88 protein-coding genes and 6 pseudogenes are annotated in these 106,063 nt (G+C 72.4%); 37 read left to right on the forward strand and 57 right to left on the reverse strand.

Annotated elements, in window-relative coordinates; genetic code table 11:
- From ACYVPE_RS10740 to ACYVPE_RS10755, 4 genes and pseudogenes are all read left to right on the forward strand, one after another.
- Positions 1-268, forward strand: a pseudogene (locus ACYVPE_RS10740) (carbohydrate ABC transporter permease); the annotation flags it as partial.
- 328 nt (positions 269-596) lie between these two features.
- Positions 597-1,808, forward strand: a complete 1,212-nt coding sequence (gene manD, locus ACYVPE_RS10745; RefSeq protein WP_461033254.1) for a D-mannonate dehydratase ManD — start codon at positions 597-599, stop codon at positions 1,806-1,808.
- 56 nt (positions 1,809-1,864) lie between these two features.
- The gene (locus tag ACYVPE_RS10750) at positions 1,865-2,458 is read left to right on the forward strand and encodes a bifunctional 4-hydroxy-2-oxoglutarate aldolase/2-dehydro-3-deoxy-phosphogluconate aldolase (RefSeq protein ID WP_461033255.1); all 594 of its coding nucleotides are present in this window, start codon (positions 1,865-1,867) and stop codon (positions 2,456-2,458) included.
- On the forward strand, positions 2,455-3,420 hold the full coding sequence (locus tag ACYVPE_RS10755) for a PfkB family carbohydrate kinase (protein ID WP_461033256.1): 966 nt from the start codon (positions 2,455-2,457) through the stop codon (positions 3,418-3,420). The genes ACYVPE_RS10750 and ACYVPE_RS10755 overlap by 4 nt, the downstream gene beginning before the upstream one ends.
- Here ACYVPE_RS10755 and ACYVPE_RS10760 read toward each other — a convergent pair.
- The 12 genes from ACYVPE_RS10760 to ACYVPE_RS10815 form a co-directional block, all read right to left on the reverse strand.
- Complete coding sequence (locus ACYVPE_RS10760; RefSeq protein ID WP_461033257.1) at positions 3,390-4,046, reverse strand: lytic polysaccharide monooxygenase; 657 nt, start codon at positions 4,044-4,046, stop codon at positions 3,390-3,392. The two genes, ACYVPE_RS10755 and ACYVPE_RS10760, sit on opposite strands and share 31 nt — an antisense overlap.
- Before the next feature lie 35 nt (positions 4,047-4,081).
- Positions 4,082-5,530 (reverse strand): LPXTG cell wall anchor domain-containing protein, encoded by a 1,449-nt coding sequence (locus ACYVPE_RS10765; protein ID WP_461033258.1) that lies wholly within the window; start codon positions 5,528-5,530, stop codon positions 4,082-4,084.
- A gap of 217 nt (positions 5,531-5,747) precedes the next feature.
- Positions 5,748-6,791, reverse strand: coding sequence for a zinc-dependent alcohol dehydrogenase family protein (locus ACYVPE_RS10770; protein ID WP_461033259.1), 1,044 nt, complete (start codon positions 6,789-6,791; stop codon positions 5,748-5,750).
- Positions 6,792-6,913: 122 nt separating this feature from the next.
- Positions 6,914-9,220 (reverse strand): exo-beta-d-1,3/1,6-glucosidase, encoded by a 2,307-nt coding sequence (locus ACYVPE_RS10775; protein WP_461033260.1) that lies wholly within the window; start codon positions 9,218-9,220, stop codon positions 6,914-6,916.
- Positions 9,217-11,283 carry a beta-galactosidase gene (locus ACYVPE_RS10780; RefSeq protein ID WP_461033261.1) on the reverse strand — a complete coding sequence of 689 codons (2,067 nt, stop codon included), beginning with the start codon at positions 11,281-11,283 and terminating at the stop codon, positions 9,217-9,219. Before ACYVPE_RS10780 ends, ACYVPE_RS10775 begins: the two co-directional genes overlap by 4 nt.
- Before the next feature lie 48 nt (positions 11,284-11,331).
- Complete coding sequence (locus ACYVPE_RS10785; RefSeq protein ID WP_461033262.1) at positions 11,332-12,927, reverse strand: FAD-dependent oxidoreductase; 1,596 nt, start codon at positions 12,925-12,927, stop codon at positions 11,332-11,334.
- A gap of 152 nt (positions 12,928-13,079) precedes the next feature.
- Entirely contained in the window at positions 13,080-14,123 is a 1,044-nt protein-coding gene (locus ACYVPE_RS10790) for a LacI family DNA-binding transcriptional regulator (protein WP_461033263.1), read from the reverse strand.
- Positions 14,120-15,199, reverse strand: a complete 1,080-nt coding sequence (locus ACYVPE_RS10795) for an ABC transporter ATP-binding protein (RefSeq protein ID WP_461033264.1) — start codon at positions 15,197-15,199, stop codon at positions 14,120-14,122. The genes ACYVPE_RS10790 and ACYVPE_RS10795 overlap by 4 nt, the downstream gene beginning before the upstream one ends.
- On the reverse strand, positions 15,196-16,278 hold the full coding sequence (locus tag ACYVPE_RS10800; RefSeq protein WP_461033265.1) for an ABC transporter ATP-binding protein: 1,083 nt from the start codon (positions 16,276-16,278) through the stop codon (positions 15,196-15,198). Before ACYVPE_RS10800 ends, ACYVPE_RS10795 begins: the two co-directional genes overlap by 4 nt.
- The gene (locus tag ACYVPE_RS10805) at positions 16,278-17,189 is read right to left on the reverse strand and encodes an ABC transporter permease (RefSeq protein ID WP_461033266.1); all 912 of its coding nucleotides are present in this window, start codon (positions 17,187-17,189) and stop codon (positions 16,278-16,280) included. Before ACYVPE_RS10805 ends, ACYVPE_RS10800 begins: the two co-directional genes overlap by 1 nt.
- A gap of 6 nt (positions 17,190-17,195) precedes the next feature.
- Positions 17,196-18,179, reverse strand: coding sequence for an ABC transporter permease (locus ACYVPE_RS10810; protein ID WP_461033337.1), 984 nt, complete (start codon positions 18,177-18,179; stop codon positions 17,196-17,198).
- A gap of 92 nt (positions 18,180-18,271) precedes the next feature.
- On the reverse strand, positions 18,272-19,921 hold the full coding sequence (locus tag ACYVPE_RS10815; RefSeq protein WP_461033267.1) for an ABC transporter substrate-binding protein: 1,650 nt from the start codon (positions 19,919-19,921) through the stop codon (positions 18,272-18,274).
- Positions 19,922-20,414: 493 nt separating this feature from the next.
- Here ACYVPE_RS10815 and ACYVPE_RS10820 point away from each other — a divergent pair, with 493 nt between their 5' ends.
- Complete coding sequence (locus ACYVPE_RS10820; protein WP_461033268.1) at positions 20,415-21,449, forward strand: ferric reductase-like transmembrane domain-containing protein; 1,035 nt, start codon at positions 20,415-20,417, stop codon at positions 21,447-21,449.
- Between the two features lie 418 nt (positions 21,450-21,867).
- Here ACYVPE_RS10820 and ACYVPE_RS10825 read toward each other — a convergent pair whose 3' ends face one another.
- A complete protein-coding gene (locus tag ACYVPE_RS10825; protein ID WP_461033269.1) occupies positions 21,868-22,926 on the reverse strand; it encodes a ParB/RepB/Spo0J family partition protein in 1,059 nt (352 codons plus the stop codon).
- A gap of 185 nt (positions 22,927-23,111) precedes the next feature.
- On the opposite strand from ACYVPE_RS10825, the gene ACYVPE_RS10830 reads away from it, so the two are divergent.
- Positions 23,112-23,777: a TetR/AcrR family transcriptional regulator gene (locus ACYVPE_RS10830; protein WP_461033270.1), complete on the forward strand. Its 666-nt coding sequence runs from the start codon at positions 23,112-23,114 to the stop codon at positions 23,775-23,777.
- A gap of 38 nt (positions 23,778-23,815) precedes the next feature.
- On the opposite strand, the gene ACYVPE_RS10835 is transcribed toward ACYVPE_RS10830, so the two are convergent.
- The 13 genes from ACYVPE_RS10835 to ACYVPE_RS10895 form a co-directional block, all read right to left on the reverse strand.
- Positions 23,816-24,280: a MarR family transcriptional regulator gene (locus tag ACYVPE_RS10835; protein WP_461033271.1), complete on the reverse strand. Its 465-nt coding sequence runs from the start codon at positions 24,278-24,280 to the stop codon at positions 23,816-23,818.
- A gap of 85 nt (positions 24,281-24,365) precedes the next feature.
- Positions 24,366-25,067, reverse strand: coding sequence for a hypothetical protein (locus ACYVPE_RS10840; RefSeq protein ID WP_461033272.1), 702 nt, complete (start codon positions 25,065-25,067; stop codon positions 24,366-24,368).
- A gap of 9 nt (positions 25,068-25,076) precedes the next feature.
- On the reverse strand, positions 25,077-26,228 hold the full coding sequence (locus ACYVPE_RS10845) for a type VII secretion protein EccE (RefSeq protein ID WP_461033273.1): 1,152 nt from the start codon (positions 26,226-26,228) through the stop codon (positions 25,077-25,079).
- Positions 26,225-27,697, reverse strand: a complete 1,473-nt coding sequence (eccB, locus tag ACYVPE_RS10850) for a type VII secretion protein EccB (RefSeq protein WP_461033274.1) — start codon at positions 27,695-27,697, stop codon at positions 26,225-26,227. The genes ACYVPE_RS10845 and eccB overlap by 4 nt, the downstream gene beginning before the upstream one ends.
- Complete coding sequence (locus ACYVPE_RS10855; RefSeq protein ID WP_461033275.1) at positions 27,698-29,119, reverse strand: S8 family serine peptidase; 1,422 nt, start codon at positions 29,117-29,119, stop codon at positions 27,698-27,700.
- Positions 29,116-30,534, reverse strand: coding sequence for a type VII secretion integral membrane protein EccD (eccD, locus tag ACYVPE_RS10860; protein ID WP_461033276.1), 1,419 nt, complete (start codon positions 30,532-30,534; stop codon positions 29,116-29,118). Before eccD ends, ACYVPE_RS10855 begins: the two co-directional genes overlap by 4 nt.
- Entirely contained in the window at positions 30,531-34,529 is a 3,999-nt protein-coding gene (eccCa, locus tag ACYVPE_RS10865; RefSeq protein WP_461033277.1) for a type VII secretion protein EccCa, read from the reverse strand. The genes eccD and eccCa overlap by 4 nt, the downstream gene beginning before the upstream one ends.
- A 104-nt stretch (positions 34,530-34,633) precedes the next feature.
- Positions 34,634-37,177 (reverse strand): hypothetical protein, encoded by a 2,544-nt coding sequence (locus tag ACYVPE_RS10870; RefSeq protein WP_461033278.1) that lies wholly within the window; start codon positions 37,175-37,177, stop codon positions 34,634-34,636.
- A gap of 43 nt (positions 37,178-37,220) precedes the next feature.
- Positions 37,221-37,565 (reverse strand): hypothetical protein, encoded by a 345-nt coding sequence (locus ACYVPE_RS10875; protein ID WP_461033279.1) that lies wholly within the window; start codon positions 37,563-37,565, stop codon positions 37,221-37,223.
- Between the two features lie 17 nt (positions 37,566-37,582).
- Positions 37,583-38,923 (reverse strand): hypothetical protein, encoded by a 1,341-nt coding sequence (locus tag ACYVPE_RS10880; RefSeq protein WP_461033280.1) that lies wholly within the window; start codon positions 38,921-38,923, stop codon positions 37,583-37,585.
- A complete protein-coding gene (locus ACYVPE_RS10885) occupies positions 38,920-39,309 on the reverse strand; it encodes a hypothetical protein (RefSeq protein WP_461033281.1) in 390 nt (129 codons plus the stop codon). The genes ACYVPE_RS10880 and ACYVPE_RS10885 overlap by 4 nt, the downstream gene beginning before the upstream one ends.
- Positions 39,310-39,345: 36 nt before the next feature.
- The gene (locus tag ACYVPE_RS10890) at positions 39,346-39,663 is read right to left on the reverse strand and encodes a hypothetical protein (RefSeq protein WP_461033282.1); all 318 of its coding nucleotides are present in this window, start codon (positions 39,661-39,663) and stop codon (positions 39,346-39,348) included.
- Between the two features lie 55 nt (positions 39,664-39,718).
- Positions 39,719-40,054, reverse strand: a complete 336-nt coding sequence (locus tag ACYVPE_RS10895; protein WP_461033283.1) for a WXG100 family type VII secretion target — start codon at positions 40,052-40,054, stop codon at positions 39,719-39,721.
- Positions 40,055-40,479: 425 nt separating this feature from the next.
- On the opposite strand from ACYVPE_RS10895, the gene ACYVPE_RS10900 reads away from it, so the two are divergent.
- The gene (locus ACYVPE_RS10900) at positions 40,480-42,012 is read left to right on the forward strand and encodes a serine/threonine-protein kinase (protein ID WP_461033284.1); all 1,533 of its coding nucleotides are present in this window, start codon (positions 40,480-40,482) and stop codon (positions 42,010-42,012) included.
- On the opposite strand, the gene ACYVPE_RS10905 is transcribed toward ACYVPE_RS10900, so the two are convergent.
- Together ACYVPE_RS10905 and ACYVPE_RS10910 are read right to left on the reverse strand one after the other, a co-directional pair.
- The gene (locus ACYVPE_RS10905) at positions 41,993-43,459 is read right to left on the reverse strand and encodes an MFS transporter (RefSeq protein ID WP_461033285.1); all 1,467 of its coding nucleotides are present in this window, start codon (positions 43,457-43,459) and stop codon (positions 41,993-41,995) included. The two genes, ACYVPE_RS10900 and ACYVPE_RS10905, sit on opposite strands and share 20 nt — an antisense overlap.
- A 92-nt stretch (positions 43,460-43,551) precedes the next feature.
- Entirely contained in the window at positions 43,552-44,676 is a 1,125-nt protein-coding gene (locus ACYVPE_RS10910) for an FAD-dependent monooxygenase (RefSeq protein WP_461033286.1), read from the reverse strand.
- 244 nt (positions 44,677-44,920) lie between these two features.
- Between ACYVPE_RS10910 and ACYVPE_RS10915 the strand changes: the two genes are divergently transcribed.
- Positions 44,921-45,469, forward strand: coding sequence for a TetR/AcrR family transcriptional regulator (locus ACYVPE_RS10915; protein WP_461033287.1), 549 nt, complete (start codon positions 44,921-44,923; stop codon positions 45,467-45,469).
- 71 nt (positions 45,470-45,540) lie between these two features.
- On the opposite strand, the gene ACYVPE_RS10920 is transcribed toward ACYVPE_RS10915, so the two are convergent.
- Both ACYVPE_RS10920 and ACYVPE_RS10925 read right to left on the reverse strand, forming a co-directional pair.
- Positions 45,541-46,359: an ABC transporter permease gene (locus ACYVPE_RS10920; protein WP_461033288.1), complete on the reverse strand. Its 819-nt coding sequence runs from the start codon at positions 46,357-46,359 to the stop codon at positions 45,541-45,543.
- Positions 46,356-47,375, reverse strand: coding sequence for an ATP-binding cassette domain-containing protein (locus tag ACYVPE_RS10925; RefSeq protein WP_461033289.1), 1,020 nt, complete (start codon positions 47,373-47,375; stop codon positions 46,356-46,358). Before ACYVPE_RS10925 ends, ACYVPE_RS10920 begins: the two co-directional genes overlap by 4 nt.
- Before the next feature lie 87 nt (positions 47,376-47,462).
- Here ACYVPE_RS10925 and ACYVPE_RS10930 point away from each other — a divergent pair, with 87 nt between their 5' ends.
- From ACYVPE_RS10930 to ACYVPE_RS10940, 3 genes are all read left to right on the forward strand, one after another.
- Complete coding sequence (locus ACYVPE_RS10930) at positions 47,463-48,071, forward strand: TetR/AcrR family transcriptional regulator (protein ID WP_461033290.1); 609 nt, start codon at positions 47,463-47,465, stop codon at positions 48,069-48,071.
- A gap of 204 nt (positions 48,072-48,275) precedes the next feature.
- Positions 48,276-50,303, forward strand: a complete 2,028-nt coding sequence (locus tag ACYVPE_RS10935; RefSeq protein ID WP_461033291.1) for a hypothetical protein — start codon at positions 48,276-48,278, stop codon at positions 50,301-50,303.
- Positions 50,304-50,451: 148 nt separating this feature from the next.
- On the forward strand, positions 50,452-51,384 hold the full coding sequence (locus tag ACYVPE_RS10940; RefSeq protein WP_461033292.1) for an aldo/keto reductase: 933 nt from the start codon (positions 50,452-50,454) through the stop codon (positions 51,382-51,384).
- A gap of 32 nt (positions 51,385-51,416) precedes the next feature.
- Here the strand turns inward: ACYVPE_RS10940 and ACYVPE_RS10945 are convergent, their stop codons facing one another.
- Complete coding sequence (locus tag ACYVPE_RS10945; protein ID WP_461033341.1) at positions 51,417-51,629, reverse strand: hypothetical protein; 213 nt, start codon at positions 51,627-51,629, stop codon at positions 51,417-51,419.
- A 181-nt stretch (positions 51,630-51,810) separates the two neighbouring features.
- On the opposite strand from ACYVPE_RS10945, the gene ACYVPE_RS10950 reads away from it, so the two are divergent.
- From ACYVPE_RS10950 to ACYVPE_RS10975, 6 genes are all read left to right on the forward strand, one after another.
- Positions 51,811-52,947 carry a LacI family DNA-binding transcriptional regulator gene (locus ACYVPE_RS10950; protein ID WP_461033293.1) on the forward strand — a complete coding sequence of 379 codons (1,137 nt, stop codon included), beginning with the start codon at positions 51,811-51,813 and terminating at the stop codon, positions 52,945-52,947.
- 444 nt (positions 52,948-53,391) lie between these two features.
- Positions 53,392-56,124: an exo-rhamnogalacturonan lyase family protein gene (locus ACYVPE_RS10955; protein ID WP_461033294.1), complete on the forward strand. Its 2,733-nt coding sequence runs from the start codon at positions 53,392-53,394 to the stop codon at positions 56,122-56,124.
- Positions 56,125-56,179: 55 nt separating this feature from the next.
- A complete protein-coding gene (locus ACYVPE_RS10960; protein ID WP_461033295.1) occupies positions 56,180-57,190 on the forward strand; it encodes an ABC transporter permease in 1,011 nt (336 codons plus the stop codon).
- Positions 57,187-58,194, forward strand: coding sequence for a carbohydrate ABC transporter permease (locus ACYVPE_RS10965; RefSeq protein WP_461033296.1), 1,008 nt, complete (start codon positions 57,187-57,189; stop codon positions 58,192-58,194). Before ACYVPE_RS10960 ends, ACYVPE_RS10965 begins: the two co-directional genes overlap by 4 nt.
- A 72-nt stretch (positions 58,195-58,266) precedes the next feature.
- A complete protein-coding gene (locus ACYVPE_RS10970) occupies positions 58,267-59,928 on the forward strand; it encodes an extracellular solute-binding protein (RefSeq protein ID WP_461033297.1) in 1,662 nt (553 codons plus the stop codon).
- A gap of 59 nt (positions 59,929-59,987) precedes the next feature.
- Positions 59,988-61,097 carry a LacI family DNA-binding transcriptional regulator gene (locus ACYVPE_RS10975; RefSeq protein WP_461033298.1) on the forward strand — a complete coding sequence of 370 codons (1,110 nt, stop codon included), beginning with the start codon at positions 59,988-59,990 and terminating at the stop codon, positions 61,095-61,097.
- Between the two features lie 327 nt (positions 61,098-61,424).
- Here the strand turns inward: ACYVPE_RS10975 and ACYVPE_RS10980 are convergent, their stop codons facing one another.
- The gene (locus ACYVPE_RS10980) at positions 61,425-62,363 is read right to left on the reverse strand and encodes an SDR family oxidoreductase (protein WP_461033299.1); all 939 of its coding nucleotides are present in this window, start codon (positions 62,361-62,363) and stop codon (positions 61,425-61,427) included.
- A 210-nt stretch (positions 62,364-62,573) separates the two neighbouring features.
- Between ACYVPE_RS10980 and ACYVPE_RS10985 the strand changes: the two genes are divergently transcribed.
- Complete coding sequence (locus ACYVPE_RS10985) at positions 62,574-63,416, forward strand: helix-turn-helix transcriptional regulator (RefSeq protein ID WP_461033300.1); 843 nt, start codon at positions 62,574-62,576, stop codon at positions 63,414-63,416.
- Between the two features lie 36 nt (positions 63,417-63,452).
- On the opposite strand, the gene ACYVPE_RS10990 is transcribed toward ACYVPE_RS10985, so the two are convergent.
- The 3 genes from ACYVPE_RS10990 to ACYVPE_RS11000 all read right to left on the reverse strand — a co-directional run bounded on the left by ACYVPE_RS10990 (position 63,453) and on the right by ACYVPE_RS11000 (position 66,333).
- On the reverse strand, positions 63,453-64,550 hold the full coding sequence (locus ACYVPE_RS10990) for a cobalamin-independent methionine synthase II family protein (RefSeq protein ID WP_461033301.1): 1,098 nt from the start codon (positions 64,548-64,550) through the stop codon (positions 63,453-63,455).
- 137 nt (positions 64,551-64,687) lie between these two features.
- Positions 64,688-65,518 carry an SDR family NAD(P)-dependent oxidoreductase gene (locus tag ACYVPE_RS10995; protein ID WP_461033302.1) on the reverse strand — a complete coding sequence of 277 codons (831 nt, stop codon included), beginning with the start codon at positions 65,516-65,518 and terminating at the stop codon, positions 64,688-64,690.
- Positions 65,515-66,333, reverse strand: coding sequence for a dioxygenase family protein (locus ACYVPE_RS11000; protein WP_461033303.1), 819 nt, complete (start codon positions 66,331-66,333; stop codon positions 65,515-65,517). Before ACYVPE_RS11000 ends, ACYVPE_RS10995 begins: the two co-directional genes overlap by 4 nt.
- Positions 66,334-66,452: 119 nt before the next feature.
- On the opposite strand from ACYVPE_RS11000, the gene ACYVPE_RS11005 reads away from it, so the two are divergent.
- Both ACYVPE_RS11005 and ACYVPE_RS11010 read left to right on the forward strand, forming a co-directional pair.
- Complete coding sequence (locus ACYVPE_RS11005) at positions 66,453-66,974, forward strand: MarR family winged helix-turn-helix transcriptional regulator (RefSeq protein ID WP_461033304.1); 522 nt, start codon at positions 66,453-66,455, stop codon at positions 66,972-66,974.
- A gap of 239 nt (positions 66,975-67,213) precedes the next feature.
- On the forward strand, positions 67,214-67,777 hold the full coding sequence (locus ACYVPE_RS11010) for an SDR family NAD(P)-dependent oxidoreductase (RefSeq protein ID WP_461033338.1): 564 nt from the start codon (positions 67,214-67,216) through the stop codon (positions 67,775-67,777).
- A gap of 21 nt (positions 67,778-67,798) precedes the next feature.
- Here the strand turns inward: ACYVPE_RS11010 and ACYVPE_RS11015 are convergent, their stop codons facing one another.
- Positions 67,799-68,611, reverse strand: a complete 813-nt coding sequence (locus ACYVPE_RS11015) for an SDR family NAD(P)-dependent oxidoreductase (RefSeq protein ID WP_461033305.1) — start codon at positions 68,609-68,611, stop codon at positions 67,799-67,801.
- Positions 68,612-68,988: 377 nt separating this feature from the next.
- On the opposite strand from ACYVPE_RS11015, the gene ACYVPE_RS11020 reads away from it, so the two are divergent.
- A complete protein-coding gene (locus ACYVPE_RS11020) occupies positions 68,989-70,155 on the forward strand; it encodes a PLP-dependent cysteine synthase family protein (protein WP_461033306.1) in 1,167 nt (388 codons plus the stop codon).
- A gap of 34 nt (positions 70,156-70,189) precedes the next feature.
- Here the strand turns inward: ACYVPE_RS11020 and ACYVPE_RS11025 are convergent, their stop codons facing one another.
- A complete protein-coding gene (locus tag ACYVPE_RS11025; RefSeq protein ID WP_461033307.1) occupies positions 70,190-71,095 on the reverse strand; it encodes an NADP-dependent oxidoreductase in 906 nt (301 codons plus the stop codon).
- A gap of 228 nt (positions 71,096-71,323) precedes the next feature.
- Between ACYVPE_RS11025 and ACYVPE_RS11030 the strand changes: the two genes are divergently transcribed.
- Complete coding sequence (locus ACYVPE_RS11030; RefSeq protein ID WP_461033308.1) at positions 71,324-72,319, forward strand: alpha/beta fold hydrolase; 996 nt, start codon at positions 71,324-71,326, stop codon at positions 72,317-72,319.
- Positions 72,320-72,399: 80 nt separating this feature from the next.
- On the opposite strand, the gene ACYVPE_RS11035 is transcribed toward ACYVPE_RS11030, so the two are convergent.
- A complete protein-coding gene (locus ACYVPE_RS11035; protein WP_461033309.1) occupies positions 72,400-73,341 on the reverse strand; it encodes a phosphotransferase enzyme family protein in 942 nt (313 codons plus the stop codon).
- 108 nt (positions 73,342-73,449) lie between these two features.
- Entirely contained in the window at positions 73,450-73,872 is a 423-nt protein-coding gene (locus tag ACYVPE_RS11040) for a phosphatidylserine decarboxylase (RefSeq protein ID WP_461033310.1), read from the reverse strand.
- Between the two features lie 241 nt (positions 73,873-74,113).
- Between ACYVPE_RS11040 and ACYVPE_RS11045 the strand changes: the two genes are divergently transcribed.
- Positions 74,114-74,896 (forward strand): pyridoxamine 5'-phosphate oxidase family protein, encoded by a 783-nt coding sequence (locus tag ACYVPE_RS11045; RefSeq protein WP_461033311.1) that lies wholly within the window; start codon positions 74,114-74,116, stop codon positions 74,894-74,896.
- 87 nt (positions 74,897-74,983) lie between these two features.
- Here the strand turns inward: ACYVPE_RS11045 and ACYVPE_RS11050 are convergent, their stop codons facing one another.
- The 8 genes and pseudogenes from ACYVPE_RS11050 to ACYVPE_RS11085 all read right to left on the reverse strand — a co-directional run.
- Entirely contained in the window at positions 74,984-75,535 is a 552-nt protein-coding gene (locus ACYVPE_RS11050) for a YceI family protein (protein ID WP_461033312.1), read from the reverse strand.
- A gap of 195 nt (positions 75,536-75,730) precedes the next feature.
- Positions 75,731-79,480 carry a CHAT domain-containing protein gene (locus tag ACYVPE_RS11055; RefSeq protein WP_461033313.1) on the reverse strand — a complete coding sequence of 1,250 codons (3,750 nt, stop codon included), beginning with the start codon at positions 79,478-79,480 and terminating at the stop codon, positions 75,731-75,733.
- An 83-nt stretch (positions 79,481-79,563) separates the two neighbouring features.
- Positions 79,564-80,577, reverse strand: coding sequence for a serine hydrolase domain-containing protein (locus tag ACYVPE_RS11060; protein ID WP_461033314.1), 1,014 nt, complete (start codon positions 80,575-80,577; stop codon positions 79,564-79,566).
- A 24-nt stretch (positions 80,578-80,601) separates the two neighbouring features.
- Entirely contained in the window at positions 80,602-80,952 is a 351-nt protein-coding gene (locus tag ACYVPE_RS11065) for an amidohydrolase family protein (RefSeq protein ID WP_461033315.1), read from the reverse strand.
- 340 nt (positions 80,953-81,292) lie between these two features.
- On the reverse strand, positions 81,293-81,991 hold the full coding sequence (locus ACYVPE_RS11070; RefSeq protein ID WP_461033316.1) for a response regulator: 699 nt from the start codon (positions 81,989-81,991) through the stop codon (positions 81,293-81,295).
- On the reverse strand, positions 81,988-83,190 hold the full coding sequence (locus ACYVPE_RS11075) for a sensor histidine kinase (RefSeq protein WP_461033317.1): 1,203 nt from the start codon (positions 83,188-83,190) through the stop codon (positions 81,988-81,990). Before ACYVPE_RS11075 ends, ACYVPE_RS11070 begins: the two co-directional genes overlap by 4 nt.
- A complete protein-coding gene (locus ACYVPE_RS11080) occupies positions 83,190-85,406 on the reverse strand; it encodes an MMPL family transporter (RefSeq protein ID WP_461033318.1) in 2,217 nt (738 codons plus the stop codon). Before ACYVPE_RS11080 ends, ACYVPE_RS11075 begins: the two co-directional genes overlap by 1 nt.
- A 178-nt stretch (positions 85,407-85,584) precedes the next feature.
- Positions 85,585-85,800: pseudogene (locus ACYVPE_RS11085) on the reverse strand (alcohol dehydrogenase); the annotation flags it as partial.
- 10 nt (positions 85,801-85,810) lie between these two features.
- Here ACYVPE_RS11085 and ACYVPE_RS11090 point away from each other — a divergent pair.
- A pseudogene (locus ACYVPE_RS11090) lies at positions 85,811-86,091 on the forward strand (IMP dehydrogenase); the annotation flags it as partial.
- Positions 86,092-86,140: 49 nt separating this feature from the next.
- Here the strand turns inward: ACYVPE_RS11090 and ACYVPE_RS11095 are convergent.
- The 3 genes from ACYVPE_RS11095 to ACYVPE_RS11105 all read right to left on the reverse strand — a co-directional run bounded on the left by ACYVPE_RS11095 (position 86,141) and on the right by ACYVPE_RS11105 (position 88,546).
- On the reverse strand, positions 86,141-87,139 hold the full coding sequence (locus tag ACYVPE_RS11095) for a DMT family transporter (RefSeq protein ID WP_461033319.1): 999 nt from the start codon (positions 87,137-87,139) through the stop codon (positions 86,141-86,143).
- A 226-nt stretch (positions 87,140-87,365) separates the two neighbouring features.
- A complete protein-coding gene (locus ACYVPE_RS11100; RefSeq protein WP_461033320.1) occupies positions 87,366-88,127 on the reverse strand; it encodes an SDR family NAD(P)-dependent oxidoreductase in 762 nt (253 codons plus the stop codon).
- Complete coding sequence (locus tag ACYVPE_RS11105; RefSeq protein WP_461033321.1) at positions 88,124-88,546, reverse strand: VOC family protein; 423 nt, start codon at positions 88,544-88,546, stop codon at positions 88,124-88,126. Before ACYVPE_RS11105 ends, ACYVPE_RS11100 begins: the two co-directional genes overlap by 4 nt.
- Positions 88,547-88,614: 68 nt before the next feature.
- On the opposite strand from ACYVPE_RS11105, the gene ACYVPE_RS11110 reads away from it, so the two are divergent.
- Positions 88,615-89,295, forward strand: a complete 681-nt coding sequence (locus tag ACYVPE_RS11110; protein ID WP_461033322.1) for a GntR family transcriptional regulator — start codon at positions 88,615-88,617, stop codon at positions 89,293-89,295.
- A gap of 90 nt (positions 89,296-89,385) precedes the next feature.
- Positions 89,386-89,834 (forward strand): annotated as a pseudogene (locus ACYVPE_RS11115) (S1 family peptidase).
- A gap of 230 nt (positions 89,835-90,064) precedes the next feature.
- Here the strand turns inward: ACYVPE_RS11115 and ACYVPE_RS11120 are convergent.
- On the reverse strand, positions 90,065-90,931 hold the full coding sequence (locus tag ACYVPE_RS11120) for a phosphotransferase (protein WP_461033323.1): 867 nt from the start codon (positions 90,929-90,931) through the stop codon (positions 90,065-90,067).
- 296 nt (positions 90,932-91,227) lie between these two features.
- On the opposite strand from ACYVPE_RS11120, the gene ACYVPE_RS11125 reads away from it, so the two are divergent.
- The 4 genes from ACYVPE_RS11125 to ACYVPE_RS11140 are packed head-to-tail and all read left to right on the forward strand — an operon-like array spanning position 91,228 to position 95,085.
- Positions 91,228-92,157, forward strand: coding sequence for an ABC transporter ATP-binding protein (locus ACYVPE_RS11125; RefSeq protein ID WP_461033324.1), 930 nt, complete (start codon positions 91,228-91,230; stop codon positions 92,155-92,157).
- Positions 92,157-93,026: an ABC transporter permease gene (locus ACYVPE_RS11130; RefSeq protein WP_461033325.1), complete on the forward strand. Its 870-nt coding sequence runs from the start codon at positions 92,157-92,159 to the stop codon at positions 93,024-93,026. The genes ACYVPE_RS11125 and ACYVPE_RS11130 overlap by 1 nt, the downstream gene beginning before the upstream one ends.
- Before the next feature lie 26 nt (positions 93,027-93,052).
- Positions 93,053-94,420, forward strand: a complete 1,368-nt coding sequence (locus ACYVPE_RS11135) for a sensor histidine kinase (protein WP_461033326.1) — start codon at positions 93,053-93,055, stop codon at positions 94,418-94,420.
- Positions 94,417-95,085, forward strand: coding sequence for a response regulator (locus ACYVPE_RS11140; RefSeq protein ID WP_461033327.1), 669 nt, complete (start codon positions 94,417-94,419; stop codon positions 95,083-95,085). Before ACYVPE_RS11135 ends, ACYVPE_RS11140 begins: the two co-directional genes overlap by 4 nt.
- A gap of 18 nt (positions 95,086-95,103) precedes the next feature.
- Here ACYVPE_RS11140 and ACYVPE_RS11145 read toward each other — a convergent pair whose 3' ends face one another.
- Both ACYVPE_RS11145 and ACYVPE_RS11150 read right to left on the reverse strand, forming a co-directional pair.
- A complete protein-coding gene (locus ACYVPE_RS11145; RefSeq protein WP_461033339.1) occupies positions 95,104-95,550 on the reverse strand; it encodes a zinc-binding dehydrogenase in 447 nt (148 codons plus the stop codon).
- A gap of 45 nt (positions 95,551-95,595) precedes the next feature.
- Positions 95,596-96,441: a helix-turn-helix domain-containing protein gene (locus tag ACYVPE_RS11150; RefSeq protein WP_461033328.1), complete on the reverse strand. Its 846-nt coding sequence runs from the start codon at positions 96,439-96,441 to the stop codon at positions 95,596-95,598.
- Positions 96,442-96,584: 143 nt separating this feature from the next.
- On the opposite strand from ACYVPE_RS11150, the gene ACYVPE_RS11155 reads away from it, so the two are divergent.
- Both ACYVPE_RS11155 and ACYVPE_RS11160 read left to right on the forward strand, forming a co-directional pair.
- Entirely contained in the window at positions 96,585-98,054 is a 1,470-nt protein-coding gene (locus ACYVPE_RS11155) for an alpha-L-fucosidase (RefSeq protein WP_461033329.1), read from the forward strand.
- A 264-nt stretch (positions 98,055-98,318) separates the two neighbouring features.
- A complete protein-coding gene (locus tag ACYVPE_RS11160) occupies positions 98,319-98,546 on the forward strand; it encodes an ABC transporter permease subunit (RefSeq protein ID WP_461033330.1) in 228 nt (75 codons plus the stop codon).
- 45 nt (positions 98,547-98,591) lie between these two features.
- Here ACYVPE_RS11160 and ACYVPE_RS11165 read toward each other — a convergent pair whose 3' ends face one another.
- Positions 98,592-100,190, reverse strand: a complete 1,599-nt coding sequence (locus ACYVPE_RS11165; protein ID WP_461033331.1) for a non-reducing end alpha-L-arabinofuranosidase family hydrolase — start codon at positions 100,188-100,190, stop codon at positions 98,592-98,594.
- A 313-nt stretch (positions 100,191-100,503) separates the two neighbouring features.
- Complete coding sequence (locus tag ACYVPE_RS11170; protein WP_461033332.1) at positions 100,504-101,526, reverse strand: LacI family DNA-binding transcriptional regulator; 1,023 nt, start codon at positions 101,524-101,526, stop codon at positions 100,504-100,506.
- A 282-nt stretch (positions 101,527-101,808) separates the two neighbouring features.
- Between ACYVPE_RS11170 and ACYVPE_RS11175 the strand changes: the two genes are divergently transcribed.
- Positions 101,809-103,461, forward strand: a complete 1,653-nt coding sequence (locus ACYVPE_RS11175; RefSeq protein ID WP_461033333.1) for a glycoside hydrolase family 43 protein — start codon at positions 101,809-101,811, stop codon at positions 103,459-103,461.
- A gap of 14 nt (positions 103,462-103,475) precedes the next feature.
- On the opposite strand, the gene ACYVPE_RS11180 is transcribed toward ACYVPE_RS11175, so the two are convergent.
- Positions 103,476-104,060 carry a TetR/AcrR family transcriptional regulator gene (locus tag ACYVPE_RS11180; protein WP_461033334.1) on the reverse strand — a complete coding sequence of 195 codons (585 nt, stop codon included), beginning with the start codon at positions 104,058-104,060 and terminating at the stop codon, positions 103,476-103,478.
- 84 nt (positions 104,061-104,144) lie between these two features.
- On the opposite strand from ACYVPE_RS11180, the gene ACYVPE_RS11185 reads away from it, so the two are divergent.
- The 3 genes and pseudogenes from ACYVPE_RS11185 (at position 104,145) to ACYVPE_RS11195 (ending at position 105,348) form a co-directional block, all read left to right on the forward strand.
- Positions 104,145-104,984 carry an oxidoreductase gene (locus tag ACYVPE_RS11185; protein WP_461033335.1) on the forward strand — a complete coding sequence of 280 codons (840 nt, stop codon included), beginning with the start codon at positions 104,145-104,147 and terminating at the stop codon, positions 104,982-104,984.
- 22 nt (positions 104,985-105,006) lie between these two features.
- Positions 105,007-105,120, forward strand: a pseudogene (locus ACYVPE_RS11190) (TetR/AcrR family transcriptional regulator); the annotation flags it as partial.
- Positions 105,121-105,216: 96 nt separating this feature from the next.
- Positions 105,217-105,348, forward strand: coding sequence for a hypothetical protein (locus ACYVPE_RS11195; RefSeq protein WP_461033336.1), 132 nt, complete (start codon positions 105,217-105,219; stop codon positions 105,346-105,348).
- 20 nt (positions 105,349-105,368) lie between these two features.
- Here ACYVPE_RS11195 and ACYVPE_RS11200 read toward each other — a convergent pair whose 3' ends face one another.
- A complete protein-coding gene (locus ACYVPE_RS11200) occupies positions 105,369-105,809 on the reverse strand; it encodes a glycoside hydrolase family 68 protein (RefSeq protein WP_461033340.1) in 441 nt (146 codons plus the stop codon).
- Between the two features lie 30 nt (positions 105,810-105,839).
- On the opposite strand from ACYVPE_RS11200, the pseudogene ACYVPE_RS11205 reads away from it, so the two are divergent.
- Positions 105,840-106,063 (forward strand): annotated as a pseudogene (locus tag ACYVPE_RS11205) (hypothetical protein); the annotation flags it as partial.

Raw genomic sequence — 106,063 nt, forward strand, 5'->3', positions numbered from 1 at the left:
CCTCCCCCTCGCCGCCCCCGGCACCGCCACCGCCTCCCTCCTCGCCTTCGTCTTCAGCTGGAACAACTTCATGTTCGCGCTGATCTTCGCCGACGAGGACACCATGACGGTGCCGGTGACCCTGTTCAACTTCATCTCCTACGCCAGCACCGACTGGGGCGGCCTGATGGCCGCCGCCACCCTGATGACGATCCCGGTCGTCGTCGCCGCCGTCATCGGACAGAAGCACCTCGTGGCCGGCCTGACCGCCGGCGCCACCAAGGGCTGACCACCACCCCACACCCTCTGGAAGACCACCACCTCTTGACCTCCTCCCCTCCGTGAACGGAGGAGATTCCGACCCTCACGGGAGGACCTTTCTGTTTCGCAGCGAACCGCCCGCCACGGGACGAACCCGAGCCAGGTCTTACACCCGCTCCACAGACCTCACATCCCGCCAGCCCGGCGGTAGACCACCAGGGCTTGGTTATCGCCCCAGCGGCACCCTCACCCTACCAGAGCATTCCGCAACGATACCGCTACGCTCCGCTATGCGGAGGCCAGGGATGTGTTCCCTCCCCCGGCTGAAGCCGAGGGTCTCCACACAAGGAATTCCGATGAAGATCGTCGACGCGCAGGTCGTCGTCACCAGCCCGGGCCGCAACTTCGTCACGCTGCGGATCACCACCGACGAGGGCCTCACCGGCCTTGGCGACGCCACCCTCAACGGCCGCGAACTCGCCGTCACCAGCTACCTGGTGGACCACGTGGCGCCGCTGCTGATCGGCCGCGACCCGCACCGGATCGAGGACACCTGGCAGTACCTCTACCGCGGCGCGTACTGGCGGCGCGGCCCGGTGACCATGGCCGCGATCGCCGCCGTGGACGTCGCCCTGTGGGACATCAAGGCCAAGGCCGCCGGGCTGCCGCTCTACCAACTGCTCGGCGGCGCCAGCCGCGACCGGGTCCGCGCCTACGGGCACGCCAGCGGCCGCGACATCCCCGAGCTGTTCGACTCCATCCGGGCCAGGCAGGCCGAGGGCTACCAGGCGATCCGCGTACAGACCGGCGTGCCGGGGCTCACCAACGTCTACGGCGTCCGGCACGACGCCGCGCTCGGCGCGGACGCCGACCGGCACCCGCGCCCGGTGGTGGAGGACTGGGACACCGCCGCCTACCTGCGCCACATACCCGGCGTCCTGGAGGCGGTCCGCAACGAGTTCGGGCCCGAACTGCCGCTGCTGCACGACGCGCACCACCGGCTCACGCCCATCCAGGCGGCCCGCCTCGGCGCGGCGCTCGAACCCTACGACCTGTTCTGGCTGGAGGACTGCACCCCGGCCGAGAACCAGGAAGGGCTGCGGCTGGTGCGCCGGCACACCAGGACCCCGCTGGCGATCGGCGAGGTCTTCAACACCGTCTTCGACTACCAGACGCTGGTGAACGAGCAGCTCATCGACTACGTGCGCTCCGCGGTGACCCACTTCGGCGGCGTCACCCCGCTCCGCAAGCTCTTCGACTACGCGGCCCAGTACCAGATCAGGAGCGCCGTCCACGGCCCCGAGGACATCTCGCCGGTCGGCATGGCGGCCGCGATCCACCTGGACCTGGCGATCCACAACTTCGGGATCCAGGAGTACTCGGGCCACACCGCGGCGACCGACGAGGTGTTCCGGCACGCCTACACCTTCACCGACGGGCATCTGCACCCGGGTGAGGAGCCGGGGATCGGCGTCGAGTTGGACGACGTGCTGGCCGCCGCCCACCCGTACGAGGCCGCCTACCTGCCGGTCAACCGGCTGGCCGACGGCACGGTTCACGACTGGTGAGCGGCGCGGCGGGGAAACAGCCCGAACCACGGGACGGAGCAGAAGGAGCAGCGGTCATGGCCGAACCCACCCCTCTCATCGCGGCGTTGCGCGCCCAGCGCCTGCTGCCGGTGCTGCGCTCACCCGACGTGGCCGCGGCGGTGGCCGCCGTCCGCGCCCTGGTGGACGCGGGCTGCCGGGTCGTCGAGCTGACCACCTCCACGCCCGACTGGCCGCGGGCCCTCGCCGACTGCCGGGAGGGGCACGGCGACGCGCTGCTCGGCGTCGGCACCGTGACCACCGCCGAGCAGGCGGCGACCGCGATCGGGGCCGGCGCCGACTTCCTCGTCTCCCCCTATCCGGCGCCCGCGGTGCGGGCGGTGGCGGCCGGCCACGGGGTCACGTTCGTCGAGGGCGGCTTCACCCCGGCCGAGATCGCCGACGCCGCCGGCCGCGGCCCGGCGAAGGTCTTCCCCGCCCACGTCGGCGGCCCACGGTTCCTCGCCTCGCTGCGGGCCGTGCTGCCGGACGCCGCCCTGATCCCCACCGGCGGCGTCTCGGTCGAGCAGGCGCCCGCCTACCTCGACGCCGGCGCGCTGGCCGTCGGGGTGGGCTCCGGCCTCCCCGAGGAACCGGCCGCGCTCGCCCGGCTGTTCGGAGCCGGGCGATGAGCGACGTCGACGTGGTGCTGATCGGCGAGATCCTCGTCGAGTTCTCCTGCGAGGACCCGCTGGCCGACGGGGCGCGGATCCGGCTCGGCTTCTCGGGCGACGTGCTGAACGCCGCTGCGGCGGCCGCGGCCGCGGGCGCCCGCGCCGCCGTCCTGACCGCGGTGGCCGACGACCGGCTCGGCGACGCCCTCGTCGCCCGGGTCTCCGCGCTCGGCGTCGACACCTCGCTGATCCGGCGGGTGCCTGGCGGCAACGGCGCCTATCTGCTGCACGGCGACCTCACGGGCGAGCGGGAGTTCACCTACTGGCGCACCGGCAGCGTGGCGTCCCGCCTCGACGTCGCGGACGTCGAGCGCGAGCGCGCCACCCTGGCCGCCGCCCGGGCGCTGGTCGTCACCGGCATCGGCGGCGCGCTGTCGGACGGCAGCCGGCGGGCGGTGCCGGCCGCCGCCCGGATCGCCGCCGAGGGCGGCGCGGCCGTGGTCTACGACCCCAACTACCGTGCGCGGCTGACCAGTCGGGAGCGGGCCAGGGCGCTGCTCGCCGAGGTGGCGCCGCACTGCGCGCTGGTCACCCCGTCCTGCCCCGCGGACGCGCTCGAGCTGCTCGGCACGGCGGACCCGACCGCCGCCGCCGAGGCCGTCCTCGCACTCGGCGCCCGCGCCGCCGCGGTGACCTCGGGCGCCGACCACGTCGTGGTGACCGACCCGGGCGGGCCGCTCACCCTGCCGGTGCCGGTGGTCGCCGACGCCGTCGACGCCACCGGCGCGGGCGACGTCCTGACCGGCACGACCGCCGCCCGGCTGGCGCTCGGCGACCCGCTGCCGACGGCCGTCGGCCTCGGCATCGCCGCCGCTTCGCTCTCGGTCGCCGGTCGCGGCGGCACGGGCCGGATCCCCACCCTGGCGGAGACCAGGGCCGCGGCGCGCGGTCAGAACGTCACGTCGCTGCACATGAAGTAGATCTGGTCTCCGTGGGAGGCCTTCCAGATGGTGTAGACGACGTGGTGGCCGGAGCGGCCGGTCGCGGTGGCCTGGGTGACGTAGTGCGAGGCGGACGCGTACCGGCCGGTCTCGGTGACCAGTTCGAGGTCGGCCCAGTCCAGCGCGTCGGTCTCGGCGTCGTAGCCCTGCCTGGTCACGTAGACCTGGAGGTAGTCGGCGCCGTGCCTGGCCTCGTCGAAGACGTCGACCGTGAAGGTGCTGCCGACCCGGGTCGTCCGCCACGGTCCCGGGGTGTCCATCGGGGCGTAGCGGCCGTTGTCGGTGAGGCCGGCGCCGCACAGCTGGTTGTCGGGGATGAACGCCTGGAAGTCGCCGCCGGTGCCCTCCCGGTAGAGGGCGTTCCAGAGCCACATGGCTCCGGTGTCGGCCCGCCACGCCTGCCAGCACATGGGGTCCTCGCGCTCCATGTCCGGGTTCTGCCAGTCGCTGCCCCAGCGCAGGTAGCAGCCGTAGATCCGGGAGAGCGGGTCGGCGACCGAGCCGTGGGCGGTGGCGGACGGCGTGGACCACGGCGTCAGCAGCAGCGTGCCGGCGGCCAGGGCCGTCACGAGGGCGCGGGTTCGTTCACGTCGGAGGAATGACACTGCGGCTCCTCTTCGCTTCGGGTGGGGGGTCTCGTTCAGCTGCCGGCGGTGGGCCGCAGTTGCACGACCACGACCGAGTAGGGCGGCACGGTCTGGCGGGTCGCGCTGCCCGCCCTGGCCGAGGTGATCGAGGTGGCGTTCTTGAGGTACGAGTACACGGTCGGGGTGGCCGAGGAGGGGGTGAAGCCGCGGTAGGAGAGGGTGACGGTGGCGGCCTCGTCCGGGTCCTTGTTGATGAGCATGACGTTCACGTCGCCGTTGGCCTCCCGGACGGCGTGCGCGGCCACCAGCGGCGTCGAGCTTTCGGCCCCGACCAGGGTGTCGCCAGGGGAGCCGAGGTGGGTGATCATCCGGGTGCCGTGGTACGGCGGGAACGGGGTGTTGAGCGGCGGCTCGCAGGAGGCCCCGCTGGAGAGGATGCCGCCGTCGTCGTAGTCGGTGGCGCCCTCGACCTCGGTGATGTTGGAGCAGTCGGTGCCGTTGTGCAGGTTCCACCAGTCCAGCGTGAACGCGCCGTGCGCCAGCCACGTCAGGTACTCGTCGGGCGCGAACACCCCGCTCGGCGAGGTGTTCTTGTAGGCGGTGGCGGCGGCCTCGGTCACCGCGATGCCGACGTTCGGCGCGTTGGCCCCGGCGTAGCGGTCGATCAGCGACCGGAGCGCGGCGGCCATCCCCGGTATCTCGGTCCCCGGCGCGTCCAGCAGGTCCTCCTGGCTGGTGGCGCTCGGGTAGTGGTGGACGATCACGAAGTCGATCACCGAGCCGGCGATGGACATGACGGTGTTGTTCCAGTCCATCGTGTCCCCAGGACCGACGATGCCGTCCGGCCAGTGGCCCGGCGTCGTCAGGACCGCGCCGATCTGGATGGTCGGGTCGACGGCCCGCATCGCCTCGGCGTGGGCGAGCAGGTTGCGCGCGTACTCGCGGGGGCTCTTGTCGGGGTGGTGGTCGATCTCCCAGGTGGCGCCGTAGTGGCCGTTGCCGTAGACCTCGTTGCCGATCTCCCAGTACTCGACGTCGTAGTCGTTGGTGACGTTCGCGTACCGCACCCACTCCGCCGCCTCCTCGGGCGTGCCCGAGCCGTAGTTCGCGGTGATGATCGGCTGCGCCCCGGCGGCGCGCACCGTCTCCATGAAGGTGTCGAACTCGGTGTCGGGCGCGACGTAGCCGCCCTCGACGGTGTGCGTCTCCCAGTGGTAGCCGTCCGCGTACGAGCCGCCCGGGTAGCGCACCATGCCGACGCCGGCGTCGCTGAGCAGCCCGGGGATGGCCGGGTGGTTCATGTTGCCGTCGTAGACCGCGACGTTCATCCCGACGCCGGTGTCCGGGATCGTCGCCAGGGCGTCGCCGGCGTCGACCGACACGGAGGCGGTGATCGCGGCGGGGGCGGGCGGCGCGGCCGCGGTGATCGAGCCCGCGGCGGCCAGCGTCAGGGCCAGGGACAGGCCGACCAGGCGGGGGGAAGAACTGCGCGGTAACCGCATGAGCACCTCCAGGGAAGAGATCCGAGCTCGCTTCGCGGCAACCATCGGAGCGTCTTCGGCTGGCAACTTTCGCGGCTGGTACTCCGATAGTTTCCTGGGGAACGTAGCGACGACCCGGGGTACGGTCAATGACCCTTCCCGGGTGGAATCTCGTATGCGGCAAGGGAGTTGACGCCCCAAGGGCGAGCGAAAGTTTCCTGCGGGCGGCCCGGCGGGGTCAGGGGGTCACGAGGACCTTGAGGGCCTTGCGATCGGCCATGTCCCGGTAGCCGGCCGGGACGCCGTCGAGGTCGGTGGTGGCGTCGAAGACCTTCCCCGGTTCGATGGTCCCGTCGAGGATGTCGGGCATCAGCTCGTCGATGTAGGCCCGGACGGGGGCCGGACCGCCGGCCAGCCGCAGGTTGCGCCCGAAGAGGCTGCCGAAGCCGATCGGCGCCTCCTCGTACTGCGGGACGCCGACCCGGCTGATCACGCCGCCCGGCCTGACCACCCCGAGGGCCTGCTGGTAGGCGGGCATGTTGCCGACCGCCTCCAGGACCACGTGCGTGCCGTACCCGCCGGACAGCTCGCGGACCTCCGCCACGCCCTCCTCGCCGCGGGCCGAGACGACGTCGGTGGCGCCGAACTCCCGGCCCAGGTCGGTGCGCACCCGGTGACGGCCCATGAGGATGATCTGCTCGGCGCCCAGTCGCTTGGCCGACAGCACCGCGAGCAGGCCGACCGCGCCGTCGCCGATCACGGTGACCCGGGTGCGCTCGCTGACCCCGCCCGCCACGGCGGCGTGGTAGCCGGTGCCGAAGACGTCCGAGAGCGTCAGCAGGGACGGCATCAGCGCCGAGTCGGGCGCGACCGGGAGCTTGACGAGGGTGCCGTCGGCGAGCGGCACCCGGATCGCCTCGGCCTGGCCGCCCTCCTCGGGCAGGATGTCCCAGAAGCCGGCCTGCGGGTTGGCGCACGAGGTGTGCAGGCCCTCGCGGCAGAACTCGCAGGTGTTGTCGGAGATCGCGAACGGGGCGACCACCAGGTCGCCCCGTTTCACGGTGGTCACCTCGGAGCCGGTGTCCTCGACCACGCCGATGAACTCGTGCCCCATGCGGGCCGGGCCGTCGGCCGGCGACATCGAGCCGTAGGGCCACAGGTCGCTGCCGCAGACGCACGACGCGGTGATCCGGACCAGCGCGTCGGTGGGCTGTTCGACGGTGGAGTCGGGAACGTTCTCGATCCGGACGTCGCCGGCGCCGTACATGAGGGTTGCGCGCATCAGGGCTTCTCCATCGGGGTGCGAGTGGGGCGGGGAGGGCGAACGGTGCTGGTGATCCGCTTCCAGCGTCCGCGCTCCCCGCGCCCTCGGCATCCCAGGTCACCTGGTTGGCCGCCGCCCCGTCACCCCGAGGACACGGCCGGTTCCCGGATGGTGAAGCGGCCCGCGAGGAGGTCGCGGTCGCGGGAGGACGAGCCGACCAGCAGCTCGAAGGAGCCGGGTTCCACGACGCGGCGGCCGTCCGCGGCGACGATGGTGCAGGCGGCGGCCGGCAGTTCGAGGTCCACGTCGAGGGACTGGCCGGGCCGCAGGTCGACCTGGCGGTGGAGCTTCAGCTCCTTGTCGGCCCAGGTGGCGGACGTGACCAGGTCCCGGACGTAGACCTGCACCGTCTCCCTGGCGGGCCGCCGGCCGGCGTTGGTGAGGGTGACGGTCGCCCGCACCGCGTCGGCGACGCCGAGTTCGGGGGTGTGGACGCGCAGGTCGGTGTAGTCCACCCGGGTGTAGCCGAGCCCCTCGCCGAACGCGAACCGCGGGTCCTGCGTCAGGTCGGCGTAGCGGTCGCCGTGCTGGCCACGGATCTGGTTGTAGTACGAGGGCTGCTGGCCGACGTGCCGGGGAACGGAGATCGGCAGCCGGCCGCTGGGCTCGATCAGGCCGAGCAGCAGCTCGGCGACGGCGCGGCCACCGCGCATGCCGGGGCTGAACGCCTGGACGAGCGCGGCGGCGGCGTCGGCCGACGGCGGGAGGACCTGGGGCTTGGAACTGATCACGACGACGATCAGCGGCTTGCCGGTGGCGGCCAGCGCGTCCAGCAACTCGACCTGGCCGCCGACCAGGTCGAGGGTGGCGGTGGAGCGGTACTCGCCGATCAGGCCGATGGTGTCGCCGACCACGGCGACGACGACGTCGGCCTCGTTCGCGACGGCGACGGCCTCGCCGAGCAGCTCCGGATCGGGCCGGGCGGGGACGACGATCTCCGGGGCCGGCTGCCCGTCGGCGAGCACCGGACCGTTCGGGTCGGGCGCGAACTCCGCGATCCGCGCGCCCGGCGCGTGGGTGATCGTCCAGTCGGCCGGCGCGAAGGACCGCAGTCCGTCGAGCACGGTCTCGGTCAGCTGCCTGGGGTGGCCGTCGGGCAGCCAGTAGGCCTGCCCAGAGGCGCCGGCCCAGTCGCCGAGTTGGGCGTCGACCGCGTCGGCGTTGGGGCCGACCACGGCGATCCGCCGGGCGGGGGCGTCCCCGACGGGCACGGCGCGCCCCGCCGGGTCGGTCGTCGCGGCGTCGAGCAGCGGCAGCGTGCCGTCGTTGGTGAGGAGGACGAGGCCGCGGCGGGCGATGTCGAGGTTCAGCGCGGCGTGGTCGGCGGCGCCGATGTCGGTGGCCTGCCTGGCGGGGTCCGGGCGGCGCGGGTCCTCGAAGAGCCCGAGTTCGAACTTGAGGGTGAGGATCCGGCGCACCGCCGCGTCGATCTCGGCCTCGGTCAGCAGGCCGCGGGCCACGGCCCGCTGCGCGCCCTCGAAGAACTGCGGGGTGGTCATGACGAGGTCGTTGCCGGCCCGCACCGCCCGGGCCGCGGCCTCGGTGTCGTCGGCGCACACCCGCTGTTCCCGCACCAGCCGGCCCACGTTGTCCCAGTCGGTGACGAGGGTGCCGGTCCAGCCCCACTCGTCGCGCAGCACCTCGCGCAGCAGCCACTGGTCGAGGGTGACCGGCACCCCGTCGATGGACTGGTAGCCGATCATGAAGGTGCGGCACCCCTCCCGGGCGACGCGTTCGAAGGGCGGCAGGAACCAGGCGCGCAGCTTGCGCCGGCTGAGGTCGGCCTCGCTGGCGTCCCGGCCGCCCTGGGTCTCGGAGTAGCCGGCGAAGTGCTTGGCGCAGGCCAGCACGGCGGTCCGGTCGGCAAGACCCTCGCCCTGGTAGCCGCGCACCATGGCCGAGGCCAGCTCGCCGAGCAGATGGGGGTCCTCGCCGAAGGTCTCGCCGACCCGGCCCCAGCGCAGGTCGCGGGCGATGCACAGCACGGGCGAGAAGGTCCAGTGCACGCCGGTGGTGGAGACCTCGACGGCGGTGGCGCGGGCGACGCGTTCGACGAGGAGCGGGTCCCAGGAGGCGGCCATGGCCAACTGGGTGGGGTAGATGGTGGCGCCCGCCCAGAAGGAGTGGCCGTGGATGCAGTCCTCGCCGACGAGCAGCGGGATGCCGAGCCGGCTGGCCGCGGCCAGGTCCATGGCCTGGCCGATCCGCTCGGGGGCGGCGTGCAGGATCGAGCCGACGTGCAGGTCCTCCACCAGGTGGGTGACGCCGTCCTTCGCGTCGAGCTGGAGCATCTGCCCGACCTTCTCCGGGAGCGTCATGCGGGGCAGCAGGTCGTCGATCCGGTCCTCGACGGGCAGCGCGGGGTCGCGGTAGGGCGGAACAGTCACAGGTCATTCCCGTTCGTGAGGGGCTCGTCTTGGTGAGGGGGGCCGTCCTGGTGAGGGGGGCCGGCTTCTCGGACGACCGCCAGGCCGCCCGCCGGGACGGTGAGCGTGCCGCTCGCCCGGGCGCCGGACAGCAGGTCGACGCCGGTGGCGGCCACCCGCGCGGGGTGCCCGGTGTGGTTGATCGCGAAGAGCCAGGAACCGCCGCCGGCGGCGGTTCTGCGGGTGACCTCCACCCCGCCCCCGGCACCGGGGACCGGTGGTGCGCAGCCCGCCTCCGCCGCCCAGCGCGGGAGGAGGAGCCGGAGCGCGTCGTCGTCGGGGCGGGTGGCCAGGTAGCGGGTGGTGGCGCGGCGCAGGACGGCGGGGCCGCCCGCGGCCGGCCCGTCGGCGAAGCGGCTCTCCACCGCGGTGCCGGCGTCGGGGATCACCCGCTCGGCCCAGAGCCGGCCGGTCGAGCCGTCGTCCAGCCGGACGGTCCCGCCGGCGGCGAGCGGCAGGTGCTCGTCGACGCGCAGCCCGAGCAGCTCGCGCAGCGCCCCCGGGTAGGGCCCGGGGTGGATCCGGTCGTCGGCGTCGACCAGGCCGCTGAAGGGGCCGACGACCAGGTGCCCGCCGCCGGCGGCGTACTCCGCGAGGGCGCGGGCCGTGTCGGTGGAGACGGCGTAGAGCGAGGGCACCAGGAGCAGCCGCTGCCTCCCGGGGGCCGCCACCACGTCGCAGGGGAGACCGGCGGTCCACAGCGCGCGGTGCCAGGCGCGGAACACCTCGTGGTAGGTCAGGTCGGCGCTCGGCCGGTAGGGGAGTTCCAGGGCCCACATCGCCTCGTAGTCGAGGAGCAGGGCGATCTCGGCGGGCTCGCAGGTGGAGCCGGCGAGCTCGGCGAGTCGGGCCACGGTGGCGCCGAGGGCCGTGACCTCCCGCCAGATCCTGGTGTCCACTCCCCCGTGTGGGACCATCGCCGAGTGCCACTTCTCCGGCCCGTGGGCGGACTGCCGCCACTGGAAGAACATGGCGCCGTCCGCGCCGCGGGCCAGGTGGGCGAGGCTGTTGCGGGCCATCTCGCCCGGCTCCTTGGCGAGGTTGCGGCCCTGCCACTGCACCGCGGACGTGGAGTGCTCCATCAGCAGCCAGGGCCGCCCGCCGGCCAGGCCGCGTGCCAGGTCGGCGGCCAGCGCGAGGTCGGCGTCCCGGTGCGGGTCCTCGCCGATCAGGTAGTGGTCGTTGGAGACCAGGTCGACGTCCTCGGACCAGCGCCAGTAGTCGGCCCAACGGAGGCTGCCGGTCATGAAGTTGGTGGTGACGGGGCGGCCCGGCGAGTGGGCGTGCAGGATGTCGCGCTCGGCGCGGAAGCAGGCCCGGTGCTCGGCGTCGCCGAAGCGGTAGAAGTCCAGGCGGAGCCCCGGCGGCAGGCCGCTGGTGCTGACACGGGGCGGGATCACCTGCTCCCAGTCGCTGTAGCGCATGCCCCAGACGGCGGTGCCCCAGCGGTCGTTGAGGGCGTCGAGGTCGTCCCCGTAGGTGGCCCGCAGCCAGTCGCGGAAGGCGGCGGCCGACGTGTCGCACCAGCAGTGGGCGTTGCCGTTGCCGTACTCGTTGTTGACGTGCCACATCACCACGGCCGGGTGCTCGCCGTACCGTTCGGCCAGCCGGCGGGTGATCAGCGCGGCGCGTTCCCGGTAGGCCGGGGACGACGGGCAGTACGCCTGCCGGGCGCCGGGGGCCAGGGTGCGCCCGTCCGCGGTGACGGGCAGCGACTCCGGGTGGGCGTGCGAGAACCAGAGCGGCGGCGCGGCGGTCGGGGTGGCCAGGTCGACGGCGACGCCCGCCTCGTGGAGCAGCTCCACGACCTCGTCGAGGCCGGTGAAGTCGAAGGCGTCGGGCCGGGGTTCCAGCCAGGACCAGGCGAAGACGCCGAGGGACACCAGGTTGACCCCGGCCTCGCGCATCAGCCGGACGTCCTCGCGCCAGGTCGCCCTGTCCCACTGCTCGGGGTTGTAGTCGGCGCCGTAGGCCGGGCGGGGGATGCGGCCCCAGCCCGGTGGCGGCTGGTCGGGTCGCGGCATGCGCGGGCTCCTGGGTCTCGGCTCTGGTTTCGAGGCTGCGGTGCGTGCTCAGGGGGTGTGCCGGTGGGTGCGGATCTCCTCAGGCCAGGCCAGCCGGATGCCCAACGTGTCGCTGAGCAGCCGCTGGTAGTCGGCCAGCCGCGCCGCGTCGGAGCGGACCTTCCGCGGCGGCAGGTCGTGGGCCAGGCAGAAGCTGGCGAGCGCCCCGACGGCCTCGCCGATCCCCCACTCCACGGGGTGCAGCCGGTAGCAGCCGTTGGTGATGTGGGTGGTGCCGATGTTCTTGTTCGCCGGCAGCAGGTTGTCGACGCGAACCGGGATGAGCGCGCCCAGCGGGACCTGGAACGGGTAGGCCTCGATGTCGATGTAGGTACGCCCCGCGGTGCTCGGGTGCAGGTCGATGCGGTAGCTGCCAAGACCGACGCTGTCGGCGAAGACCTCGCTGCCCGCGCCCGCCGGGCGCGCCTGGACGCCCACGTGCTGCTCGAGCACCGTGAACTCGGCGACGATCCGCCGGGATTCGCGGATGTACGGCGCCTTGGCAAGACCGTCGGCGGTGCCGGTCACGTCGGGGCGGAGCCGGAGGCCCGGATAGCCCGTGCCGCCGTCCGGCCGGGGGGCCTCGGTCTGCATCCAGTGCAGGAACGACAGGGACAGGTCACGGGCACCCGCCAGCGCGGCCCGCCGCGCGGCCTCGTCCACGCCGAGCAACGGCGCCTGCCAGTAGTCGATCTGCGGCCAGTTCACCATCGTCACGTCGGAGTCGAAGGCGCCCTCGGTGAACTGCTCCCGGGCCAGCACCCGGCGGAAACGCCACAGGTCGAAGTGCTCGCCCGCCCCGGCGTCCATCAGCTTCCACGTGCGGTGCCGCAGGCTGATCGGGTGCACGTCGGTCCAGGAGAGCTGCGGCCCCGGCCAGAACGGCGCGGTGGCGGTCCTCCAGTGCTCGTACCCGGCGGGCCGGTCGACGACGTGCTCCTCGCCAGGGCGGTACTCGAGCGCGAAGCACCAGGACACGGCCTGCTGGTCGAGCGGATCGGCGACCGCGGGGGCGTGCGGCTCGCCGGTCTCCGACTGCCCCTCGGCACCGATGACGTGCTCCACGCCGGCGAGTTCCAACAGGTCGCCCAACTCGGTGGCGTCCACGACATAGCCGGCCGACACGGTGGTCGACTCGCCGGTGCGGAGGCTCCGCACCGTGACGGCCTCGATCTCGTCGCCACGGCTGTGGGCGGCCACCGGCTCGTGGCCGGTCAGCACGGTGACGGCGCCCGACGCCCGCCACGGGGCGAGGAGTTCGTCGATGACGGCGGCCGCCACCCGCGGCTCGTGGCACATCCGGCTGACCACGCCGAGGCCGGGATCGAGCCGCGGATCGGCCGCGGCGGCCGGCGTGAGCGGATAGGTGCGCCGGTAGTGGTCGCGCACCAGATGGCGGAGGCGCGCGTAACCGGGCGGGGCGGCGGGCCCCTCGATCCACGGATGCTCGTCCGGGGGCACGGCCTGCGCGGTGAGCTGCCCGCCGAGCCAGTCGGTGACCTCGGTGAGCACCACGGAACGGCCAAGGCGCGCGGCGGTCAACGCCGCCGCGACACCACCGAGCCCACCGCCGACGATCAACACATCGGTCCGTATATCGCCCATGTCTGGGTGTCGTTCCTTCCTGGGAGGGGTTCAGGCGGACGCTCCGGGGCCGCGCCCCGTAGGGGCGCGGGGAACTGCGCGATCAACCACGACGGCGCCGCAGCGAAACGCGGCCCGCCGCGGCACTTCCCACGAAGCGGCCCGGCCGAGCGCTAGCGACCCGGCACCGCCACCGTCGTTCCGGCGCTGACAGAACACGGCACGAGCAGGCTTTCCACGCGCCGCCCCGGCGCGTCCAGCATCGCGATGAGCCGGTCCACGGCGATCCGGCCGATCTCGATCCGCGGGATCTCCAGCGACTCCCACCGGCCCTCGGGCTGGTCCCACGCCCCTTCGAGCACGGCGACCGACAGGTCGTCAGGAACCCGCAGGCCACGCGCCGCCAGGCGCGCCCGCAGCGCGTCGGCGAGCCGCACGCTCTCCGCGACGACCGCCGTCTCGCATCCGGTGACGAGCCGGTCGAGCCATTCCTCCGACAGCTCTGGCTCGCCGCGGAAACCCGGGGAGTCGTCGGTGAGCCCGAGTTCGCGCACCGCCCGGGCGTAGCCCCGCCGTCGGTCGGTGTACGGCTCCATCTCCTTGTCCTCGCGCAGGTAGCCGAACCTGCGGTGGCCGAGGCCGGCGAGCTTGCCGACGATGTCGGCGGTGACGGTCTCGTAGTCGGGGATGACGCACGGGATGTCGGCGCCCGGCACCTCGCGGCGGCCGATGTGGATGAACGGGTAGCCGTCGAACCAGAGCCTGGACAGCTCGGCGCGGTCCGTCGACACCCCGAGCAGCACGCTGCCGTCGGCCAGGCCGAGCCGGTTGGTGCCGTCGCGGAACACCATGCGACGGCCGTCGCCGCCGGCCCCGGTGGAGGTGAAGAGCACCAGGTCGAAGCCGGTCTCCTCGGCCCGCTCCTCGATGCCGAGGAGGAAGTCGAAGTAGAAGTCCTCGCGGGCGTGCGGGAACACGGCCTCGAAGGTGTGCACGCCGAGCAGGTTGGTGCGCTTCTTGCGCATCGCGCGGGCCGCCGGGTTGGCCACGTAACCGAGTTCCCTGACCGCGTCGAAGATCCGCCGGCGGGTCTCCTCGGAGATCCGCGCGCTTTCGGCGTCGCCGCTGACCACTCTGGAGACCGCCGACTGGGATACCCCGGCGAGGCGGGCCACGTCGGCCTGGTTGGGAGCGCGGTCACGTCGCCTGACGGTCACCTGGCGCTCTCCTGTCGCGCCACGCCCGCACCGCGGCGGGCCGCGGCCGCCGCCGCGAACGTGGTGTCCGCCAGTTCGCCGGCCCGACCCTTCTGGTGCAGCCAGCAGTGCGCCCAGTGGCCGTCGCCGAGCTCGGTGCGCGGCGGCGCCTCGGTGCGGCACTCGGCCATCGCGAACGGGCAGCGCGGATGGAAGCGGCAGCCGTCCGGTGGGTCGATCAGGCTGGGCGGCTCGCCCAACTGGTCGGCGTCACTGAACAGTTCGTCGCGCCCGGCGCCGCGCTCCGGATCGGGCGAGGACTCGACGAGCAGCTTGGTGTACGGGTGTTGGGGCGTGGCGATCAGCCTCTCGCGGGGGCCGGACTCGACCATGCGCCCCGCGTACATCACCGCGATATCGTCGCACAGGTAGCGGGCGCTCGCGATGTCGTGCGTGATGTAGAGCAGCGCGAGGCCCTCGTCGGCGCGCAGCCGGTGCAGCAGGTTCAGCATGTCGAGCCGGATCGACACGTCGAGCATGGAGATCGGTTCGTCGCCCAGCAGCACCTTGGGGCGTACGGCCAGGGCGCGGGCGATCACCACGCGTTGGCGCTGGCCGCCCGACAGCTCGTGCGGGAACTTCTCGGCGACCTCGGCGGCCGGCGACAGGCTCACCCGCTCCAGCAGTTCGACGATGCGGCGCCGCCGCCCGGCCCGGTCCAGGTCTGGCTCGTGCAGCCGCAGCGTGCGGTCCAGGGTGTAGCGGACCCGGTGCAGCGGGTTCAGCGAGCCGAAGGGGTCCTGGAAGATGAGCTGTACCTCGGCGTGGTAGGCGCGGGCGGCCCGCCGGCCGCGCCGCAACGGCTTGCCGCGCAGCAGGATCTCGCCCTCGGTCGGCGGGTGGAACCTGGCGAGCAGCCTGGCCAGCGTGGTCTTGCCGCTGCCGCTCTCGCCGACCAGGGCGAGGACGCCGCCCGGCCGCAGCGCCACGCTGGCCTCCTCCACGGCCCGCACGACCCTGGCGCGGCCGGCCGCGCCGCGCACGGTGAAGTGTTTGGAGACGTTCCTGGCCTCCAGCACATAGGTGTCGTCGCTCACGGCTGTTCGCCTCCTGGCTGGTCTCTCGTCGACGGGGCCTGTGGTGACGGATGGAGCAGGCACGCGACCTGACGATCCGGGTCGTCGGCCGCCGGCACCAGCGGCGGCAGGTGGGTGTCGCAGCCCGAGGTGCGCTGGGCGCAGCGCGGGTGGAAGGGGCAGCCGGGGGGCGGGTCGCGCAGGTCGGGCGGGCTGCCAGGGATCCCGGTGAGCGTGGTCAACGGGGCCCGCAGCGGCGGGAAGGAGGCCCGCAGCCCTCGGGTGTAGGGGTGCTTGGGGTCGGCGTAGAGGGCGGCCGAGCTGCCCACCTCGATGATCCGCCCGGCGTACATGATGGCGATGCGGTCGGCGAGTTCGAGCAGCAGCGACAGGTCGTGGGTCACGAAGACCACCGCGAAGTCGAGTTCGGCGCGCAGCCGCAGCACCTGGGCGAGGATCTGCCGCTGCATCACCACGTCGACGGCGGTGGTCGGTTCGTCCATCACGACGAGCTCCGGGCCGCAGGCGAGGGCGAGCGCGATGGCCGCCCGCTGGCGCATGCCGCCGGACAGCTGGTGCGGGTAGTCGCGGACCCGGTCGGCGGAGATGCCGACGAGGGTGAGCAGTTCGGCGGCCCTGGCCCAGGCGAGTTTCCTGGTGAGCGTGCGGTCGTGCGCCCGCAGCACGTCGGCGAACTGGGCGCCGAGCCGCATCACCGGGTTGAGCGCGTCCATCGCGGACTGCATCACGATGGAGAGCGACGTCCACCGGTAGCGACGCAGCCGCTTGGCGTCCAGGGTGACGAGGTCGACGGGCGGGGCACCGTCGCGGCCGTGGAAGAGGATCTGCCCCGCGGTGGTCACCGCGGGCGGGCGCTGGAGCCGGGTGAGCGCCGTGATCAGGGTGGACTTGCCTGAGCCCGACTCGCCGGCCACGCCCAGGATCTCGCCGCGGCGCAGCGTGAAGGTGACGTCCACGCAGGCGCGTACCGGGGACTGCCCGGTGGCGTACTCCACGGTGAGGCCGCGCACGTCGAGGACGGTTCCGGCGGCGGCGGGGGCGCCGGGCGGGCGCCGTTGTTGTTCTGTGGGTGCGGTCATCACGCCTCGCCTCCGTTGAGCCTGGCGGTCTGCTGGAGCTTCCTGGCCCGCCGGACGGTCGTCGAACGGGCGGCCCGCAGCTTGGGGTTGGCCAGCTCGTCCATGCCGAAGTTCACCAGCGAGGCGGCGGTGCCGATCAGCGCGATGCAGAGACCGGGCGGCACGAACCACCACCACAGCCCGCGCAGCACGGCGCTCTGGTCCTGGGCCGACTGGATCATGGTTCCCCAACTGACCACCGAGGCGTCGGAGATGCCGAGGAACGCGAGTCCCGCCTCGGCCAGCACGGCGCCGATCATCGCGTGCAGGAACATCGAGGCGATGAGACCGGTCAGGTGCGGCAGCACCTCGAAGAAGATCAGCCGGTGGCTGCGCTCGCCGACCATCCGCATGGCCCGGACGAAGTCCCGGCTGCTGACGCTCAGCGCCTGGGCGCGCAGGGTGCGGGCCGCGCCCGACCAGCCGAACACCCCGATGACCAGGGCGATCACCCACAGCCCCGTGCCGCGCAGATAGCCGGCCACGATGAGGATGAGCGGCAGCACCGGCATCACCAGGAAGAGGTTGGTCACGAAGTTCAGGGCGGTGTCGATCCGGCCGCCGAAGTAGCCGGCGGGCACCCCGACCAGGACGGCGAGCGCGGTGCCGATGGTGGCGGCCAGCAGGCCGACCGACATCGAGGCGCGGGTGCCCTCGATCACCTGGCCGAGCACGTCCTGCCCGAACTGGTTGGTGCCCAACAGGTGGGCTCCGCTGGGTGGTTGGGAGATGGCGGAGATGTCGTTGGCCTGCGGGTCGACGCCGAGCACGTGCCGGACAAGCCAGGGTCCGAAGAGCGCGAGGAAGGCGAAGAAGCCGAGCACGGACAGGCCGGTGATGACCTTCCAACTGCGGAGGAACTCAAGCCGCACGGCGTCTCACCCCTGGTCCCTGATGCGCGGGTCGAGCAGGACGTAGACGGTGTCGGCCAGCAGGTTGGCCAGCAGCACGGTGAGGGTGATCATGAAGAACACGCCCTGCATCACCGGGTAGTCGCGTTGTTGGAGCGCGGAGTACATGAGGTAGCCGATGCCTGGATAGCTGAAGACGATCTCGGTGAGCAGCGCGCCGCCCACGACGTGCCCGAGGGCGAGGGCGAACCCGGTGAAGTTCGGCAGCAGCGCGTTGCGGGCGGCGTACCGCAGCAACACCCGCCGGGTGGAGAGGCCCTTGGCGTGCGCCAGCAGGACGTAGTCCTCGCGGACCGTGGTCACCGTCATGTTCCGCATGCCGAGCAGCCAGCCGCCGAACGCCGAGAACACGATGGTCGCGGCGGGCAGCGCGCCGTACTGCAACACGCTGAGCAGGAACGGCAGGTTCGGGCCGATGACCAGGTCGGGGTCGTAGCCGCCGGAGAGCGGGAACCACCCGAGCAGGAAGCTGAAGACCCACAGGCCGAGCAGCGCCATCCAGAAGTACGGGATCGCGGAGACGAAGGTGGTCAGCGGGGAGACGATGGTGTCGAAGCGGGTGCCGGCCCGCCAGCCGGCGACCGCGCCGAGGCCGGTGCCGAGCACGAACGCGATCACCGTGGTCGTGCCGACCAGCAGCAGCGTCCAGGGCAGCCCCTGCCAGAGCAGGTCGCCGACCGGGGTGGGGAAGTAGGTGACCGAGGTGCCGAGGTCGAAGTTGGCGAGCTGCCGCAGGTAGTCGAGGTACTGCTGGCCGATGTTGGCGCTGGGGTCGCCGAACAGGCGTTGGATGGCCGCCAGTTGGTGCTGGTCCACCTGCTGGCCGCTGACCTGCTGCAACTGCGCGACGACCGCCGCCGAGGGGTCTCCCGGCATCAGGCGCGGCAGGAAGAAGTTCAGCGTGATCGCCGCCCAGGCGGCGGCCAGGTAGAAGCCCGTCCGGCGGGCCAGGAAGGTCCAGCGGGAGGCCGAGCGAGAGGCCGTCCGCGCCCGGCCGGACTTCTCGGCCGGGGCGCTCGGTTCGACGGTGGCCGTTGCCGCGCTCAACTCCGGGCCCGCTTCAGGTCGCGCAGGACGAGAGCGATGTCGGGGCCGAGCGCGGTGGTCGGCACGGCGGTGAACTGCTCGGGCGTGGGCCAGCCGCTCCAGCGCGAGGCGTTGATGGCCACGAACCAGTAGCTGTTGTAGATCGGCGAGTAGGGCACCTGCTCGGCGACGACCCGCTGCATGCCGTGGGTGGCGGCCAGCAGCGTCTCTTCGTCGTCGGAGCCGGTGAGCTGGGCCACCAGCTCGTCGGTCTCCTCGTCGTTCCAGCGGCCGAAGTTGGTGGCGGCCTTCTCGCCGAGGGGCTGGGCGGCCTGGCTGGCGAGCGCGCGGTAGACCCCGGCGGGACCGGCGCCGCCCGTGGTGCTGATGGTGAGGTCGAAGTCGCCGCGCTGCTGCTGCTCCCAGAGGTTCGCGCCGGGCGCGCCGACCGGCTCGACCGTCAGGCCGAGCGTGTCCTGCCAGCTCCTGATCATGATGTTGGCGTACGCGTCCCAGCCGTAGTCCTGGTTGAACGACAGGGTGGGGACATACGTCTCGCCGTCCTTGACGAGCTTGCCGTCGCTGACGGTGTAGCCGCTCGCGGCCAGCTCCTCCAGGGCGCCGGCGGCGTCCACCTCCTGCACCTGGCCCTGGTACTCCGGCAGGAGCACGTCGTGGTAGATCTCGTCGACAAGACCGGTGGGCCCTGCCTCGGTGCCGGGGCGCTGGAGGGTGGCCACGATCTCGGTCCGCGGGATCGTCATGGCCAGCGCCCGCCGCAGGTTGACGTCGTCGAAGGGGGCCCTGGCGGTGTTGTAGAACATCGAGTACGCGCCGCCGGTGGCGTACTGCTGGTAGAGGTGGTTCCGCGGGTCCTCGGCGATGTACTCGTTCTCGGCGTCGGCCCAGGCGATGGGCGCCCAGTCGACGTCGCCGCGCAGCAGCTGGGCCTTCACCGCGTCCCCGTTGGTGGGGATGATCTTGAGCTGCTTCAACTCGAAGCTGCCGCCCCAGTAGTCGGTGCGCGCGGCGAGCGTGACCTGCTGGGCGGAGAACCGTTCGAGCGTGAAGGGGCCGGTGCCTATCGGGTCCGGGTTGGTCCAGGCGTTCAGGTCCTGGTCGGCCCAGAGGTGCGCCGGCACGATGAACGTGCCGGACCCGGCGAACTGGTTGAGCTCGCTGAAGGCGGGCGTGTCGAAGGTGACCGCCACCGTGCGGTCGTCCACCTTCTCGACCGCCGTGTAGGTGACGCCGCCGATGTTGAAGGAGGGGTCGCTCAGCGGCACCTGGAGCGAGTACACGACGTCGTCCGCGGTCATCGGGGTGCCGTCGGAGAACGTGACGTCGTCGCGGAGGGTGATCGTCAGGGTGGTGCCGGCCTCGTCGAAGGTCAGGTCCTCCGCCAGCCACGGCTTGACCGCGGCGCCGTCGCTGTAGTCGATCCTGGCCAGGTTCTCGTAGACCAGCCCGGCGTCCGGCGCCTTCTGCGTCGAGGGGCCGTACAGGTTGTAGTTGCGGATGAAGGTCGTCCCACCGTCGGTCTTGCCCAACACCAGGGTGTCGGTGCCGCCCGATCCGGCCGACCGGGTGCCGGCACTGCACGCGCTCGCCGCGAACGCGGCGGCGATGCCGACCGCACCACGCAGCACGGTTCTCCTGTCTGGCATGGCTGTGCTCTCCTTGCTCCTCGCGGACGAGGCAAAGCGGTGGCAGGGGTGCTCATACGTATGAGCAAGAGGCTCGCCTCCTGCCGCGTTGCACTGCTTCTACGTATGAGCATGGAAGGTACGCACGCCGGGAGTTGGGGTCAACGGAGTGCGCGAAGGTTTTTTTCGGGAACATGTCCGATCTGCGTCCGACAGGTGCCGGCACCGGCGTCGCCCCCTCGCCGCGGGAGGCGCGGCGGGCCGCCCGAGCCGCCGGTGCGGGACGCTCGTAGGACGGGCTCGTAGGACGGCTCGCGGGACGGCTCGTGGGAACCCGATGCCGGAACGGACCGACTACCGATGCGGAGGGGTCGTCCCTCCCCGCACGTGGTCGTTCAGAGAACGGTGGGTTCCGATGTCAGACGCCGCGAGACCGCCCGCACCCTCCCCCGAACGGCCGGGAGGCGCACGGCGCTTCGACTGGCGCGGGCTGGGGGCGGACGCTCGGGCCGCGGTGCCCGACGCCAGCCTGGCGCTGGTGATCACCGGCCTCGTCTTCTGGTGGCTGTGGGCCCGGGTCGAGAACGGCACCTCGCCCAGCATCCAGATGATGCCGCCCTTCGAGGACGCGTCCGAGTACTGGTGGTACTGGCTGTGCCAGGCCTTCGGCTGGTCGGCGCTGCTGTGGGCGTACGTCACGGTCGTCTTCGGGCTGCTCAGGTCGGGGCCGCGCCCGCCCTGGCGCTGGATGGCGGCGGCCCGGGTGGAGAAGTGGCACCGCACCACCAGCCTCACCACGATCGGGCTGATGTTCCTGCACATGGCGACGTTCTTCGGCGCCGAGCTCCAGACCAACTTCGAGAACCAGCCGATGGGCGAGCTGGTGCGGGTGACCCTGGTCAAGGTGTTCGTGCCCGGCGGCTACGCCACCGGCACCGGCCGGATCGCCATCCTCCTCGGCCTGCTCGCCTTCTATCTGGCGATCGTCCTCGGGCTGGCCTTCTACGTGCGCCAGACCACCGGCTCCCGGCTGTGGCGCGCGCTGCACCGGTTCATCATCGTCGTCTACGTGCTCAGCGCCTGGCACACCCTGCTCTACGGCACCAACGTCTGGTTCGAGGGCTCCTTCCGCACCCTGGTGTGGGCGCTCCAGATGCCGCTCGCCGGGCTGCTGCTGCTCCGACTGCTGGCACCGGCCCGACCCAGCGAGCGGCTCCGGCTGCGCGGGCCACGCCGCGAGTCGCGCCCGCTGCCGCTGACCGCGCGGCTGGCCGGCCGGCTCGCGGCGGTGGCCACCGTCGCCGGCCTGGCGGTCGTCGTCATCTCGGGGGCGGACGGCGGCCGTTCCGACCACGGCCACTCGGCGGGACCGTGGCCGGAACAGTGGGTCATCTGGACCGGGCTGCTGGCCCTGACCCTCGTCCTGGTCACCGTCGTCCACCGCCTGCGCCCCGCGCGCCAGCCGCGCGCCCACGGCCGGGGCCCCGAGAGCGACGAGGGCGACGAGGGCGACGACCTGGACCCCGAGCAGCCCCGAGCCGCCGGCTGACGGCGGCCGGGACCACCGGGATCAGGTGTACTTCCAGACCCACACGCCCTGTTGGCTCCGGCTGTTCTGCACCAGCGTCCATGCCGCACGGTGTGGCTGGTCGGACAGCGACAGCTGTATGGTGTCGCCCCCGCTGGGGAGCGGCAGTCGGAGAACCTGGTCGCCAACGGCGTGGGTGATGCTGACGCCGGTTCGTGTACGGCCGCCAGGCGAGGTGATCTGTTTCCTTCTCCGTGACGCGACGCAACAACCTCCGCCCAAGCAGGGGATGGTTCTCGTTTCGGGGTGGTTGACCTGTGGGCGATGCCCACAGGCGAATCGGCGCGATGTTCGCCGACGCCCTGCCGATCCTGGTCGACGGCGCGTTGGACCAACTCCTTCGACGTTCACGAACAGCTCGGCAGGGCCTCGAGCAGCGTCATGTGTCGTGGTCCGCGCCGGGGTTTCGGCCGGTGTGCTCCGGGGGGACTCGTGCCTCCACCTGTTGGGCGAAGGCGAGCCAGGAGTGCGCGCAGTGCCGCGCGACCGCCGCCACCAGCTTGACGCAGTGGGTGGGCACGTTCTCCGCGAAGCGGCGCCGGGCCTCGGGGGACAGCGTGTGGGCGTCCATCAGGCGGAGCATCGCGCGACCCAACTCGGAGAACCGCAGCGACGGGTCGCGTTTGAGCTTCGCCAGCGAGCTGACGCCCTCGGCGATGGCCGGGGGCGGCTTCCTCGGGGGGCCGGCGCGCCGCGTGGCGGTGCGGGACCCGGCGGGGCGCAGCCCCGGCGGCACCGGGTCCTGCCCGGAGGCCAGCCTGCGCCGCACGTCGTGGGCGGTGCCGACGGAGATGTCCGCCTCGCGGGCGATCTCCCGGATGCTGGCCTCGGGCCGCTCCCGCAGCAGCCGGCTCGCCGCGAGCCGCCCCTCCGCCGCGTTCAGCGGCCTGGTCCTTCCGTCACGGCCGACGCGCTCCCCGGGTGCCGGGACCTCTCCCGCCGACCGCCGGCGGAGCGCCGCCACCGTCTTGGCGGAGAGGCCGGTCACGTGGCCGACGGCCCGGTCGGACCACTCGGGGTGCGAGCCCACGATCCTGCCGGCCGCCGCGGTGCGGTCGGCCAGGGACAGCGGCAGGCCGTGCACGGCGTTCAACCTGACCGACATCGCGAACAGATCGCGCTCGCCGCACTCCAGCAGCCGCGCGTGGATCGCCTGCTGTCCTCGGTGCACGGCGGCGTGGACGCGATGCGCGCCGTCGATCACCCGCATCGTGGCCCGATGGACGAGGATCGGCGGCACGGTGCTCTCCGACGCGGCCAGGACCCGCACATGCTCGGGATCCACCCCGGCGAGGCGCGGGGAGTCCGACAGCCGCAACTCCGAGACCGGCACCAGGACCACCGGGATCTCTTCCACCGGCTGCCCCGAGAGCAGCAGCACCTGCCCCCTGGGAGCGCTCGACGCGGCGTGCACACCGCGCCGAACGCGTACTGCCATTTCCATAGTTCTTCGCCCCCCGGCTCCTTGACACCACTTCAGACACAGGGCCCACCCCTTCGCCAGTCTCACCGACGACCCGACGAAGAGTCAACACAGTGTCGAGAGATCGATGGAGTGTCGACTGACCGACGGTTTGCCGACCCGCCGTCGAGCACGTGCCGTCGGGCCGTAACGTTGCGGGTATGGATCAGCAGGACTTCAGCGATGGCACGCCGGCCGCGGGAACACACCCGGAACCCCGCGTTCTGTGGGGGGACATGCGGAAGACGGCCCTGCTCGACGCGGCGGAGGAGTTGCTCAGGCACAAGGAGCCCGACGCGATCAGCATCGAGGCCATAGCCAGGGCGGCGGGGCTGTCGCGCTCCTCGGTGTACTTCTACTTCGACAACAAGAACGCCATCATCGCCACCCTCATAGGCCGCGCCGTGAACCGGATGATGGCGACCTTCGGCGAGGAGCTGGCGAAGGCGGGGGAGGCCAGCCTCGACACGACGCTGGCCCGGATCCTCAAGGCGCTGGTCGGCTTCTGGCACGAGCTGGGGTTCCTCTACCGGATCGGCGACGCGCTCGTCGGCAGCGATCCCGACGTCCGCCTGATCTGGGACGACGCGTTCGCCCGCTGCGCCCAGATGCTGGTCGACATCGTGCGCCGCGACCGGGCCGCCGGCTTCGAGGTCGCGGCCCTTCCGGAGACGGACTACGAGCGCGCGCTGGCCCTCTCCCACATGGCCAACCGCAACATCTTCCTGCTCTTCACCCGGGAGCACACCGACGCCGAGGAGGACGAACTGATCGACATCCTCACGTTCCTCGCCCTCCGCGGCCTCGGCTACCCGGCGTCCTCGTAGCGCTTCGTCAGGTGGGGGGCGCGGCCGGCGCTCGGCCGTCAGTCGGGCAGGTTCCCGTCGCCGCCGTGGTTGGCCACCATCCGGCGCAGCACGTTGACGGTGGTGACGAAGTCGGCCTCCGTCACGCCCTCGTGCGTCCGGTGATGGATTCGCCGGTTCCGCTCCCCCGCCCGCCGCCGCCCGGCCTCGCCGTCCTCGGTGAGCCGCATTCCGCCGGTGGCCTCCTCCGTCAGCCAGCCGCGTGCGACGAGGTCGTCGTAGACGGCGTCGAAGTCCGTCGCCCGGTCGTCGTACGCCGCCAGCCGCTCGGTCAGCGCCGCACGCGTCCAGCGACCCGGCTCCCCCGCGGCGTGGTTGAGCGTCCACCAGTGCGGCTGGGTCAGCCCCTCGACCGCCAGCGCCTCCCGAAGGGCCCCGACCACGAGCCGGTGCGCCGCGCCGCTCCACCAGCCGATGGGTTGCGCGGCCAGCTCCTCCACCGGGTACTCCCTGATCACGGACATGTTCGGTGCCACCTTCTCTCGTTCTCTCGCCCGCCATGGAACGCCTCGACCCTAGGAGTTCAAGCATGATTGAGGTCAACCGCCGCTAGGCCGTTGCCGGCGCGCCCCGGCCCGGGGTCAACAGCGCCGTCTCGCCACGGGAGATGTCGGGCCGCACGGCCTCGGTGCCGCCCTCGCGCCGGAAGACGACGATCTCGCCCGCCGTGAGCGAGGCGGTGCGGCGGGCCGCCTCGGCGCCGAGCACGCGGCCCGCCGCCTCGGCGAACCGCGCGTCGAGCGCCAGGACCACGTCCGCCGTGGACCAGAAGACGGAACGGCGTGGGGCGCCCCGGCTGACGTGCACGACGGTTCGCCAGCGGCCGTCGGCCAACCGGGCCGGCGGCGGGCGGCGTTGGTCGCACACCAGGGCCTGCGGGCCGCCCGCCACGCTCGGCGGCGCCGGCGGATCGGCCGGCCAGCCGACCACGTCGTCGGTGACGGTCAACCGGTCGCCGGCCGCCCGCGCGATCGCCGGCCACTGCTCGGGCACCCGGGTGGCCGCGGTGACCCGGGCGCCGAGGGCCAGCAGCCGGAGCGCGATGAGCCGGCCGAACAGCGACTCGCCGAGCACGCAGATCCGGGTTCCCGCCGGGCCGGGCGCCGGCAGGGTGACGGGCCGGCCGACCGGGTCGGTGCCGAGGTGGACCCCCACGCGCAGGGGCGTGAGGCGGAACGAGGGGCCGGTGTCGTCACGCCAGTCGACGGCGGGCAGGCCGGCCGGCTCCGGCGGGATGTCGGGGATGGTCATGGCGCTCCTTCAGCGTCCGGCGCGGGCCGGCCCCGCGAGACCCGCCACGGCCACGAGCGACCGCACGGGATGGGCGAGGGGCAGGGTGGCCAGCAGGCCGGCGCCCTGGTCGGGCACCAACTCGCCGACCAGGCCGGCGCGTTGCAGCCGTTCGCGTTCGGCCACGGCGTCCCGGTCCACGCCGCTGACCACCCGAACCGCCGTCCTGAGCCGGATGGCTGGCCCTTCCCTGGTGACGGTGGCCGCCGTGACGACCCGTTCCGCGGCGCGGCCGGCCAGGCCGGTCAGCAGCCGGCCCCAGTCGTCCTGGCCGTGGACGCGGGCCGTGACGGTGCAGTGGGTGGCCGCGCCGCCGGTCCAACCGCCGGCCAGGGCACGCCCTTCGGCCGAGACGTCGCCGGTTCCCCGCAGCACGGCGCGCACCTCGGCCGCGCCCAACGGGGTGCTCGCGGCGCCGAGGGGGGTCAGCCGGGCCGCGAGCCTGGCGGTGGCCGCCGCGAGGGCCGCGCGGGCGCCGGTCGCCCCGCCGCCGCGCCGGTCCACCGCTTCTGGCGCGGCGAACGGGTCGAAGCGGACCACGAGCCACGACCGGACGGCGATCGGCCGCGCGCCGGCGGGGAGTTGTCGGTAGGCGATGGTGGGCTGGTAGCGGTGGTGGACGTCCCACGGCGGCAGGCCGAACTGCTCGACGACGAGTTGGGCGGCGGCCGGGCGGGCCGGGTCCTCGTCGAGCCAGCGGGCGACGAGCCCGGCGGGCAGCGAGGGCAGGGTGTTCCCCGGGAGTTCGAGGATCGCCGCGAGGCCGCGCCCGTCGGCGATCACGCCGAGGTCGGGGCCGTTGCGGTCGGGCACCTCGATGACGTCGAGGGTGGGCAACAGGGTGCGGACGACGCCGAGATCGTCGGATCCGGCGCCCGCCGCGGCGCGGGGCGTGGCCGGGGAGCTGGTGCGGAACGAGCCGGCTTCCGCCCCGGCGAGGAGCCGCTGGTCGGCCCACCGCCCCCGGAGGCGGAGGAGTGCCCCGGCCGTCACGAGGGCGCCGGCCCCGGCCAGCGCGTAGCCCCAGGGACTCTGGAACGCGGCGCCGGCCACGGCGCCCCCGAGCCCGGCCTCGACGGCGACGAGCCTGGCCCGGCCGATCCGTCGCTGGTCGGCCTTCACGATCGGTCTCCGCTCTCTCCGGTCTCGCCGGTCTCGCCGGTCTCGCCGGTCTCGCCCGCCGCCGTGTCACCGAGCGCGCCTTCGAGCTGCTGCCTGGCCGCCGCCTCCGGATCGAGCACCGGTCCGGTGGGCAGCAGGCCGACGAAACTCCGCGGCACGGACGGCGCCTCGGCGGGCTCGTACCGCAGCCGGCGCACAGCGTCGGAGGACGCGAACGGGTAGGCGACGGCGCTGTCGGTGATCAGCAGGTGGGTGCCGCCGGTGCCGGCCGAGGCGGTGGCCCTGACGAGCGCTCCCGAGCCGGCCGGCAGGTAGATCTCGTCCAACGGCCCGAGGCTGGCCCCTTCCGGCGCGGTCACCGGGGTGAGCCCGGCCGGCTCCGGCATGGCGCCCGGGAGGTGGACGGTGGCGCGCCAGGGCGCGTCGCCCGGCTGGCCGCCGGGCGGGGTGCTCACGCACACAGGCTGGTTCCGCGCGGGTTCCTCGGCGATCGGCAGGGTGTCGGGCCAGGCCGGGTCGCCGGGGGCGGACTCTCCGGAGCGGGGGGCGCGGCCGGCGTCGGTGGCGCTGATCTCGTGGTCGGCGGCCGCCGTGCCGAGCAGGACGTACACCAGCTCGGACACGGAGACCAGGCCGTCCTCCCGCACCAGGTAGAACTGCCGGCCCGCGCCGCCCTCCTGGGTGTGGGCGACGTCGCCGACGGCCGCCTCGAAGGGCAGCCCCGCCGCGGGCGCGCCGTCCGACTCGTCCCGCTCCGGGATGGTGATCGCCGGCGCTTCGGGCACGGTGGCGATGACGTGCGTCGGCAGCGGCACGGCGGTGACCCCCTGGAGGCCGAGCAGGTCACGGACGCCCGGCTCGACGGAGTGGCGGCGCCCCTCGGTGAGCAACCAGAGCTGGCCCTCCTCGGCCTGGACGAGCACGGTGCCGCCTCCGGCCCCCTCGGTGTCGGCGGGCGCGATCCCGGGGACGGAGAGGTACAGCACGGTGCGGGTGGGGTCGCCGCCGGTCTCGGACGGGATGGCGCACAGCGTCCAGTCCTCGGCGGTCAACGCGTCGGCGGCCGGCAGCGCGTCGGGGGCGCCAGGGATGCCGACGGGCAGGCCGCGCGGCGCCTCGTCGAGGGTGGCCTGCCGCACCTCGGTGAGCTCGCCGCCGCCGACCAGGAGCGCGGAGGCGAGGTTCAGGGCGGGGTGCACGGTGCCGTCGTCGACGACGTACCGGTCGCCGCTGTCGCCGACCACGACGGCGCCGGTGGCCGGCAGTCGGGGGCCGCTGCCGCCGCCGAGCCAGCCGGCGATGCCGAAACCGGCGGCGATCAGGACGGCCAGGGCGACGCCGCCGCCCAGGGCACGGTTGAGCCGGCGGCGCGGATCGAGGCGGGCCTCGTCGGCCCCGCGGAGGAGACTGGTGGTGCGGCGGCGGTTCTCGTAGGCGTATGCCTCGGCCTGCTCGCGGGTGGTCGACATCTAACGGGTCCGATTCCGGTGGGTGGCAGGCGGGGTGGGGTGCTCAGGGGCGGCGTCCCCGTCGAGCCAGCGGAGCCCGGGTCCTGCGGGCCTGGCCGGCGTCGGTGGCGGCCGGTCGTGTGCCGGGCTCCGGCCGGCCAGCCAGCCGCGCCGGGCGGCGCGGCGCACGGCGGGGGCGGCGAGCAGGCCGAGCAGGACGGCGAGCAGCACGGCTCCGCTCCAGGCGAGGGCGGTCCGCGCGGTGCGGGACAGCGGTGGCTCGCCGTGCGGGATGGCCTGGACGGCGATGTGCCCCTGGCCGGCGGCCGGTTCCTCGCCCTCACCCCCGCCCTCGCCCTCCCCGCCTGTCTGGCCCGCCAGGTGGGTGAGGGCGCTGAACGGGTCGACGACGCCGGCCCCCGTGCGGTCGCCGCGGCCCCCGCCGAGCGGGTTGGCGGACTCCGTCAGCCGCCCGGCGACCTCCTCGGCCGACAGCTCGGGGAAGCGGGACCGCACCAGGGCCGCGGTGCCCGACACCTGGGCTGCGGCCATGCTGGTGCCGGCCTCCGTCCGGTAGCCGGAGCCGCCGGGCGCGACGACCGCCATCTCCCCGCCGTAGCCGACCAGGTCGACCCACTCGCCCGGGTTGGACGAGTCCATCGGCTGGCCGTCGTCGTCGACCGAGCCGACGGCCAGCACGCCGTCGTAGGCCGCCGGGTACATCCCGCCGTCCGGCACCCCCTGACCGCCCTCGTTGCCGGCCGCCGCGACCACCACGACGTCGGCGGCGACGGCGCGGGCCACCGCGTCCCTGACCGGCTCGTCGTCGGCGGGCCTGGCCAGGGACAGGTTGAGGACGCCGGCGCCCGAGGCCACCGCGTCGTCGATGGCCGCGGCCAGGGTGCGGGGCGTGGCCTGGTCGACGCCGTCGTCGAGCCGGACGGGGTAGACGGTGGCGGCGGGCGCCACCCCGGCCATCAGGTCCGAGCGGCGGGCGGCCACCAGGCCGGCCACGGCGGTGCCGTGGCCGACGCAGTCCTGCACCGGCTCGACGGCGTACCGCTCGAACTCCTCCTCGGTCCGCAGCCCGTCGAACTCCGCGCCGTCCCGCACCTGTCCCGCGAGGTCGGGATGGCTGGCGTCCACGCCGGAGTCGACGACGGCGACGGTGACGCCGGCCCCGGTGGCCAGGTCCCACGCCTGCCGCAGCCCGAGCCGGTCGATCAGCGGGTGCGCCCCGGTGCCGTCCGGCAGCTCCTCCCCCGCCGCCTGGCTCCGGCACGGCTCGGCGACGGCCACCGGCCCGAGGCCGGGGATCAGCGGCTGGCCGGCGACGACACCCAGGGCGAGCACGACCGCCAGCGCACCGCGCCGGAGCCTGGCGCCCTCGCTCCCCGTGCCCGCGGCGCTCCTGCCCGCGGCCCTCATACCTGCGGCCCTCATGCCCGCAGCTCCAACAGCGCCGAGTAGACCTCCCAGACGGCCAACACCAGCGGGACGACGGCCAGCAGCGCCACCGTCTCGAAGACGTCGAACGCCCGCGCGAGGCGTGGGTTGAGGCTGACGCGGCCGGCGGACAGGGCGACGCCCCCCGAGACCAGGGCGAGCAGCAGCGCCGCCGGCAGGGCGACGCCGAGCAGCGGCAGCGCCTCACCGACGCGGTCGGTCAGCGTGAACCCGGCGGCGCCGACGACGGCGAGCAGCGCGGTGGCCAGCGGGACGGCGACCTGGCCAGCCTCCCTGAACAGCCTGGCCCGCAGCAGCGTCAGGACCACGAGCACGGCCCCGAGCGCCCAGGGCCAGGGGCCGGGCGACGCGAACAGCACCAGCGTGCCCGCGCCGGCGACGACGTGTCCGCCCACCGACAGGCCGCCGAGCAGCCGGCGGGCCCTGGCCACCCCGGCGCGCAACGCCTCGTACTCCAACTGGCTCGGCAGGGCCTCCAGATCCTCGGGGGAACCGGCCACCCGGGGGGCCGGGAGGCGGGCGAGGCGCAGGGCGAGGGCGGGCCACAGGGTGGAGAGCGCCAGGGCGAGCGGGGCGGCGACGGACGCCGCCTCGGCCGGGCGCACGTCCCACCCGGCGGACAGCAGGGCGCCGGAAGCGGCCAGCGGTCCGACGACCACCAGTGCGGCGAACGCGCCGTCACCGCCACCCACGAGCACCGGGCCCAGGGCCCCGACGGCGGCGAGGACGGCGCAGGCGAGGAGCAGATGGCCGCCCGTGAACCCGTCGACGGTGCCGGCCTCGGTGCCGAGCAGCCGGACGGCGCCCAGCATGGCGGGGGGCGCGGCGAGCAGCGCGGCCACCGTGCCGGCGGCGACGTCGCCGAAGGCGCGGGCGAGCAACGTGCCGACGGCGAGGGTGCACAGGGCCACCGCGAGGCCGAGCCAGCCGGGTGTCCGGCCGATCGCGCCGGCCAGCGCGCCGCAACCGACGAGGACGCCGACGGCGGCGAGCGCGGCGGCGGTGCGGCGCGTCGCGGCGGCCGGCCAGCCGGTCAGGACCGCGTGCTGCCCGATGACCTCGGTGACGTCGTCGTACAGCGGCGGGGCGGTGTCCTCGTCGCCGTGGCGGAGGAAGAGCAGGTCGCCCTCCTGGACGCCCTGGGCGGCGAGCGGCACGGCGGCGTCGAGCCGGGTGCCGTCGCCGCGGCGCACGCTCCAACCGCCGTGCCGCACCCCGCCGTCGGCGCCAGGATCCTCGCCGGCGTGCCGCAGCAGGCTGGGCAGGAGCCTGGCCAGCGGCACGCCGGCCGGTACGGCGAGATCGGCGCGGCTGCTCGGCCCGGCGAGGCCGATGCGGACGAAGTCGGTGCCGCCGGTCGTGGGCGGCCGCTGGAGGGTGCTGCCGTTCATGGGCTGGTCCCGGTGGTCTGGTTGGACAGGGGTGAGTCGGCCCGGACCAGCTGCACCGGCACGTTGCCGAGGCGGCGGTGGACGAGCATGCCGCGGCCCTTCCTGCGCTGCGCGGGCTTGACGCCCCAGATGGGCATCTCGTCCCTCGGCACGCTCAGCAGGACGGCCGGGGTGTTGAGTTCCTTGAGGCGGGCGAGCACGGGCTCGGCGACGGCCCGGGAGGCGCCACCGGCCTGGCGGGCTATGTAGAGGTGCAGGCCGATGCTCCGGGCCTGGGGCAGGAAGTCGAGCAGGGATTTGAGGGGGTTGCCGCGTGAGGTGGCGACCAGGTCGTAGTCGTCGACGAGGAGGTAGATCTCGGGGCCCGTCCACCAGGACCGGTCCCGGAGCTGTTCCGGCGTGACGTCCCCGCCAGGAAGGCGCTTCCGCAGCCCCTCCGCCAGCCCCGCGACGATCTCCAGTGATCGCTCGTGGCTGGTGGAGTACCCCAGCAGGCTCGGCCCGTCGAACTCGCGGAGCATCGTCATGCGGTGGTCGAGGATGATCAGCTTCGCCTGCTCGGGAGCGTTGGCGGCCACCACCTGGCGGGCGACGCCGCGCAGCAGCGAGGTCTTGCCCGACTCGCTGTCGCCGATGACGATCAGCCCCGGCTCCTCGCCCGGGGTGAACACCACGGGTTCGAGGCGGTTGCTCTCGATGCCGACGGTGACGCCCTGCCGCGGCCCGGTGGGCGGCGGGAGTTCGGCGAGGGCGACGGTCGTCGGCAGCAGCCGCACCCGGGGAGCGCGCGGTCCTGGCCAGCCCTCCTCGACGCGGCGCACCAGGTCGGCGACGCCGTCGGCGAGCCCGTCGCCAGAGTGGACGCCGTCGACCCGCGGCACGGCGGCGAGGAAGTGCAGCTTCTCGGCGGTGATGCCGCGGCCCGGCCGGCCCGCGGGGACGGTGCGCTGGGCCTTCCGGTCGACCTCCGAGTCGAGGGCGTCGCCGAGCCTCAACTCCACCTTGGTGCCGATGAGGTCCCGCATGCCCATCCGCATGTCCAGCCAGCGGTTCCCGGTGATGACCAGGTGGATCCCGTAGGTCAGCATCCGGCCGGCCACGGCCATCAGGGTCTGCTCCACCTCCGGGTAGGTGCCGCGCAGCACCCCCCAGCCGTCCACCACCAGGAACACGTCGCCGTGGGCGTCGTCGGTGATCCGGCCCTCGGCCCGGGCGGCCCGGTAGTCGGCCATGGACTCCACGCCGAGCTCCCGGAACCTGCTCTCCCGGTCCTCAAGCACCTGGAGCACCTCGGCGACCGTCCGGTTGACCACCTCGGCGTCCAACCGCCCGGCCACGCCGCCGACATGGGGGAGCCGCGCGAACGGGAAGAGCGTGCCGGAGAAGTCCAGGCAGTAGAACTGCACCTCGGCCGGGGTGTGGCGGAGGGCCAGGGACGCCATGAGACTCCGCAGTGCGGTCGACTTGCCGCTGTGCGGCCCGCCCACGACGGCGACATGGCCGCCTGCGCCGGTCAGATCCAGCTCCAGCGGATCGCGCCGCTGGTGGAACGGCCGGTCGACGACGCCGATGACGGCGGTGAGCGGTGGCCGGGCCGCCGCGCTACCGAAGCCGCGCCCCGGCCGCTCGGCCAGGTCGCCGAGCAGCGCGTCCAGCGGCTCGGGCTCGTCGAGCGGAGGCAGCCACACCTGGTGGGCCTGCGGGCCCTGCCCCGTCATCTGCTCGACCATCGCGGCGAGGACGGTGCCGCCCGGCTCCTCGTGCTCGTCGAACTCGTCGGGCTCGGCGCGTGGTTCGGGATCCGGGGCCCGCTCCTCTTCGGGCACCGGCAGATACCCGGCCGGGAAGGGCCGCACCTCGGCCGAGCCGCCGAGCGCGGCTCCCCCGCCGTCCTCGCCGACCCGGTAGGGGCCGGAGACATAGGCCGCCCGGAACCGCTTGAGCGTGGCGGTGCCGCTCTTCAGATAGCCGTGCCCTGGGGCGCTCGGCAGGTGGTTGGCGTCGGGCACGCCGATGGCCGTGCGGCTCTCGGCCTCCGAGAACGTCCGCAGCCCGATCCGGTACGACAGGTGCGCCTCGAGGCCGCGCAGCCGGCCCGCGTCGAGCCGCTGCGACGCGAGCAGCAGATGCAGCCCCAACGACCGGCCGAGCCGCCCGATCTGCACGAACAGGTCGGCGAAGTCGGGCTTCTGCGCGAGGAGTTCGGAGAACTCGTCCACCACGACGAACAGGCTCGGCAGCGGCGGCAGCGGCGCGCCGCGCTGCCTGGCCCGCTCGTAGTCGCGCACGGAGACGAGGTTGCCGGCGTCGCGCAGTACCTCCTGCCGGCGGTTCATCTCCCCGGAGAGCGCCTCCCGCATCCGGTCGACCAGGGTGAGGTCGTCCTCCAGGTTGGTGATCACGGCGGCGACGTGCGGGAGTTCCGCCATCCCGGCGAACGTCGCGCCGCCCTTGAAGTCCACCAGCACGAAGTTGAGTTGCTCGGGTGAGTGGGTGGCCGCCATCCCCGACACCAGCGTCCGCAGCAGCTCCGACTTCCCGGAGCCGGTCGCCCCCACCAGCAGCCCGTGCGGACCCATCCCGTTCTGCGCCGACTCCTTGACGTCCAACTCGAGCAGCCCGCCGTCCGCCGACACCCCGATCGGCACCCGCAGCCGGTCCCGCATCGGCCGCGACCGCCACAGGGTGTCGAGATCCAACTGCCCAGGGTCCTGCACGTTCAACAGAGCGGGCAGGGTGTTGACGGCGGGCGTCAGGTCCTCCACGTCGGTGGCGGCTGCCGCCGAATCCACCCGGAAGCGGGCCAGCCGCCGGGCCAGCGCCTCGGCCTCGGCCGCGGACAGGCCGTCCGCCGTGCCCAACTCCTCGCGGCTCTCGCCGCTGAGCACACTCAACGCCGCTCCGTCCCCCACCTCGAGCCGCACCCCGTGCGCGTCGGTCAACGCCGCGGCCCGCCCGTCCACGTCAAGCACCGTGACGCCCTGCATGCCGTTCGCATCCAGCAGCGCCTCACCGCCGGTCACCAGCCCCCCGTCGACCACCACCAGCAGGTGCGGCACCTCGGGATCCGGCTCCGCGTCCCGGCTGAACCGCGTCCGACGGGTCAACTCGGCGCCCAGCCACTCCTCCAGCACCGCCAGGCTTGGATGCAGCATCCGCACCGGACCGACGTGGTCCACCTCCTCGGGATGATGCGCGTGCGGCAGCCACTTGGCCCACCCCCACTCGGGCCCCTCAACATCTCTGGCACACACGACGATCCGCAGATCACGTGGAGAATGGAACGTCACCGCGTGCGCGACCACCGCCCGGAACAGCGCCCGCGCCGCGTCGTCCGCGCCACCGGAGACAGCGAGCGAAGCGAACCGCCGCAGCGCCACCTGCACCGGCAGATCGGGCACCACCGAATGCGTGTCGACAAACCGCTTCAGCGCCACCGACGACAGCGGATCCAGATCCTCGACCGGCGCCGACTCCCCCGGCACCAACGGCGTCGCCAGATACCGCGGCCCCGCGCCGACCCGCACGACCCCGAAGTCGTCGTCCGTGGCCCGCCGCTCCCACAGCCGCCGGCTCTCCGCCACCACCCACAGATCCCCGGGCCGCGGCGCCCCCCACCCCATCGCCTCCCGCTGCGCCCGCGCCGTCCGCCGCACCTCGACCCGCGTCCGCTCCAGATACCGCAGATACTCCCGCCGGTCGTTCCGCGCCTGACTCCGCACCGACCCGCGCTGTCGCACCACGGACCCGATCACCATGGCGAGACACGACACCAGGAACAACGACCCGACGATGTACCCGATGGGCCCCCGGTTCATCGTGAGCATGTACAACACCGACCCAAGCCCACTGAGCGCGGGCAACGCGGTCATCCACAGATTGCCGTCCTCAGGCTTCGGCAACTCCGGCGGCGGCTTCAGCACCACCTCACTCCGCGCCACGACGGGCCGCGCGGCGCGGGCGGGACGGCGGAATATGATTGTCGGGCTGGCCACTATAAATCCTCTACTCCAAATTCACTACGCTTATCCGATTCCTAGCACCCCAGAAATCCATCTCCATCCGGCCCTCATGGAATATTGCCCCACATCCGGCGAATTCAGTTTTCCATACTCCAACTTCCGTCAGGGTTGGGCACGTCCACGTCGGCCATTTCTCCATCCTTTTGATAAACAGCCGCCTGGTCACGCCCCGAGAATGCGGTCCCCCGCAAGTCAATGTAGTCGAAGCCCGCTTCGTCCTCAATTCTGGACAAAATTCGGTCAATGCTGACCCCCCTGTCATCGCCAGCCTCCAGCTCCTCCTCACTGTACAGGGAGGTATTAGGGTCGTCTTGCGCCGAGTAATCGAGGGGCGGAAGAACGAGCGCCCCAGACCCAGTTTCAAAATCATCATGCAACTCCCCGTCATCTTGCGCCTGAATTGCAGCCGCCGTCATTGCATGACGCATTGAGAGGTCGCCATAAATCGCATATTCATACTGCTCCCTCGAGATATCAAGTGGCGCCTGGGGCTGATAGTAATTCGGGGTAATACCGTTCGCCCACCCATACGCCGTACCACCCAGTGAAAAACCGACAGCCGGATTGCCGCTCGCCACGGTGCCCCCCACCCCGATTCCAGCTGCCACCGTGCCTCGAACAAGCTTTTCTTTGAACGCATCCTCCGCGTCCTGACCGCCAACAATATCGTCGATCGCAGCCAACCTTCCATGATGGATAAGACCCTCCAGCACCCCTATCTCCTCGGCTGCGATATGACGTCCACCGCCATCGACCGTGAATATCCGATCGTACGCCCGGTTCGCTTCCCACGCGTAAACGCCTGCACCAAACACAGAAGAGGCTTCTTCGTCGGTTTTCGCCATGAGTTCGAATATACCGTAGCGCTCTTCCTGTTCATAGGTGTCGGTATTGGCGATATCGAGAAGCCCAGGCAGCCGATTCAACGTGGTCTCGACTAGGGCTCTTTGCAACGGGGCATACTCTTCATTTCCATCGCTGGCCCCGCCTGATCCCGGATAGAGCACCTCATGGTTGACTGCGGCATAACGAATCACATTGTCCGCCGCCGCCATGTACGGATCGGCATCCACCCCATCTGCCGGAACAGTGCCGCTCCTAATAAAATCAGCGAGGCCGTCTGTGTCGCGCCAATAGCCATCGAGCGCACGAGCTGTTTCCCCTTCATCTCCGAGTACCGCTACGGCTGCCTCGGGATTTAGGGAGGCCGCACCCAGCAGCCCACTACTGACACGCATCGAGTCGGCGTCGGTAAGAGCGCCGTGCCTGACAGGTTCTGCGTTGCCCACTGTGAGGGCCGCATCAACCATGTCGAGGCTGAAGGCCGTTCCTGAACCTATGCTGGCACTTCCCATCAGCGCACTCAGACTGTTGAAGTCATCGATATCTGTCGCGTTCAGTCGGTAAGACCCTGAAAGAGCACCTGACGGCGGGTGATATGAGATACGAGTCCCGGCTTGCTCGGACTCTGGAATGTCATAGATAAACTGTCGAATAGACTGCGGAGTCGCCACCGCCCCAAACTCGCCGTCCGGGTCAATGCCTCCAATATCGGGATTCATCAACATGTTGATGCCATTGGCCACCGCTGTTTGCGCGACCTGAACATTCGTCGGCCGGTCAGGGCCTCCAGTTTCCACATTGCCCATCGCGCCCAAGGTGGTGAGATCTTCCGCTTCCAGGGCATGAAAGAACACGCTGAGGTAGGCAACTTCTTCGCCGGTCATTTCCCGGTTAGGGTCACCAGCACTAGGTGGGTAACCATATAGCCCCTCAGCTATTCCAGACAGACCCTGAGTATAGAACTCCAGTCGGTCAGGATCAGGGTTCGCCTTATCCAACTCTCCCGAAAGGCCGTCAGCAGCCCACAGAGCCATGTCATCGTTGTACCAGAGGTTCAGAGGTCCAGCTCCGACGTCATACCCGAGATCGCCGAGTTCGCCGGCCTTAGTAAGCATGGCGGAGCGATAGTCATCGATCTCGCCCTCGATTCTCCCATGAAAGACCTCGGCATCCTCCGCCGCCTTGCTCAGGAAGTGCTCTCGAATTCGATCGATCGCATCCTGCGGAAAGGTCCAACCGGAAAACACATTACCCCCTGCGAGGTAATCCTCACCGGCTATAGTGACGTATGGAGTAGGAGTGAGATCCGTTATCCGTCCGGCCAGATTGTCAACGCTTTGCTGAAATTGGAGCAACTTCTCGTTATATTCTGCCTCAGCGTCAGCCTGATGCTCCAGGAGCATGCTCACCGCGTCGTTGTGCAGATCAAGCACGTCATCCGAGGCGGCAAGAGCGAGCGTCGTCGCGGAGTTGATGATGTCCGCGACCGACTCGATGTCGTCGCCGCTGCCCTGGAGGTCTCGGCTCGTGATCGCGATGTTCTCCTCGGCCTCGTGGTGGGAAAGGCCATCCGTTGAGGCGCTGTCCGCCGCCTCTTCCGAGGCCAGAGAGGCGAGTTCGCCGGCGTCGGATGCCTTGCCCGCAGCCTCCGCGAAACCGCGGGAATCCGAGGCCATTTGCTCGACATCGATCTCGTCTCTGAAGTCGGTGGCGGCCGTCCATGGGTCGCATTCGGCTTCGGCAATGACGTCTTCGCGGTCGAAATAGACACCGGACACGCGGATCCCCCTGTGAGTTGAATAGTCCTTCGGCGCCGACGGCTCAGACGCCGTCCGCAACCTGGCGAGACACCTCACTGATCGTCACCGAGGAGGCGACGTGGGAGGCGGCCGCGTCCGTGTCCTCGCCGATGGCCGCCGAGGTGTAGCCGCCGTCGCCCATGTCCTGACGGTCCTCGGCGGCTCGCTGGACGCCGCGGGACTGCTCGTCGCGGGTGTTGTTCACGGCGTTGGTGAAGCCCTCAGCGCCGCCAAAGGCGGAGGGGCTCGCCTCCACGATGCGCAGGTAGCGGTGCGCGTCCTCAGCCGCGTCCGACGACGCGTAGCTTCCCTGCGCGCCGCTGCGCAACCCGTCGGGGAGGTATTCCGTTCCGTCTTCGCCGCTCATCGTCGAGTCCTCTCCTCTCACAGGTCGCCGAGAACGCCGCGGCCGGCGGTCCGGTTGGGGGTCCACACGGTGGGGTCCTCGGTCAGGTCGGTCGGCTTGCCGTGGCGCGGCTTTGGTTCCTGCCGGGACGCGGTGCGCTTGGCCGCGCCCGGGGCCGGCGCCGGGCTGCCGGTGAGGCGGGCCGCGGCTTCGTGGGGTTGGCGGCGCCAGGTGGTCGGGGATTCGGCGGACAGGCGCTGGCGGGTGCCCGCGCCGGGCGCCCGGGCCGTGCCCGGGCGATGAGCGGCCGCGCCCGGCGGGGGCGTGTAGGGGCGGCCGCCCTGGGCGGCCTCGTGGAGGGCGAAGCGGGAGGCCACCGTGGCACGTTGGTTGAGGTGGTTCATGGCCTGCTGCACCACCGGGCCGTGCGGCAGGCCACCGTGGCCGACGCTGGGCGGCAGCGTGCCGCCGTAGAGGCCGGCCAGGCCGGCGGCCGTGCCGCCGAGGCCGACGCCGGTGGAGATCGCGCCGGGGCCCGTGCCCAGGCCGGAGAGCCGCGCGGCGTACTCGGTCACCTCGCCGAACGGCTGGCCCGTGACCGGGTCGATCCATCGGCTCGTCACCGGGTCGAACTCGCGGCCGGAGGCCGGGTCGACGAGGAAGCCGGTGTTCGGGCTTCGCACCCAGCCGGCGAAGTCCCCCTCCTCCGGGCCGAGTACCCGGGAGTGGGGGTAGTCGCCGGCGCCGATCTGGCTGCCGTTGGCCGCCTGGACCAGGGGGGCCGCCACGGCGTGGCCGCCCGCGGAACCACCCCCGGCCCCGACGCCGGCGTCGGGAGCGCCGGCCCCACCGCCGCCGCTCCCACCTCCGCTCCCTTCACCGCCCTCGGGGGCGGCGGGCACCTCGGCCCCCCGCACCTGCGCGATGCTGAGGCCGAGCCTGTCCCGCACGGCCTCGGCCTCGCGGATCAGCCGTTCGCGCTCCTCCCGCTGGCGGTCGGCGGCCTGGACCGCCGCGTTGCCCTCCTCGGGCCCGGCCGGCGTTTCCATGGCCCGCTCGAACTCGGCCTCCAGTTCCAGCGCCCGCTCGGTGGCCACGGCGGAGGCGTCCGCCGCGGCGTTGAGCTGGTCGGCGATCTGCCGCGCCGCCTCGCTCGCACCCGCCGTCCAGGAGGCCGTGCCCTCGATCCGGTCCGCCAACTCGGCCAGGCCGATGCCGGGTTCGGCCACCGCATCCGAGGCGGCGCCCGACAGCCGGTCGCCCTCAGCAGTGCCCGCGCCGGCGAGGGCGATCCAGGCCCCGGCCGCAGCGTAGATGCGCACGTGCACGGCGCTGTAGACGTCGTCCACGACGCCGAAGAACCGCTCTTCCGATGTCATGTCCCCGCACCTCCGCCGCGTTCCTGCCCGCCCGCCGGGACGTGCAGGAAGTCGTTCAGGTAGCCGATGGCGTCCGCGGCGGAGACCAGCCGGCCCTGCGCGTTCTCGTCCGTCTCGTCGGCGATGTCCGCGGCCCGGCCCGCGCTCGCCGTGATGTCCGCGACGCTGTAACCGGCCCTGGACAGCTGATCGAGCATGGCTGCGGCCACCGTGGCCAGCGCCTCCTCGGCCGTCGCCCCGTTCGGAGCGGTGCCGAACAGCCCCTCCGCCGAGGCGACCGAGATGAACCTCAGCCGCATCTCGGCGAGTTGCTCGCTGCGCTCGGTCGCGGCCCCGGCCCGGCGCATCGCGCCGGCGTTGAGTTCCTGGTCTTCTTCCTCAGCCATGCCTCGTTCCCCCCATGGTTCTCGCGGCGCCGCGGGTCAGCCGCGGCCGCCCGCGGCCCGGCGCATGGCGGCGCCGCCCTCGATGCCGATGTTCTGGACGTCGCGGATCGCCTGGTTCTGCGAGCCCACGCCCTCGTCGAAGGAGCCCGCCTCACGCCGGAACTGCTCGTCCCGCGTGTTGAGCACCTCGGCGATGCCCGCGTCGACCTGCCCCTGCTCCACCAGGCCCATCAGCCGGGCGTGCACGTTGCTCCAGATCTCGTTGTACTCCTCGCGCAGGGCGGCGGTCCTCGTCTGGATTCCGTTGAGCCCCTCGCTGCGGAAGCGGACCAGACCGTCCCCGTACTCCGTCATGATGTTTCTCCCCCTCGTTGTTCGTCGTCGGTGGTGGCGGCGTCGTCGATGTCCGTCACTCCAGGCCGCCCCGCACCGTGGCGTCCGGCGTCACGTGGACCCGGCTCAGGGCCGCCTCCGCGTCGCTGTCGGTCTCGCGGCCCGTGTCCGCGGTCACGCCGAGGTCCTGGGAGAGGCCGTCGAGAGCGTCCGCCAACGCCCGGCCGGTGCGGGCGAGTTGGTCGTAGGTCTCCATCGCCTGACCGGTGCCCGCGCCGGTGTACGCCTCGGCCACGTCGGCGCTGTGCGCGCCGATGGCGTGGGCGACCCCCTCCATGTCCTGGTACGCCTGGCTGATGATGCTCTTGACCCGCTCGACTTCCTCGGGTGCCAGTTTGATCTCTTCGCTCATGGCTTTCTCCTCCCCGTGCGACTTCGCCATGACTTCGCCGACACCACACCCGCGGCGGGTGGCGCCGGTCTCGAGAATCATGGTGACCCGACGACCGGCGAAAGATCCAAGAGAAACAGCTTGGTGATTCTGTGGCGGAACCTTCACAGTGGAATCCGGACCCCGCACGAGCCCCTCTGACCAGGCACTTCGCCAACTGGCCCGCACACGCCGAAGCTTTTCCCGAGACATTCGCAGACCCGTGTTCAACCGACGCTTTTCCCCAGTTGAACGGGGTGGGATCACGGGTGCGGAGACCGTCAGGACAGTCCGGTGGGAATTCTTCCGGAGCGTACGGATTCCGGCCGCGAACGTCACGTGTTCAACTGTTCGACCACGGCGTCCTACCGTTGTTTCCCCACTCACCCCTGCAAAAGAATGGGTGGATGGCACATGATCGGACCGAGATCGACGGCACCACCAGCTATCCCCTGCGGCCACCGGCGCCGGCGGGCGGGGAGAGCGGTGGGCCGACGTCCCGGGGAGCGGGTTGGCTGCTGGGTGGGCGTTACCGGTTGCGGGGCCGGCTCGGTCACGGGGGCATGGGCACGGTGTGGCGGGCACTCGACGAGCTGGTGGACCGGGAGGTCGCGGTCAAGGAGCCGCTGGTCCCGGATTCCGTGCCCGAGTCGCAGCGGGCCACGGTGTACGAGCGCATGCAGCGCGAGGCGCGGGCCGCCGCCCGGATCAGTCACCCGGCCGTGGTCACCGTGCACGACGTGGTGACGGAGGACGGCCGGCCGTGGCTGGTGATGGAGTTGGTGCGCGGCGAGTCGCTGGCCGACGTGCTGGACACGGGCACCCTCGAGGTGCGCGAGGCGGCGCGCGTCGGCCTGGCCGTGGTCAACGCCCTGGCCGCCGCGCACGCGGCGGGCGTGACGCACCGGGACGTCAAGCCCGCGAACGTGCTGCTCGACCAGGACGATCGGGTCGTGCTCACGGACTTCGGCATCGCCCAGGTGGAGGGCGAGCAGGGCCTCACGGACACCGGCTCGTTGATCGGCTCGCCCGAGTTCATGGCGCCTGAACGGGTCCTCGGCCAGCGCCCGGGGCCGGCCTCCGACCTGTGGTCGCTCGGGTTGCTCCTGTACGTGGCGGTGGAAGGGGTGTCGCCGTTCCGCAGGAACACCACCGCGGCCACGTTCCAGGCCGTGATGTCGGCCGAGCCGCAGCGCCCGGTGCGGGCGGCCGGGCAACTCGGGGACCTGATCGCCCGACTGCTCGACAAGCGGCCGGAAGCCCGCCCGGACGCCGCCGAGTCCCGCCGCGCCCTGCACGAGATCCTCACCTCGTCCGCGGCGCCCACCAGGGCGGTCGACATACCGGCGGCGCCCGCGCGGCCGCGGTTCGGCCGCCGGAGCCGCGTCGGGCTCGCGCTGGCGCTCGCCCTGGTCACCACGGCCGCCCTGTGGGTCACGGATCCGCTGGGTGGCGACGACCTGCCCGAGGGGTGGAAGGTCGAGGACGAGGAGGACTTCGGGATGAGCATCGCCGTTCCCGAGGAGTACGTCCGCACCGTCAACGCGGAGGAGGACAACAACCACCTGATCTACCGCTCACCGGACGGCATCTACACCGTACGCGTCTGGCTGCGGCGCGGGGAGACCCGGGGCGTCGTGGATGCGGCCAGCGCCACGCACGTCGAATACCAGGACGGAACGATGGTCTACGACGACGGGAACGTCCGGGAGACGCGCTTCCAGGACCGCGGGGCGGCCGAGTTGAACGTGCTCAACCGGACCGAGGAGGACGCACCGAGGGCGCAGCGGTTGGCCCTCTTCTACGGTTTGGAGGACGAGGAGCTGATGTGGCGGGTGCAGGTGCAGATGCCGGGTGAGGACGGCCCGCCGAAGACCCATGGCGAGGAGCTCTACGCCGACATCATCGAGCACCTGGAGCTCAACGTCCCTGAGGACTGACGCCGGACCGCCCGCGCGCCAGCATGATCGCGGGCACTGCGGCGAGGAGGAAGAGCACTCCCGCCATCGCGACGTAGAGGTGGACGCCGGTCGCCGAGCTCACCGGGGCACCGTCGGCGTAGGTCCCGGGCACCTGGGTCGCCTTGAGCACCTCGCCGCCGGCGAGGTTGAAGACGACCGAGCCGAGGGCGAGCACGACCGATACCAGGCCGGCGACCGTGCCCTGCCGCTCGGGCACTTCGAGGCTGGTCGCCAGGTTGTAGCCGGAGGCGCCGATCGCGCCGGCGGCCATGCCGACCACGGCGCCGCAGGCGATCGCCAGCGGGAGCGCCGACACGCCCGCCAGCATCGTGAAGGTCGCCACCGCCCCGACGGCGATGCCGCCGAGGAGGGGCAGTGCGGGGCCGAACCGCCCCGCGATCCAGCCGGCGCACGTGCCGCCGACCGCGATGCCGAAGTTGGGCGCGGCGAGCAGCACCGCGACCGACTCTCCGTCGCCAAGGCCGTAGCCGAGCCCCAGGTCGGCGGGCACCTGGGCGATGACACCCGTCAGTTGGAGCATGCTCCGGAAGGAGCCCGCGGCCAACACCAGGGCCAGCAGCGTCAGCAGGATCGGGCGGCTGAGGGCCCGGATGTCGATGATGGGTTCGTCGACCCGCAGCGCGAGTAACGCCCAGCCGGCCAACGCGGCGACGCCGGCGGCCAGTAGCGCGATCATGCCCACGGACAGCCATCCGAGGTCGCTCCCGAGGCTGGCGTAGGCGAGCACCCCGCCGAGGCCGCCGCCGAGCAGGAGCGCCCCGCCCAGGTCGAGCCGGCCGGTGCCGCGGATCGGCGACTCGGGGATGAGGGAACGCACGCAGAGCGCGGCCACCGCGGCGAGCAGAGCCGCCGCGACGAAGACACTCCGGTAGCCGAACACGTCGATGACCGGCTGCATCAGGAACGGTTCGACGATGCCGACGACCGACGAGCCGGACGTCACGAGCCCGATCAGGGCCATCGCCACGTGCGGGGCGCAGATCTGGCGTGCGAGGGCCACCGTGATGAAGATCGCGGCGAAGGCGGCGCCCTGGAGGAAGCGCCCCGCCAGGAAGATCCAGATGTTGGGGGCGAAGAGGCAGACCAGTGCTCCGGCGCCCGCGAGGAGCAGTGTGCCGATGAGTATCCGGCGCTTGCCGAAGATGTCGGAACACTTCGCGAGCAGTGGCGACCAGATGGCCCCGGCCAGCATCGCGCTCGCGTTCAACCACGCGGCCTGGTCGGTGTGGAAGTGCTCCATCAGCTGGGGCAGGACCATCATGGGCGAGCCGATGACCACGTCGGCCAGGACGTTGGCGAGGGTGAGGACGGCCGCCCAGAGGATGAGCCGCCCGCTCCAGCGGTGCTCCTGGGCGGCGGGGGCGGGTGCGGGGGCGGGGGCGGGTGCTTCCAGCGTGGCTTCCACTGCGGATTCTCTCCAGCGTGTTGGGGGTTGAGGTCCCGGCACACGGAACGCCCCGTGGGCCGTCGGGCGTTGTCCGGTACGGCGCGCCGCGGTCAGGGCGTGCCGAAGCCGGCCGCGCGCAGCGCCTCGTTGCGGGCGGCGATGGCTTCCCAGGTGGTCGGCAGCATGCGGTCGCGGCCGCTGCGGACCCGGCCCTGGGCGAAGGTGACGTAGGGGCGCTGCCGGGCCTCGTACCGTGCGAACGCGGCGGTGTGGTCGTCGCCGGACCGTTCGAGTTCCTCGGCGAGGAGGTGGGCGCCGGTGAGCGCGAGTGAGGTGCCCCGGCCGGAGAGGAAGGCCGGGCTGTACCCGGCGTCCCCGACGAGGGCGACGCGGCCGCGGTGCCACGTGGGCAGGTGGATCTGGCTCGCGGAGGTGAGGTAGAAGGCGGGGTCGGCGCGGGCCACGTCGAGCAGTTCCGGGATCCGCCACGACCGGTGGCCCGCGAAGGCGTCGACGAGGATCTTCTTCTGGGCGTCCAGGTCGTGGTGGTCGTAGTCGATCCGTTCCGAGCGGAACTGGAAGACCGCGACGGCCCCGCCGCCGTACCGGAAGATGCCGGCCATCCGGCTGGGGACGTTGTATATCGAGTTGGCGCCCTCGGATCGCGCCTCGCCCGGGTGGTCGGCCAGGGCGAAGTAGACACCGAGGTGCCTGAGGTACTTCTCCTCGGGCCCGAACACCAGCCCGCGTACCGCGGAGTGCTGGCCGTCGGCGCCGATGACCAGGTCGTACCGCCCGGTGCGGCCCGACGCGAAACGTACGTCGACGCCGGCGCTGCCACCGTCGTCGTCGGTCAGTGTCTCGATCGAGTCGCCGAAGCGGATCGCCGCGGTGGCGGGGAGCGCCTCGGCGAGGATGCGCACCAGGTCCTCGCGGAGGAGCTCGATGTCGTCGTCGGAGTCGCTGACCTCCGTCATCGGGATCCGGGCCACCGGCCCGCCCCGGCTGTCGACGAACCGGGTGAGCTCGGACATCCGGACTCGGTGCTTCCGGATCTTCGGGAGCAGTCCCATCCGCTCCACGGTCTCGATCGCGTCGCCGCGGATGTCGATGGGCGTGCCCGTGAGCCGGAGGTGGTGGGCGTACTCGACGACGGTGACGTCGTGGCCGCGGTTCCCGAGCTCGCGTGCGCAGGCGAGCCCGGCGATACCGGCTCCGGAGACAAGGATGTTCATGTGTGCGCTCCAGGTTTCGCTCAGGTGGGCGTGCGGCCGGCGGGCAGGCCGGCGCCGCGACAGCCCGCCAACTAAAGAAACAAACTGTTGCTTTTAGAGAGCCTACTGAACGACCGACTTGCCCCGCAACGCCGCACCTGGCGACAATCGGCACCGGAGTAGAGAACAGGAGTTGAGCGCGGCGATGGCCAACGGGACCGCTGACCGGCCGGCGGCACGGCGTCCAGGGGGCCGCAACGCCCGGGTGCGATCACGGATCCTCGCCGCGACCGTCGAGCTCGTGGCGCGGGACGGCATCGCGGGCTTCCGCTACGAGGAGGTCGCCGAGTCCGCCGGCGTCCACAAGACGAGCGTCTACCGCAACTGGCCGGACCGCGAGGAGTTGGTGGTCGAGGCCCTGTTGCGCTACGCCGAGGATCTCGCCTCGATCGCCGACACCGGCGACATCCACCGGGACCTGGTGGACTTCCTGCTGGCCCTCGCCGGCGGCCTGGAAACGTCGTTCGGCCGGATGCTCGAACAGGCCCTCCAGCCCGCCGCCCGCCAGACCTCCACCGTCCAGGCGCTGACCAAGATCCTCGACCAGCGGGTGGCCGCCATGCGGCGGCGGGTGGACATGGCTGTCGACCGGGGCGAACTCCCCCCGGTCGACAGCGCCTTCCTCGGCGAGATGATCTCCGGCCCGACGCACCTCATCGTCAACCGCGGCATGCGCCGGTTCACCCGCGAGGACGCGGAGCGCATCGTCGACGTGGTGCTCGCCGGCATCCGGGCCACGGCACCGCACGCCTGAGCGGTCACCCCGAGCGTCGCCGTCGGTGAGGCCCTCCGCGCGGCCGCCGACGTCCCGCCGTCCTGGAGTCCTCAGGCGCGCCGGTTGTAGGCGACGAGCGAAAGCGGCGCGAAGACCGCCACGAACGCGGCCATCCAGATCAGGGTGTACGCCACCGGCTCGGCGGCGGGGCCGCCCATCAGGAGGCCGCGCACCGCGTCGACGAAGTGGCCGACCGGGTTCCACGACGCGATGGTCCGCAGCCAGCCAGGCATGGTGTCGGTCGGGACGAAGACATTGCTGGCGAAGACCAGCGGGAAGATGATGACCGCGCCGAGCCCCTGGACCGCCTGGGTGTCCCGGATCGCCAGCGCGAGCGCCACCCAGACCCACGACAGGGCGAGGCCGAACCCCAGCGCGAGCGCGCAGCCGGCGAGGATCGACCAGAGGCCGGCGTCGAACCGGACGCCGAGGAGCAGTCCGAAGCCGAGGAGCGCGGTCAGCGAGACGACCTGGCGGACGATGTCGCTGCCGATCGCCCCGGCCAGCGGCGCGATGCGGACGACGGGCAGGCTGCGGAACCGGTCGAAGACCCCGGTCGCGAGGTCGGTGCTGAGCGAGACGCCGATGCCCATCGTCGCGAAGAGCGTCATCATGCCGAGGACGCCGGGGAACACGTACCGCAGGTAGTCGTCGGTGTCGCCGGCGATGGCGCCGCCGAAGACGTACCCGAACAGGGCGAGGAAGATGGCCGGTCCGACGATCACGTCGGCCAGGCCCATCGGGTTGCGGCGGATCTTGACGGTTCCGCGCCAGGACTGTGTGCCGCTCTGGGCCAGCGCCCGCGCGAGGCCGGGCCGCCCTCGCGGCGTCCCGCGTGGCGGTGCGGTCGCCGGTGTGTCCGTCGTCATGCCACGCCTCCTTCGCTGGCCGCGCCGGCGGGGGCCGAGGCCGGGGCCGGGGCGGGATCGTTCGTGGTGGCGCGGTGGCCGGTGAGAGTCAGGAAGACGTCGTCCAGGCTGGGCAGCCGCAGCGCCAGTTCGGCGACCTCGACGCCGGCCTCGTCGAGGCTCCGGACGACGGCGGGCATCGCTCGGCCGTCCACGACCGCGGCGCTGATGTGTCGGCTCGCGGCGTCGACGACCGGTGCGGTCCCGACGATCCTGGCGATCCGGTCCCTCGCCTCGGCGAGTTGGGACGGGTCGGCGACGCGCACGTCGAGCGTCTGCCGGCCCAGCCGTCGCTTGAGGGCGTCGGGCGTGCCGCGCGCGGCGACCCTGCCGGCGTCGAGGACGACGATGTCGTCGGCGAGGTGGTCGGCCTCCTCCAGGTACTGGGAGGTGAGCAGCACGGTCGAGCCCTGGGCGGCCAGCGCGCGCACCATCTCCCAGGTATCGCCCCGCCTGGCCGGGTCGAGTCCGGTGGTGGGCTCGTCGAGGAAGACGACCGCGGGTCGGTTGACCAGGCTGGCGGCGAGGTCGAGTCGGCGGCGCATGCCGCCGGAGTACGTCTTCACGGGCTTCGCCGCGGCCTTGCCGAGCCCCGCCTCGGCGATGAGTTCGTCGGCGCGACTCCTGGCCCGGGCTCGCGGCAGCCCCAGGAGGCGGCCGATCATGGCGAGGTTCTGGAAGCCGGTGAGGTCCTTGTCGACCGAGGCGTACTGGCCGGTGACGCCGATCAACTCCCTGACCCGGTGGGGTTCGCGCCCCACGTCGTGGCCGCAGACGCGCGCCGAGCCGGCGTCCTGGCGGAGCAACGTGGCGAGGATCCGCACCACTGTGGTCTTGCCCGCGCCGTTGGGGCCGAGCAGCCCGAGGACCGAGCCGCGTTCGACTCTCAGGTCGACGCCGTCGACCGCCGTCGTCTCGCCGAATCGCTTGACCAGGCCCGTGACTTCGATGGTCGGCCCGGTGTGTTCCGGTGGCATGGACCCTCCCTTTTTTGCATTACGGTCGCAATGTATTGAGTGCCGAACCGCGTTGTCAATGCAGTCGCAATGTGAAAACGTGGGGGCATGCCGAAGAAGGTCGACCACCAGGAACGACGCGAGCGGATCGCCGCCGCGCTGATGCGGGTGGCCGCGAACCAGGGCCTGGAGGCGGTGAGTCTGCGCCATGTCGCGGCCGAGGCCGGCGTCACCTCGGGGATGGTCCAGCACTACTTCCCGTCCAAGGACGCGATGATGGAGTTCGCCATGCGGTCGGCCGGCGCCCGGTACGAGGCGCGGATGACCGCCGCGGTCGCCGGGCTCGGCGACGCGCCCGCCGCACGCGGACTCGTCGGTGCCATGCTCAAGGCCCTGCTGCCGCTCGACGAGTCGGAGCGGGCCGACGGCCGGGTGGCGCTGGCCTTCATGTCCTACGCCGCGACCAGGCGCGCGGCGAGCGGGGAGCTGTCGGAGGGCGACGCCGGGATGCGGGCGTTCATCGCCGAGCAGCTCCGCGCCGCGCGGTCGGCGGGCCCGGCGGCGGCCGACGTCGATCCCGAGCGCGCCGCCACCGCGCTGTTCGCGATGACCGAGGGCCTGGCCATCCATGTGCTGAGCTCGGGCCTTCCGCCCGGAACCGCGGTCGCGGCCCTCGAAGCGCAACTCGACCTGCTCTTCGGCGACCAGGCCGGGTAGCCCGTAGCCCGTAGCCCCCGGACAGGCGCAGAACTCGACCGCCGGCCGAAACTCTCTTCGGTCCACTCTCTTGACGCGTACAGCCGGCATATCTACGGTCGCTGCATCGAATCAGCAAGTAACCCGTCATGCCTGCTTATGAGTTGCTGATACGAAACAGCAAGGGGTGGGCGCCCCTGCCGTAGAGAGATCGGGAGTTGGCGAATGAAGGTACGAGTGCTCACCGCGGTGGGTGCGCTGGTCATCGGCGCCCTCGTCGGGGCCGCCCCCGCGACCGCCGGGCCGGCCGCCGCCGCCGGCGACACGGCTCCGGGTGACCCCCGCGCCGCACAGCCGGTGCTGCTGAACCAGAGCGGCTTCGGCCTCGGCGAGCCCAAGCGCTTCACCGCTCCGCTGGCCGAGGACGGCGCGACCTTCACGGTCACCGACGCGTCAGGTGCGATCAGATACCGGGGCACCGTCACCTCGGGCGTGGGCGACTTCAGCGCGTTCGACCCGCCAGACACCGGGGACTTCGTGGTCACCGTCGACGGCGAGGCCGGGATCGGCACCTCGGTGCCGTTCGGCATCGGCGCCTACTGGATCGACCGGGTGTCCTACCAGCGCGCCATCGAGTTCATGTCGGGCAGCCGCTGCTACGTCGGCGACTACACGCGGATGGCGGAGGGGCCAGGGCTGGCCAGCGACGAGTACGGCCACCGCCTGTGCATGAAGGCGGTGACCTGGCGCGACGGGGCGCAGTACTCGCACGAGGTCGACACCCTCGTCGACATGTACCTCGCCAACCCGAGCGCGTTCGAGCGGATCACCGTGGACGACGCGGTCTACGAGGGGCTTCCGGTGACGCTGCCGGAGGACACCCCGGAGATCGTGCGGCTCATCCACTGGGGCGTCGAACTGCTGCTGGACGCCGACGTCAACGACCCCCAACTCAAGGAGCAGCTGGCGTCGTTCGTCTACGCCTATCCCCATCTCTCCGAGTACATACCGGTCGAGGTGTACGAGCGTGCCCGCGACCACCTCTTCGCCACCTGGGGCGACCCCGCGGGCGACCGGTACTACTGGCAGGCGTTCACGCCCCACACCGGGGACCTGTTCCAGACGTACACCCAGGTCGGCACCGGCAAGGGCGAACTGGCGCCCGGCCACTCCGTGTGGCCGAACGTGATGATGTACGAGGTCGCGCTGCGCGAGGGCCGCGACGACGCCGGGCGGTACCTGCGCGCCGCGCGGGACCAGGCCGCGTGGCTGGTCGACAACCTCGACCTGGACGACCCGCGGGTCACCAAGGGGCAGCGGCAGAGCGAGTACCTGCTGATCACCGGGCTGACCCGGTTCGCCGAGGCCTACCCGGAGCAGGCCCCGGACAGGATCGAGGACTTCGTCCGCGACTGGGCCGAGATCGTGACCCAACGCTCCGACAACCTCTGGGACTTCCGCCGCTACTCCGACGACCGCTGGACCATCCCGGCCTTCACCGGCGGCGGCGCGGAGGACCCCAACGAGACCGGCAACGTGGCCGGCTTCGCCGCGCCGGCGCTCGCCGCGGCCCGGCTGCTCGGCGACGACCCGCTGGCCGACCGCCTGCGCGAGATCGCCACGGCGCACGTCGACAACATCTTCGGCCGCAACCCCTCGGGTCGGCACGCCTCGTACGACGCGCCGAGCGAGCAGTTCGGGTTCGAGGGGGTGGAGCGCGGCTGGTTCTCCGAGTACCGCGGCGGCGCCGGCCTGCTCGAGGACCTGCCAGGCGTGCTCGACGGCAGCCCGAAGAACGGCCACTACCCCTTCAACCCCGACGTGGAGAACATCGGCCACACCGAGGGCTGGGTCGCGTTCAACAGCGCCTGGAACCAGTCGCTGGCCTGGCGCGCCGTCGACCAGACGAGCCTGGAGGTTCGCACCCGCGGCGGCGCCGCGGCGCGCGCGGTGCCGCGGAACGCGAGCGTGACGGTCGAGCTGGCGGCGCCGCTGAACCTGGCCGCCGGCGAACTCGACCAGGGCACGGTCGAGGTGCGGGTGAACGACCGCGCCGCCGCGCCGCTCACCGTCACCCAGACCGGCCAGAACGCGACGACGTTCCGCGGCACCCTCGACCTGGCCACCCTGGACGCGCGCCACGGCGACCGGATCACGGTGTCGTACGGCTACGGGTCGTTCGAGGTGGACTACTCCTTCACCGCCGTCGGGGGGTGGCCCGACGGCCAGGGCGAGGAGCGCTCGGGCAGCTGATCCGGCCGGCGGCCGGGCCCCGGAGCGGGGGCACGGCCGCCGCGGCCACGGCGGCCGGGCGACCTCGCCCCGCCGTGCCTGGAGACCGGACAGGTAGGGTGCGTCGGCGGGTGAGGCGTACCCGGAGCGGCGGCGGAACGAGGAGACGATGGACGAGTTGACGGACGAGCGGATCGTGCCCGGGACCTCGCTGCGGGCGACGGCGGTCAGCGTCGGCACCTCCTTCCTCGGCGACCCGCCGGGCCCGGACGGGAACCCGGCCGCGGCGGCCGACGCCTTGGCCCGGGCGATGTTCGCCGGCCCCTTCGCAGTGATCGACACCTCCAACAACTACGCGCGGGGCCGCAGCGAGACCGTTCTCGGGGCCGCCGTCCGCCGCGATGGGCTGCCGGCCGGCAAGACGATCGTCACCAAGGTCGACGCCGACCCGGCGACGGGTGCGCTGGACCGCGACCGGGTCTGGCGGTCGTTCGAGGAGAGCGTCACGCGCCTGGGCGTCGAACGGCTGCCGCTGCTCCACCTGCACGACCCCTACACCATCGAGGTCGAGGAGGCGTTCGCGCCCGGCGGGGCCGTGCAGGGTCTCACCGAGCTGCGCGAGCAGGGCCTCGTCGGAGCGCTCGGCATCGCCGCCGGCCCCGTCTCCCTGATGCGCGGGTACGCCGAAAGCGGCGCGTTCCAGGTCCTGTTGACCCACAACCGCTACACGCTCGTGGACCGCAGGGGGGCGGAGCTGATCGACCTGGCCGCCGAGCGCGGCATCGGCGTCTTCAACGCCGCGCCCTTCGGCGGCGGGATCCTCGCCGGCACCGGCGAGACATACGCCTACCGGGAGGCGGGCCCCGACCTCCTCGCGTGGGTGGCGCGCGCCCGCGAGCTGTGCCGGCGCTGGGAGATCCCGCTGCGGGCCGTGGCGCTGCGCCACTCGCTGCGCCATCCGGGGATCGCCTCGACGATCGTGGGGGTCGGCCGCCCCGAGCGCCTCGCGCAGCTGGTGGAGCTCCAGGCCACCGCGATCCCGGAGGAGTTCTGGCCGGAGCTGGCCGCGCTCGGCACGCCGCCTTCGACGCTGGACGACTGACGCGGCACGCGCCGGGGCTGGCGTGAGCCGGCTCAGCCGGTGCTCTCCCTCCCCTCACGCAGGACGGCGACGCCGTGCGGCGGTAGGCGCAGCCGCCCACCGGTGACGGCGCGGTCGGTGCTGTCGGTGCGGTCGGTGCGGTCGGTGCGGTCGGTGCGGTCGGTGCGGTCGGTGCGGTCGGTGCGGTCGGTGCCGGACGTCCTCCCGCCAGACCTCGGCCGGCCACTGCTCGGGGTTGTAGTCACCGCCGTACGCCAGGCCCCGCAGGCGTAGCCTGCGGCCGGCCAGCCGCTCGTCGGCGACCCCGCCTTCGGAACGTGACGAGCCGTTGCCGCGACTTGCATCATCAGCCACCATGACGCATCACTTTAGGCATGATCCGCAATGTTCGTCTAGAATGCTCAACTAGCGCTCACCGGAGGTCTGATGCCCGACATGCTCGTCGCACAGCGCCACGAGCTGCTGCTCAGGGAGCTCAAGGCACACGGCGCCCTGAAGATCGTCGAACTCGCCGCCCGCCTGCGGGTGTCGACCGCCACCATCCGCCGTGACCTCGCGGAGCTCGCGGAGGCGGGGAAGGTCACCAGGGTCCGGGGCGGCGCCATGGTGGTCACGCGCCGGGGCGCCCCCAACCAGACGCACGTCAGGCAGTGGGCGGAGGCGAGCCAGGCGGCTCCCGCGGCGGCCTCGGCCGAGGGCGGGCGGATGCTGGGGTTGCTCGTCCCCTCGATGAACTACTACTACCCCCAACTCGTCGCCGGAGTACGGAGCGTGGCCGCCCGGCGGGGCGCCCGGGTCGTCATCGGCCTCACCAACTACGCGGAGCCGAACGACCTGGACCAGATCGACGATCTGGTCGCCTCCGGCGTCGCCGGCCTGCTGATCACCACGGCCGAGGGCCACTACACGCCCACCAGGACGCTCGACCGGCTCCGCGCCACCGGGCTGCCGTTCGTCCTCGTCGAACGACAGCCGCGGGATCCCTTCGAGCCCTGCGAGTTCGTGGTGTCCGATCACCGGCAGGGCGCGTACGCGGCGGTCCGGCACTTCGTCGCGCTCGGACACGACCGCGTGGGCCTCTACGTCAACGGCAGCCCCACCGCCGCGCTGATCCAGGAGGGCCACGCGGCGGCCGTGCGCTCGCTGGACCTCGACCCGTCGGCCCCGGTCGTGGACGGCGGTCGCCCACGCCTCGGCTCCTCGGAGGCCACCCAGCACTACGACGGGTTCATCGAGCGGTGCCTGGCCGGGGGCGTCCGGGCGGCGCTGGTGCACTCGGACCACGACGCGATCGAGCTGACGCGGCGCCTCCGGCTGCGCGGGCTGCGCGCGCCCGACGACCTGGCGCTGGTCGCCTACGACGACGAGATCGCCTCGCTCGCCGAGGTGCCGCTGACGGCGGTGGCCCCGCCGAAACACGAACTCGGCGAGCACGCCACCCAGTTGCTGCTCGACCGGCTCGACAGGATCGACGTGCGGGAGCCGCCGGCCGTTCGTCAGTTGGTGTTGCAGCCCCGGCTCGTCGTCCGCGCCTCCTGCGGGGCCGCGGCCGGCGCGGGGTGACCGCGCCGCAGCTGCACCATCCTGCGAAACGCCCAGCATGTCAATATTCGCGACACGCCACGGCATGAACTCCCCACTCATGCCAGGTCATTGCATCTTCGCGCAGGAGCGCACACCGGACACCATGCCGATAGCGGCCGGTCAGCGCCCGTAAACCCCTCGCCCAGGCGCCCTCATCCGCGCCGCACGGCGCCGGGCCCCAGGGATCAATCTGCGCGCTTACGATCGAACTTATTGACTCGTGACTGAAGTTGCGTCAAAGTGCGGGACGCGCCGCTTCCAAGGAACCGCGATCCGGATTCCGTCCCTGGGCCACCGCCACCCCCCGAACCCCCCGCCTCGCCGACCGACGTGCTCGGAAGGCCCACGCGGCGACCAGTCATGGCGCCGTCTCGGCACCGCACCGACGACCCCGCACTCCGCCCGTCCAAGGAGCTGATCTCCGTGGTTCACCTCAGTCGACGCAACGTCCTGGCCTCGGCGGCCGCAGCCGGCGCCACCGCCCTGCTCACCCCACGCACCGCGGCGGCCGCCACACCCAACGCGGAACAGGCTTCACGGCCCCTGGAGTTGACCGGCCACGACCCGGTGACCGTGCGGTGGTTGGAGGGCGGCACGCCAGCCGAGCTGGCGGCCGGAACCACCTTCGGGGTGCCCTGGCCGCGCGGCGCGCTCGCCGCCGACCAGACGTTCTCGCTGGTGGCGGACTCCGGAACGGCCGTCCCCGTGCAGAGCTGGCCCACCGGGTGGTGGCCGGACGGCTCCGTGAAGTGGACGGCCCACGCCGTGAGCGGCGCCGACCCCCGCGCCCAGAACTACCGGCTCGCCCCCGGCGAGGCCGTCCGACCCGGGACCCCGGTCTCCGTCAACAGCAGCGGACGACGCGTCACGGTGGACACCGGGGTGATCAGCGTGACCTTCCGGCGCAACGGCGAGGACCTGGTGGAGTCCATCAGGCGTGGGGGCACCGTCATCGCGGAGAAGGGCCGGCTGATCGCCTCCCGCCAGGACAGACCCAGCACCGACCAGGCCGAGACCGTCCGGAGCCAGTCCTTCGTCAGCGTGGTCGAGGAGGTCACCGTCGAACAGGAAGGGCCGGTGCGCGCCGTCGTCAAGGTCGAGGGCAAACACCGCAGGGATCGCCGCGCGTGGCTGCCGTTCACCGTCCGGTTCTACCTGTACGCCGGCTCGGATGCGATCCGGGTGGTGCACACCTTCGTCTACGACGGCGACGCCGAACGGGACTTCGTCAACGGCCTCGGCGTCCGCTTCGACGTCCCGATGCGCGACGAGCCGCACAACCGGCACATCCGCTTCGCCGGCCAGGACCAGGGCGTCCTGGCCGAGGCCGTCCGCGGCATCACCGGGCTGCGCCGCGACCCGGGCGCGGCGGTGCGGCAGGCTCAGGTGGCCGGGCAGGCCACCCCGGACCCCGCCACCTGGGACCAGCGCGTCACCACCCGGCTCCAGTACATCCCGCCCTTCGGCGACTACAGCCTGCGCCAACTCACCGCCAACGGCTTCGAGATCCACAAGCGGACCAAGGCCGGACACTCCTGGCTCCGGGTCGACGGCGGGCAGCGTGCCAGGGGCCTGGCCTACGTCGGCTCGCCCACCGGCGGCCTGGCCTTCGGGATGCGGAACTTCTGGCAACTGCACCCCACCGAGCTGGAGATCACCGGCGCCGCCACCGACACCGCGCAGGCCACCGTCTGGATGTGGTCACCCCGGGCCGGCGCGATGGACCTGCGCTTCTACCACGACGGCCTCGGCCAGGACACCTACCCCGAGCAGTTGGAGGGCCTGGAGATCACCTACGAGGACTACGAGCCCGAGTTCGGCACCCCCTACGGCGTCGCCCGCACCACCGAACTCACCTTCTGGGCCCTGGAAGCCACCCCCACCGCCGAACGCTTCTCCGCTCTCGCCGACGCCAACGCCACGCCACCCCTGCTGGCCAGCCGGCCCGAACACAACCACTCCGCCGGCGTGTTCGGCTCCTGGGCCCCGGTCGACCGCTCAGACGCCGCCAGGGAGCGGCTCGAGAACAACCTCGACCTGATGCACCGCTACTACGTCGACTCCGTCGACCAGCGCCACTGGTACGGCTTCTGGGACTACGGCGACGTCATGCACGACTACGACCGCGACCGCCACACCTGGCGCTACGACATCGGCGGCTACGCCTGGGACAACTCCGAGCTCTCCACCGACCTCTGGCTGTGGTACCACTACCTGCGCACCGGCGACGCGCAGGCGTTCCGCTTCGCCGAGGCCATGACCCGCCACACCGGCGAGGTCGACATGTACCACCTCGGCGAGTGGAAGGGCCTCGGCACCCGGCACGGCGTCCAGCACTGGGGCGACAGCGCCAAACAGGTCCGCATCAGCAACGCCGGCTACAAGCGCTTCCTCTACTTCCTGACCGCCGACGAACGCGTCGGCGACGTCCTGCACGAACTCGTCGACGCCGACCGTACGTTCCTCGTCCTCAACCCAGGACGCAAGCTCACCGACGAGCCGTTCGACCCCGACCCCGCGGCCCTCTCCGTCGGCAAGTCCACCGACTGGGGCGCGCTGGCCCTGGCCTGGCTCACCGAATGGGAACGCGACGGCGACGACATCGCCCGCACCAAGCTCCTCAACGGCGCCACCACCATCGCGGCCCTCCCCAACGCGTGGGCGCAGGGTGGCGACGTCACCTACGACCTCGCCACCGGCCGCTTCACCGGCCCCACGGAACCCAGCATCAGCATCGGCAGCCTCAGCTCCGTCTTCGGCCTGATCGAACTGATGACGGAGCTGCTCCCACTCGTCGACGACGAGCGGGTCGCCGACCAGTGGGTCAGGTTCTGCCGCCTCTACAACTCCAGCGCCGACCAACAGCGCGAGGAGACCGGCTCCTCCTGGGGCAGCCTCAACCTCCGCCAGGCCTACTCGCGCGCCACCGCCTACGCCGCGGTGCGCCTGGAGGACGACGCCCTCGCCCGGCGCGCCTGGCAGGAACTCCGCACCGGCCACGCCGGCTACCCGGAGGGCCACCCCTTCACCGCGGAGCGCGTCGAGGGCCCGGCGGTGCTCAACCCCGTCGACGAGGCGCTCCTCGGCACCAACGCCAGCGCCCAGTACGGCCTGGCCGTCATCCAGTGCCTCGCCCTCGTCGGCGACCACATCTGACGCGCCGTCCCCCCTCTCCTGCCCCTCCTCCGTAGAAGGGATGAAGCCCCTCCCCATGAGCTTTCTTGAAACGATTCAGGCGCGCCGGAGACAGCGCTCTCCGAACGCGCCGGACGCCGGTCGCGAACGGCGGCCGGCACCACCCGCCGGCCGGGCCCCCGGCCTGCTGCGCCGCCTGCTGCGTGACCGGCTCCTGCTGATGCTGGGCCTGCCGGGCGCCCTGATCCTGATCGCCTTCCACTACCTGCCGATGCTCGGCAGCGTCATCGCCTTCCAGGACTACCAGCCCTATCTCGGCGTCGGCGACTCGGAGTGGGTCGGCCTGGAGAACTTCTCCTTCCTGACCGACGGGAACCCCGAGTTCGTCAACGCGCTGATCAACACCCTCCAACTGACCGTCATCCAGACGGTCCTGGTGTTCCCCGTCCCGCTGGCGCTGGCCCTGCTCCTCAACAGCCTGGCCGGCGAGCGCCTCAAGCGCCTGCTCCAGTCGGTGCTCTACCTGCCGCACTTCCTGTCCTGGGTGATCGTGGTCGCGATCTTCCAGCAGATGCTGGGCAACGCCGGCACGCTCAACACGTTCCTGGTGCGGAACGACCTGCCGACGGTCGAGATCATCGGCACACCCGAGCTGTTCATGACCCTGATCACCGCCCAGTCGATCTGGAAGGACGCCGGCTGGGGGACCATCATCTTCCTCGCCGCGCTCTCCCGCGTCGACGAGGAGCAGTACGAGGCGGCGGCCATCGACGGGGCGAACGGCTGGCACCGCCTCATCCACATCACGCTGCCCTCGCTGCGGGGCCTGTTCATCCTGCTGCTGATCCTCAGGCTCGGCAACAGCCTCTCGGTCGGCTTCGAGCAGATCATCCTGCAACAGGGGCCGGTCGGCCTGGAGGCCAGCGAGGTGCTGGACACCTGGCTCTACAACTACGGCATTCTCGGCGGCGGTTGGGGCGTCTCGGCGGCCGCCGGCCTGGTCAAGGGGCTGGTGGGCGTGCTCCTGGTCATCGGCGCCAACCGGCTGGCCCACGCCTTCGGGGAACGCGGGGTGTACCAGAAATGACCACACTCGAACAGGCCACGATCGGGGACGACACCGTCCGCCGGCCGGGACGCCGGCCGGGACGCGGACAGGGACGCCGGCCGGGACGCGGAGCAGGCCGCGGGCCGGGCCGCGACCGCAAGCGGCCCATCTGGATGGAGAAGCCCCACCCCCTCGTCCAGGCCCTGAAGTTCGTCGCCCTCCTCGTCGCGGTGGCCCTGGTGGTCGTCCCGTTCTGGTCGATCGTCGTCACCTCGCTGGCCGACCAGCAGGCGATCAACGACGCCGGCGGCGGCATGCTGATGTGGCCGGACGGCGTCAGCTTCGGCGCCTACCAGGCCGTGCTCTCCGGCGGCGTCGTCACCCGCGCCCTGCTGATCTCGATCGCGGTGACCGTGATCGGCACCCTGCTCTCGCTCGCCGCCTCCGCCGGTCTCGCCTACTGGCTCGCCAGGCCGGGCGCCGTCGGCGGCCGGCCGGTGCTGATGCTGCTGCTCGGCGCGGTGCTCTTCTCCCCCGGCATCATCCCCACCTACCTGGTGGTCAGGGAGTTCGGCCTGCTGGACAGCTACGCCTCGCTGGTCCTGCCGGTGATGATCAACGCCTTCAACGTGATCGTCATGCGGGCCTTCTTCCAGGAACTCCCGCAGGAGCTCTTCGAGTCCGCGCACATCGACGGCGCCACCCCGTTCACCGTCCTCACCCGCATCGTGCTGCCGCTCTCCAAGGCGGTGCTCGCGGTCGTCGGCCTCTTCTACGCCGTCGGCTACTGGAACGCGTTCTTCAACGCGCTCCTCTACATCCAGACCACCGACAAGTGGCCCATGGCCCTCGTGCTCCGCACCTTCGTCGTCAACCAGTCCGCCATCGGCGGCGACCAGGTCGGCGGCAGCGAGGCGCTGCCCCCGCAACTCCCCATGCAGATGGCGATCCTCGTCATCGCCGTCGTCCCGATCCTGCTCGTCTACCCCTTCCTCCAGCGCCACTTCGCCAAGGGCGTCCTCATCGGCGCCGTCAAGGGCTGAGCCCGCGCCCCCTCCCCTTCTCTCTCCCTCTCCCTCTCCCTCTCTTCCGTGTGTCCCACAGAGGTGATTCCGATGTCCACCAGACCCCTCTCCCGTCGCACCCTGCTCGCCGGCCTCGGACTCGGCGCGGCCACCCTCGGCCTCGGCCCGCTGACGGCCTGCTCCTCCGGGGCGCGCGCCACCCGCAACAGCGCCGAGGCCAACAGCGCCGTCGAGCTGCCGCGCTACCTGCCGTTCGACGGCGTGACGCCCGACCTGCCGGGCGACGAGACCACCGGCGTCCTGCCCGCCTTCCGCCACTACCCCACCGACACCCCGGTGAGCGTCGCGGAGCGACCGGGCAACGGCGAGACCGTCTCCGGGCTCGCCAACATCTACAGCGCCGTACCTCCCGGCATGGACCGGAACTCGTACTGGCGGGGCCTCAACGAACGGCTCGGCGTCACCCTCGAGATGCAGATGGTGCCCAACGCCGACTACGAGCAGACGTTCTCCATCGCCATGGCCAGCGGCGACCTGCCGGACGTCATGCAGCTCTGGCCGGGCGCCAACTTCGCCGACATGCTGCACAACTCCTTCGCCCCGCTCGACGAGTTCCTCGGCGGTGACGCGGCGGCCGACTACCCGAACCTGGCGAACATCCCCACCGCCCACTGGAAGAACTGCGTCTACAACGGCGCCCTCTACGCCATCCCCGTCCCGCGCGGCCGGGTCCGGCACTACAACCTCTTCCGCAAGGACATCCTCGACGGCCTCGGCGTCAGCGGCGAGCCGCGCGGCTGGGACGAGTTCCTCGCCCTCTGCCAGGAGTTGACCGACCCGTCGAGCCGCCGCTGGGCGATCGGCAGCGTCACGCAGGCCATGTACTTCCTTGGCCGCATGAACGACGAGCCCAACATCTGGCGCGAGGACGGCGGCAGCCTCACCCACTTCTACGAGACCGAGGAGTACCAGCAGTCCGTGCGGGACATGGCCTCGCTGTGGGAGGCCGGCGTCATCCACCCCGACACCTTCAACCCCAGCACCCCCTTCAGCCAGTACTTCGGTGCCGGCACCACCGTGCTGTCCCTCGCCGACGGCTACGGTTCCTGGTCGACCACCACGCTCGGCAACGTCGACAACGAGGGGTTCGAACTCGGCCTGATGCCGGTCTACAACCGGGAGGGCAGCGAACTCGCCGCCTGGCACACGGGGAACGGCGTCTTCAACACCGCGGGCCTGCGGAAGCAGGACGACCCGGAACGGATCAGGCTGGTGCTGCGCGTCCTCGACTGGCTGGCCGCGCCCTTCGGCACCGAGGAACACCTCTACCGCGCCTACGGCGAGGCGGGCGTCGACCACGAGCGCGACGACGACGGCGACCCGATCTACACCTCCGAGGGACAGACCAACACCGGCGTGCCCACCAAGTACCTCGTCGACGCCCCCGCCGTCCTCTACCAGCCGGGACGCCCCGACGACGTGGACTACCAACACGCCTACCAGACCACGGTCCTGGCCAACCGCAAGGACGACCCCACCCTCGGGCTCTACGTGGACTCCTCGACCGCCAGGGGCGAGGCCGCGGAACGCGGCCTCCTCGCCACCCGGGACGACGTCATCCAGGGCCGCAAGTCGCTGTCCGACCTCGACCGCGCCGTCGCCGACTGGCGCTCGGCCATCGGCGACCAGCTGCGCACCGGTCTGGAGGAACAGTTGCAGCAGGCCGGGGGCGCCGCCGGGGGCACGCGCTGAGGGAACGGTGGCCCCCGCACCACGCTGATCCGGCTACGTTCACGGGAACGGGAAGGGCCATGGCCGACATGCTCGTCGCGCAGCGGCAAGCGCTGCTGATCAAGGAGCTGGAGGCAGCCGGCGTCCTGAGGATCACCGAGCTCGCCGCCCGGCTCGGCGTCTCACGCGACACGATCCGGCGGGATCTGCTGGATCTCCAGGCGGCCGGCCGGGTCACCCGGGTCCGCGGTGGCGCGCTGCTGGCCGGCCCGGACCCCGCCCCGGCCCCCGCCCCGGGCCCCGTGTCGTCCGGGCAGACCCTCGGGCTGCTCGTTCCCGCCACCGACTACTACTACCCCCGGGTGGTCGCCGGGGTCCGGGCGGTGGCGGAACGGCACGGGGTGCGGCTGGTCATCGGACTGACCGATTACGCCCGCCCCCGCGATCTCGAACAGCTGCGGGAACTGGGCATGGCCGGCGCCACCGGCCTGCTCGTGGTCACCGCGGAGACGATCCACCTGCCGGCCGCCGCCCTGGCGCGGCTCCAGGCGGGCGGGCTCCCCTTCATCCTGGTGGAACGCCGTCCGAAGGACGTGTTCGCCGCCTGCGAGTACGTCATCTCGCACCACCAGCAGGGCGCGTCCACCGCGGTCCGGCACTTCGCCGAGCTCGGCCACCGGAGGGTCGGTCTGTTCACCAACGGCAGCCCCACCGCGCCGCTGGTCCACGAGGGGTACGCCGAGGCCGTCAGGCACCTCGGCCTCGACCCCGGCGCCCCGATCCTCGACAGCGGCCACCCGAGGGCGGACGCCGCGCACCTCTACGACCGGTTCATCGCGGACTGCCGCGCCAGCGGCACCCTGGCCGCGCTCGTCCACTCCGACCACGACGCCATCCAACTCATGCAGCGCATGCGCACCCAGGGCCTGCGGCCCCCGGGCGACCTCGCGCTGATCGCCTACGACGACGAGATCTCCGCCCTGGCCGACGTGCCACTGACCGCCGTCGCCCCACCCAAGCAGGAACTCGGCGAACTCGCGGCACGACTCCTGCTCGAACGGCTCGAAGCCGCCGACCCGGGAGCCGTCCCGATCCGTCAACTCACCCTGCAGCCCCGCCTCGTGATCCGCGCCTCGTGCGGGGCGGCCGCCGGCCGCGACTCAACTCGGCCGGGCCGACAACATTCCTGACCGCCACCACGGCCACCGCCGCGGTGGGCACCGCCGCGGCACCGTTCGGCTCGGCGACCGCTGACCCGGCGAACCGTCCGGAGTCGGTCGCCCTGCACTGGCTGGACGGTGTTCCGGAGACGACGACGGGTGCGTGTCGGGGTGTGCCGCCGCGGCGGCCGGCGTGGCGTCCGCCACGGTCGCCAGCAGCGGTGCGGCCGCCGAGGCGGCGGCGACTCCGCCGCCCAGAAAGCCTCGTCGGGACACGCGCGACCCGCGGTGGTCCGCGTCGTCGGCTGGATTCATCGGTTCTCCCCTGGGTGGTCGGGCGGGAGGTCGGGCAGGACGTCAGGCGGGGAACCGCGCGCCGACCAGCCGCTCGGAGAGCTCCCAGACCCGGCGGGCCTCATCCATGTCGCGCATCGGGGGCCAGAGTTCCTGCCGCGCGGGGGCGCCGCCGACGTTGCCGGGTCCCTTGGGGCCGTAGAACTGGCCGCGCTGCGCGTCCGGTCCGGTCGCGGCCAGCAGGGCGGGCAGGGCGGCGCTGTCGACGGTGCCGGTGAGGATGCCGAGGCGGGAGAGCGTGCGGATCAGGCGGACCTCGGGGGTGTCCTTCCGCCGCCCCATGCCGGGCTGCGCGGAGAGCAGGTTGGTGGGGGACACGCCGGGGTGGGAGAGGTTGCTGGTGATGCCCCAGCCGGCCGCGAGGCTGCGCGCGTCGAGTTCGCGGGCGAACAGGGCGACGGCGATCTTCGACTGGCTGTAGGCCCTTCGCACGTGGTAGGAGCGTTCCCAGTTCGGGTCGTCCCAGTTGATCGTGCCGCGTCGGGCGGCGACGCTCGTCTGGTGGGTGACCCGGGCCCCGCCCTCGCGCAGCAGCGGCAACAGCCCCTGGGTGAGGGCGAAGTGGCCGAGGTGGTTGGTGCCGAACTGGAGCTCGAAGCCGTCGGTGGTGACCTGGTGGCTCGGCGGGGTCATCACGCCGGCGTTGTTGACGAGGAGGTGGATCGGGCGCCCCTCGCCCACGAGTTGCTTCGCGAGGGCGGCCACCGAGTCGAGGGAGGCCAGGTCGAGGGCCCGGGTGCTGATCCTGGCGCGCGGGACGAGGCCGCGGACCCGGTCGGCGGCCTGCTCGCCCTTCGCCGGGTTGCGGACCGGCGTGATCACCTCCGCGCCCGCCGCGGCGAGGCGGGTGGCGATGACGAACCCGATGCCGTCGCTCGCCCCGGTGACGACGGCGAGCCTCCCCGACAGGTCGGGGAGGGCGAGGTCGATGTTCCGAGCCATGGGTGGTCTCCTGCGTTCTGCGGCGCATCCGCCGCGGGCCGGTGGGGTGGTCCCATGCTCGAAGCTCGCCGGCCGCGGATGAAGGGCCGCCCGATCCACGGATCGCCGATCCGCCCCTCGCCTTCGTCAGGTCGTAAGGGGGGATCGGTAAGCCGTGGCTGCGTGCCCGCGCGGGCGGTAGGAAGGACGGAGCACCGAGGGAGGGAACGCATGGTGATCGATCGGACCGGGCTCGCGGAGTTCCTGCGCCGCCGCCGGGAGGCGCTGCAACCCGAGGACGTCGGCCTCCCCCGCGGGCGACGCCGCCGAACCGACGGGCTGCGGCGCGAGGAGGTGGCGGCGCTCTGCCACATGTCGACCGACTACTACGCCCGCCTCGAACGAGAACGCGGACCCCGCCCGTCCGAGCAGATGATCGCCTCCATCGCGCAGGGCCTCCACCTCTCCCTCGACGAACGCGACCACCTCTACCGCCTCGCCGGACACCACCCGCCCACCCGCGGCGCCGTCAGCGAACACATCAGCCCCGGCCTGCTGCGCATCCTCGACCGCCTACAGGACACGCCAGCCGAGATCGTCACCGAACTCGGCGAGACGCTCCGCCAGACCCCCCTCGGCGTCGCCCTCACCGGCGACACCACCCACTACACAGGACCCGCCCGCAGCATCGGCTACCGCTGGTTCACCGACCCGGCCACCCGGCGGCTCTACGCGCCCGAGGACCACCCTTTCCTCACCCGCATGTTCGCCTCGGGGCTGCGCCAGATGCTCACCCTGCGCGGCCCGGGATCCCGCGCTGCCCACCTCGCCGACCTGCTCCTCGCCGACAACGAGGAGTTCCGCAGGGTGTGGAACGACCACGAGGTCGGCGTCCACCCGGACGAGGTGAAGAACTTCGTCCACCCCGAGCTCGGCGCGCTCGCGCTGAACTGCCAGCGTCTTGTCGACCCGGTCCAGGCCCACTCGCTGCTCGTGTACACCGCGGTTCCCGGCAGCGAGAGCCACGAGAAGCTGCGACTGCTCTCCGCCGTGGGCACCCAGCCGCTGCGCTGACGCGGCGCGGCCGGGCCCGGCGTGGACGGAAAAGACCTAGTCGACGAGCGCTCCCGCGGTGGTCGGTGTCCCGGCGCCCAGCAGGTCCGCGGCGAGTGCGGTGCCCTCGACGCGGGCGCGGATCTTGGCGAGGGCGGTCTCGCGCGAGGTGGAGCGGTCGTCGGCGAACGGGGCGAATCCGCTGTCGTCGCAGGTGCCGAGCTGGTCGATCGGCAGGTGGCGGGCGGCGCGCAGGACGCGGTCGCGGACCTCCTCCGCGGTCTCGACCCGGGGGTCGTTCGGGTCGGTCACCCCCGCGAACACCCGGATGCCGGGTCGCAGTTGGTCGGCGACGACGCGGAGGACGCGGTCCGGGTCCGACTCGCCGGCCAGCTGGAGGTAGAAGTTGCCCACCGTCAGCCGGAACAGCTCGGGGAGCAGTTCCGCGTAGTCGACGTCCAGGCTGTGGGTGGAGTCCTGGTCGGAGCCCGGGCCCGAGTGGACGCCGATCCTGGCGCGTTCGGCCTCGGTGAAGCGCGCCAGCACCCGGTTGTTCAGCTCGACGAACTCCCGCAGCACGCCGCCGCTCGGGTCGAGCTTCAGCGACAGGCGGGCCTCGGTGAAGTCCAGTTGGACGACGTGGGCGCCGCCGTCCAGGCAGCCGCGGATCTCCGCCTCCGCCTCGGTGACCAGGTCGTCGAGGAAGGTCTCGCGTGAGTAGCCGGCGATTCCGTTGGGCGGGTAGAGCAGGCTCAGCGCGGAGGGGGCGACGACCGCCTGCTTCACCGGCACCTTCGCGTGTCGCCGCGCCGCGCGGAGGTACTCCTCGGCACGGGTCAGGTAGCGGAAGGGGCCGGAGGTCAGGCACGGCAACTGCCGCTGGTGGCCGTCGGCGAAGGGGATGACGACCCCGTCGGCGGCGAGGTTCTCCGCCCCTTCGACCGGATAGGTCAGCGAGTTCGGCTTGCCCTGTTCGCCGTCGGTCACCACCGGCGAGCCGAGCGCCTCCAGGGCCTCGACGGTCTCGCGGACGGCCCGTTCCCTGATGGCCGCGAACTCGGCGTCGGCCAACTGTCCGGTTCCGTGGGCGGCCGTCGCGTCGAGCAGTTCGGCGGAGCGGGGGATGCTGCCGATGGGTTCAGTGGGGATGATCACGCCGGCAGCGTAGGAGCGGGACGGCGACAACCCACCGGAAACCCGGCCCGTTCGCCGACTTCCTCGCCCTTTCGGGGCAGGTGGGCGGGTCGGGGTTGACGCCGTGCCGGTGCGTCGCCGCGCGTCACCCGCTCGGATCAGGCCCCGGTGAGCTTCCCGGAGACGTCCATGAGGCGGTCGGTCATCCACTCCTCGGGGGCGATCGGCGTTCGGCGGTCGAACTTCCCTGGCTTCTCCCAGTAGGTCGCGGTCGGCCACGCGTCGCCGAGGCAGGCTTCGACGCAGTTGTGCGCGGCCTTGCCGAGCGAGCCGTAGAGCAGCGGGACGACGGCCGTGGCGAGGATGCGGACGTGTCGGGGCTGGGTGCGGAAGATGTCGGTCCGCGCCGCGCCCGCGTTCACCACCCCGGCGAGCAGCCCGGGTTCGGTGCGCGCCAGGTGCGCGGCGTAGTGGTGGTTGCCGACCTGGACCTGCTCCCGCATCCGCCAGAAGTGGAAGTCCTCGTAGTCGGGGAACAGTTCGAGGTCGACGACGGTGGAAGGAGAGACCCGGGCGGTCATCATGACGACCCGCGGCTGTTCGGCGCGGCGCAGCGCGGGCAGCAACAGCTGCGTGAGGTGGTAGCGGCTGAGGTAGTTGACGGCGAAGAAGAGGTTGAGCCCGTCCGCCGTGCGCACGTCCTTCTGCGTCATCACGCCGGTGGTGTGCAGGAGGGCGTCGAGTCGGCCGTGCTCGGCGAGGACCCGCCGGGCGGCGTCGCGCACCCCGTCGTGGGTGGCGAGGTCGACCGGGAGGAACGCGGCGCGTTCGGCCCCGCTCCCGAGTGGGGCGAGGGAGGCGAGGGCCGCGTCGCCCTTCGCCCGGTCGCGCCCGAGGAGGACGACCCGGTGGCCCCTGGCCACGAACTCGCGGGCCGCCTGGAGGCCGATTCCGCTGTTGCCGCCGCTGACGAGGATGGTCTTCGTCACCGGGCACCACCACGGGCGGCGCGGGCCGGGGCCGGCGCCGGGGCTGTGGCGGGCACCGGGCGCAGGACGTAGTCCTGGGTGAGGGTGCGGTAGGGCACGGTGAGGCCGCGGGCCCGGTGGTCGGCGAGGTCGTCGTGGCGTTCGGTGTTCCGGACGGCGGAGGCCGGGATCGGGCCCTCGATGGTGCCGGCGACGAGCGGGTCGCCGTCGAAGTAGATCTGGGTGGTCAGCGGGAGGACGCCGTCGGCCGAGACGATGGCGTGGATGTGCAGGGGGCGCAGCCCCGGCAGTTCGAGGGCCCGGGTCAGGGCGGTCAGCGGGCTGTCGTCCTGCCTGAAGCCGAGGGTCTCCTGGCCGGGCATCACGGTGCGGAACTCGTAACGCCCCTCGCGGTCGGCGACGACCTTCGCCCGGAGGTTGTGGGTCGGGATGCCGGTCGAGTCGTTGGGGATGTCCATCGGGCCGAAGTCCCCGGTCATGATCCCCGAGTAGACGCGGTTCGCGTCGATCTGCCAGACGTCGAGGACCGCGCCGGGCAGCGGGGCGCCCGGCACGTACGCCGGCCCTTCCATCTCCCAGTGGCTCGCGCCGTCCTTCTCGGGATGCGCGTAGGGGGCGCCCTCGGTGCCCTGCTGGGCCGTCTTGAAGAACAGGATTCCCGCCTGCTGGAGCTCGCCGGCGTCGGCGGCCCGCTGGAGCCATCCGATCGCCGCGAACAGCTCCTCGATGGTCACCTGGTGCTTGAGGATGACGTCGTCGACGGCGCGCCGCAGATCGCCGAACACCACCTGGAGCCTGGCTTCCGACATGCTCATCATTTCCTCCCCTGAGGACGGTTTTACTCCACGCTTGGAGTCAACGTAGCACGCGATCACTTCAAGGATGGAATGATCGCGCCGTCGGAGAGCTCCAAGCTTGTAGTACAGTGGCGGCCATGGAAGAGTCGGACGAGCCGCGCTGGCTGGACACGGAGGAACAGCGGAACTGGTACGCGCTCGCGTACGCGCTGATCCGCCTGCCGGCCGCGTTGGACGCGCAGATGCAGCGTGACGCCGGAATCAGCTACTTCGAGTACCTGGTGCTCTCCGGCCTGTCGATGATGCCCGAGCGCACCCAGCGGATGAGCGAGCTGGCCGTGTACACGGCGAGCACGCTGTCCCGACTCTCCAACGTCGTCATCCGGCTGGAGAAGCGCGGCTGGGTGACCCGCACGCCCGACCCGACCGACGGCCGCTACACCCTGGCCGCCCTCACCGAGGACGGCCAGGCCAAGGTCACCGCAGGCGCGCCGGCGCACGTCGCCGAGATCCGGCGCCTCGTGCTCGACCCGCTGACCAAGGCACAGCAGCAACAACTCGGCCGCATCTCGCAGCGCGTGCTGCGCACCATCGACCCCGAGATGCCGAGCATGGAGGCCTGCCTCCCCGAGGCCGGCCCCCCGCTCAACGGCGAGTAGCGAGAACCCGCCCCGGACACCACCGCCCGGGACACCGGCGCCACCTCGGGCATAGGCGTCGAGACGGCCCGCGCCCTGGCCGGCACCGGCAACCCGGGCCTCCGCGTCGCCCCGCTCGACCTGGCCGGCCAGGCGTCCGTCGCCGCCTTCGTCGCCGGCTGGGACGGCCCCCTCCACGTCCTGGTCAACAACGCGGGGGTGATGGGGCCCCGCTGACCCGCACCCCGCAGGGTTGGGAGCTGCACTTCGCCACCAACCACCTCGGCCACTTCGCCCTGACTACCGGCCTGCGTCCGGCGCTCGCCGCCGCCGGCGAGGCCCGCGTCGTCTCCGTCAGCTCCTCCCAACACCGGCTCTCGGCCGTCGACTTCGACGACGTCCACTATCTCGGGCGGCCCTACGACCCGAACACCGCCTACGGCCGGTCGAAGACGGCGAACGCGCTGTTCGCCGTCGAGGCCGCCAGCCGGTGGGCCGGCGACGGCATCAGCGTCAACGCCGTCATGCCGGGCGTGGTGCGCACCAACCTGATGCGCCACGTCGACCCGGAACTCCTCGCGCGGTACGAGGCGAGCGGCGCCCCGGCGCTGCCGTGGAAGACGGCGGAACAGGGCGCGGCCACCTCTGTGCTCGTCGCCGCCTCGCCACTGCTCGACGGGGTGACGGGCCGGTACTTCGAGGACTGCGCCGAGGCGCTCCCCCTCCACCCCGACAACCCGCACGGCGGCGTCGCCGCCTACGCGCTCGACCCCGGCCACACCGCCCGTCTCTGGGGCCTCTCCGCCGAGGCACTGGCCGGGTAGCCGCCCCCGCCGGGCGCCCGGTCAGGGCCTGGACCTGGGCCTGGCCATCCTGGCGTGGCGGGCCGCCTTCAGCGTCTCGGGGAGGAAGCGGTGCCTGAACGGCACCCGCCGGGTGGCCAGGTCACCGCCGATCACCTCGGCCCGGCCGGCCATCATCGCCTCGAAGCCCTGGCGGGCCACCTGGACGCGGCTGTTCTTCCGCATCCCGGGCCCGAACGCCGTGCCGCTCATGCCAGCCCGGGCGTGGAAGTCGCTGTCGGTGGCGCCGGGCAGCAGCGTCGTCACGCTCACCCCGTGCTCCTTGAGCTCCTCGCGCAGCCCGAGGCCGAACATCCGGGTGAAGGCCCTGGACGGCCCGTAGACGGTCTCGTACGGCGTGGGGAGGGTGGCGGAAACGGAGGAGGTGATGAGGATCCGCCCCTCGTGGTTGGCCGCCATGTGCCGGGCGACGTGTTTGGCCAGGTGGACCACGGAGCTGACGTTCAGCTCGATCAGGGACAGCTCGTCGTCCAGGTCGGTGTCGAGAAACCCCCCGCCGATGCTGCGCCCGGCGTTGAGCACGGCGGCGGCCAGCGGCCGGCCGGTTTCGACCACCGCGCGCCACACCTCCTCGACGCCCTCGCGCCGGGCGAGGTCGGCCTGGACGGGCACGACGACGGCGCCGTGCTCTTCCAGGCCGGCCGCCGCCTCGTGGATCTTCGCGCTGCGGCCGGTGGCCACCAGGTCGTGGCCGGCGCGGGCGAGTTGCAGGGCCAGCTCGTAGCCGATGCCGGACGAGGCGCCGGTCACCAGCGCCAACGGCCGAACGGGCGGGCGGGGCCGAGTGGTGCTCACGGCGTGCTCCTTCGAGTGCGGGCGGGCTGGTGTCGTGGGCCCCGGGGGTGAGCCCCGGCAGGCGCCGGTGGGCGCCGCCCTCCGTCGGCCCCACCGACTCCGGGGCGATCCGGGCGCGGCAGCGGCGCGGGAACTCGCTCAGGTCCACGTCGCGTGCCATGCCTCCATCCTGCCCCGCCGGCGTGGGGCCGGCAGGGGACGAGGGTGGGTCCGCGCGCCGATCACGGCTTCCCGCCGGTCGGCTGATTGCGCTGTGCCGGTGAACCGCCCGCTTCCCGGCGCCGGGCGCCGGGAAGCCGGCACCGGCGCCGCTGATCATGGGCGGGCGCGCCGGCCGGTCGGCGGCGCGGAACCGGAGCGAACGACGGAGATCGCCGATGACGTTGATGGAGCGCCCCAGGGAGCGGTCCCAGCGGACCGAGGGTGACGACGAGTCGGACGTCTACCCGGACGACCGGCAGTGGGTGATCGACTGCGTCCAGCGCCTCCGCGGCGATCTCGCCCCGGTCGAGACGGAGGTGACGGAGATCCCACTGCCGTCGCGGCTCAACGGGCTGCGGCTGTACCTCAAGCGGGAGTCCGCGCAGCCTTCCGGGAGCCACAAGCACCGCCTCGCCGCCGCGCTCCTCACCCACGCCCTGGTCAGCGGCTGGCTGGTCAAGGGCCAGCCGGTGGTGGAGGCGTCCAGCGGCTCGACCGCCATCTCGGAGGCCTGGTACTGCGAGAAGCTCGGCATCCCCTTCTACGCGGTCGTGCCCGACACCACCGCGCGGGAGAAGCAGGACGCGATCACCGCCCTGGGCGGCACCGTCGTCCCGGTCTCGGGCGACATCGTCACCTACGCCCGCCGCGTCGCCGTCCGCTACGGCGGCCACTTCATGGACCAGTTCACCTACGCCGAGCGCGCCTACGACTGGCGCGGCGACGAGGGGCTGGCCCCCGAACTCCTGCGCGCCGTACCCGACCTGGGCTGGTTCGTGATGGGCGCCGGCACCGGCGGCACCGTCACCTCGGTGGCCCGCTACGCGCGCTACACCGGCAGCGGCCTGCGGGTGTGCGTTCCCGACCCGGAGCACTCCGCGTACTTCGACGGCTGGTACTGGCGCGACCCGACCATCACCGACAAGGGCTCCCACATCGAGGGCATCGGCCGCCCCCGCGTCGAACCCTCCTTCGTCCCCAGCACCGTCAACCGGATGATCCGCGTCCACGACGCCGCCTCCGTCGCCACCATGCGGGTCCTGGCCGAGAGCGACTGGAACATCGCCCCTGGACCCTCCACCGGCACCGGCGTCTTCGGCGCCATCCTGGTCCTCCTCGGCATGCACGACAAGGGCCTGACCGGCAGCGTCGCCACCGTGCTGTGCGACCCGGCCGACCGCTACACCCACGAGTACTACGACGACGCCTGGTGTCAGCGGCAGGGCATCGAGTTCCAGCCCTGGCTCCCCACCGTCGAGAACTTCTTCCTCACCGGCGAGTGGACCCCGCCCGAGACCTTCACCACCGTCCCCCGCCCCATCGCCCCCCTCTGGAACATGTGACCACGGCGGGCGGGCTTCGGCCGGGTGGCTCGGCTCAGACGCGGACCACGATCTTGCCCCGCGTGTGTCCGCGCTCGGCGTACGCGTGCGCCTCCGCGATCTGTTCGAGCGGGTAGGTCCGCTCGACGCGCGGTGTGTAGCGACCCCGCCTGCCGAGTTCGGCCGCTTCGGCGAGGAGCGTGGGGTCGTTCTCCGCGTTGGCCGGACGCACACCGAGGCGATGCGCGTTGGCGTGGTCGGCGATCGTCGACACGCGGGCGGGGTCGCCCACGATCGCGACGAGGTCGGCCAGGGAGCCGGAGGCCGCGGTGTCGAGCGCGACGTCGACGCCGCCGGGGGCGAGGGTGGTCAGGCGCTCCGCGAGACCGGTGCCGTAGGTGGTGGGCACGGCTCCGAGGGAGGCGAGGAACTCGTGGTTGCGCTCGCTGGCCGTCCCGATGACGGTGGCGCCCCTGGCCACCGCGATCTCGACCGCGGCGCTGCCCACGCCTCCGGCGGCGCCCTCGACGAGCAGGGTGCGCCCCCTCAGCGGACCGAGCGCGTTCAGCCCGCCCATCGCGGTCACGGACGCCAGAGCGGCGCCGGCGGCCTCGTCGTCGGTCCAGGTGGCGGGCGCGTGGGCCCAGGCCGAGAGCACGGCCAGTTCCGCCGTCGCGCCGGTGACGCCGCCGAGACCGAAGACGCGGTCGCCGATGCTCACCCCCCGCACCCCCTCCCCGGTCTCGTCGACCACGCCGACGGCATCGCGCCCGGGAATCGCCGGCAGTTCCACGGGGAGCAGCTCGCGCGCCGCCCCGGAACGCACCTTCCAGTCGATGGGATTGACGCTGGCCGCCGTGACGCGGACGCGGATCTCGCCGGGCCCGGGCTGGGGGTCCGGCACCTTGTCGACCACCAGGTTCTCCACACCGCCGTACTCGTGATAGCGGACTGCGCGCATGACGTCTCACCTTTCCACGCGGCCTGAACCGGCCATGTTCGGCGGATGCCGACCGCGCACCACGCTAGAAGCTGACGTTGGCGTCAGGGGCAAGTCGGCGCGGCTCCCCACCTCCCCCCCTTTTCGTATCGATCGGTACGGAAGTGCGCTACAGTCCCCCCATGCCGATCGGTATCGATCGGTACGGAAATGCGGCGAACGCATCCGCAACGCGAAGGAGTTCGACAGATGAGCCCCGGGAAGTCCGACGACCTGGACCACTCCCACCGACTCGGCAGGCGCGACCTGCTCGGCATCACCGCGGGTGCCGGCGCCGCGAGCCTGCTCGGCCCGTCCGCCGGCACCGCGGCCGCCGCCCCGAGGGCCGGGAAACCGAGGACGCCGGGGGTGCGGGGATTCGCGAGCCGCTTCGCCGACGTCAACGGCACACGGCTGCACTACGTCATCGGAGGCCAGGGCGACCCCCTCGTCCTGCTCCCCGGGTGGCCACGCACCTGGTACCAGTTCCACAAGATCATGCCGCCGCTGGCGCGGCACTACCGGGTCATCGCCCCTGACCTGCGCGGCATGGGCGACTCCGACAAGCCCGCGGACGGGTACGACAAGAAGACCATGGCCCGTGACATCCATGAGCTGTTGCGCACCCTCGGACACCGCCGCGCCTACATCGCGGGCGAGGACATCGGGTCGATGGTGGCGCACAGCTTCGCCGCCAACCACCCCGAGGCGACCAGGAAGGTCGCTCTGTGGGAGACGGGGCACCCCACCGAGATATTCAACGAACTGCGCATGCTGCCCCAGCCGGGCCAACCGGCGCCGTGGTGGTTCGCGTTCAACCAGCTCGACCAGCTGCCGGAGCAACTCCTCGCGGGACGGTTCCGGTTGATCGTCGACTGGCTGATCGACTTCCAGGGCGGAGACCCGGAAGCCTTCGGCGAGGAGGCCAGGGCCGTCTACGCCGCCGCGTACGACACCCCGGACGCGATCCGCGCGGGGAACGGCTGGTACCAGACCTTCCAGCGGGACATCGCCGATCTGCGGGACTACCCGGTACTGCCCATGCCCCTGCTCGGCATCGGCGGCATGTACTACCAGCTCCTCCGCGCCCAGCTGGCGGGACTCGCGGCGGACGCGCGCTACGTCGAGCTGGCGGGGGCGGGGCACTACCTCGCCGAGGAACGCCCCGACGACATCGTGCGGGAACTCACCGCCTTCTTCCGGTAGTCCAGGACTCCCTACCCGAACCGCCGGTGCCGGCGGCAGGCAGGTGGTGGGTGACGCGTGCGCCGCCGCCGGCCCACGTCTCAGCCGAGCCATCGGCGTGCCTGCTCCAGGCGCTCCTCGTTGCCCGCGTGGTCCGCGACGCCGGTGAGGTCGTCCCGCAGGATCCGCTCGGCGTAGTAGAGGGTGTTGACGGCGTACCGGAAGTCCAGCAGCGGGAACAGGGCCCGGTCGATCTCCGCGACGGAGAGCGCGTCCTGGTCGAGGTAGGCGCGGAGCAGGGGCCGGGCGCGGTCCGGGCCGCCGGCGTCCATCACGACCGTGGCCAGGTCGTACATCCGGGCCCAGGAACTGGCGGCACCCCAGTCGATGAGACCGCACCGGCCGGTGGCGGGGTCGAGCCGGAAGTGCTCGGGCGCGGGGTCGCCGTGCACCGGGCCCCACGTCAGCGTCTCCGGACGCAGCCGACGCAGCCGCGTCACGACCTTCTCGACCGCCGGGCGGATCCACGGGCGCAGCTCCAGGACGGCGGCGTCGTCGACCCCGGCCAGCAGGTCGAATCGCGACCACGCCTCGTCCCTCGAGGCCGTCTCGGTGCCGAGCGCCCGGTGGACGCGGGCGAGGGTGGCGCCCATGAGCACCAGGTCGCCCTCGTCACGGCCGTCCAACTCCCGGCCCGGCACGAGGCGCAGCAGCGCCAGCTCGTGACCGGCGACGGCCTCCGTCCGGCGGCCGGCCCGCGACGGCACCGGGGCGCCGGCCGGGACGGCGGCGTCCTCGACCCGCAGGGCGAGGTCCAGGCCGTAGCGGAACTGGGCCGCGGCCGGCCCGGCGGGGACGGCCTTCGCCACCCACTCGACGCCGTGGTGCCGCACGTGCCACGTCGCGGAGTTCATGCCTCCCATCAGGGGAGCGACCTCGGCGCCCGGAAGGTTCCAGTGGCGGGCGAGGGCGGCGGCGATCGCCTCGCCGCGGGGCACCGCCGGTCGAGTGGCGCATGGGGAAGGTGTGGTGTGGTGCGACATCGGTGAGCGTCTCCGGGAACGACGAAGGAACCGCCCGACAGCGGCGGCTGGTCCGACCTCGTGCACGGCGCGGTGCGCGCCGCCGAAGACTCACCTCACCCCCGCAGACTAGCGGCCAACCCACGCGGACGCCGGCCCCTGCCGTCGGCCGAGGCCGACGGCAGGCAGGTGCGGGTCCGCCGCCCGGGACTGTGTGTGGTAGGGGCCGGTGAACATCCTGTCCGTGCGCTCCTGTTCCTCCAGCGTTCCGATGCGCTGCCCCAGATGCAGCCGCAGGGCCGGGAAGCGGTTGGATTCGAAGAGCAGGATGACCAGCGAACCGCCGTACTGGAAGTTCCCGACCTTCTGTCCCTTGTCCACCTTGACCGGCTTCCTCGGGTGCCGGAACTCCGGCGGGTATTCCACGGAGCCGATCGAGTTGAGGCCGACGGTCACCATCCCGACATAGGTCGTGTGGTCTTCGGGAAAGTCCCGCATTCCGTAGTAGACGCCGCCGATGTCGTCGCGGGACTCGACCGCCTCGCCCTTCACCGGCGTGTGGTATGGACTCCCGCCCCCGCACCGGTCGCCGGATTCCTCCTCGGACAGACGACCGCCGATCGGCGCATCGCGGCAACGATCGAACTCATGCTCCGGCGGAGTGAGTCGCCTTGCTCGTCAGCAAGTCCGCGACGTCGGCGCGCACTTCATGAGGTAGGGATGACCAGCGCTCCGGGCCCCGCCACGGGCCGCGTGAGCGACGCGAACCGTCCCCCGCGCGGAGAAGGGCACCATGTCTCAGAAATCGGATGTCGGGCACGGCGATGCGACCCCGGCCGCCCTCGGCAAGCGGACGGACGTCGTCTGCGACCCGGCCGCCTGGAAGCCGATCCTCACGGCGGGCTTCGTCTGCACCGTCGCCTACAGCGAGTTCGGCACCGACGGCGAGGTGTCAACCGTCAAGCCGAGGTGCGTCCCCATGGTCTACGCCTACCAGGAGGAGGCGCACGGGGTGCCGTTCCTCTACCTCCATGGCTCCACCCACTGGCCGGGACCCGACCCCCAGCGCGCGTCGTTGCGGAACCTGTGGCGCGAGGGCGGCGTACCCGTCTGCCTGACCGTCACCCTGGTCGACGGCCTCATGGTCGGCCGAGCCGCCATCAGCACCTCGCTCAACTACCGCTCCGTCGTGGTCGACGGCATCGCGGAGCAGGTCCGCCCCGAGGACCGGAAGAAGGCGTTCGAGGCACTGGCCCACCAGATCATCCCCGGCCGCTGGAGCGAGTACTTCCCGCTCGGCCAGCGCGACCTGGACACGGACGGCGCGCACTCCCCCGACGTGGGAGTCATCTCCGTCAACCTGGCGGACGCGCACGTCTGCGCCAAGACCCACCAGGTCACCACCCCCCAGCACGAGGACCACGTGAAGAACCCCGAGACGTACTGGGCCGGCGTCATCCCGATTCACCAGACCTACGGCGAACCGAGGCCCGACAAGTGCACGGAGGACCACCACCTGCCGGAACCCGACTCCGTCAGGAACCTCGTCGCGAAGGGGAACGCGCCCTCCTCCTGACCACCCGAACGCGGATCGGGCCGCCCCCACCTCCGACAGCGGGGCCGGCCCGCCGTCGGGCGGCGGCGGGGCGGCCGGCTGGTGCTGTCAGGACTGCTTGATCGCCGAGACGTCGAACTCGAGCACGATCTTGTCGCTGACCAGGACGCCGCCGCCCTCGAGCGCCGCGTTCCAGGTCACGCCGAAGTCCTTGCGGCTGATCGTCACCGAGCCCTCGAGGCCGACCCGCAGGTTGCCGTACGGGTCCACGGCGTTGCCCGTGTACGCGAAGTCGATGCTGATCGGACGGGTGGTCTCCTTGATGGTGAGGTCGCCCGTGACCCGGTACTCGGTGTCGCCGATCGCCTCCACCCCGGTGGTGCGGAAGGTGATGTCGGGGTACGTCGGCGCGTCCAGGAAGTCGTTGGTGCGCAGGTGCTGGTCGCGCTGCTCGACGCCGGTGTCGATGCTCTCGGTCTTGAGCACCACCTGGGCGGTCGAGCGGGTCGGATCCGCGCCGTCCAGGTGGGCGGTGCCCTCGAACTCGTGGAACGCGCCCCGGACCTTGGTCACCATGGCGTGGCGGGCCACGAATCCGATCTGGCTGTGGGTGGGGTCGAGGACGTAGTCCCCGGTCAGCTCTTCAAGGGTGACGGACATGGTCGGTGTGCCTCCATCGGTCAGTGACCCGGCGGCGATCCGCCCGGGCCGATCCCCCGCCACGCTAGAGCCTGACCGGACGCCCATCCAGCATGCCGGGGCGGGAGGACGCCGGCCCGCCGGCCACCCCACGGCCGGTTAACTCGAACGTATGAAGTGCCAGTCGCCGCTCAGCAGGGGAGTTTCTTCGCGCCGTCAGTGATCCGTCGCGGCGGTCGGGTTGCCCTGGTGGGTGAAGGCCGCCCAGTGCCGGACGTGGTGGAGATCGGGGCGGGTGGCCTCGTGGCGGAGGGGGCCGCTCAGGGTGGGGATCGCCTGGCGGTGCGGGTCGAGCATCCACAGCTGGGCGGCGCGCAGCGCGTCGGGCGGAGCGAGCCCGCCGACCGTGAGGTGGTGGTGGAAGACGACCATCATGACCGCCGTGGCGCTGTCCTGGACCGCCCAGCGGGATCCCACGACGTCGGCCGCGCCGCCCGCGGCCAGGGCGGTGGCCAGGGTCAGCGCCTCGTCGTGGCCGCGGGTGCTCAGGTCGGTCTCGCAGGCGCTGAGGACGACGAGCGGGCCGGCGGCGTCCGGCGGCTGGCCGGCGGCGGCGGCGTCGTCGAGAATATCGGCGACGGTCAACCGCCCGGCGTCCTGGTCCTCGTCCTGGTAATAGGCCTGGTCCCGCGCCGCGTTCGACGGGACGGCCAGCCGCAGGGCGGATCGGGTGGAGCGTGGCGAGGAGGAGGCGTGGCAGGCGAGGTGCACCACCGAGGCGGCTTCCCCACCGCCGGGCAGCACGGCCAGCAGATCGGACGGGGTGCCGGCGGCGTCCGGCCGCTCACCGGGCTCCAGGACCATGCCGTACCGGAGCGCGTCCGGGTAGCAGCCGGTGCGGAGGGCGGTCGTCTCGGCCTCGGCCCACAGCAGGGTCATCGAGGGGTCGGTGACGAGCACCCGCCGCTGTTCGCCCGGCGGACGCCGGCGGCGGCGGGCCGCCCTGAGGAACTGGGCGCCGGACGGGGCGTAGCTGACGACCGCCTCCTGGCAGACGTACCGGCCGCCTTGTCCGTCGGCGCCCGGCGAACGTGCCGCGTGCCAGGGGACCAGGCCCAGCCGGCCGCAGGGCACCAGCACCAGCCGCGGTGGCCTGGCGTACGGTCCGAGCGCCGTGAGCAGCGGGCCCATGGCGGCGAGCCAGGCCCAGTCGCACAGCTCACCCAGCGCGGCCCCCCACCGCCGGTCGCGGTCGGCGCGTCGGGAGGCGTCCAGGGTCGGATCGGCCATCGCCCTGGAGCGTTCGGCGGCGGCGTCCAGATAGCGCTCGAGCGGCGGACTGCCCTGGATCAGCAGCTCGGGGAGGAGAACGACCTCGGGCGTCGTGGCGCCGGGGCGGATGACCAGCGCTCGGCCGGGGAACGAGGGGCCGGGCTTCCGCTGTTCGCCTGGCACCAGGTAGACCAACGCGTCGGTGCCCGTGGCGGCCAGGCCGGCGGCCACGCCGGCCGCGTCGGCGATCTCGACGAGCCCAGGCGAGGGCCGGCCGGCGCCGCCGGCCGCCCCGAGCGCGGCCAGCGCCTGACGCCGCAGGGCGCTGGGCACCACCGTGTCGCCGCTCGGCGCCGACCCCGGTGGGTCGGTGCGGACCTGGGCTCGCCACCGCGCGGCCAGGTCGGTGTGGCCGGCGGCGTCGAGCAGTTCGGGCACGGTCCGTGCGGAGCTGGCGGCCTGTAGGACCAGAGCCCGCCCACGTTCCAGTGCCTCCAGCGCGTCGTCCGGACGCTGGAGCACCAGCGCGCTGACCGCCAGGCGCCGGGCGAGCACGGACCCGTTGAGGGCCGCCGACAGCCGGTGGTCGGTGCCGGCCTGCAGCAGCACCTCGCTCGCCAACTCGCCGAGCGCCTCCCGGGTGAGCTCGACGAACGCCAGTCCGTCGGCGGCACGTCTGCGGCGCGCGCCGCGGATCAGGTGGGCCTCCGCGAGTTTCGTCAGCACGTCGGGGCGGTACGCTCCGCCGCGGCCCTCGGCGATCATCACGCGGACGCGGGTCAACTCCGCGATGGCCTCGTCGAGCAGCGCCGGATCGTCATCCCCCCTGATGACGGCCTGGAGCAGCGTCATGCCGAGCGTGGTCCGCAGGACGTACCTCTCGTCGGCGAAGCGGGGTGGTTCGCCGAGTCGCCGGCGCAGTTCGGTGACCTCGCGGTCCAGCTCCGCCCGGTCGGGAGGGGTGAAACCGGCCGCCCGGGGCTGCCAGAGCCACGGCGGGAACGCCGGCAGGGGGCGTACGCCGCTCGCCGTCAGCGGATGCTGTGGCGGTCGCTGGGACGCCCGCGGAGTCGACGCCGCGCGGAGCTTGTCCAACTCGCGGGCAAGCCGGGCGCGTTGACTGTTCTCCGGGGGCAGGGCGGCGTGGCGGGCCTCGAGTTCCTCGACCAGCGCGGGGAGTGCGGCCAGGTCGTCGGTGCGCAGGGCGTACTCCAGCTCCAGGGTGGCGGCCCGAAGCGCGAGTTCGACGGCGAAGGGCGCGTCCTGGCTCACCGAGCCCTCGCGTGCCACCCCGGCCCGTAGCCGCCTGAGCTCGGCCCTGGCGGTGTCGGCGTCGTCGGAGCTGCCGCTGGAGCCGGCGGCATGCCGGAGGACGTCGGCCAGGTCCGACCGCAGGGTCAGCGCCCACCACGAGTCGTCGGGGACGGCCTCGATCGCGTCACCGAGCAGGCTGGCGGCGTCGTCCAGGTAGCCGGGGTCGCCAGTCCGGTAGGCGAGCAGCCGATGGAATCGGGCGGCCGTGCGCCGCTCGCGGATCCCGAGCCGGGCGGTGAAGTCGCGCAGTCGGCTGTCGAGGTGGGCGGCGAGACCGGGGGCCACGGCGACGCCGACGGGCCACTCCGCCAGCCGCCTGGCCGGCGGGTCGGGCTGCTCCGCCGGCCGCTCCACGGCGTCGAACGCCACGGATCCGGGTTCCAGTGTGTCGGCTGTGAGCAGCAGATGGGCGTGCAGCCTGGCGACCCGCGCCCGTTCCGGCACGCCGTGCGGCAACGTCTCGCGCGCCCGCAGCGCCAGCTCCGCGCCGCGACGCACACCGGCGGCGCCGGCCGCCGCGCCGGCGGCGACCCGGCGCAGCAGTTCGAGGGTCGCCGGGTCGTGGAGCACCGACGCCTTCTGGTCGGTGTCGTCGCCCCGCAGCGTGAGGACCAGCCACACCAGCAGGCGCGTGAACCGGGGGGTGCTGTACGAAGCGGCGAGGGCCACGATGTCGCGGACGACGTCGAGCAGGACGGCCTCGGGATCCTCGACGGCGTCGACCGTCGCCGACCCGCCTCCGGCGGACGGAGATGGGGAGCCCGAGCCCGAGTCCGAGCCCGAGTCCCCGAGCATCCGCTGGATGGCCTGCCCGACCCGCACGAGCTCCCGCCGGTGGTCCGCGTCCTCCGAGCCGGCGGCGATGGCCCGGTCGACCACCTCCCGGGCCTCCATGAGGTCTCGACGCGCCGACTCGGTCAACACGCCCCCGTCGCCGACGGCCAGCAGCGCCTGGTGAAGGACGGTACGGGTGCCGTCGGGGCGAGGCAGCGTCCAGGGCGCGAGCAGGGCGACCAGCATCATCCGGGCCAGCCGCACCAATGGGTGATCCGAAGGCCCGCTACGGTCCGCCCACCGCAGGCGCCGCAGCGCCTCGGCCCGCGGCTGGGGGCCGGCGGGCCGGTCGGCTCCCAATCCCAGGCACCAGTGGCCGAGCAGGAGTCCCCGGAAGAGGAACACCTGGCCGAAGTCGGCCCCGCGCCACTTCAGTTCGGACTCGATCCCGGCAAGCTCCGCGAGCATCGGCCGCACGTCCTGGGGAGGCGTCGCCCCGCCCACTGCGGCCATCACCCGGTTGGCGTCCCGGACGACGCCCTCGAACCGTTCCATGAGGTCCGCGACCTCACCGCCGCCGCCGTCCCGCGCCGCCTCACCGGCCATACCGCCACCCCCGTTCTCCGGCTCCTCCCCCCGACGCACGGTGATCACACGAACGCCGGCGCCGCCAGCCCGCAGGATGAACGTCAGCTGCTGGTCGACTCGGGGACGAGCCGGCGCAGGAGGCCGTCGATGTCGGTCTCCTCGTCGTTGCAGAGGAGCACGACGGTCATGTCGAGGCGAGGCAGCCAGCCGAGGAAGGACTGGTATCCCGGGTTGTCCCCGAAGTGGAAGCGCGCCTCGTGCCCGGCGAGCGTGCCGAGGCAGTACCCGTACCCGTGGCTGCTCGCCACGGCCACCCCGTCGGTGCCCCACGCGCCGTCCATCGGGGCGTGCGGGGTGACCATGGCTTCACGCGAGCTGGCCGAGAGGAGGTGCCCGGCGTTGAGGGCGTCGGTGTACCGAGCCAGGTCGCCGACGGTCGACCAGAGGTCGCCGGGTCCCGGCAGGGCGGCGAACTCCGCGGCGTCCACCCGCCGGCCCGCCCGGTAGCCGTGGGCCGCCAGCTCGGACGGCGCCTCGCCGACGTGTGTCGACGTCATGCCGAGCGGCCGCAGGAGGCGATCGGTGAGGAAGTCGCCGTACGCCTGCCCGCTGACCCGCTCGACGATCGACGCCGTGAGGAGGTATCCGGGCGAGCTGTAGTGCCACGTGCTGCCGGGCGCGTCGCGAAGCGGCAGGCCCGCGAACCGGCCGAGGATCTCGCGGGGTTCGCCCGGCCGGTTGGGCTCGAAGTCCTGGAGGTCTCCCCAGTGGCCCATGCCCGAGGTGTGGGTGAGGAGTTGGTGCAGGGTCAACCGCCGCCAGGGCGCGGGGCAGTCGGCCATCCGACGAACGATCGGCTCGTGGAGACCGAGCGCCTCCTCCTCGACCAGGAGCATCACCGCCGCGGCGGTGAACTGCTTGCTCACCGAGGCGATCTGGAACCGGGTGTCCGGTGTGCACCTCTCCCCGGCCTCGGCGTTCGCCACCCCCGCGGCGGCCCGCAGCACGGTCGCTCCGTCTCGAGTCACCAGCGCGACACCGGACAGCCCGTCGATCGTCTCCACCTGGCCACGGTAGGCCAACTCGGCCATCCCGACCGCCCTGTGACTCCTCATCGCCTCCTGAGATCGGCCGGCTGGTCAGCCTCCGCAGCGGACGCCGCGTCGCCAGACGTCGGCGATCGCGCTGGTCGCGGTGCTGTCGGTGGTGGGGTCGCCGTGGACGAGGAGCAGGTCGGCGCGTAGGCCGGGCGCGATCCGGCCCCGGTCGGTCAGTCCGAAGTGGCGGGCCGGTTCGCTGGTGGCCGCCGCGACGATCCGTCGGGCGACGCGTTCGGCCTCCGGGCCGGTGTCGCAGTAGACGTGCGCCAGGCCGTCGACCCCCGCGTCCAGGGCGATCTCGATGTCCGACAGGGTGATCGCGCGCGCGATGGTCCGCAGCCCGGCGGCCCGGCCGGCACGGACCAGCGCGACGACGGTGTCGAACTCCACCCCCGGGCGCCAACTGACCGGGGTGCCCGCCGGGCGCGGTGGCGAGCACGCCCGGGCTGCGGACGTCGGCCATGTCGTCCCGTTCGGCGGCCAACCGCCGCAGCCCGGCCAGGGTTTCCGGCAGGCAGAACATGTCGAGCTCGGTGGTGACGCCGAAGCTCAGCGCCTGCGCGAGTTCCCCGCACCGACGTGGGTGTGCGCGTCGATCAGGCCGGGCAGCAGGGTCTTCCCCGCCCCGTCCACCACGGTGTCGGCGTTCGGCTCGCCCCCGGGTCGAGACGATGCCGGGCCGGTCAGCCGTGAGGTCGGGGCGAAGGGGGCCGGATCGGTCCGCAGGAGGTCATTCGGCGTGGTTCCGCCCGTCGGGGCGTGGGTGCGGGGTGACCAGCCCGCTCTGGTAGGCGGTGACGACGAGTTGGGCGCGGTCGCGGGCGTGGAGTTTGGTCATGGCGCGCTGGATGTGGCTGCGTACGGTCAGCGGGCTCAGCACGAGCCGGTCGGCGATCTCGGCGTTGGACCTGCCCTGCGCGGCCAGGGCGGTGACCTCGCGTTCGCGGTCGGTCAGGGCGGCCAGGACGTCGGGGTGCGCGCGGAGGTCGTCGGCGTCCGGGGTGGCGAGGAAGCGGGTGATGAGGGCGCGGGTGGCGGTGGGTGAGAGGAGGGAGTCGCCCGCCGCGACGGTGCGGATGCCGGCGAGCAGCACCTCGGGGCTGACGTCCTTGCCGAGGAAGCCGCTCGCGCCGGCGCGCAGGGCCTTGGCGACGTTCTCGTCGTTCTCGAAGGTGGTGAGCACCAGGACCCGGGTGTCCGACAGTTCGGGCCGGGCGCAGATCGCGGCGCTGGCCGCGACCCCGTCGAGGTTCGGCATGCGGATGTCCATGACGACCACGTCGGGCCGGTGGGTCTCGGTGAGTTCGACGGCCTCGCGTCCGTCGGCGGCCTCCGCGACGACGGTCAGGTCGTCGGCCGACTCGACGAGGATGCGGAACGTCGCGCGGAGCAGGGCCTGGTCGTCGGCGAGCAGAACGCGGATGGTCATGCGCTGGGGCTTTCTTCGTGGCTGTCGAGCGGCAGGACGCAGGTGACGTCGAAGCCGCCGTCCGGACGGCGGCCGGCGTGCAGGGTGCCGCCGACGGCGGCGGCGCGCTCACGCATGCCGAGCAGGCCGAAGCCGCCGGCGGCCGGCCCGTCGTCGGTGCCGTCAGCGCTGTCGGTGTCGTCGGTCTCGTTGGTGACGGTCAGGGTCAGCCGGCGGAGCGAGTAGGCGAGGCGGACGCGCGCGGTGGGGGTGGCGGCGTGCTTGGCCACGTTGGTGAGCGCCTCCTGGAGGATCCGGTAGGCCGTCAGGTCGAGTATCGGCGTGAGCCGGCGCGGCTCCCCCTCGACGGCGACCTTCACGTCGAGCCCGGCCGCCGCGCAGGCGTCGACCAGGTCGGGCAGCTGGCTCAGCCCGGGAGCCGGCGCCAGGTCGTCGGCCGGGTCGGTGTCCTGCCGCAACAGCCCCACGGCGGCCTTGAGTTCGTGCAGTGCCGAGGCCGTGGTCGCGGGCAACCTGCCGACGATCTCCAGGGTCTTGCCGGGGTCGGTGCCGGAGAGGTGGGCCGCCGCGCTGGCCTGGGCATGGGCCAGGGTCAGGTGGTGGGCGACCACGTCGTGCAGCTCGCGCGCGATGCGCATGCGTTCCTGGACCACCCGGTGGCGTGCCTCCTCCTCGCGCTGCCGGGTGGCGTGCTCCGCGCGGGCCGCCGCGTACTCGCGCCGCACCCGGGCGTACCCGCCGGAGGCCGCGGAGAGCAGCACCCAGGCGGCCGGGTTGACGTAGGCCAGGATCAGCGAGCCGTGGAACGAGGTGCGGAACAGGCCGGCGACCGCCATGCAGGCGGCCGCCACCAGCCCGCCGCCCCGGGCGGTGCGGCGCGCCGCGCGCAGGCTCGTCGAGTACTGCGCCACCAGCAGCGGCCCCATCATCAGCGGCGTCAGCAGGTAGCCGAGGATGCCGAGCCCCGTGGTGCACAGCGTGGTCACGGCGAGCACGGGCAGCGGGCGACCGCCGCGCCAGCGCAACGCGGCGCAGGCGACGGCGGACAGCGCGATCCCCGGCCAGGGGGGCACCGGTTCGGAACCGACCACCCGGGTGAGGAAGAGACCGCCGATGGTGAAGCCGAACAGCAGGACGAGCGACGCGGCCTCGACGGTCCTCGGACGGGTAGCGGCCCAGAGTCGCCAGCTCGTACTCATCACACTCCGGTGGGTTCGAACGCAGACATATGGTCACACACCGCGGGCCGCGGACCGGGCGGCGACGTCGCGAGCCCGGTGCCCTCGACGTCCACCCGCGGCAGCAGCCGGTCGAGCCAGCGCGGCAGCCACCACGCGCGGTCGCCGAGCAGCGCGAGCACCGCGGGCACGAACGCCATCCGGACGACGAAGGCGTCGAACAGCACCGCGACGGCGAGTCCGAAGCCGACCGTCTTGATCATGGACTCGCTGGCGCCGACGAACCCCGAGAAGACCGCCATCATGATCAGCGCCGCCGCGACGACCACCCGAGCGCTGTGCCGGAAGCCGGTGACGACCGCCCCTGGCGCCGGGTCGCCGTGCACGTACGCCTCCCGCACCCGGGCCACCAGGAACACCTGGTAGTCCATCGCCAGGCCGAACACGATGCCCACCAGGAAGATCGGCATCAGGCTCATGATCGGACCGGTCTGCTCGACGCCCAACAACTCGGCCCCCCAGCCCCACTGGAAGACGGCCACGACCGCGCCGAGGGCGGCCAGCACCGAGAGCAGGAACCCGAACGCGGCCTTGACCGGCACGAGCACCGAACGGAAGACCACCAGCAGCAGGATCAGGGCCAGGCCGACGATCACGGCCAGGTAGGGCACGAGCGCGTCCTGCAGCGCCCCCGCGACGTCGATGTCCATCGCGGTGCTGCCGGTGACCTCGAACGTGGCGCCGGTCGCCGCCTCGACGTCCGGGCGCTCGGCGCGGATGGCCCGCACCAGGTCCCTGGTGTCCTGGTCGTTCGGGCCGGTGGCCGGGACCGCCGAGAAGAGCGCGGCGTCGCCGGCCTCGTTGAACCGGGCGGCGGAGACGGACACCACGCCGTCCGTCGCGCCGATCTCCCGGGTGACGGCGGCCACCGCCGCGTCGGGATCGGCGGCGCCCGCGGTGTCCACGACGACCGTGAGCGGCCCGTTGAAGCCGGCGCCGAAGCCGTCGGCCAGCGCGTCGTAGGCCCGCCGCTCCGTGCTGGAGACGGGCTTGGACTCGTCCCCCGGCATGCCCATCTCCAGCTGGGTGGCGGGCAGGGCGAGGGCGCCGAGGCCCACGACGCGGGCCACCAGCACGGCCGTGGGGCGGCGCAGCACGAAGCGCGCCCACCGGGCGCCGCCCGCGCCGGGCCGCCGGCCGGTGCGGCGGCGCTTGCGCGTGGCGCGGGAGAGCACGGCGTCGGGCCACATGCCGAGCAGCGCGGGGACCAGGGTGAGCGCGACGAGGACGGCGACGACCACGGCGCCCGCGGCGCACAGGCCCATCTTGGTCAGCATCGGAACGCCGACCACCGTCAGGCCGGCCAGCGCGATGACGACGGTGAGGCCGGCGAAGACGACGGCGGAACCCGCCGTGCCGACGGCGAGGCCGGCCGCCTCGCGCGGCGCCCGGCCCCCCGCCCGCTCCTCCCGGTAGCGCGAGACCACGAAGAGGGCGTAGTCGATGCCGACGGCGAGGCCGAGCATCGTGGCCAGCGTCCCGGTCGTCATGGACAGGCCGAAAGCGCTGGCGAGGGCCAGTATCGCGGCCATGCTGATCCCGACGCCGACGACGGCGGTGAGCAGCGTGAGGCCGGCGGCCGCGAAGGAGCCGAAGGTGATCAGCAGGACGACGGCGGCCAGCGCGATGCCGATGGCCTCGGCCGAGCCGCCCGCCGCGGGCTGGGTGGCGAGCGCCGTACCGCCGGCCTCGACCGTCAGTCCCGCGTCGCGGGCGGCGTCGACCGCCTCCCGCAACGCGGCCTTGTCGTCGTCGGTGAGATCGGCCGCCTCGACCGTGTAGTTCACCGTGGCGTACGCGGTGCCGCCGTCCTCGCTCACCGCGTCCGCGGCGAACGGATCGACGGCCTCGGCCACCAGCGGTTCCGCGGCGGCTTCCGCGACGAACGCGTCGATGGCGGCCCGGTGGTCGGCGGCCGTCACCTGCTCTCCCCCGGGCGCGATGAACACGATCCGGGCGTTGGCGCCGTTCGCGTCGGCACCGGGAAAGCGTTCGCCGATCAGGTCGAAGGCCTGCTGTGCCTCGATGCCGGGCATGAAGGACGTGCTGTCCTCCGAGGACGAGGGGGCCAGGGCGGCGCCGGCGCCCACCGCGCCGAGGATCAGCGCCCACGTCAGCGTCACGAGCCGGCGCCGCGCGAAGGCGAACCGGCCCATCCGATAGAGCAAGGTAGCCACGGGAAAAGCTCTCCAGTTCGGGATGGGGGACCGCTGACCAGCCTGCCGAGCGCGGGTGTCCCGAGGCATCGTGCGTGCGCCCGCACTGGCGGTTGGTGCGAGCGCACGAGTCACCGCGCTCCCGTCCTCCTGAGGGAGGAGAAGCGTCCGTCCGGTTCTGGTCGCCCTTCGGTCGACCTCACTCCAGGCGCGGATCGACGTGGATCTCGGGTCCCGGTCCCGCACCGGGTGGGCGTTGGCCGGCGAGGACCGCGCCGACCTGCGAGAGCCCGACGGTCGCGTCGACGAGTGGCCGCGGGTCGACGACTCGGTCGGCGAAGGCCCGGATGGTGGCGTCCAGACGCGGTGAGGCCGACAGCACCCCGACGGCCGTGACGTCCTTGAGGGCGAGCGCCCACCAGACCCTGGAGACCTCGCCCGGCGCCGTCATCGACGGGGCACCATCAGCCGCCTCCGCGTCCCGCAGTACCAGGAGGGCCCGGTCGGCGCCGAGATGATCATGCGGAACATCACCCTCACCGGCGGCGTGAGCCCGGCCCGCGCCTACATCGAGGAACTGCTGCCCGACGTCCTGGACGGCACCATCACGCCGGGCCGGGTCTTCGACAGGACGTTCACCGTCGAACAGACCCCGGACGCCTACCGGGCCATGGCCGACCGCCGGGTCCTCAAGGCCCTCATCCGGCTCCGACCTCGCCCGCGCGGCCCCCCGCGAAAGCGGACTCGAGCCAGGTTCACTCACCTCCGCCGGTCAGTTCGGCATCGGACGAGGGCTCCGAGCCGGAGCGCGCCGGCCGGGCACGTCGCTGCCCCGGCACTCGGCCCGTCGCCGCTCGGCACGGCGACCGCAAGCCGTGACGACCCCGGTGAACGCGACCGTCAGAGCCAGGAAGGCCCGGAAGGCCCGGAAGACCTTGACGGGCCTGGGCGCGGCTGAGCAGCGTCACACCGTGAACGGCGGCCGCGGCACCGGCGAGTGTGAGGAGGACACCCGGCACGCCGTACCGGAAACCCTCATCCAGCAGGGTGATGCCGATAGCGGACGCGGCGACGGGATTCATCACGGTCAGCACGGCGAGGGGAGCCCCAAGACCACTGCGGTACGCCTGCTGCGCGAGCAGCAGTCCGGAAACCGCGAACAACCCCGTCAGGGCTCCCACCAGCACCATGCTCCACGAAGACTCAGGCTCCACCGCGAGCCGCTGCGCCAGCGACGAACCGACGCCCGAGGCGATACCCGACGCGGCGGCGAACGCGAGGCCGCCCCTGGTGGAACCGCTCGACGCGAAACGGGCGATCGCCCCGATGACGGCGGTGGCGACGACCGCGACGCCGACGATCTCCCCCGTGCTCAGGCTGTCGCTCGGCGCATGGTCGGAGATCGTCACCGTCAGCAGCGTGACCAGTCCGAGAAGGGTGAACGACACACCGCGCCACTGCGCGCTCGAGGTCCGGTGGCCGGAGATCAGCGCGCCCAGGGGCACCGCGGCGACGAGAGTCAGCGCGCCGAGGGGCTGCACCAGCGTGAGCGCGCCATAGCGCAGGGCCACCACATGGAGGAGCGCGCCGACGGCGTTGAGGAGTACGGACCCCCACCACCTGCCGCTCGTCAGCGCGGCTCGAATACCCGGGGCGCGGGCGGCCGTCCGCTCCTGGATCACCGCCGCCGTCGCGTAACAGACCGCCGAGGCCAGCGACAGGGCCACCGCCAGGACCACCGGTGAGGTCGTCATCGCGGGACTCGGACATCGGGCACGCTCACGCAGCCCTCGATCACGACGCACGGCGCCGGGCACAGCCCCGGCCCGACCAGGCGACGGCTGGGCACGGCAGCCCCTCTCCCCCCGAAGAAATACGAAACCGTTTCGTACAGATAGTACATGGGTGTGTGATCAGAATACGAAAGCTCCGTCGGCGCCCCGTCGTTCGGGGGGCCCGGGGGTCCGCGGCCGCGGGTCCTCAGGTTCTGAGGTGGGAGGCGCCGTTGAGGTCGAGGACCGTTCCTGAGGACCAGGCGGCTTCCGGTGAGGCCAGGTAGAGCACCGCGGCCGCGACCTCCTCGGGGGTCCCGACGCGTCCGAACGGGCTCTGGCCGCGCAGGGCCTCGCCGTCCCGGCCCGCCAACCTGGGTGCCTGTCGTTCGGTCGCGACGAAGCCGGGCGCCACCGACGTCACCGCGATGTCGTGCGGAGCCAGCGCGACGGCCATCGACTGCCCGAACGCGTGCAGCGCCGCCTTGCTCGCGCCGTACGCGGGAAAGTCGGGCTCGCCCCGGAAGGCGCCCCGGGAACCGACGTTGACGATGCTGCCCCCACCGGCGCGGTCGACGAGGTGCCGGGCGACGCGGTAGGTGACGTTCGCCGCGCCGAGCAGGTTGACGTCGACCATGCGCCGCCAGTTGCGTTGCCAGTCCTCGTAGGACACGTCGGTCACGCGGTGCCGGGTGTCGTCGGACGGTGCGGCGGCGGCGTTGTTGACCAGGACGTCGATCCCGCCGAGCCCCCGCACGGCGGCGTCGACGACGTCGCGCGCCGCCCGCGGGTCGCCGAGATCACCGGCGAGCAGGACGTGCCCCGAGCCGGGCAGTCGCCGCAGCGTCTCCTCCGCGTCGGCGCGGTTGGCCGCGTAGTGCACTCCCACCCGGTCCCCGCGTTCGGCGAACGCCACGGCCACGGCCCGGCCGATCCCGCGCGACGCTCCCGTGACGAGCACCCGCCTCATCGCGTGAAGACCTGGGAGGGGTCGCGGAACGCCTTGAACTCCAGCGCGTTGCCCGCCGGATCGTGGAGGAACATCGTCCACTGCTCACCCGGCTCGCCGGGGAAGCGGCGGTAGGGCTCGATGACGAACGCGACGCCCACCGCGCGGAGTCGGTCGGCGAGCGCGTGGAAGTCCTCGGTCGACAGCAGCAGACCGAAGTGCGGGATCGGCACCGCGTGCCCGTCGACCTCGCTGTTCCCGGCCGGCACCTGGCCGCCGGGGACCACATGGGTCACCAACTGGTGGCCGTGCAGGTCCCAGTCGACCCAGTGGTCGGTGGACCGTCCCTCGCTCAGGCCGAGAACGCCTCCGTAGAACCGGCGCGCGGCGCCGAGGTCGTCGACCGGAATGGCCAGGTGGACGGCGGGCCGCAGGGACATGTGGGGCTCCTTCGCTTCGACGCGCTCCGACCTTGTACCCACCGACATCCGAATGTCAACATTCGGACATGACTGTCGCACCGCTCCCCAGAGCCAGTCGCCGTGGACTGTCGCAGGAGGCCGCCGACCTCGTACGCGAGGCGATCCTCGCCGGCCGTTTCCCGCCCGGATCGCAGCTGCGTGAGGTCGAACTCGCGTCCTCGCTGGGAGTCAGCCGCGGATCGGTGCGCGAAGGGCTCGCCCTCCTCGAACGCGAGGGGCTCGTGCACAGCGTCTGGCACCGTGGCACCACCGTCATCGACGTCACCGCCCAGGACGTCGAGGAGGTCTACGCCCTGCGCGCCGCGCTTGACCGTCTCGCCGCGACCAGCGCGCAGCGGAACGCGACCGCCGACCAGCTGACCGAACTCGACACCCTCGTCGACGCGATGTCGCGGGAGATCGACGGCGCGGCGTCGGGGACGAGGCTGCTCGCCCTGGACATCGCCTTCCACGACCGGATCTACGACGCCGCGAACAACCGCAGGCTCGCCGACGCCTGGCACGCCGTGCGCTCGCAGATCCACCTGTTCCAGCTCCGGCGCGTCGCCCTCGGCTACGAGCACTACCGTGCCCGCGTCGTCGACGAACACCGCGAACTGGTGGCGCTCCTGCGCTCGGACGACCACGAGACGCTGGCCCGGCGCGCCGAGGAACACGTCGACTCCGCCCGCCGGGGCCTGCTCACCGGCCTGCGCCCCTCCCGGTGACGCCGCGGCGCTCATGATGCGGGCCTCGCGGGACCGCCGCCGCTTCACGAGCGCACCACCGGCCACAGACCGGGGCCCGGCAGAGCGCGGCTGATCGCCGCACTGTCGGGTCTCGCCGCCTCGCCCTCCTGCTGCCCGGGGCAGCCCCGCACCTTCAGCGCCCCCCAACTGGCCGCCGCCGGGGACGCGTTGCTGGCCGCCGACGTGCCCGGCACCGCGTGGGCCGTCGACGATGCCTCGGGCACGGTCCGCGTCACCGCGGACGAGACCGTGTCGGCGGCCGAACTCGCCGCGATCAGGCGGGCCGCCGGGCCGCTCGCCGACGCGCTCGCCATCGAGCGCACCCCCAGGGCGCCGTCTCCGGCCTGATCAGGACCAACATCTGCGCCGAGCCGGGCGACAGCGGCGGCCCGCTGTTCAACGGCCCCACCGCCCTCGGCCTCGCCTCGGGCGGCAGCGGCAACTGCTCGACCGGCGGCACCGCGTACTTCCAGCCCGTCGTCGAGGTGCTGAACGCGTACGGCGCCACCGTGTACTGACCCGCACGAGGTCTTACGGAGGCGTACCGGTCGCCCCGGGCGATCGACCGGTGCGTCTCGACCAGCAGGTCGACGTGCGGCCGGGGCACGCCACGGTCGGTGAGCGCCGTGGCGTGCTCCTCGGCCGGCAGGTCCCGGTACCAGACCCGAGACCGTCGCCGGGGCGAGCCCCGTGACCCGCGCCGACTCCGCCTGGCTGACGACGCCGGCCGAAGGGCCTTCGGCGACTTCTACCGGCCGCCCAGTCGCTTGTTCATCGCGTCGAGGGTCGGCCAGGGAGGACCGTCGTGCAGGGCGCGCAGAAATTCTTCCCCGAACCGCCTCCCGTTCGGAAACTCGTCGCCAAGCTCCCAACGCCACGCCGCGACCATCGCCAGGACGAGCTGTCGGCAGTCGTCCAGCAGCCCGTGGTCGAGGTTCGGGTAGTGCTCGCAGACCGCCTCGGGAACGTGGGCGAGGTCGAACTCGACGGGTCCGCGGCAGCACGTCTCGAGGTCGATGAACAACGGGCCGTCCTTCGTGCTGAGCACATTGCCCGGATGCGGCTCGCCGTGGAGCAGCTGCTCCACGGCGCCGCGCTCCTCGATCGCCCGTCGCAGGCCAGCCAGTCTGCCGCTGAGGAAGACCCGGTCCGCGCCGGCGAGTTCCGGCGAGCGATCCGGGTCGGCGACGACTTCCTCCGCATCCGTGATCCGGTCCGTGAACCGTGGGCTCGGCACGTCGACCTCGCGCATCCCGGCGTGCAGCAGTTCCAGCGCCTTGGCGTAGTCGACCGGTGAGACGTGAGGTGCCACGGGCTCGTGGTAGGTCCACAGCGTCACCGCGAAGCCGTCGCGCGGGTACACCCGCGGGGTCACCCGAGGCTCCAGGGGACACATCGGGCATCCGGCCTCGACGAGCCGCTGGGCGAGCTCGACTTCGAACTGTGCGACCTCCTGTCCCACCGGGGCGACCCGGGCGAAGACGTCGCATGGCGTCAGCCGCAGTGCCAGCTTGTTCGAGTTGTGGAGCACGATCGCGCCACTGACTGGCAGGTCGAGCGACGCGGCGACCGAAGTCGCGGCCGCTATCGCACGCGTGACGCCGGACATCTCCATTCTCGAATCCTGGCACACGGAGCTCTTTCCGATCCGGACGGGCGATGCGGTCGGCTGAGACCCCGCCCGACGGGCGGGGGGTCGGTGACGGGCCCCCGACCCGAGAGTCGGCCGAGTCCTCGCCGTGCGCGGCGGCGGTGGTCGTCGCGCTGGTACCGCGGTACCACTCGAGCGTCGAAGACGGCCCCACGGTCCCAGGGAGTCGGCCGGCCGCCCTCATAGCGTCGAAAGCACCAGGTCGCGGCGCGTTCGCGACCCGGTGTCGAAGCGACTGCCGAGCGAGAGGGCCGATATCCATGATCGAAGCGCGTGAGTTGACGAAGCGGTACGGGGACAGGACGGTGGTCGACCGCCTGAGTTTCACCGTCAGGCCGGGGGAGGTCACCGGCTTCCTCGGCCCCAACGGTGCGGGGAAGTCGACGACCATGCGCATGATCATCGGACTCGACTCGCCGACCGGTGGCTCGGTCACCGTGGGCGGACGCCCCTACGCCCGGCACACGGCGCCGCTGCACGAGATCGGCACGCTGCTGGAGGCCGGGTCCGTCCACCCCGGGCGGACCGCGATCAGCCACCTGACGGCACTCGCCCACACCCACGGCATCCCGCGCCGTCGGGTCGAGGAGGTCATCGAGCTGGCCGGCCTGACCAGCGTGGCCGGCAAGCGCGTGGGCGCCTTCTCGCTCGGCATGGGCCAGCGGCTCGGCATCGCGGCGGCCCTCCTCGGCGACCCGGCGATCGTCATGCTCGACGAGCCGGTCAACGGCCTCGACCCCGAGGGCGTGCTGTGGGTGCGCAACCTCCTGCGGGACCTCGCCGACGAGGGCCGGGCCGTGATGCTCTCCTCGCACCTGATGAGCGAGACGGCGTTGATCGCCGACCACCTGGTGATCATCGGCCGCGGCCGGCTCCTGGCGGACACCACGGTGGACGACTTCACCCGGCAGGCCAGCGGAGGCGGCGTCAGGGTCGTCACCGGCGAAACCGTGCGGCTGCGGGCGCTGCTGGCCGGTCCCGAGGTCACGATCAGTTCGACCTCCGCCGAGGAACTGCTGGTCAACGGGCGTGACGCCCGGGAGATCGGAATCATCGCCGCCCAGCACGGAGTGCCGCTCTACGAGCTCACCCCGCAGGCCGTCTCCCTGGAGGCGGCGTTCATGGAACTCACCCGCGACGCCATGGAGTACCAGAGCGCCCCCGCGGGCACCGAGCGAAAGGCCGCCTGATGACCACCACCGCACTCCGCCGCCGCACCCCGGGCGCGGGCCGCGCCCCCGCCACGCCCGCCCGGAACACCACTCCCCAGGTGACGGGCGTCCGGGTGCTGCGCTCCGAGTGGGCCAAGTTCTGGTCGCTGCGCTCCAGTTGGATCACCCTGGGGGTCGCGGTGTTCCTGCTGGTCCTCTTCGGGGCGATCGCCAGCTACACCTACAGTCCCGACGCCGTCGCGACGAGTGGGCCGCCAGGGCCGGGAAGCAACGGTGGAGACAGTGACGCGGTCAGCCTGGCCCTGACGGGCGTGACCTTCGCGTCCCTGGCCGTCGGTGTGCTCGGGGTGCTGCTGTCCGCGGGCGAGTACAGCACCGGCATGATCCGCTCCACCCTCGCCGCGGTTCCGCGCCGGCTGCCGGTGCTGTGGGCCAAGGCCGCCGTGCTCGGACCCGTCGCGCTGCTCCTCACCGGCGTCGGCGCCCTGGCCGCCTTCCAACTCGGCGCTCCCGGCCTGGCCGGCGAGGCGATCGCGCTGTCCCTGGGGGACGACGGCGTGCTGCGCGGCCTGGCCGGCGCCGGCCTCTACCTCGGCCTGGTGGCGGTGTTCGGCGTGGCGCTCGGCATGCTGCTGCGCTCCTCGGCCGGCGCCATCGCGGCCCTGGTCGGCGTCCTGCTGGTCCTGCCGGGGCTGGCGTCGCTGCTGCCGGACTCGCTGTACGACACGGTCAGCCCCTACTTCCCCGGCAACGCCGGGTCGGCCGGCTACGCGCTACAGCAGTCCTCGGACGCCCTCTCCCCGGGGGCGGGGCTCGCGGTCTTCGCCGGCTGGGTGGCGCTGACCCTGGCCGGGGCGGCCGTCCGGCTGGTCCGAACCGACGCCTGACCAGCGAAAAGGTGACAATGGGGTCCATGAGTCCGCAACGGGCGACTCCCGGGGACACCACCAGGGGGACGGCGTTCCCGCCGTCCCCCTGGGCCGACGCCGCCTGGGCACATCCGTTCCTCGGCCGGCTGTGGCGGGTGCGGCACCGCGGGCGGCGTCTCGACCAGCGGCATCCGTGGCTGTTCGACACCGCGGTGGTGCTGATCGTCTGGGCCCTCACGCTGCCCGACCTGCTCGCCAGCGGCGCCCACGGCCCCTTCGGGGAAGTGGGCGACCGCGACCGGCTGCCGTCCGCCCTGTTGGTCGTCTTCGCCGCCGCGCTCGTCGTACCGCTGTGGTGGCGCCGCAGGGCCCCGACCGTCACGTTCTGCGTGATCGCCCTGGTCTCCCTCGTGCCCTGGTCGCTCGGCGTCTGGCTCCAGGCCGGGCTCAGCACCCTCGTCGCGCTGTACACCCTGGCCAGGCAGGGCCCGCTGCGCCTGCTCGGCTGGGCCGTGGCGGTCACCTTCGTCGAGGTGATCCTCGCGGCCTGCGTCCTGGTGCCTGTCCCGCACCCGCTGCTCGGCCTCTTCTTCCTGCTGGGCACGGTGACGGCGGCCACCGCCGTCGGCCTGACGCTCCGCATCCGCCGGATGTACCTCGCGGCCCTCGAGGACCGCGCAAGTCGCCTGGAGATCGAACGCGACCAACGCGTCAGGCTCACCGCGGCCGCCGAACGCTCCCGGGTCGCCCGCGAGATGCACGACATCGTCGGCCACAACCTCTCGGTCATGGTGGGGCTCGCCGACGGCGCGGCGACCCTCGCCGCCAACCGCGACGAGCGGTCCGCGGAGGCCCTGCGCCTCCTCGGCGACACCGGCCGGCAGGCCATGGGCGAACTGCGCCGCGTCCTGGGGGTGCTGCGCGAGGACCGGGAACCCGAACGAGCCCTCAGCCCGCAGCCCGGAATCCGCGACCTGGACCCTCTGCTGACCCGGGTCCGCGCGGCCGGGCTCGCGGTGACCTACCGGACCATGGGCGACCTCGACTCCCTGGGCGGCGGCCTCCAACTCACCGTGTACCGCATCGTCCAGGAGGCCCTGACCAACACCCTCAGGCACGCGGGCACCGGCGCCACCGCCGAGGTCGCCCTGACGCTCGACGCCCGCACCGTGGGGATCCGGGTCGCCGACACCGGGCCCCCTACCGGCTCCCCCCACCCGGCGCGACCGGTCACCGAACCGGAGACCGCCGGCCCCGGGCACGGCCTGGTCGGCATCCGCCAACGTGCCGCCATGTACGGCGGCGCCGTCACCATCGGCCCGCGGGACACCGGCCACGGCTGGATCGTGGACGTCTCGCTCGACGCCACGTCCGAACCCACCCCGCCGGCATCAGGAGATCATCTGCCATGACCACCGTGCTGATCGCCGACGACCAGCCGCTACAGCGTCTCGGCTTCCGCATGCTCCTGGAGGGCACCCCCGGCCTCACCCCCGTCGGAGAGGCCGAACACGGCGCCGAGGCCGTCCGGCTCGCCGCGGAGCTGCGGCCCGACGTCGTCCTGATGGACGTCCGCATGCCCGGCATGGACGGCCTCGAGGCGACCCGCCGGATCATCGCCGCCGGCGGACGCACCCGCGTGCTCATCGTGACCACCTTCGACCTGGACGAGTACGCCTACGAGGGCCTGCGGGCCGGCGCCAGCGGATTCCTCCTCAAGGACGCCCGCCCCGAGGAGGTGGTGGCGGGCATCCGGGCCGTCGCCACCGGCGACGCCGTCGTGGCGCCCCGCCTGACGCGCCGGCTGCTGGACGCCTACGCCCACCAGGTCCTGGCCCCTTCCGGCGCCCCCGCGACCGCGGCCCCCTGGCTGGCAGCGCTCAGCGACCGGGAACACCAGGTGCTGGTCGCCATCGGCCAGGGCTGGACCAACGCGGAGATCGCCGAGCGGCTCGTCCTCACCGAGTCCACCGTGAAGAAGCACGTCGGGCGGGTCCTCGCCAAGATCGGTGCCCGCGACCGCGTCCAGGCCGTGATCATGGCCTACGACGCCGGCCTGGTGAAGGCCAGACCCTGACCGGGAGTCACCCGTAGCTCACAGCCGGACGACCATCTTTCCGATGTTGGCCCCGCGCAGCATGCCGAGGAAGGCGTCGACCGCGTTCTCCAGCCCCTCCGCCACGGTCTCGTCGAACCGGATTCGCCCCTCGCTCAGCCAGCCGCCGACCTCGGCCAGGAACTCGTCCCGCAGATCGGAGTGGTCGCGCACCAGCATCCCTTCCAGACGCAGCCGTTTGCCGATCACCATCGCGAGGTTGCGCGGGGCGGGCGCGGGCCCGGGGGCGTTGTACAGGGAGATCATTCCGCAGATCACCGCGCGGCCGTGCACGTTGAAGGAGTCGATCGCGGCCTCCAGGTGGTCGCCGCCGACGTTGTCGAAGTAGACGTCGATTCCCTCCGGCGCGGCCTTGGCCAGCTGTTCGGTGACCGAGCCGGCCTTGTAGTCGAAGGCCTCGTCGGCCACGTACCGCCTGGCCCTGATGCCCCGCTCCGGGGGCGGATCGAGCGAAGCCGCCCCGTGGCGGCCTCAACGCCGAAACGGGACCTGGTCGTCGGCCGCTTCCTCCGGCCGGCTCATCACGCCCTGCCCCGCGGCGCTCGGCGGGATGCCGTAGGCACGGCGGAACGCCTTGTTGAAGGTCTGGAGGTCGCGGAAGCCCACCATCGGTGCGACCGCCTTGACCGGGAGGGACGTGCGGGTCAGCAGGTGGTGGGCCCGTGCCAGGCGGTGGTCGCGGATGTAGGCGACGACGGTACTGCCGAGTTGGGCGCGGAACAGCCGCCCCAGGTGGTTCTGGGAGAGGCCGACGAGTCGGGCGAGTTCGGCCACGCCGAGCGGCTCGCGCAGTCGGGTCTCGATGTGGGTGATGGCGGCCCGTACGGCGGGGTGGAGGCCGAGGGCGTCGTCGTAGCGGGAGACCTGCCGTCCGGCGAGGTGGCACAGCAGGCTCCACAGCTCGGCTCGCGCCAGGTGGGGCAGCCGGGCGTGGAAGTCGAGCGCGGTCTGGAAACGGTCGCGGACGCGGGGCAGGTCCGCCCCGCAGTCCAGCATCACGGGCAGTTCGACGCCGTCGCCCGGGGCGGCGTCGGGCAGCCGGACGTGGGCGAAGAGGTGCACGGCCTCGCCGTGGTAGCGGTAGCGCGTGGCCACGCCGGGAGGCACCAGGCTCACCCGCCCGGGGGCGATCGGGACGACCGTGCCACCGACCTCCAACTCGCCCGAGTATCCGTAGAGATGAAGCGACCAGAGATCCTGTAGGCACCACTCGTCCACCCGGCTCACGATGCCGTGCCGGCCCACGCCGATGTCCGCGATGGTGGGAGGTTCCCGCAGCGGCACCGCCCATCGCACGGACGATCGCGAGCCCGACATGCCGTGACGCTACCTCCGGCGGACCCGACGCACCAGAGGTGAGAACGGACCAGCGATGTCGCGTCCCGGCCATTGGCCCGTCCCGGTTTCCGCCCTTACCGTCGTCCGGCACCGAACGGAAAACCACATCGGAGTGATGACTGATGCATGACGCCCCCGGCTCCGGCCCTTTCCTGCCCACGCTGGAATCCCTCGGAGAATTCTCCTGTCCGGAGTGGTTCCGCGACGCCAAACTGGGCATCTGGTCTCACTGGGGGCCCCAGTCCGTGCCCATGTACGGAGACTGGTACGCCCGGAACATGTATATCGAGGGCTCCGAGCAATACCGCTACCACGTACGCAGATACGGGCATCCGTCGGAGTTCGGATACAAGGATCTGGTAAGGCTCTGGAAGGCCGAGAAATTCGATCCCGACGGCCTGATGGACCTGTATGTGCGCGCCGGTGCGCGTTATTTCGTCGCGCTCGCCTCGCACCACGACCACTTCCTCACCTATCCGTCCGACGTGCATCGCTGGAACGCGGCCGAGGTGGGCCCGGGCAAGGACATCGTGGGACTGTGGCAGGCGGCGGCACGCCGCCACGGTCTGCCCTTCGGGTTGACCGAACACCTGGGCGCGTCGTTCAGCTGGTGGTCCGTGACGAAGGGCGCCGACGCGCGGGGCCCGAGGGCCGGGGTGCCCTACGACGGAGCGGACCCGGCCTTCGAGGATCTCTACCTGCCGAACCAGGAACACCACCGTCCGGGGCGGCGACCGGACCCGGTGGCCCCCTGGTACACCGCCAACGAGTGGTGGCACCGGCGGTGGCTGGAGTTGGCGACGGAGATGATCGACCGCTACCAGCCCGACCTGCTCTACTCCGACGGCCCGCCGCCGTTCGGCCCGCAGGGCTTCGACGCCGGCCTGCGGGCCGTTGCCCGTCTCTACAACAGCAGCGCCGCGGCGCACGGCGGCGAGAACCAGGCCGTCTACCTGCACAAGGACCGGCAGGAGCAGATCCGCCGCATCGGCGTCCTGGACGTCGAGCGCAGCCAGGAGGAGCGGCTGACGCCGTACCCGTGGCAGACGGACACCTGCGTCGGCGGCTGGTTCTACGACGTGCGCGCCGTGTACAAGACGCCGGCGCACGTGATCGAGATGCTCGTCGACATCGTGGCGAAGAACGGCAACCTGCTGCTGAACATCCCCCAGCTGCCGGACGGGACCCTCGACGAGGAGTGTCGGCATCTGCTGACGGAGCTGGCCGGCTGGATGGAGACGTGCGGCGAGGGCATCCACGGCACGCGGCCGTTCCGTGCCGGCGTCGAGGGCTCGAGCGGCGTCGTGGTCGACGGCTTTCGCGAGGAGCGCGTCCCCTGGTCGGCCGCGGACTACCGGCTCACCCGCCGCGACCGGACCGTCTACGCCTTCCAGATGGCCTGGCCGCAGGACGGTCGCGCCGTCGTCCGCGGCTTCCGCCGCGAGGACCGGGTCGTCGCGGTGCGGCTGCTGGGCGCCGGGCCCGTGCCCTTCGAGCGGATCCACCCTGGCGGGGAGTTGGTCGTGGACCTGCCGGAGCGTGCGCCTTCTCGCTACGTCAACGCTCTGGCGATCGAGCTGGGGTCGAACTGAGGTGGTCATGACACGACAGGCATCACCAGACGGCGCCTGCTCGGCGCGGCCGGCCTCGGCGCGGCCACCGCCGGGGTCGGCGGCCTCACGGGCTGCGGGCTCACCCGCGACCGCGACGAGCTCCTCTTCGGCTTTCACGGGGACACCGTCTCCATCGGCGTCTACGAGAGCATCGTCGAGCTCTACCGGCGCAGGTACCCGGAGGCCCGGATCAACTACACCTACCAGGAGCTCGGCTGGCTCGACACCTACCTGCCGCTCACGGTGCCCCGCTTCCTCGGAGTCGGCGGAGCGTGCTACGTCTTCCTGCTGCGACAGTTCTTCCTCGGCCTCCCGAAGGAGCTCTTCGAGGCCGCCCACATCGACGGCGCCGGCCGGCTGCGCCCGTACGCGGGGATCGCGCTTCCCCTGTCCAGGCCCGTCCTGCTGCTGTTCCTCATCGCGCGGCGCTTCTTCGTCCAGGGCATCGCGACCACGGGAGGGAAGGGCTGAGGACCCGATCCCTGGCCCGGCAGCCCCACCCTCCTGACAGCCCGTTCAGCAGGTGGAGTTGGTCTGGGTGAGCAGGCCCATGCGCCACGGCAGCTGGCCGTAGTCCCCGCTCGCGCCCGGATCCATCCCCTGGTAGAGGAACTGGAGTCGGCAGGGATCGATGGTCATGGTCTGGTCGTTGCCCGCCCGCAACAGCTCACCGTGGCTGAAGTCCTGCGTCCAGTTCGCGGTGCCTGAGGGGAAGGTCACGTTGTTGGAGCGGGCGAACGGATTGGACTCGGTCGCGTGCAGCGGGGTCCACTGTCCGCCGATGCTGCCGGAGGTGAACGACCGGTACCAGCGGCGGCCGTTGGAGCCGATGGCCTCCTGGAGCAGCAGGTACTGGCTGCCGTTCCCGAGCTTGTAGACCGCGGTGCCCTCGAAGAGGTTGAAGCGGTTGGAGTCCTGGAGGGCGATGACGGTGTTGCCGAACCCGTTGGGGAAGTTGGCCAGGGAGGTCTGGGAGCGGTAGATGTGGCCGTTGTCGTCGCTGGAGAACAGATGGCAGTTGGCGGTGTCGCAGATGACCCAGAAGTCGAGCCAGGCCCCGTTGCCGATGTTCTGCCGAACGATGTCCGGCACGCTGTTCACGAAGTTGCGCGGCGTCGACCAGGAGCGCGGGTTGCTGGGGTCGCTGCTCGTGGAGTACGAGGGCAACCCGGTCTGGTAGACGAGGTACCACAGGTTCTGCGGCGCGAAGTAGAACACGTGTGGCGCCGCCCGGTAGCCGGTTCCCACGCCCGACGCGGTGTCGAGGAAGGTGTGTTGCGCTCCCGACATCCCTGACCAGTCGGGGGCGGCGAAGTGGACGAGGTTCCAACCACCGCTGCGGCTGGCGGTGGTGGCGTAGACCTGCCACTGGTTGTTGTGCCAGACCACCGAGTAGTCCTTGATGGCGACGATGTCGTGCGTCGCGTCCGACCTCGGCCCGGCCAGCACCCCGCTGGAGTTCCACTGGAGGGAGGAAGGCAGCGACGAACCGGGCGGCGTGGTGCCGCCCCCGACGCGCACCAGTTGCCACTGTTGGTTGGCGCCGCCCCAGTCGCTGTACTGGACGATGTCGGCGCCGTCGTTGGTCGCCGCGCCCTGCACCTCCAGGGCCTTGCCGCTGTTGCGGTTGATCAGCCGCACATACCCGCCGTCGGAATCGGCGAGCCCGAACTGCTGGTTGGCGGTGTTGTTGTCAGTCCACTGGACGATGCTTCCGCCGTCGGCCGTCGAGGAGTTGAGGACGTCGAGCACCTTGCCCGAGTGCCGGGACCGCAGCCGGTAGGAGCCGCCGCCCGAGTCGACGAACTGCCACTGCTGCTGCGCCTGGTCGTTGCGCGCCCACTGCGTGATCCGCGCCCCGTCGTTGGTCGCCAGGTTGTACACGTCCAACGCCTTACCGCTGTTCCGGTTCACCAGCACGTACCAGGCACTGGTGTCCACGGTCGCGGCCGAGGCGGGCGCGGCACCGACAACGGTCATCAGGCTCGCGAGGAGGGAGGCCACGACGAACCCGATCGTGGTGGCCGGCCGGCGACGCCGCCGGAACCAGCGGCGCGACTGTCTCGTCGCCGGTGTCCGCGGCAGGGACACCGAGGAGTCGTTCGCCCCGTTCATGGGGGTGCTCCGTTTCGTCGTCAGGGCCACGCCGCGCTGTCGACGGGTGGCCGCCGGGAAGAGGTTGGCCCCGCCAGGAGCAGCGGCCGGTGATCAGGTCGCACGACGTCCCGGGCCGCGGCCTCACCGGAACGGGATGAAGTGGTGCGTGACGCGATGGTGCGTGGCACGGTGGGGCGACGGTGGGCGGACGGCATCGAGCCAGCCACCGACGACCTGGCGTTCGATATACCGAAGGCCAGTCGATTCTTCAGACAGCAAGGATGATAGGCAGCACGCGGAGGGCGTCAACACCTCCGACGGGATTCGACGTTCAGCCCCGAAAAGGAGCGGCGCTGTCGCGCACCACGAGCTCGGTGGCGAGCTCGGCACGCCCGCGATCGAGCGGCCGACCCTGAGCGAGGGTGATCACCATGGTGGCGGCGGTGGCGGCCATGTCGGCCAGTGGTTGGCGGACGGTGGTGAGCGGCGGGCCGAGCCACTGGCTGGGGAAGAGGTCGTCGAACCCGACGACGCTGAGGTCCTCGGGGACGCGCAACCCGGCCTCGGCCACCGCCCGGTAGACGCCGAGCGCCTGGCCGTCGTTGCCGGTGAAGACGGCCGTCGGCGGGTCCGGCAGGCGCAGCAGGTCACGGGTGTGCTTGAGGCCGTCCTCGATGTGGAACTCGCCGACGCGGACGAGCGTCGGGTCGAGGGGGATGCCGGCCATGTCGAGGGCGGCGCGGTAGCCGTCGAGGCGGGCCCGGGCGGCCAGGAGGTGTTCGGGGCCGGCGATGACGGCGATGCGGCGGTGCCCGAGTTTCAGCAGGTGACGGGTGGCGGAGAGGCCGCCGCTCCAGTTGCTCGCGCCCACCGAGGGGACGTCGTGGCCCGGATCCCCGGTCGGGTCCACCAGCACGAACGGTATGCCCCGGACGCGCAGCCGCTCGGCCTGCTCGCCGGTCGGCCCCGAGAACACCGAGACGACGCCGGTCGGACGACGGGCCAGCACCCCCTCGACCCAGCCGCGCCCCGGGGTGTGACTGCCGTGGAGTTCCGAGACGACCACGGCCAACTGGTGCTCGGCGGCCACGCGTTGGACGCCGCGGTAGATCTCCGTCGGGTAGGGGCCGCGGACCTCGTGGAAGACCAGCTCCAGCAGGGCCGCGGGACCCGCGACCTTCTGCCGCCGGTAGCCGTACCGGCGGATGAGGTCCTCGACCAGGGCGCGGGTCGCCGGCGCCACGTCGGCCCGCCCGTTGACGACCTTGGAGACCGTGGCCGGCGAGACTCCGGCGTGCTGCGCGAGCTGCGCGATGGTCAGCGGCTCGACCTGGGGAACGTCGGCTGCGGACATGCGGAGAGTCTAACGATCTGTCGGCCCGCACGTCCTTCCGAACCCGTCGGCGAACGCCACCCGTCGCACGACAAGTCCCCCGCGAGGGGTTGACGGCGCGACAGGGGCGCTCCTACGGTCCCCTCACCGCCTTAACGATCGGAATAACACTCCAAAATCATTCGGTCAGGGGCTCCCCGATGAACGCCGTTGATCTCCCTCGGTCCCCGCCACCAGACGTTCCGGGCGGCGACCGCGTGCCGTGTCGCGCCACCGGCCTCCCCCGCAGAGAAGGGTGATCCCATGTCCGCATCCGCAGAGCCACACCGCCCGAGCCGCCGCGGGATACTGACCGGCGCCTCCGGCCTGGTCGTGGGCGCCGCGCTCCCGCTCGTCAACGCGCAGTCGGCACACGCCGCGTTACCCCGTGCGGCGACCCAGGAGCCTCCGTCCGTCGCCGCGTCGTTCACCAACCCGGTGGCCTGGCAGGACTTCGCCGACATCGACGTGATCCGGGTCGGCGACACGTTCTACTACTCGGCCTCGACCATGCACTACTCGCCAGGCGCGCCGATCCTGCGCTCCTACGACCTGGTCAACTGGGAGTTCGCCGGCCACTCGCTGCCGCGCCTGGACTTCGGCGCCAAGTACGACCTCAACGGGGGGCGCGGCTACGTGCGCGGCGTCTGGGCCTCCTCCCTGGCGTACCGGCCGAGCAACCGCACGTTCTACTGGCTTGGCCAGATCGACTTCGCCCAGACGTACGTCTACACCGCCCCCGCGGTCGAGGGCCCCTGGAACCGGCACACCACCCTGCCCACCTACTACGACGCCGGGTTGCTCGTCGACACCGACGACACGATGTACGTGGCGTACGGCAACACCCAGATCAGCGTCGCCCAACTCTCCCCGGACGGCCGCAGCCAGGTCCGCGCCCAGCAGGTGTTCACCACCCCGGCCAGCATCGGCACCCTGGAGGGCGCCCGCTTCTACAAGATCAACGGCGCGTACTACATCTTCCTGACCCGCCCGGCCAACGGCCAGTACATCCTCAAATCCACCACCGGCCCCTTCGGCCCCTACGCCCTGCGCCAGGTCCTGCTGAACCTGCCGGGCCCGATCCCCGGCGGCGGCGTCCCCCACCAGGGCGGACTCGTCCAGACCCAGGCCGGCGACTGGTACTACCTCGCCTTCGTCGACGCCTACCCCGGCGGCCGCGTCCCCGCCCTCGCCCCCGTCACCTGGACCGCCGACGGCTGGCCCCAACTCCAACTCGTGAACGGCGCCTGGGGCGCCACCTACCCGACGCCCAACCTCCCCACCCCACCCCGCCAGGTCGAACCCCTCACCGGCGTCGACACCTTCACCGGCACCACGCTGAAACCGAAATGGGAGTGGAACCACAACCCCGACCCCGCGCGTTACACCGTCAACAACGGCCTCACCCTGCGCACCGCCACCGTCACCAACGACCTCTACTGGGCCCGCAACACCCTCACCCACCGCATCCAGGGCCCCAGCTCCACCGCCACCGTCACCCTCGACCACGGCCAGATGCGCGACGGCGACCGCGCCGGCCTCGCCATGCTCCGCGACTCATCCGCCTGGATCGGCCTCAAACGCGACAACGGCACCACCCGCCTCGCCATGGTCGACGGCCTCACCATGGACGCCAACTGGAACACCACGGGCACCGGCACCGAACGCGCCACCGCCCCCCTCACCGGCACCCGGATCTGGCTACGCGCCACCGCCGACATCCGCCCCGGCACCGGCCGCCAGGCCCGCTTCTCCTACAGCACCGACGGCACCACCTTCACCACCCTCGGCCCCGCCTTCACCCTCAACAACGCCTGGCAGTTCTTCATGGGCTACCGCTACGCCGTCTTCAACCACGCCACCCAGGCCCTCGGCGGCGCCGTCACCCTCACCCGCTTCGAACTCACGACGCCCTGACGGACTCTCGGCGGTCAGCCCTCCGCTCGCCGGGCCTGGGCAGTCAGTCCCGGCGTGACGAGGGCGAGCCAGCGGGCGCGGACCGCGGGCGGCTGGTCGGTGGGCGCGGTGGAGAACAACAGGTAGATGTCGCGGACGGTGACGTCGCGGTGGATGTCGCCGTCGGCCTGGCCGGCTCGGATGAGGGCGGTGACGGCGGCGCCGCCGCGGTCCTCGTCGGCTCGGTCGCCCGGCTCGGCGCCGAGGAACCGCGCCGCCGCCTTCACCGCGCGGTCGGTCACGGACGCCTCGACGACGCGGCCGAGGAACGCGGTCAGCTCGTCCAGGGCGCGGGCGCCGGCGGCGACGCGGCCGAGCACGGCCTCCGCGTCGTCCGCGACCCGGGCGACCCGCTCGGCGACCACGGCCGCGACCAGGTCGGTCTTGGTCGGGAAGTGCCGGTAGAGGGTTCCCACGGCCACCCCCGCCGTGGCGGCTATCTCGTCCATGCCGACCTCGGGGCCGTGCGCGGTGATCTGCGCGCCGGCGGCGGCGAGGATCTTCTTCCGGTTGCGGACCGCGTCGGCACGCGGCGCCCTGGCCGGGGTCACGGGACTCACCTGCCCTTCCACTTGCGTCAAGGTGAACCTGGGTTCAGGATAGATACTGAACCGCAGTTCATCTTAGCCGTGAGGACCCCCGCCATGCCCACCAAGACCGCCAAGACCGCCCTCGTCACCGGCGCCTCCTCCGGCATCGGCGAGGCCACCGCGCTCAAGCTCCACGACCTCGGCTACACCGTCTACGGGGCCGCCCGCCGCACCGACCGCCTCCAGCGGCTCGCCGAACGCGGCATCCGCCCGCTGGCGATGGACGTCACCGACGACGACTCCCTGCGCGCCGGGGTCCAGGAGATCACCACCGAGACCGGACGCATCGACGTCCTGGTCAACAACGCCGGCTACGGCTCCTACGGCGCCCTCGAGGACGTCCCCCTGGACGAGGCCCGCTACCAGTTCGAGGTCAACGTCTTCGGTGCCCTGCGCCTGACCCAGCTCGTCCTGCCCCGGATGCGCGCCCAGCGCTCCGGCACCGTCGTCAACATCACCTCGATGGGAGGCAAGATCCACACCCCGCTCGGGGGCTGGTACCACGGCACCAAGTTCGCCCTCGAAGCCCTCAGCGACTGTCTGCGCCTGGAGGCCAAGCCCTTCGGTATCGACGTCGTCGTCATCGAGCCTGGCGGCATCGCCACCGAATGGGGCGCCATCGCCGCCGACAAGCTGGAGCGCTCCTCCTCCGACGGCGCCTATGCCACCCAGGCCACGGCCGTGGCCGCCGCCCTGCGCTCCGAGGCCAACGCCAAGCGGAACTCCCCGCCCAGCGTCATCGCCGACGCCATCGGCAAGGCCGTCACCGCCCGGCGCCCCAAGACGCGCTACGCCACCGGCTTCGGCGCCCGCCCCCTCATCGCCCTGCGCCGCGTCCTGCCCGACCGCGCCTTCGACAGCGTCATCTCCCGCGCGATCGGCACGCCCCGCTGAGCCCCCGGGGCGCGGATACGAGTCGGTGAGCGTCGAACGGATCGCCGCGGCCGCCGACGTGTCGCGGGCCACGTTCTTCGACTACTTCCCGACCAAGGAAGCCACGATCACGGAGCAGGACCCCACCGGAGGGTGACGCGCCACCGGCCCACCCCGCGTTCGTCGCCGTCCTCGATACCGATACCGATCACCTCCTGGAGTACCCGCCGACCGGCAGGCCGCCGTCCGCGTGGTGCGCGCCGCCGTCGAGCAGGGCGTCGACTTCATCGACACCGCCGACCCCGACGTGCCCCTGGCCGAGCAGATCGGCGCCTTCGCCGAGCTGCCGAACTCTCCCTCTCGGACCAGGACCTCGCTCGCCTGAACGCCCTCGCCCGAGCACGCTCAGCCGGCGTCGACCGGGTCCGCGGTCTCGGGAACGAGCACGGAGGAGGACCGCGAAGCGGCATGGGTGGTGCGGGGGTCGAGCGTGAGGTCGAGGACCGGTGCGACGGTCCCGCCGAAGGCGGCTCTGGCCTCGGCGGCCGGCAGCTGCCGGGGGTCGGTGCCGTCCGGGAGGAGGTAGTTGACGAAGCTCACCACGCGCAGGTCCTCCAGCACCCACCAGGCGTAGGCCTGATCAGGTCGCGCCGGTGGGTTCCGTACGACGAGTCCCGACCCGTTGAGGGGTTGGGAACTGTTGTCCGTTGGCTGCGGGTGAGTGTGTTCTGGCGCGTGTTGGTGGGTGTCCCGGGCTTGGCACTCGTGAAGTCTCTGGTGGGAGACGGATGTTCTTTGGTCGAATGCGTGACCTTTGTGGGGGGTGGTCGTTGGACGCGGTGGCAGGGGCTTCGGTTTGTGGGTGGGGGTGACGGGGTGGGTGGGCTGCGGGAGTTGGCGGTGTCGTTCGTGGTGCCCGGCGCCTCGGGGGTCGCGATCCGTGACCGGCTCAAGGCCCTCACCACCACGGACGAGCGGGTGCTGCGCTTGGTCGGCGACCATCTGGGCATGCTGGCGTCCCGGGATCTGAAGGCGCGGTGCGCGGCCGGCACGGACCACGACACCGAACAGTGGGCGGAGCGCAAGCGCACCCTCACCCA

The organism is Streptomyces mayteni (assembly GCF_054783955.1).

What these genes read in the sequence shown, in the direction of transcription:
- manD (WP_461033254.1), top strand. Translation starts at nt 597, where the DNA reads ATGAAGATCGTCGACGCGCAGGTCGTCGTCACCAGCCCGGGCCGCAAC.
- ACYVPE_RS10750 (WP_461033255.1), top strand. Translation starts at nt 1,865, where the DNA reads ATGGCCGAACCCACCCCTCTCATCGCGGCGTTGCGCGCCCAGCGCCTG.
- ACYVPE_RS10755 (WP_461033256.1), top strand. Translation starts at nt 2,455, where the DNA reads ATGAGCGACGTCGACGTGGTGCTGATCGGCGAGATCCTCGTCGAGTTC.
- ACYVPE_RS10765 (WP_461033258.1), bottom strand. Translation starts at nt 5,530, where the DNA reads ATGCGGTTACCGCGCAGTTCTTCCCCCCGCCTGGTCGGCCTGTCCCTG.
- ACYVPE_RS10770 (WP_461033259.1), bottom strand. Translation starts at nt 6,791, where the DNA reads ATGCGCGCAACCCTCATGTACGGCGCCGGCGACGTCCGGATCGAGAAC.
- ACYVPE_RS10780 (WP_461033261.1), bottom strand. Translation starts at nt 11,283, where the DNA reads ATGCCGCGACCCGACCAGCCGCCACCGGGCTGGGGCCGCATCCCCCGC.
- ACYVPE_RS10785 (WP_461033262.1), bottom strand. Translation starts at nt 12,927, where the DNA reads ATGGGCGATATACGGACCGATGTGTTGATCGTCGGCGGTGGGCTCGGT.
- ACYVPE_RS10800 (WP_461033265.1), bottom strand. Translation starts at nt 16,278, where the DNA reads ATGACCGCACCCACAGAACAACAACGGCGCCCGCCCGGCGCCCCCGCC.
- ACYVPE_RS10815 (WP_461033267.1), bottom strand. Translation starts at nt 19,921, where the DNA reads ATGCCAGACAGGAGAACCGTGCTGCGTGGTGCGGTCGGCATCGCCGCC.
- ACYVPE_RS10825 (WP_461033269.1), bottom strand. Translation starts at nt 22,926, where the DNA reads ATGGCAGTACGCGTTCGGCGCGGTGTGCACGCCGCGTCGAGCGCTCCC.
- ACYVPE_RS10830 (WP_461033270.1), top strand. Translation starts at nt 23,112, where the DNA reads ATGGATCAGCAGGACTTCAGCGATGGCACGCCGGCCGCGGGAACACAC.
- ACYVPE_RS10835 (WP_461033271.1), bottom strand. Translation starts at nt 24,280, where the DNA reads ATGTCCGTGATCAGGGAGTACCCGGTGGAGGAGCTGGCCGCGCAACCC.
- ACYVPE_RS10840 (WP_461033272.1), bottom strand. Translation starts at nt 25,067, where the DNA reads ATGACCATCCCCGACATCCCGCCGGAGCCGGCCGGCCTGCCCGCCGTC.
- eccB (WP_461033274.1), bottom strand. Translation starts at nt 27,697, where the DNA reads ATGTCGACCACCCGCGAGCAGGCCGAGGCATACGCCTACGAGAACCGC.
- ACYVPE_RS10855 (WP_461033275.1), bottom strand. Translation starts at nt 29,119, where the DNA reads ATGAGGGCCGCAGGTATGAGGGCCGCGGGCAGGAGCGCCGCGGGCACG.
- eccD (WP_461033276.1), bottom strand. Translation starts at nt 30,534, where the DNA reads ATGAACGGCAGCACCCTCCAGCGGCCGCCCACGACCGGCGGCACCGAC.
- ACYVPE_RS10875 (WP_461033279.1), bottom strand. Translation starts at nt 37,565, where the DNA reads ATGAGCGGCGAAGACGGAACGGAATACCTCCCCGACGGGTTGCGCAGC.
- ACYVPE_RS10880 (WP_461033280.1), bottom strand. Translation starts at nt 38,923, where the DNA reads ATGACATCGGAAGAGCGGTTCTTCGGCGTCGTGGACGACGTCTACAGC.
- ACYVPE_RS10885 (WP_461033281.1), bottom strand. Translation starts at nt 39,309, where the DNA reads ATGGCTGAGGAAGAAGACCAGGAACTCAACGCCGGCGCGATGCGCCGG.
- ACYVPE_RS10890 (WP_461033282.1), bottom strand. Translation starts at nt 39,663, where the DNA reads ATGACGGAGTACGGGGACGGTCTGGTCCGCTTCCGCAGCGAGGGGCTC.
- ACYVPE_RS10895 (WP_461033283.1), bottom strand. Translation starts at nt 40,054, where the DNA reads ATGAGCGAAGAGATCAAACTGGCACCCGAGGAAGTCGAGCGGGTCAAG.
- ACYVPE_RS10900 (WP_461033284.1), top strand. Translation starts at nt 40,480, where the DNA reads ATGGCACATGATCGGACCGAGATCGACGGCACCACCAGCTATCCCCTG.
- ACYVPE_RS10910 (WP_461033286.1), bottom strand. Translation starts at nt 44,676, where the DNA reads ATGAACATCCTTGTCTCCGGAGCCGGTATCGCCGGGCTCGCCTGCGCA.
- ACYVPE_RS10920 (WP_461033288.1), bottom strand. Translation starts at nt 46,359, where the DNA reads ATGACGACGGACACACCGGCGACCGCACCGCCACGCGGGACGCCGCGA.
- ACYVPE_RS10925 (WP_461033289.1), bottom strand. Translation starts at nt 47,375, where the DNA reads ATGCCACCGGAACACACCGGGCCGACCATCGAAGTCACGGGCCTGGTC.
- ACYVPE_RS10930 (WP_461033290.1), top strand. Translation starts at nt 47,463, where the DNA reads ATGCCGAAGAAGGTCGACCACCAGGAACGACGCGAGCGGATCGCCGCC.
- ACYVPE_RS10935 (WP_461033291.1), top strand. Translation starts at nt 48,276, where the DNA reads ATGAAGGTACGAGTGCTCACCGCGGTGGGTGCGCTGGTCATCGGCGCC.
- ACYVPE_RS10940 (WP_461033292.1), top strand. Translation starts at nt 50,452, where the DNA reads ATGGACGAGTTGACGGACGAGCGGATCGTGCCCGGGACCTCGCTGCGG.
- ACYVPE_RS10950 (WP_461033293.1), top strand. Translation starts at nt 51,811, where the DNA reads ATGCCCGACATGCTCGTCGCACAGCGCCACGAGCTGCTGCTCAGGGAG.
- ACYVPE_RS10960 (WP_461033295.1), top strand. Translation starts at nt 56,180, where the DNA reads ATGAGCTTTCTTGAAACGATTCAGGCGCGCCGGAGACAGCGCTCTCCG.
- ACYVPE_RS10965 (WP_461033296.1), top strand. Translation starts at nt 57,187, where the DNA reads ATGACCACACTCGAACAGGCCACGATCGGGGACGACACCGTCCGCCGG.
- ACYVPE_RS10970 (WP_461033297.1), top strand. Translation starts at nt 58,267, where the DNA reads ATGTCCACCAGACCCCTCTCCCGTCGCACCCTGCTCGCCGGCCTCGGA.
- ACYVPE_RS10975 (WP_461033298.1), top strand. Translation starts at nt 59,988, where the DNA reads ATGGCCGACATGCTCGTCGCGCAGCGGCAAGCGCTGCTGATCAAGGAG.
- ACYVPE_RS10980 (WP_461033299.1), bottom strand. Translation starts at nt 62,363, where the DNA reads ATGGCTCGGAACATCGACCTCGCCCTCCCCGACCTGTCGGGGAGGCTC.
- ACYVPE_RS10985 (WP_461033300.1), top strand. Translation starts at nt 62,574, where the DNA reads ATGGTGATCGATCGGACCGGGCTCGCGGAGTTCCTGCGCCGCCGCCGG.
- ACYVPE_RS11000 (WP_461033303.1), bottom strand. Translation starts at nt 66,333, where the DNA reads ATGAGCATGTCGGAAGCCAGGCTCCAGGTGGTGTTCGGCGATCTGCGG.
- ACYVPE_RS11005 (WP_461033304.1), top strand. Translation starts at nt 66,453, where the DNA reads ATGGAAGAGTCGGACGAGCCGCGCTGGCTGGACACGGAGGAACAGCGG.
- ACYVPE_RS11020 (WP_461033306.1), top strand. Translation starts at nt 68,989, where the DNA reads ATGACGTTGATGGAGCGCCCCAGGGAGCGGTCCCAGCGGACCGAGGGT.
- ACYVPE_RS11025 (WP_461033307.1), bottom strand. Translation starts at nt 71,095, where the DNA reads ATGCGCGCAGTCCGCTATCACGAGTACGGCGGTGTGGAGAACCTGGTG.
- ACYVPE_RS11030 (WP_461033308.1), top strand. Translation starts at nt 71,324, where the DNA reads ATGAGCCCCGGGAAGTCCGACGACCTGGACCACTCCCACCGACTCGGC.
- ACYVPE_RS11035 (WP_461033309.1), bottom strand. Translation starts at nt 73,341, where the DNA reads ATGTCGCACCACACCACACCTTCCCCATGCGCCACTCGACCGGCGGTG.
- ACYVPE_RS11045 (WP_461033311.1), top strand. Translation starts at nt 74,114, where the DNA reads ATGTCTCAGAAATCGGATGTCGGGCACGGCGATGCGACCCCGGCCGCC.
- ACYVPE_RS11050 (WP_461033312.1), bottom strand. Translation starts at nt 75,535, where the DNA reads ATGTCCGTCACCCTTGAAGAGCTGACCGGGGACTACGTCCTCGACCCC.
- ACYVPE_RS11055 (WP_461033313.1), bottom strand. Translation starts at nt 79,480, where the DNA reads ATGGCCGGTGAGGCGGCGCGGGACGGCGGCGGCGGTGAGGTCGCGGAC.
- ACYVPE_RS11060 (WP_461033314.1), bottom strand. Translation starts at nt 80,577, where the DNA reads ATGAGGAGTCACAGGGCGGTCGGGATGGCCGAGTTGGCCTACCGTGGC.
- ACYVPE_RS11070 (WP_461033316.1), bottom strand. Translation starts at nt 81,991, where the DNA reads ATGACCATCCGCGTTCTGCTCGCCGACGACCAGGCCCTGCTCCGCGCG.
- ACYVPE_RS11075 (WP_461033317.1), bottom strand. Translation starts at nt 83,190, where the DNA reads ATGAGTACGAGCTGGCGACTCTGGGCCGCTACCCGTCCGAGGACCGTC.
- ACYVPE_RS11095 (WP_461033319.1), bottom strand. Translation starts at nt 87,139, where the DNA reads ATGACGACCTCACCGGTGGTCCTGGCGGTGGCCCTGTCGCTGGCCTCG.
- ACYVPE_RS11100 (WP_461033320.1), bottom strand. Translation starts at nt 88,127, where the DNA reads ATGAGGCGGGTGCTCGTCACGGGAGCGTCGCGCGGGATCGGCCGGGCC.
- ACYVPE_RS11105 (WP_461033321.1), bottom strand. Translation starts at nt 88,546, where the DNA reads ATGTCCCTGCGGCCCGCCGTCCACCTGGCCATTCCGGTCGACGACCTC.
- ACYVPE_RS11110 (WP_461033322.1), top strand. Translation starts at nt 88,615, where the DNA reads ATGACTGTCGCACCGCTCCCCAGAGCCAGTCGCCGTGGACTGTCGCAG.
- ACYVPE_RS11120 (WP_461033323.1), bottom strand. Translation starts at nt 90,931, where the DNA reads ATGGAGATGTCCGGCGTCACGCGTGCGATAGCGGCCGCGACTTCGGTC.
- ACYVPE_RS11125 (WP_461033324.1), top strand. Translation starts at nt 91,228, where the DNA reads ATGATCGAAGCGCGTGAGTTGACGAAGCGGTACGGGGACAGGACGGTG.
- ACYVPE_RS11130 (WP_461033325.1), top strand. Translation starts at nt 92,157, where the DNA reads ATGACCACCACCGCACTCCGCCGCCGCACCCCGGGCGCGGGCCGCGCC.
- ACYVPE_RS11135 (WP_461033326.1), top strand. Translation starts at nt 93,053, where the DNA reads ATGAGTCCGCAACGGGCGACTCCCGGGGACACCACCAGGGGGACGGCG.
- ACYVPE_RS11140 (WP_461033327.1), top strand. Translation starts at nt 94,417, where the DNA reads ATGACCACCGTGCTGATCGCCGACGACCAGCCGCTACAGCGTCTCGGC.
- ACYVPE_RS11150 (WP_461033328.1), bottom strand. Translation starts at nt 96,441, where the DNA reads ATGTCGGGCTCGCGATCGTCCGTGCGATGGGCGGTGCCGCTGCGGGAA.
- ACYVPE_RS11155 (WP_461033329.1), top strand. Translation starts at nt 96,585, where the DNA reads ATGCATGACGCCCCCGGCTCCGGCCCTTTCCTGCCCACGCTGGAATCC.
- ACYVPE_RS11165 (WP_461033331.1), bottom strand. Translation starts at nt 100,190, where the DNA reads ATGAACGGGGCGAACGACTCCTCGGTGTCCCTGCCGCGGACACCGGCG.
- ACYVPE_RS11170 (WP_461033332.1), bottom strand. Translation starts at nt 101,526, where the DNA reads ATGTCCGCAGCCGACGTTCCCCAGGTCGAGCCGCTGACCATCGCGCAG.
- ACYVPE_RS11175 (WP_461033333.1), top strand. Translation starts at nt 101,809, where the DNA reads ATGTCCGCATCCGCAGAGCCACACCGCCCGAGCCGCCGCGGGATACTG.
- ACYVPE_RS11185 (WP_461033335.1), top strand. Translation starts at nt 104,145, where the DNA reads ATGCCCACCAAGACCGCCAAGACCGCCCTCGTCACCGGCGCCTCCTCC.